101 protein-coding genes and 1 riboswitch (2 of these 102 only partly in view) are annotated in these 115,343 nt (G+C 41.0%); of the genes, 56 read left to right on the forward strand and 45 right to left on the reverse strand.

The genetic code is table 11. The annotated features are described in order from the left end of the window. The 4 genes from AC2IOM_RS05060 to AC2IOM_RS05075 form a co-directional block, all read right to left on the reverse strand. Positions 1-1,496, reverse strand: partial view of a TonB-dependent receptor plug domain-containing protein gene (locus AC2IOM_RS05060; protein WP_486359299.1) — the 5' portion only. 637 nt of this gene lie to the left of the window's left edge; 1,496 of the gene's 2,133 nt are visible here — the first part of the coding sequence; the start codon lies at positions 1,494-1,496; the stop codon falls past the left edge of the window. 109 nt (positions 1,497-1,605) lie between these two features. Further along, positions 1,606-2,634, reverse strand: a complete 1,029-nt coding sequence (locus AC2IOM_RS05065) for a metallophosphoesterase (RefSeq protein WP_486359300.1) — start codon at positions 2,632-2,634, stop codon at positions 1,606-1,608. 137 nt (positions 2,635-2,771) lie between these two features. Then, a complete protein-coding gene (locus AC2IOM_RS05070) occupies positions 2,772-4,922 on the reverse strand; it encodes a response regulator (RefSeq protein WP_486359301.1) in 2,151 nt (716 codons plus the stop codon). 157 nt (positions 4,923-5,079) lie between these two features. Next, positions 5,080-5,403, reverse strand: coding sequence for a DUF3718 domain-containing protein (locus AC2IOM_RS05075; protein WP_054978254.1), 324 nt, complete (start codon positions 5,401-5,403; stop codon positions 5,080-5,082). Positions 5,404-6,071: 668 nt separating this feature from the next. On the opposite strand from AC2IOM_RS05075, the gene AC2IOM_RS05080 reads away from it, so the two are divergent. Continuing rightward, the gene (locus AC2IOM_RS05080; protein ID WP_010561467.1) at positions 6,072-6,437 is read left to right on the forward strand and encodes a DUF4870 family protein; all 366 of its coding nucleotides are present in this window, start codon (positions 6,072-6,074) and stop codon (positions 6,435-6,437) included. A 48-nt stretch (positions 6,438-6,485) separates the two neighbouring features. On the opposite strand, the gene AC2IOM_RS05085 is transcribed toward AC2IOM_RS05080, so the two are convergent. The 3 genes from AC2IOM_RS05085 to AC2IOM_RS05095 form a co-directional block, all read right to left on the reverse strand. Beyond that, positions 6,486-7,955 (reverse strand): LruC domain-containing protein, encoded by a 1,470-nt coding sequence (locus AC2IOM_RS05085; protein WP_486359302.1) that lies wholly within the window; start codon positions 7,953-7,955, stop codon positions 6,486-6,488. After that, positions 7,952-8,329, reverse strand: coding sequence for a hypothetical protein (locus AC2IOM_RS05090; RefSeq protein ID WP_486359303.1), 378 nt, complete (start codon positions 8,327-8,329; stop codon positions 7,952-7,954). The genes AC2IOM_RS05085 and AC2IOM_RS05090 overlap by 4 nt, the downstream gene beginning before the upstream one ends. Before the next feature lie 118 nt (positions 8,330-8,447). Further along, complete coding sequence (locus AC2IOM_RS05095; protein ID WP_100914358.1) at positions 8,448-9,353, reverse strand: response regulator; 906 nt, start codon at positions 9,351-9,353, stop codon at positions 8,448-8,450. Positions 9,354-9,435: 82 nt separating this feature from the next. Here AC2IOM_RS05095 and AC2IOM_RS05100 point away from each other — a divergent pair, with 82 nt between their 5' ends. Further along, complete coding sequence (locus AC2IOM_RS05100; protein ID WP_100914357.1) at positions 9,436-10,233, forward strand: chromosome partitioning protein ParA; 798 nt, start codon at positions 9,436-9,438, stop codon at positions 10,231-10,233. Between the two features lies 1 nt (position 10,234). Here the strand turns inward: AC2IOM_RS05100 and cysC are convergent, their stop codons facing one another. From cysC to ubiE, 15 genes are all read right to left on the reverse strand, one after another. Then, on the reverse strand, positions 10,235-10,831 hold the full coding sequence (gene cysC, locus AC2IOM_RS05105) for an adenylyl-sulfate kinase (RefSeq protein WP_100914356.1): 597 nt from the start codon (positions 10,829-10,831) through the stop codon (positions 10,235-10,237). A 22-nt stretch (positions 10,832-10,853) separates the two neighbouring features. Beyond that, complete coding sequence (locus AC2IOM_RS05110) at positions 10,854-12,578, reverse strand: SLC13 family permease (protein ID WP_336435789.1); 1,725 nt, start codon at positions 12,576-12,578, stop codon at positions 10,854-10,856. A 2-nt stretch (positions 12,579-12,580) separates the two neighbouring features. Next, positions 12,581-13,999, reverse strand: coding sequence for a sulfate adenylyltransferase subunit CysN (cysN, locus tag AC2IOM_RS05115; RefSeq protein ID WP_486359304.1), 1,419 nt, complete (start codon positions 13,997-13,999; stop codon positions 12,581-12,583). After that, complete coding sequence (cysD, locus tag AC2IOM_RS05120; protein ID WP_100914353.1) at positions 13,999-14,898, reverse strand: sulfate adenylyltransferase subunit CysD; 900 nt, start codon at positions 14,896-14,898, stop codon at positions 13,999-14,001. The genes cysN and cysD overlap by 1 nt, the downstream gene beginning before the upstream one ends. Before the next feature lie 37 nt (positions 14,899-14,935). Next, the gene (gene cysG / locus AC2IOM_RS05125) at positions 14,936-16,360 is read right to left on the reverse strand and encodes a siroheme synthase CysG (protein ID WP_486359305.1); all 1,425 of its coding nucleotides are present in this window, start codon (positions 16,358-16,360) and stop codon (positions 14,936-14,938) included. A 622-nt stretch (positions 16,361-16,982) separates the two neighbouring features. Next, positions 16,983-17,996 carry a porphobilinogen synthase gene (hemB, locus tag AC2IOM_RS05130; RefSeq protein WP_486359306.1) on the reverse strand — a complete coding sequence of 338 codons (1,014 nt, stop codon included), beginning with the start codon at positions 17,994-17,996 and terminating at the stop codon, positions 16,983-16,985. Beyond that, a complete protein-coding gene (locus AC2IOM_RS05135; RefSeq protein WP_486359307.1) occupies positions 17,996-19,852 on the reverse strand; it encodes a sensor domain-containing diguanylate cyclase in 1,857 nt (618 codons plus the stop codon). Before AC2IOM_RS05135 ends, hemB begins: the two co-directional genes overlap by 1 nt. Further along, the gene (locus AC2IOM_RS05140; protein ID WP_486359308.1) at positions 19,843-20,631 is read right to left on the reverse strand and encodes a TatD family hydrolase; all 789 of its coding nucleotides are present in this window, start codon (positions 20,629-20,631) and stop codon (positions 19,843-19,845) included. The genes AC2IOM_RS05135 and AC2IOM_RS05140 overlap by 10 nt, the downstream gene beginning before the upstream one ends. Positions 20,632-20,635: 4 nt before the next feature. After that, positions 20,636-21,133 carry a type VI secretion system-associated protein TagO gene (locus tag AC2IOM_RS05145; protein WP_010561478.1) on the reverse strand — a complete coding sequence of 166 codons (498 nt, stop codon included), beginning with the start codon at positions 21,131-21,133 and terminating at the stop codon, positions 20,636-20,638. A gap of 1 nt (position 21,134) precedes the next feature. After that, positions 21,135-21,893 (reverse strand): twin-arginine translocase subunit TatC, encoded by a 759-nt coding sequence (tatC, locus tag AC2IOM_RS05150; protein WP_486359309.1) that lies wholly within the window; start codon positions 21,891-21,893, stop codon positions 21,135-21,137. Continuing rightward, positions 21,874-22,215, reverse strand: coding sequence for a Sec-independent protein translocase protein TatB (gene tatB, locus AC2IOM_RS05155; RefSeq protein WP_010561480.1), 342 nt, complete (start codon positions 22,213-22,215; stop codon positions 21,874-21,876). Before tatB ends, tatC begins: the two co-directional genes overlap by 20 nt. A 3-nt stretch (positions 22,216-22,218) precedes the next feature. After that, complete coding sequence (tatA, locus tag AC2IOM_RS05160) at positions 22,219-22,443, reverse strand: Sec-independent protein translocase subunit TatA (RefSeq protein ID WP_010561481.1); 225 nt, start codon at positions 22,441-22,443, stop codon at positions 22,219-22,221. 37 nt (positions 22,444-22,480) lie between these two features. After that, the gene (gene ubiB, locus AC2IOM_RS05165) at positions 22,481-24,091 is read right to left on the reverse strand and encodes a ubiquinone biosynthesis regulatory protein kinase UbiB (protein WP_486359310.1); all 1,611 of its coding nucleotides are present in this window, start codon (positions 24,089-24,091) and stop codon (positions 22,481-22,483) included. 11 nt (positions 24,092-24,102) lie between these two features. Beyond that, positions 24,103-24,708: a ubiquinone biosynthesis accessory factor UbiJ gene (locus tag AC2IOM_RS05170; RefSeq protein WP_486359311.1), complete on the reverse strand. Its 606-nt coding sequence runs from the start codon at positions 24,706-24,708 to the stop codon at positions 24,103-24,105. A 4-nt stretch (positions 24,709-24,712) separates the two neighbouring features. Continuing rightward, positions 24,713-25,465: a bifunctional demethylmenaquinone methyltransferase/2-methoxy-6-polyprenyl-1,4-benzoquinol methylase UbiE gene (gene ubiE / locus AC2IOM_RS05175; RefSeq protein WP_100914342.1), complete on the reverse strand. Its 753-nt coding sequence runs from the start codon at positions 25,463-25,465 to the stop codon at positions 24,713-24,715. A gap of 247 nt (positions 25,466-25,712) precedes the next feature. Here ubiE and AC2IOM_RS05180 point away from each other — a divergent pair, with 247 nt between their 5' ends. Beyond that, positions 25,713-27,533 carry an EAL domain-containing protein gene (locus AC2IOM_RS05180; protein WP_486359312.1) on the forward strand — a complete coding sequence of 607 codons (1,821 nt, stop codon included), beginning with the start codon at positions 25,713-25,715 and terminating at the stop codon, positions 27,531-27,533. Positions 27,534-27,589: 56 nt separating this feature from the next. Here AC2IOM_RS05180 and AC2IOM_RS05185 read toward each other — a convergent pair whose 3' ends face one another. Continuing rightward, positions 27,590-28,600, reverse strand: coding sequence for a GGDEF domain-containing protein (locus AC2IOM_RS05185; RefSeq protein WP_100914340.1), 1,011 nt, complete (start codon positions 28,598-28,600; stop codon positions 27,590-27,592). A gap of 371 nt (positions 28,601-28,971) precedes the next feature. On the opposite strand from AC2IOM_RS05185, the gene AC2IOM_RS05190 reads away from it, so the two are divergent. Together AC2IOM_RS05190 and AC2IOM_RS05195 are read left to right on the forward strand one after the other, a co-directional pair. Beyond that, a complete protein-coding gene (locus AC2IOM_RS05190) occupies positions 28,972-30,762 on the forward strand; it encodes a DUF885 domain-containing protein (protein WP_486359313.1) in 1,791 nt (596 codons plus the stop codon). Positions 30,763-30,858: 96 nt separating this feature from the next. Continuing rightward, positions 30,859-30,943: riboswitch (cyclic di-GMP riboswitch) on the reverse strand. Between the two features lie 160 nt (positions 30,944-31,103). Continuing rightward, positions 31,104-32,165, forward strand: a complete 1,062-nt coding sequence (locus AC2IOM_RS05195; protein WP_105173150.1) for a potassium channel family protein — start codon at positions 31,104-31,106, stop codon at positions 32,163-32,165. A 45-nt stretch (positions 32,166-32,210) separates the two neighbouring features. On the opposite strand, the gene AC2IOM_RS05200 is transcribed toward AC2IOM_RS05195, so the two are convergent. Together AC2IOM_RS05200 and AC2IOM_RS05205 are read right to left on the reverse strand one after the other, a co-directional pair. Further along, a complete protein-coding gene (locus AC2IOM_RS05200; RefSeq protein WP_010561489.1) occupies positions 32,211-32,459 on the reverse strand; it encodes a hypothetical protein in 249 nt (82 codons plus the stop codon). A gap of 194 nt (positions 32,460-32,653) precedes the next feature. Then, the gene (locus AC2IOM_RS05205) at positions 32,654-33,121 is read right to left on the reverse strand and encodes an EVE domain-containing protein (RefSeq protein ID WP_486359314.1); all 468 of its coding nucleotides are present in this window, start codon (positions 33,119-33,121) and stop codon (positions 32,654-32,656) included. Positions 33,122-33,195: 74 nt separating this feature from the next. Here AC2IOM_RS05205 and tesB point away from each other — a divergent pair, with 74 nt between their 5' ends. Further along, complete coding sequence (tesB, locus tag AC2IOM_RS05210) at positions 33,196-34,056, forward strand: acyl-CoA thioesterase II (RefSeq protein WP_010561491.1); 861 nt, start codon at positions 33,196-33,198, stop codon at positions 34,054-34,056. Between the two features lie 44 nt (positions 34,057-34,100). Here tesB and plsB read toward each other — a convergent pair whose 3' ends face one another. Next, positions 34,101-36,512 (reverse strand): glycerol-3-phosphate 1-O-acyltransferase PlsB, encoded by a 2,412-nt coding sequence (plsB, locus tag AC2IOM_RS05215; RefSeq protein ID WP_486359315.1) that lies wholly within the window; start codon positions 36,510-36,512, stop codon positions 34,101-34,103. Between the two features lie 228 nt (positions 36,513-36,740). Here plsB and lexA point away from each other — a divergent pair, with 228 nt between their 5' ends. From lexA to AC2IOM_RS05240, 5 genes are all read left to right on the forward strand, one after another. After that, positions 36,741-37,358: a transcriptional repressor LexA gene (gene lexA / locus AC2IOM_RS05220; protein WP_010561493.1), complete on the forward strand. Its 618-nt coding sequence runs from the start codon at positions 36,741-36,743 to the stop codon at positions 37,356-37,358. 338 nt (positions 37,359-37,696) lie between these two features. Continuing rightward, positions 37,697-38,827: a cytochrome c oxidase subunit II gene (gene coxB / locus AC2IOM_RS05225; protein ID WP_138629604.1), complete on the forward strand. Its 1,131-nt coding sequence runs from the start codon at positions 37,697-37,699 to the stop codon at positions 38,825-38,827. Next, positions 38,827-40,401, forward strand: coding sequence for a cytochrome c oxidase subunit I (gene ctaD, locus AC2IOM_RS05230; protein WP_010561495.1), 1,575 nt, complete (start codon positions 38,827-38,829; stop codon positions 40,399-40,401). The genes coxB and ctaD overlap by 1 nt, the downstream gene beginning before the upstream one ends. Further along, complete coding sequence (locus AC2IOM_RS05235; protein ID WP_010561496.1) at positions 40,401-40,976, forward strand: cytochrome c oxidase assembly protein; 576 nt, start codon at positions 40,401-40,403, stop codon at positions 40,974-40,976. Before ctaD ends, AC2IOM_RS05235 begins: the two co-directional genes overlap by 1 nt. After that, positions 40,960-41,838, forward strand: a complete 879-nt coding sequence (locus tag AC2IOM_RS05240; protein WP_054978228.1) for a cytochrome c oxidase subunit 3 — start codon at positions 40,960-40,962, stop codon at positions 41,836-41,838. Before AC2IOM_RS05235 ends, AC2IOM_RS05240 begins: the two co-directional genes overlap by 17 nt. Positions 41,839-41,851: 13 nt before the next feature. Here AC2IOM_RS05240 and AC2IOM_RS05245 read toward each other — a convergent pair whose 3' ends face one another. After that, the gene (locus AC2IOM_RS05245; RefSeq protein WP_010561498.1) at positions 41,852-42,070 is read right to left on the reverse strand and encodes a DUF2909 domain-containing protein; all 219 of its coding nucleotides are present in this window, start codon (positions 42,068-42,070) and stop codon (positions 41,852-41,854) included. Positions 42,071-42,090: 20 nt separating this feature from the next. Here AC2IOM_RS05245 and AC2IOM_RS05250 point away from each other — a divergent pair, with 20 nt between their 5' ends. The 13 genes from AC2IOM_RS05250 (at position 42,091) to AC2IOM_RS05310 (ending at position 54,553) form a co-directional block, all read left to right on the forward strand. Continuing rightward, positions 42,091-42,810: an SURF1 family protein gene (locus AC2IOM_RS05250; protein WP_486359316.1), complete on the forward strand. Its 720-nt coding sequence runs from the start codon at positions 42,091-42,093 to the stop codon at positions 42,808-42,810. Continuing rightward, positions 42,803-43,327 (forward strand): hypothetical protein, encoded by a 525-nt coding sequence (locus AC2IOM_RS05255; protein ID WP_105173156.1) that lies wholly within the window; start codon positions 42,803-42,805, stop codon positions 43,325-43,327. Before AC2IOM_RS05250 ends, AC2IOM_RS05255 begins: the two co-directional genes overlap by 8 nt. Positions 43,328-43,336: 9 nt before the next feature. Continuing rightward, on the forward strand, positions 43,337-44,329 hold the full coding sequence (locus tag AC2IOM_RS05260; protein WP_486359317.1) for a COX15/CtaA family protein: 993 nt from the start codon (positions 43,337-43,339) through the stop codon (positions 44,327-44,329). A 10-nt stretch (positions 44,330-44,339) separates the two neighbouring features. After that, the gene (cyoE, locus tag AC2IOM_RS05265) at positions 44,340-45,236 is read left to right on the forward strand and encodes a heme o synthase (RefSeq protein ID WP_486359318.1); all 897 of its coding nucleotides are present in this window, start codon (positions 44,340-44,342) and stop codon (positions 45,234-45,236) included. Beyond that, on the forward strand, positions 45,237-45,854 hold the full coding sequence (locus tag AC2IOM_RS05270; RefSeq protein ID WP_486359319.1) for an SCO family protein: 618 nt from the start codon (positions 45,237-45,239) through the stop codon (positions 45,852-45,854). Positions 45,855-45,967: 113 nt separating this feature from the next. Further along, positions 45,968-46,237, forward strand: a complete 270-nt coding sequence (locus AC2IOM_RS05275; RefSeq protein ID WP_010561504.1) for an STAS domain-containing protein — start codon at positions 45,968-45,970, stop codon at positions 46,235-46,237. 12 nt (positions 46,238-46,249) lie between these two features. Further along, a complete protein-coding gene (locus tag AC2IOM_RS05280; RefSeq protein ID WP_010561505.1) occupies positions 46,250-46,612 on the forward strand; it encodes a response regulator in 363 nt (120 codons plus the stop codon). Positions 46,613-46,625: 13 nt separating this feature from the next. Then, on the forward strand, positions 46,626-48,722 hold the full coding sequence (locus tag AC2IOM_RS05285; protein WP_486359320.1) for a chemotaxis protein CheA: 2,097 nt from the start codon (positions 46,626-46,628) through the stop codon (positions 48,720-48,722). Continuing rightward, entirely contained in the window at positions 48,722-49,222 is a 501-nt protein-coding gene (locus AC2IOM_RS05290; protein ID WP_054978221.1) for a chemotaxis protein CheW, read from the forward strand. The genes AC2IOM_RS05285 and AC2IOM_RS05290 overlap by 1 nt, the downstream gene beginning before the upstream one ends. A 90-nt stretch (positions 49,223-49,312) precedes the next feature. Continuing rightward, positions 49,313-52,039: a methyl-accepting chemotaxis protein gene (locus AC2IOM_RS05295; protein ID WP_486359321.1), complete on the forward strand. Its 2,727-nt coding sequence runs from the start codon at positions 49,313-49,315 to the stop codon at positions 52,037-52,039. A 53-nt stretch (positions 52,040-52,092) separates the two neighbouring features. Continuing rightward, a complete protein-coding gene (locus tag AC2IOM_RS05300; protein ID WP_105173162.1) occupies positions 52,093-52,911 on the forward strand; it encodes a CheR family methyltransferase in 819 nt (272 codons plus the stop codon). Next, positions 52,908-53,516, forward strand: coding sequence for a chemoreceptor glutamine deamidase CheD (cheD, locus tag AC2IOM_RS05305; protein WP_054978219.1), 609 nt, complete (start codon positions 52,908-52,910; stop codon positions 53,514-53,516). The genes AC2IOM_RS05300 and cheD overlap by 4 nt, the downstream gene beginning before the upstream one ends. Before the next feature lie 8 nt (positions 53,517-53,524). Beyond that, positions 53,525-54,553 (forward strand): protein-glutamate methylesterase/protein-glutamine glutaminase, encoded by a 1,029-nt coding sequence (locus tag AC2IOM_RS05310; protein ID WP_486359322.1) that lies wholly within the window; start codon positions 53,525-53,527, stop codon positions 54,551-54,553. A gap of 5 nt (positions 54,554-54,558) precedes the next feature. On the opposite strand, the gene AC2IOM_RS05315 is transcribed toward AC2IOM_RS05310, so the two are convergent. Further along, positions 54,559-55,584, reverse strand: coding sequence for a polysaccharide deacetylase family protein (locus AC2IOM_RS05315; RefSeq protein WP_486359323.1), 1,026 nt, complete (start codon positions 55,582-55,584; stop codon positions 54,559-54,561). Here AC2IOM_RS05315 and AC2IOM_RS05320 point away from each other — a divergent pair. Then, on the forward strand, positions 55,561-56,895 hold the full coding sequence (locus AC2IOM_RS05320; RefSeq protein WP_486359324.1) for an MATE family efflux transporter: 1,335 nt from the start codon (positions 55,561-55,563) through the stop codon (positions 56,893-56,895). The genes AC2IOM_RS05315 and AC2IOM_RS05320 overlap by 24 nt on opposite strands. On the opposite strand, the gene AC2IOM_RS05325 is transcribed toward AC2IOM_RS05320, so the two are convergent. After that, on the reverse strand, positions 56,849-57,121 hold the full coding sequence (locus tag AC2IOM_RS05325; RefSeq protein WP_100914567.1) for a hypothetical protein: 273 nt from the start codon (positions 57,119-57,121) through the stop codon (positions 56,849-56,851). The two genes, AC2IOM_RS05320 and AC2IOM_RS05325, sit on opposite strands and share 47 nt — an antisense overlap. Then, entirely contained in the window at positions 57,114-57,689 is a 576-nt protein-coding gene (gene nfuA / locus AC2IOM_RS05330) for a Fe-S biogenesis protein NfuA (RefSeq protein ID WP_010561515.1), read from the reverse strand. Before nfuA ends, AC2IOM_RS05325 begins: the two co-directional genes overlap by 8 nt. A gap of 209 nt (positions 57,690-57,898) precedes the next feature. On the opposite strand from nfuA, the gene AC2IOM_RS05335 reads away from it, so the two are divergent. After that, positions 57,899-60,454: a M14 metallopeptidase family protein gene (locus AC2IOM_RS05335; protein ID WP_486359325.1), complete on the forward strand. Its 2,556-nt coding sequence runs from the start codon at positions 57,899-57,901 to the stop codon at positions 60,452-60,454. A gap of 66 nt (positions 60,455-60,520) precedes the next feature. Here the strand turns inward: AC2IOM_RS05335 and AC2IOM_RS05340 are convergent, their stop codons facing one another. Further along, positions 60,521-61,213 (reverse strand): ComF family protein, encoded by a 693-nt coding sequence (locus tag AC2IOM_RS05340; protein ID WP_486359326.1) that lies wholly within the window; start codon positions 61,211-61,213, stop codon positions 60,521-60,523. Positions 61,214-61,274: 61 nt separating this feature from the next. Here AC2IOM_RS05340 and bioH point away from each other — a divergent pair, with 61 nt between their 5' ends. The 3 genes from bioH to AC2IOM_RS05355 all read left to right on the forward strand — a co-directional run bounded on the left by bioH (position 61,275) and on the right by AC2IOM_RS05355 (position 63,255). Then, positions 61,275-62,015, forward strand: a complete 741-nt coding sequence (gene bioH / locus AC2IOM_RS05345) for a pimeloyl-ACP methyl ester esterase BioH (RefSeq protein WP_486359327.1) — start codon at positions 61,275-61,277, stop codon at positions 62,013-62,015. 102 nt (positions 62,016-62,117) lie between these two features. After that, entirely contained in the window at positions 62,118-62,408 is a 291-nt protein-coding gene (locus AC2IOM_RS05350; protein ID WP_010561519.1) for a flagellar basal body rod C-terminal domain-containing protein, read from the forward strand. Positions 62,409-62,421: 13 nt separating this feature from the next. Further along, positions 62,422-63,255: a putative metalloprotease CJM1_0395 family protein gene (locus tag AC2IOM_RS05355; RefSeq protein ID WP_336435753.1), complete on the forward strand. Its 834-nt coding sequence runs from the start codon at positions 62,422-62,424 to the stop codon at positions 63,253-63,255. A gap of 197 nt (positions 63,256-63,452) precedes the next feature. Here AC2IOM_RS05355 and AC2IOM_RS05360 read toward each other — a convergent pair whose 3' ends face one another. Further along, on the reverse strand, positions 63,453-65,750 hold the full coding sequence (locus AC2IOM_RS05360) for a Tex family protein (RefSeq protein ID WP_486359328.1): 2,298 nt from the start codon (positions 65,748-65,750) through the stop codon (positions 63,453-63,455). Positions 65,751-65,936: 186 nt separating this feature from the next. Here AC2IOM_RS05360 and greB point away from each other — a divergent pair, with 186 nt between their 5' ends. The 3 genes from greB (at position 65,937) to envZ (ending at position 68,564) form a co-directional block, all read left to right on the forward strand. Continuing rightward, a complete protein-coding gene (gene greB, locus AC2IOM_RS05365; RefSeq protein WP_486359329.1) occupies positions 65,937-66,413 on the forward strand; it encodes a transcription elongation factor GreB in 477 nt (158 codons plus the stop codon). A gap of 104 nt (positions 66,414-66,517) precedes the next feature. Beyond that, positions 66,518-67,237: an osmolarity response regulator transcription factor OmpR gene (gene ompR / locus AC2IOM_RS05370; RefSeq protein WP_010561523.1), complete on the forward strand. Its 720-nt coding sequence runs from the start codon at positions 66,518-66,520 to the stop codon at positions 67,235-67,237. 19 nt (positions 67,238-67,256) lie between these two features. Continuing rightward, entirely contained in the window at positions 67,257-68,564 is a 1,308-nt protein-coding gene (gene envZ, locus AC2IOM_RS05375; protein WP_010561524.1) for a two-component system sensor histidine kinase EnvZ, read from the forward strand. Positions 68,565-68,584: 20 nt separating this feature from the next. Here the strand turns inward: envZ and AC2IOM_RS05380 are convergent, their stop codons facing one another. Further along, positions 68,585-69,280, reverse strand: a complete 696-nt coding sequence (locus AC2IOM_RS05380) for a 2OG-Fe(II) oxygenase (protein ID WP_010561525.1) — start codon at positions 69,278-69,280, stop codon at positions 68,585-68,587. A gap of 76 nt (positions 69,281-69,356) precedes the next feature. Here AC2IOM_RS05380 and AC2IOM_RS05385 point away from each other — a divergent pair, with 76 nt between their 5' ends. Then, positions 69,357-69,752, forward strand: a complete 396-nt coding sequence (locus AC2IOM_RS05385) for an acyl-CoA thioesterase (protein ID WP_010561526.1) — start codon at positions 69,357-69,359, stop codon at positions 69,750-69,752. Here AC2IOM_RS05385 and AC2IOM_RS05390 read toward each other — a convergent pair. Both AC2IOM_RS05390 and uvrA read right to left on the reverse strand, forming a co-directional pair. After that, positions 69,749-70,744, reverse strand: a complete 996-nt coding sequence (locus AC2IOM_RS05390) for a hypothetical protein (protein WP_486359330.1) — start codon at positions 70,742-70,744, stop codon at positions 69,749-69,751. The two genes, AC2IOM_RS05385 and AC2IOM_RS05390, sit on opposite strands and share 4 nt — an antisense overlap. Before the next feature lie 36 nt (positions 70,745-70,780). After that, positions 70,781-73,600: an excinuclease ABC subunit UvrA gene (gene uvrA / locus AC2IOM_RS05395; protein ID WP_486359331.1), complete on the reverse strand. Its 2,820-nt coding sequence runs from the start codon at positions 73,598-73,600 to the stop codon at positions 70,781-70,783. Positions 73,601-73,930: 330 nt separating this feature from the next. Between uvrA and AC2IOM_RS05400 the strand changes: the two genes are divergently transcribed. Together AC2IOM_RS05400 and ssb are read left to right on the forward strand one after the other, a co-directional pair. Beyond that, positions 73,931-75,319, forward strand: coding sequence for an MFS transporter (locus AC2IOM_RS05400; protein WP_486359332.1), 1,389 nt, complete (start codon positions 73,931-73,933; stop codon positions 75,317-75,319). Between the two features lie 16 nt (positions 75,320-75,335). After that, complete coding sequence (ssb, locus tag AC2IOM_RS05405; RefSeq protein ID WP_100914306.1) at positions 75,336-76,010, forward strand: single-stranded DNA-binding protein; 675 nt, start codon at positions 75,336-75,338, stop codon at positions 76,008-76,010. 53 nt (positions 76,011-76,063) lie between these two features. Here ssb and AC2IOM_RS05410 read toward each other — a convergent pair whose 3' ends face one another. Continuing rightward, positions 76,064-76,408 (reverse strand): HopJ type III effector protein, encoded by a 345-nt coding sequence (locus tag AC2IOM_RS05410; RefSeq protein ID WP_486359333.1) that lies wholly within the window; start codon positions 76,406-76,408, stop codon positions 76,064-76,066. A 142-nt stretch (positions 76,409-76,550) separates the two neighbouring features. On the opposite strand from AC2IOM_RS05410, the gene AC2IOM_RS05415 reads away from it, so the two are divergent. After that, positions 76,551-77,039 carry a DUF4442 domain-containing protein gene (locus AC2IOM_RS05415; protein ID WP_486359334.1) on the forward strand — a complete coding sequence of 163 codons (489 nt, stop codon included), beginning with the start codon at positions 76,551-76,553 and terminating at the stop codon, positions 77,037-77,039. Here AC2IOM_RS05415 and AC2IOM_RS05420 read toward each other — a convergent pair. Both AC2IOM_RS05420 and AC2IOM_RS05425 read right to left on the reverse strand, forming a co-directional pair. Continuing rightward, on the reverse strand, positions 77,036-79,195 hold the full coding sequence (locus AC2IOM_RS05420; protein WP_486359335.1) for a putative bifunctional diguanylate cyclase/phosphodiesterase: 2,160 nt from the start codon (positions 79,193-79,195) through the stop codon (positions 77,036-77,038). The two genes, AC2IOM_RS05415 and AC2IOM_RS05420, sit on opposite strands and share 4 nt — an antisense overlap. Positions 79,196-79,514: 319 nt before the next feature. After that, on the reverse strand, positions 79,515-80,402 hold the full coding sequence (locus AC2IOM_RS05425) for a DMT family transporter (RefSeq protein ID WP_486359336.1): 888 nt from the start codon (positions 80,400-80,402) through the stop codon (positions 79,515-79,517). A gap of 327 nt (positions 80,403-80,729) precedes the next feature. Here AC2IOM_RS05425 and AC2IOM_RS05430 point away from each other — a divergent pair, with 327 nt between their 5' ends. From AC2IOM_RS05430 to AC2IOM_RS05440, 3 genes are all read left to right on the forward strand, one after another. After that, positions 80,730-80,996 carry a hypothetical protein gene (locus AC2IOM_RS05430; protein ID WP_138629564.1) on the forward strand — a complete coding sequence of 89 codons (267 nt, stop codon included), beginning with the start codon at positions 80,730-80,732 and terminating at the stop codon, positions 80,994-80,996. A 68-nt stretch (positions 80,997-81,064) separates the two neighbouring features. Next, positions 81,065-82,294 carry an efflux RND transporter periplasmic adaptor subunit gene (locus AC2IOM_RS05435; protein ID WP_486359337.1) on the forward strand — a complete coding sequence of 410 codons (1,230 nt, stop codon included), beginning with the start codon at positions 81,065-81,067 and terminating at the stop codon, positions 82,292-82,294. A gap of 9 nt (positions 82,295-82,303) precedes the next feature. Further along, complete coding sequence (locus AC2IOM_RS05440) at positions 82,304-85,405, forward strand: efflux RND transporter permease subunit (RefSeq protein WP_486359338.1); 3,102 nt, start codon at positions 82,304-82,306, stop codon at positions 85,403-85,405. Positions 85,406-85,472: 67 nt separating this feature from the next. Here AC2IOM_RS05440 and AC2IOM_RS05445 read toward each other — a convergent pair whose 3' ends face one another. Continuing rightward, positions 85,473-88,187: a choice-of-anchor B family protein gene (locus AC2IOM_RS05445; protein ID WP_486359339.1), complete on the reverse strand. Its 2,715-nt coding sequence runs from the start codon at positions 88,185-88,187 to the stop codon at positions 85,473-85,475. 97 nt (positions 88,188-88,284) lie between these two features. On the opposite strand from AC2IOM_RS05445, the gene AC2IOM_RS05450 reads away from it, so the two are divergent. The 10 genes from AC2IOM_RS05450 to AC2IOM_RS05495 all read left to right on the forward strand — a co-directional run bounded on the left by AC2IOM_RS05450 (position 88,285) and on the right by AC2IOM_RS05495 (position 100,914). Then, on the forward strand, positions 88,285-88,926 hold the full coding sequence (locus tag AC2IOM_RS05450; protein ID WP_486359340.1) for an MbnP family protein: 642 nt from the start codon (positions 88,285-88,287) through the stop codon (positions 88,924-88,926). Between the two features lies 1 nt (position 88,927). Next, on the forward strand, positions 88,928-90,037 hold the full coding sequence (locus tag AC2IOM_RS05455) for an MbnH family di-heme enzyme (RefSeq protein WP_486359341.1): 1,110 nt from the start codon (positions 88,928-88,930) through the stop codon (positions 90,035-90,037). Between the two features lie 89 nt (positions 90,038-90,126). After that, positions 90,127-91,173 (forward strand): proline racemase family protein, encoded by a 1,047-nt coding sequence (locus AC2IOM_RS05460; protein ID WP_486359342.1) that lies wholly within the window; start codon positions 90,127-90,129, stop codon positions 91,171-91,173. After that, positions 91,170-92,261, forward strand: a complete 1,092-nt coding sequence (locus AC2IOM_RS05465; protein WP_486359343.1) for a M24 family metallopeptidase — start codon at positions 91,170-91,172, stop codon at positions 92,259-92,261. The genes AC2IOM_RS05460 and AC2IOM_RS05465 overlap by 4 nt, the downstream gene beginning before the upstream one ends. 11 nt (positions 92,262-92,272) lie before the next feature. Beyond that, a complete protein-coding gene (gene lhpI, locus AC2IOM_RS05470; RefSeq protein WP_486359344.1) occupies positions 92,273-93,214 on the forward strand; it encodes a bifunctional Delta(1)-pyrroline-2-carboxylate/Delta(1)-piperideine-2-carboxylate reductase in 942 nt (313 codons plus the stop codon). 13 nt (positions 93,215-93,227) lie between these two features. Then, positions 93,228-93,620, forward strand: a complete 393-nt coding sequence (locus AC2IOM_RS05475) for a hypothetical protein (RefSeq protein ID WP_486359345.1) — start codon at positions 93,228-93,230, stop codon at positions 93,618-93,620. A 35-nt stretch (positions 93,621-93,655) separates the two neighbouring features. After that, positions 93,656-94,450 (forward strand): substrate-binding periplasmic protein, encoded by a 795-nt coding sequence (locus AC2IOM_RS05480; RefSeq protein WP_010561545.1) that lies wholly within the window; start codon positions 93,656-93,658, stop codon positions 94,448-94,450. Positions 94,451-94,648: 198 nt separating this feature from the next. Next, entirely contained in the window at positions 94,649-97,246 is a 2,598-nt protein-coding gene (gene acnB, locus AC2IOM_RS05485) for a bifunctional aconitate hydratase 2/2-methylisocitrate dehydratase (RefSeq protein WP_486359346.1), read from the forward strand. Between the two features lie 197 nt (positions 97,247-97,443). Next, complete coding sequence (locus tag AC2IOM_RS05490) at positions 97,444-100,191, forward strand: metallophosphoesterase (protein ID WP_486359347.1); 2,748 nt, start codon at positions 97,444-97,446, stop codon at positions 100,189-100,191. Positions 100,192-100,299: 108 nt separating this feature from the next. Then, on the forward strand, positions 100,300-100,914 hold the full coding sequence (locus tag AC2IOM_RS05495) for a paraquat-inducible protein A (RefSeq protein WP_486359348.1): 615 nt from the start codon (positions 100,300-100,302) through the stop codon (positions 100,912-100,914). On the opposite strand, the gene AC2IOM_RS05500 is transcribed toward AC2IOM_RS05495, so the two are convergent. Both AC2IOM_RS05500 and AC2IOM_RS05505 read right to left on the reverse strand, forming a co-directional pair. Next, positions 100,911-101,507: an FMN-binding negative transcriptional regulator gene (locus AC2IOM_RS05500; RefSeq protein ID WP_486359349.1), complete on the reverse strand. Its 597-nt coding sequence runs from the start codon at positions 101,505-101,507 to the stop codon at positions 100,911-100,913. The two genes, AC2IOM_RS05495 and AC2IOM_RS05500, sit on opposite strands and share 4 nt — an antisense overlap. 1 nt (position 101,508) lies before the next feature. Beyond that, positions 101,509-102,090, reverse strand: a complete 582-nt coding sequence (locus tag AC2IOM_RS05505) for a GNAT family N-acetyltransferase (protein WP_138629537.1) — start codon at positions 102,088-102,090, stop codon at positions 101,509-101,511. Between the two features lie 105 nt (positions 102,091-102,195). Here AC2IOM_RS05505 and pdxR point away from each other — a divergent pair, with 105 nt between their 5' ends. Continuing rightward, positions 102,196-103,659 (forward strand): MocR-like pyridoxine biosynthesis transcription factor PdxR, encoded by a 1,464-nt coding sequence (gene pdxR / locus AC2IOM_RS05510; protein ID WP_486359350.1) that lies wholly within the window; start codon positions 102,196-102,198, stop codon positions 103,657-103,659. On the opposite strand, the gene AC2IOM_RS05515 is transcribed toward pdxR, so the two are convergent. Beyond that, on the reverse strand, positions 103,636-104,031 hold the full coding sequence (locus tag AC2IOM_RS05515) for a hypothetical protein (protein ID WP_486359351.1): 396 nt from the start codon (positions 104,029-104,031) through the stop codon (positions 103,636-103,638). The genes pdxR and AC2IOM_RS05515 overlap by 24 nt on opposite strands. Positions 104,032-104,102: 71 nt before the next feature. Between AC2IOM_RS05515 and AC2IOM_RS05520 the strand changes: the two genes are divergently transcribed. Further along, complete coding sequence (locus AC2IOM_RS05520; protein WP_486359352.1) at positions 104,103-105,140, forward strand: flavin-containing monooxygenase; 1,038 nt, start codon at positions 104,103-104,105, stop codon at positions 105,138-105,140. Here the strand turns inward: AC2IOM_RS05520 and AC2IOM_RS05525 are convergent. Beyond that, a complete protein-coding gene (locus AC2IOM_RS05525; protein ID WP_486359353.1) occupies positions 105,120-105,869 on the reverse strand; it encodes a helix-turn-helix domain-containing protein in 750 nt (249 codons plus the stop codon). The genes AC2IOM_RS05520 and AC2IOM_RS05525 overlap by 21 nt on opposite strands. Beyond that, a complete protein-coding gene (locus AC2IOM_RS05530) occupies positions 105,866-107,221 on the reverse strand; it encodes an MBL fold metallo-hydrolase RNA specificity domain-containing protein (protein ID WP_486359354.1) in 1,356 nt (451 codons plus the stop codon). The genes AC2IOM_RS05525 and AC2IOM_RS05530 overlap by 4 nt, the downstream gene beginning before the upstream one ends. Positions 107,222-107,386: 165 nt before the next feature. Here AC2IOM_RS05530 and AC2IOM_RS05535 point away from each other — a divergent pair, with 165 nt between their 5' ends. The 4 genes from AC2IOM_RS05535 to AC2IOM_RS05550 all read left to right on the forward strand — a co-directional run bounded on the left by AC2IOM_RS05535 (position 107,387) and on the right by AC2IOM_RS05550 (position 113,711). Next, a complete protein-coding gene (locus AC2IOM_RS05535) occupies positions 107,387-107,620 on the forward strand; it encodes a hypothetical protein (RefSeq protein WP_010561556.1) in 234 nt (77 codons plus the stop codon). 412 nt (positions 107,621-108,032) lie between these two features. Next, entirely contained in the window at positions 108,033-110,867 is a 2,835-nt protein-coding gene (locus AC2IOM_RS05540; protein ID WP_486359355.1) for a TonB-dependent receptor plug domain-containing protein, read from the forward strand. A 58-nt stretch (positions 110,868-110,925) separates the two neighbouring features. Beyond that, the gene (locus AC2IOM_RS05545; protein WP_486359356.1) at positions 110,926-112,872 is read left to right on the forward strand and encodes an alpha/beta hydrolase family protein; all 1,947 of its coding nucleotides are present in this window, start codon (positions 110,926-110,928) and stop codon (positions 112,870-112,872) included. A 140-nt stretch (positions 112,873-113,012) separates the two neighbouring features. Continuing rightward, a complete protein-coding gene (locus AC2IOM_RS05550; protein WP_486359357.1) occupies positions 113,013-113,711 on the forward strand; it encodes a hypothetical protein in 699 nt (232 codons plus the stop codon). Positions 113,712-114,013: 302 nt separating this feature from the next. Here the strand turns inward: AC2IOM_RS05550 and AC2IOM_RS05555 are convergent, their stop codons facing one another. Further along, on the reverse strand, positions 114,014-114,658 hold the full coding sequence (locus AC2IOM_RS05555) for a DUF2959 domain-containing protein (protein WP_010561560.1): 645 nt from the start codon (positions 114,656-114,658) through the stop codon (positions 114,014-114,016). Between the two features lie 76 nt (positions 114,659-114,734). Between AC2IOM_RS05555 and AC2IOM_RS05560 the strand changes: the two genes are divergently transcribed. Then, on the forward strand, positions 114,735-115,343 hold the 5' portion of the coding sequence (locus AC2IOM_RS05560) for a virulence factor BrkB family protein (protein WP_051320887.1). Its footprint extends 285 nt past the window's final position; only the first 609 of its 894 coding nucleotides appear in the window; it begins with the start codon at positions 114,735-114,737; its stop codon lies off the right edge, out of view.

The following is a 115,343-nucleotide window of genomic DNA, read 5'->3' on the forward strand; positions in this document are numbered from 1 at the left end:
TTTTCGGGCTTAAGTGTTTGCGCGCCACGAAATGAGCTTAACGTACTAAAGCGGTTCCAATAGGTAGCGTCGACAAACGAAGTGGCATAAGACGCTTTAAAATTATAGCCGTTTTCCCCTTGGTAAATAATCGCCAAACGCGGGCTAAAATCGTCAATATTATCGCTGCCAGTACGATTTTTTTGATCGTACCTTGCACCTGCGTTTGCCAGCCAACGTTCTGACAATCGGTATTTAACTTGTGCAAATACTGAATAAATTGATTCGCTGCTTTCTTTTAACAGTGGTGTTTGCTGGTCAGCCGGAAGGTAATCTTCACCATTTAGCGATGCTTTGAAATCAGAATCGGTTACTTTCATATGATCTAGCTGTAAACCGACCAAATAATCCCATTTACCAATACGTTTACTGAGGTGAGTTAGCAGCCCTGAAGAGCGCTCCTGCCAATAAACGCGAAGGGCATTATTGGTTGTTGGTTGTGTTACTACCACCGTATCTACTTCATTTTGATCAAAATAAAGCTCTTGATGCCACTGCCAATCAAATAAAGTATCGCTGTGATTTACATTGAAGTGTGATGCGGTGTAACTAAAGCCGGGTCCCGTACCTTGGTATTTACGGATCTTGTCATACATATAACCTTCACCACTAAGGCCGCCCGTTGTAAAGGGTTCAACATAATGTGAGCGTCTAGTGTTGGCGAAAATGCGCCAATCTTGATAGTTAAGTTTAGCGCCAATATCATATGTATTGGTGTCTTGATAAGCACCTAGGTTCGCTTCTGCATCAACAATCGGGTTGGGTGAGTAATTGTCTTGTGGGGAGATTGCGTGTGTTTCACCTTCTGCAGAAAACACTTGTGCCCATGCCAGTAAATCCCAGCTATCACCTTGTTTACCATAGGTTAAACTAGCTTGTTTATGTCCTTGATTCCCGACAGTTACGGCTAGTTTTGAGTTTTCGAGCTCTGTAGCTGATTTTAAAACGATATTAACGGTAGCTGTGAGCGCCACATTGCCATAAATTGAACTCGACGGCCCTCTTAGCACTTCTATTTGTTTTATTTTGTCGAGGCTAATGGCGTAGTCGGGTGATGCCATTGAGTAACTTCGGCTATTTAGCCTGTGGCCATCAATTAAAAACAATATTTTTTGTTGTGAAGACGTAAATACCCCACGAGCTGCAATGTTAGGTTCATTTTGATCTTCAACATGGGTGATGTTTGGCACATAGGTGACGAGCAAATCTTTAATGTTGCGAGCACCTGATTGCGAAATCATATTTGCGGTAATTACGGTGACCGGAACAGGCGCCTCACTCAGTGTCTCTTTTGTTAGAGACGCAGAAGAGACCTCGACATTGAGCAGTTGTTCTAATGAGAGGCTAAATAAGTCATTGTCCTCACTGGCTGTTAAAAATGATGAATTTAGCGCTAGCAACAAAGTGCTGGGTAGTGTGAGCCATGTTTTTGTTTTGTTGGTGTTCGCTAAATTCATTTTGCCACTCTTAACACTTGAGTATGTTTGTAAATACCTGAACTCAAATAAAAAGCCTTAAGGCCTAGGATGACTTAACATCTTGCCATATTTATAAATTCGCGCAAGCTTATTGCAATGGCTTTTGCTCGCCCGACATTAAACCACGTTTGAATTCGCCATTTTGCCAAAGCAATATTTCGCCTTTTTCTCCTTGTTTGATTGAGCTATCAATCGCGATGATTTTGCTGTTAAAGCGTGTTTCAATGGTTGGCATTGAGGTATGTCCTACAATAACCTTTTTGGCATTTAGTTGTGATAAAACGGCGTCGACTTGTGTATCGTTGAGCGCATCATCTCTAAAGTAGCCGCGGTACCAAATAGGGCCGTTACTGCCATGTAGTGTTAGCCACGTTGGGTTTTCTTTTAACGCTTTTTTGCCTAAACCAATGGTTTTACGAAACTCACTATTAGCTTGCTCTAAGCTCAGTTTAAGATCTAAGAAGTCTTGGTGAATGCCACCGTGTAGGAAAATAAAACCATTGATATTAATGATCGTCGACTTGCTGCGTAGCCAGCGGCCTAATACGCTGTTGTTACTGTATTGCTGACGTAAGTCGTTATTAAAGTGCGATACTGCATGCACATATTTCGGGTGCAAATATCGTTGATCATCACGTAGTACCATGTATTCGTGATTACCTAGCAGGTAGTGAAGCTTTCCGCCCGCCGCTAATGCCTGTTGTTCTAATTTATAAATTAACCACAGCGCTTCAGTAACTGTGTCGCCACGGTCAAAAATATCTCCGGTAATCACCAAATGCCCTTTACCGAAAGACCAATTTAGAGATTGATCGATAACCTTGTTATTCACTAACAAGGTTTTGAAAATATCAAACTGCCCATGGATATCACTGATTGCAGCAATCTTCTCGACGTCCTGAAAGTTGTCGATGCGATTTGCGTTAAAGGTTGGTGTTATTGTGAGTGGGCCATTGTACTCTGACACCGTTTTTTTATTGGCTACGATATCAATGCGTTCAACTTTATTATTGTTATAAAACAGATATGGGCCATCGTTGTATAGCGTGGATGCACTGAGTGCGCCTGAAAAGGCGATGCTGATAAGTGCAGAAACAGCAAACCAAGATTGAGTCATAACATTTTCTTATATGATTATTAGTCGATGCCTAGCGTGGCGAAGCCGTGGCGAACACGCAACTCTTTCTTGCTCGTTTTTATATCTATTTTATATTTAAGCCATTTTAATTCTTTGAATTTAAATGATTTTGCTGTTTATAGTTGCTCGCGTGCATACTTTAAATAACTTGTTAAGCTTTGCTGCCAAAGTTGTTTTAAATACTCGTTATCAAATACTAACTTGTTATTTAGTAAGTCTCGTTCACTTTGTTTTAGTGCCAATCCGAAACGGTTAAAGCCTAGTTGTAATGCGGTACTGGCTAAGCGATGTAAGGTGCGAATTGTTTCATCAGTTTGCTTTTCAAAACCTGTTTCGCAGCGCGCCAGTTTGTCGCGTAGCGACATAATAAATTCATCGTAAATGGCATTAAACTCTTCTTGCGCAAAAGATGCACTCAGGCTTTGTGCTGCGCTTGCATCAAATAATATGTCTTCGACATTCTGGCTGGTTTGTGAAAAAGACTGTTGTTGCGAGTTAAAAATGGCTTGGCGCAGCTTTTCGAGTTTAATTGGCTTGCCGACAATATCTTTGATGCCGAGCGTTAAATACTCTTTTACCTCGTCCGGGCTTAAGCTAGCGGTAAACGCTAAAATTGGCGTGTGAGAATTGATATGGTCAATGTCGTTTAGTTTCTTTACAACCTCCTGACCTGAGAAATCAGGTAAATTCATATCGAGTAACACTAGGTCAAATTCCTGTTGTTGTAGTATTTGAATTGCTTCTTCACCGGAACTTGCCAGTGTGACTTGGTGTTGATCCATCGCCATAAACTCAATTGCGAGCTTTTGATTTAATGGAAGATCTTCAACTAGTAATACAGATAATCCAGTTAGTGTATCGGCTTTTTCTTTGGTTTGTTCAACAAGGCTTAGCTCTCCAAGACTAAAGCGAATATCAAAACTAAAACGGCTACCTAAATCGAGTGTACTTTCAATATTGAGCTCGCTCTGCATTTTATTAAGTAATCGCTCACTTATTGCTAATCCTAAGCCAGTTCCACCTTTGATTTTTCCAGCATCACTTTGTACATAAGGTTCTTTTAATTGTTCAATTTCTGATGCTGCAATGCCTGGGCCTGAATCTGTTACGGTAAATCTTACTATATGCTCTAGAGGTGCTTTAGATAGAACTTCAACCGACAGTATAACTTGGCCTGTGTCGGTAAATTTAATAGCGTTACCGAGTAAATTAATTAGTACTTGGCGCACGCTTTGTTGGTCAAAGTAATAGCACGCTTTTTTCGGTAAGTTATTGTTGAGCTTGAAATCTATGCGCTTTTGTTGGGCGAGAGGGCGATATAACAAACATAAGTTTTCTAACCAAGGTGTTAGCTCTATGTCTTCCTCTGTTCCTGTTTCAGCATTTTGTTCTAAACGTGCGTAATCAAGTACTTTGCCAATTAGTAAGTTGAGTGACTCTGATGAATTGATGATTGCTTCACAATAAGGCTTCACTTTGGCGCTAGGTGATTGGTTTAAAATTAATTGAGCACTCCCCATAATGCCGTTAAGTGGGGTTCTTATTTCATGGCTCATGGTACTTAAGAATAAACCACGTAACTCCGCATCTTGCTGGGCTTTATCTTTTAGGACTGAAAAGTGAAGAGCTTTTCGTTCACTGCACAAATAGGCCATACCCAATGCGTAAAGTAATGGGCTGACAATGCCCGTAACCATAGCACCTATCGCAAACCATTCATGTTTAAATAATTCGGGTGTACCTAGCGGCATAAGATAGTAAGTACGAATTGGGTATACAGTTATGAAAATAAGCGCGTGGCATAAATAGATATGTTTAGAGAAGCGGTGATTGGACGTATCCATTGTGAACATAATCCAAAGGATCATAATGCCTTCAAGAAACCGCTGAAGGTTAAATATTAGTAATCGATTGTGTGCATTTGATTCGCCATAGGTATACCAAGAAAACATGATGATGCAGCAGACAGTCACCAGGTTAAATAGCTTTATAGCGATACTGTTAATCGCAAAAAAACGCTGTAGGCAATGAATACTTAATATCGAGCAGCTAAGAATGATTAAGCTTGCAATTCCCGCCTTAATATCGATAACGCGATATAAATAAAGAGAGTAACTAAACAGAGCTAGTAACATTAAGCTCGGTAAAAGCAGATTGGTAAACGCCCCATCGACGCTTTTATTTTCTCGCCAAACTTGAAAACTAATAAACCACGAGAGTAATAAAACAACGCCACTAACAATGTAAAGGGTATTTAAATCAAGCATATCAAGACTTCTGTAAGCTGTATTTAGCTATGCTATCTTAACGGTGGCTAAAAAAGCAAAAGGCAAACATTAATTGCTCGCCTTTTAGTTATTGGATTGGGATGTCATAACTAAGATTAGTTATGTTGCTTTACAAAAGCAAGAAGCTTTTTAACATTTATTTTACAATATTGTTGTTTGCAAGTTGTTCTTGGCTTGGCTCAAGTCTTAAGTGCGCAATTGCTTTGTATGAATTGTGCTTTTGTGCAAATTCAGAAAGAGAAAGGCCATTACAAAATAGCACCTCTTTAGCTTGATGTTTACGTAATCTCGCTTGCTTTAAGCGTTTTGTAATAACCACTGGTTTATCTTTAATAATTGCAGCGCAAAGGCTTGAGTCTGCTGAAGAGTCTGTTGTAACTACTTGCTTGCTATGTGCTGAAGATGGTGCGCTAGTTAATGAGAGTAGTGCGATTCCTGCTGTGATTAATAGTGTTTTCATTTTCGTGTCCTTTAATGTGGCGTTGGGTAAAGTGCACTGAAAAGGTAACTTAAAATTTTCATAAGAGTGTTTGAAAACTATGATGCGCTGTAACCAAGTATGTAGGAATTTTCTGTTTAAAAAGTAATCGATTAACAAGTTGCGTAGTAAAACACAGGTATTCACATTAATATTATTGCTTATTTTGCAATTAAATTCCGTTCGCCATTTAAATCAATCCGACTGTCTTAGGTTATTTAGTTAAAAATGTAAAAAGGAGCAAAAAGGTTAATTTTTTAGTGCTGGGTCACAACAAATAATTTGTTACACATGTATAGCCAGAACAAGCATAAAAAAGACCATTTGGGTCAATACGCGCTGTTGATTTAATAAATAAATTTGTCTGATGTGAGTACTATCAAGGCAAGCTTGATTTAAGTTAAGACTAAGGCAGGCTGTATTGCTGCCTTTAATTGTTGCAATAACGCCACGCATGTACAGTGCAACAAAGCTAAATTATGTGTTGTCTGTATATCGATACAAGTAAGCAGTAGATTTATAGTTTACTGTTTTTCAGATAGTTTTTTATCTTAACAGCTCCGCCCAGTGATTCTCTTATTGCAATAATTTCAGATGCTTGTAAATTAAGCATTCTGGCAACAAATAAGTTCATCATAAGGAGATAAAAGGTGACTGACCAGGTAGTTGAAACTAACGAAAAGCAAGATGCGTCGGCAAAAAATGGCGCTAAGATTAACTATGTACTTTACCTAGCGAGCATTATTTTAGGTATTACAGGTTTGATCGGCGTGATCATGGCATATGTTAATAAAAAAGATGCACCAGAATGGCTACAAACACATTATCAGTATCAAATCCGTACGTTCTGGATTGGTTTATTGTATGTTGTGATTGGAACAATTCTTTCTGTTGTTGTAATCGGCTTCGCAATCATTCTATTTTATCTTGTATGGCTAATTGTACGTTGTGTTAAAGGGCTTAAAGCGCTGGACAAAAACGAGCCAATCGAGAATCCAACATCTTGGATGTTCTAATCAGTTGATTTGAGATGTAGAAGGGCGCCTTACGGCGCCCTTTTTGTTTTACCATTTCCAAAATGAGGTAGGAAGTGATTTGGTTTTGTTGGTTGTTGGATGCATATACCAAGTTTCGTTCTGGCTACTTCCATTGTTGGTATAGTCTAAAAACGTACTATAGGCTTCCCCCAAATCTGTATATTCAAGCGGTGGCAACCACTGATCAGGGAATACCAACGCATAAGGGTAGCCAAGTTGGTCTTTATACTCACTATTAAAACTGCCGCTATTGGTTGACTGAGAAAGTTGGGCTGTATTGCCAGAAAGATGGATTTCATAGCCTGTTGTCAGCACATGCAAATAAGGGTCATAAGGTGCTGCTGGAATAGCATCAAAGCTAAGTGGTGAGTCCAAGTCAAATGAAAAGCTGAATTTGTGGCCTTGAATCGGCGTTTGCTCACTCAATGTATTCGCAAAATCAGAGCCTTCAACTTTCATTAACGCTTTGGTATTTTCAAATAGTCTTAGATTTAGGTTTCCATTCACCGCTTGCAGCTGTGGGTAACCAATCGCTTGTTCGGAACTTCCTGGTTTAAATAGGTTAACTTGCGCGTTGCCTGACACATAGTCACTGAAAGGTACGTGTAGATACCAATCGTGATTAGCCGAGGCGCCTCGGGCGATCATATAACCAACGCCAATCACGGAAACCACCTGTGAATTTGACACACCAAAGCCAACGCGATAACCAATTACCAAATCATTAAAATCGTAATCACCGCGATTGGGGTACTGATCTTCATAAGCAACCACAAAATATGACGCACTGCTAGGATAATATACCCATGAATCAACGGTTTGTTCTACTTGCAATTGTGCGACTACTAAGGGAGCTTCATCAACACCAGGTGCTAGCTCAGTTAATACTTGAGCATCATAAGGGTTAACAACCGCGATATCTTCGTAACCGCCCGTATAATCATAAAATGCCTCGGGATCGCCAAGTGATTTGTTGGTTTGTTGTAGTCTTACGGCAAGAAAAATAGCATCTGCATTAGCTATTGAGTCAGGTACCAAAATAGTAAGTAAACTATCAAACTCCGAAGTGATGTCATTCAGCGTGGCGCCGGTAATGCGTGATGAGCCCGATTCACCGATCATGGTGTAGCGAAAAGTACGGGAAGTTTCGCTAATCGCGGCAACTAGGCTGGTGGTTGGTGTATAAAACTCATTGTAACGAGACTCACTGCCATTTCGTACAACGATAAGTTCGACCGTATCGACAGTAACGCCTTGGGTTGATGCTTTTTCAGTGCCATTTGCCGCTTCGTTTATATCTACTGCAAATACAAGTTTGTTGCCATGAGCATTACGTAGTGATTCTAAGTCATCTACCGTTAGGTTATTAGCGCTTTGTTGTGCTTTAAAAAGGTCAATGTAGCCGTAACCTTGTTTGATGGTATCGGCTAGTTTTACTGATTCCACCGCAAATGTCTGGAAGCTTATAAAAAGAAATAATAGGATACTGATTTTCATAATGAAATCTCCCCAGTTACCTGCTCATCATCACTAAAATCCGAAAAAATATCGTATTTAATAGTTTTAACCTTGTTAGGTACGTGGATTGAGAAAACGTGTTGTTCTGGTACTTTGCCCAAAAATAGCGTTTGCTCTGCATCAACATATACTTTGATGAAGATGTTGTTACCATTTAAGGTAAGCTCTTGCAGATTAATTTCGACTTTATGCTGTTGAAATTGAGCGAAGTTAGCATTTTCATCAACAGGGTTATCGATAAGCTTATTTGATTTAACCGACACTGGGGTTGGAATTGATTCAGGTGTATCGCTTGAGCCACCACCACAGGCGATGAGCATAAGGCTACATAAACTACAGGCAATGTGTTTCATAGAAAACGTCCTTCTTCACAATCGTAAATAGCCTGTTCAAGAAATGAGCCTAATTTAAGGTTATGAATTTTCTATGATTATTTTTTGTGGTTTAGTTTTGCGTTGCATTTTGCAACGCTTAAAAACCAATTATGGTTACTCGACCTTGAGCCAAAGGGGGGATTTGTATCGAGATATCAAGTCGCCTATTAGCGGGCGTCTTGTAGAGACTTTCTAATTTGGGAAAGGATTGGTCGATAAAGTTAGTACTTTTTAAGCGTAAGCTTTTTCGGCTTTGGTGATCAAGAAATGCAACAGCGACCTTTTGCAGTATCTGTTGACTGGTTTCCATCACATACTTACTTGGGCGTTTGGTTTTAATAACGCGTTGAATATGTCCATTTGTTACGTTTGGGTTGCTTTTTGCCAAGGTGCACGCGGCATAAATATCGAGTAATGCCACAGAACGTACTTTTTGTGTTTCACAGTCTTCAAATACCGCCATAATACAAGGCAGTTTAGATTCATCAAATACCTGTGCTTTGATAGTGTTAATTGTTAGCTCGTTTGAGGTGAGCTTTACTAAGCTTTTTTCGAGTTGAGCTAGATTAGGCAGTGCCAATCCCTCTGAGAGCTCTTCTATCTCGTCCAGTATAATTTCGCTTTGCTCAGCGCCTTGCACCAAAGGCAATAGTTTTTCGTAAAGCTCCTGGTCATCAAATGGTTTGCTGAGTACAAAGTCAGCTCCCGCCTTTTGTGCTTGTTCGAGTTGCTTTGTATCGTCGATGGTGGTGATCATACCGATTTGCGTTTTTAGCTGCTTTTTACGAATCGCCTTAATTAATGCAATTCCGCTGAGCTCGGGCATATTCCAATCAGTCAGTAAAATATGAGGTTGCCATTGACCAATGATGGAAAGGGCATCAATCGGATTATTTGTTTTTTTTATTGAAAGGTGACGATAACCAAAACCTTCAAGCGAGCGTCTCACAATTTCAAGGGTCGCTTTGCTATCGTCTACAACAAGTATTCTCAAAATTAACATCTGCAGTTGTAGATAATTTATTCAGTATAGTCGCAAAAAATAATCAAGACTATACTTAACTCACTGTCTTACTGGAGAAGTTATGAATATCCCAGGTTTAACCTCATTCAAAGTTTTAGAAATACTCGCGCTGGACCTAGGTTTGCTTATTCTTTTGGGTTGGTTTGTTATTTTATGGCTGATCCTTCGAGAGTTTAGAAAATTTGCACATAAAGCGGGTGGCAATGGCTCGCATATCGACGATAAATTGATCGCAGAATATCAAGATTCAATTGAGATGGCGCTTAATTACAGCGCCGATAACCGCGATACGCTCGATGCACTAATTCGTGTGCAACAAGGGCTAGAAAATCAACTTGCTAGTATTAAGGCATCGACATCAGATCACATCAGTAAAGAAGAAAAAGCGTCAATGGATGATTTGAATGCGCGTTTAAAAAAAGCCCATAAATTAATTCATAAGCTGAAAGGTGATTTAGACACCAGTGTGAAAAAGCTAAAAATTACCCGTGAAAAGCTTTACTCTCAATACGACACAGTTGAGCGTTTAACCAAAGAAAACAAAAAAATTAGCGAGCAGTTTGAACAGTTAGAACGAGAATATGTGCAATTAACATCAAACGCCTCCACAACTTCAAGTAGTGACGAAAACAACAATTTAAAAAGAGCGCTACAGCAATACAAAAAGCAAATGGCCGAGCAAGATCAAGTTATTCAACAATTAATGGCGCAAGGTGCGGATAATACTGATGCAGGTGAAGCGAAAAAATTACAGCAAAAATTGTTACAAGCGGAAGAGCGATTAACACATCTAGTAAAAGAAAAAGACTTTGTAGAGAAGAAGTTTCTCGACTTGCTACAACAAGTCGAGAAAAAGTAACTTATATAATATTGCGCTGTTTTAGTTCAGCAATTATTTGGTTAACTGAATCAGCAACTGTATTTGCGCCTGTATCCAGTGATATCTCAGGTGATTGTGGTGCTTCATAGGTTGAATCGATACCGGTGAAGTTTTTAATTTCACCTGCACGCGCTTTTTTGTAAAGACCTTTCGGATCACGCGTTTCACACACTGCTAACGGGGTATCTAGGAATACTTCAATAAACTCACCGTCATCTACTAGCTCACGTACCATTTTGCGTTCGGCCTGAAATGGTGAGATAAACGCACTCAATACTACAAGGCCTGCATCGACCATTAACTTAGCAACTTCACCCACGCGGCGAATGTTTTCTTGGCGATCTTCATCGCTAAATCCTAAATCACCACAAAGACCATGACGCACATTGTCGCCATCGAGCAAATATGTATGTACTCCCATTTCATGAAGTGCCGTTTCAAGGGCGTTAGCAACGGTGCTTTTCCCTGAACCTGAAAGACCTGTGAACCATAAAATGCATGGCTTATGGCCTTTTTGCGCTACGCGGTTTGATTTCTCAACATGGTAGTTGTGCCAAACGATATTTTCGTCACTCATAATGGGTTCTACAATCTGTTAATTAAAATGGAAAAACAATAGGTATAAAGATCAGTGCCGTAATGGAGTAAACCAGTGACATTGGAATGCCAACTTTAATGTAATCTTTAACTTGATAATTGCCTGCACTGTACACCATTAGATTTGTTTGATAACCAAACGGTGAAATAAAGCTCGCTGATGCGCCAAACGCTACAGCCATAATAAATGGCAGAGGGCTCACCCCAAAGCCAATTGCTAATGAGTAGGCGATAGGGAACGACAGTGCAGCTGCTGCATTATTGGTGATAAGTTCAGTACACAGTAGGGTTAGTAAGAATATAACCACAAGCGCCGTATACGGGCCAAATTGACCAACTAAACTTAATACAAACTCTGATATTTGCGTCGCCACGCCGGTATCGATCATCAGTTTAGCAAGACCAATGGCACTGCCGACGATAACAACTAACTCGATTGGAAAACGACGTTTTATTTCACTGACCGAGACTACGCCCCACAACATAAAGCCTATGAGTAATACTATTAGCCCTTTTACCAGCGGCACGATATCAAAAATACTTAGACCAATTACCGCAATAAAACCCGCAAACACACAGTGAGACTGTTTTTCATCGAGGTGGCTTTGTAAGTCGAGGCCTGAGATATAAACAAATTCGCGTTTGAGCTTTTTGTTTGATTGGAAATCACTGCTCGGAGCTAAAATAAGGCTGTCACCAGCTTGTAATTGAATATTGGCGAAGCTACCTTCTAAACGACTGTGGCCGCGACGGATAGCCACTACTGCTGCTTTAAACTCCTTACGGAAGTTAGCATCTTTAAGAGTTTGACCGACCAACGAACTGCTATGACTGATAACCACTTCAACAAAGTGTTCAACCGCCATTTCGTGTTTATCGTGAATAACTTCTAATCCGTCAAACTGCTTCAATAATGGCACCGATTTTAAGTCACCTGAAAACAGTAAAATGTCGCCAGCTTTAATTACTTGCTTTGGCGTTACTGCGGCAATACGCTTTTCACCGCGTATAATCTCGGCTAAGAAAATATCTTTTAATTCACGTAAACCGTTCTCTTCAACCGTTTTGCCAATTAATTTAGAGTTCGCCTTTACTTTACCTTCGAGATAAAACGGCGTGACTTCATCGTCAGCTTCTTGATAGTTGGGCAGAAATTTTAATAGCAGCAAAATTGCAATTAAACCGGCACTTAAAACCGCAAGACCAACCAAAGTGAAGTCAAAAAAGCCGAGAGGCTCCATACCAGCTTCAACGGCAAAGCCATTGACAATAAGGTTAGTTGACGTGCCAATTAAAGTGAGTGTGCCACCTAGTATTGCCGTATATGACAAAGGTAATAATAGCTTTGATGGGGCATGGGTTTTGTTTTCTTTTACCGCAGAGATAAGGCTTGCTACCACAGCAGTATTGTTGGTAAATGACGATAAAAAGGCGGTTGATAAGCCTAACTTAGTGACTGACTTTGATAAGCTTCCTTTTGCTAAGGAAGTTGACAGTTTACGAACAAACGCGGTTTTTTCGATGCCAATACTTATTAAAATCAACAACACAAGTGTAATAAGAGATGGGTTAGTGAAGTTAATTAGCACGCCTTCTAAATTTATCAGACCTGCTAAATAACTTACACTAATTGCGCCAGCAAAAACCCACGCAGGTTTTAGTCGCGTGCCAAATAGGCAGGCGACTAAAACGAACATAATAAGGCTAAGGCTGACTTGCTGATACATACTTATAGCTTTGAAATATCAATTGCTTGCCAGTGAGGGAAGTGTTTACGCACTAATGCATTAAACTCAACTTCAAAGGCACTAAAATTAGATGGTGCTTGTTGTGTATCGGCAGTGTCAAGTACTTGTTCAATCATACCAGCCGCAACCGTTAGGTTTGATAGGCGATCAATCAAGATAAATGAGCCAGTTTCACGGTTGGCAACATAAGCGTCAGCGAGCACTTGTTCATCAATTTCAATTGTAACAATGGCGATTTCATTGAGCTGTAGGCTGTCTGCCTGACCGTGTGCGAGCGTGTTAACATCGATAGTGTGGTCAATCGCAACGACTTTTGCAGTTGTTTTCTTAGTTGCCAACTTAACATTGTACTCTTTGCCTAGCACTAACGGAGCTTCGTGCATCCATACTAATTTTGCTTGCAGGCGGTTTGAAATCTTGGCCGTACTATTTGCTGGCACAATAACATCACCACGACTGATATCTATTTCATCGTTAAGTGTTAATGTAACGGCTTGTCCGGCTTCTGCGCGCTCTAAATTACCATCAAAGGTTACGATTTCTTTTACCGTAGACGTTTTGCCTGAAGGCAGTGCTTTTACTGCTTCACCTACCGTTAATTCACCCGCAACTAAAGTACCTTGGAAACCACGGAAGTTTAGGTTAGGACGTGTAACTAGTTGTACTGGTAAACGTGCTTCAAATTCGGTATTAGCCGCTGCCGCAGGCGAGTCTTCAAGTAACTCAAGTAGCGGGGCGTCTGTGTAATACGGCGTTTTTTCAGAGCGTGTTACAACGTTATCGCCTTTTAAGGCAGACATTGGAATAAAACGAATGTCTTCAACATTAAGTTGCTTTGCAAAGTCTAAATAGTCTTGCTGAATTTTGTTGTAAACGGCTTCATCAAAATCCACGATATCCATTTTGTTGATTGCTACAACAAACTGTTTAATACCAAGCGAATCACAGATAAAGCTGTGACGTTTGGTTTGTACTTGCACGCCGTAGCGCGCATCAACCAAAATAATCGCTAAATCTGCAGTCGATGCACCGGTCACCATGTTACGCGTGTACTGTTCGTGTCCTGGTGTATCAGCAATAATAAACTTACGCTTATTTGTTGAAAAATAACGGTAAGCAACGTCAATAGTGATACCTTGCTCGCGTTCTGCTTGCAGGCCATCAACGAGTAGTGCCAGGTCTAGTTCTTCACCCGCATTACCTACTTTTTCGTTATCTTTATGAAGTGCAGCTAGCTGATCTTCATAAATTTGATGGCTGTCGTGTAACAAACGACCAATTAGTGTCGATTTACCGTCATCTACGCTACCACAGGTTAATAAACGCAATAAGCTTTTATCTTGTTGACGCGATAGGTATTGCTCAATACCTAATTCTCTTACTTCATTTGCTGTCGACATTAGAAATAGCCCTCACGTTTTTTCTTTTCCATAGAACCAGACGAATCGTGGTCAATTGCACGGCCTTCGCGCTCAGATGATGTTGATAACAACATTTCTTCAATGATGCCGGTTAAGGTATTTGCTTCAGACTCAACCGCACCTGTTAGTGGGTAACAGCCTAAGGTACGGAAACGTACAGAGCGTAGCTCTGGCTCTTCGCCTTCACGTAGTGGCATACGTTCGTCATCAACCATGATAAGTAAACCATCGCGTTCAACAACAGGGCGCTTGTCCGATAGGTAAAGCGGCACAATTTCGATATTTTCTTGATAGATGTACTGCCAAATATCAAGTTCAGTCCAGTTTGATAGTGGGAATACACGAATGCTTTCACCTGGATTTACTTGGCCGTTATAGTTGCTCCACAGCTCTGGGCGTTGATTTTTAGGATCCCAGCGGTGATTTTTATCACGGAACGAATATACACGCTCTTTTGCACGTGATTTTTCTTCGTCACGACGTGCACCACCAAATGCCGCATCAAAGCCATACTTATCAAGCGCTTGCTTTAAGCCTTGAGTCTTCATAATGTCAGTATGCTTAGATGAACCATGGGTAAACGGGCCAACGCCCATTTCAATCCCTTCAGGGTTTTTATGCACAATTAGTTCAAAATCGTATTCTTTTGCTAAGCGGTCACGAAACTCGATCATTTCACGAAATTTCCAATCGGTATCTACATGCAGTAGTGGAAAAGGAATTTTGCCTGGGTAAAAAGCCTTGCGCGCTAAGTGCAATAACACCGATGAATCTTTACCAATTGAGTAAAGCATCACAGGGTTTTCAAACTCAGCCGCAACCTCGCGGATAATTTGAATACTTTCAGCTTCGAGTTGCTGAAGATGGGTTAATGCCATGATTTTGTCCTAAAACGTAAAGTTAATTCTAAATTCTTTATGCCGCATTGGTGAGCAGCTGGCTGCTCGACAAATGTGACTGTTGTGAATTACCAAACCAAGCAAGCTCTTTGCTAAGGTTGGCTACTTCACCAATAATCAGTAATGCTGGCGATTTAATTTGCTCGCGTTCAATTAAATTTGCCAAGTCATCGAGTTCACCTGTTACCACACGCTGTTCTTTACGTGTGCCGTTCTCAATAATCGCTACAGGTGTCTCAGGTGCGCGCCCATATTCAATCAGTTTTGCTTGAATATGCGGCGATTTTATCACACCCATATAAACAGCGAGAGTTTGATTTGCTTTTGCCAGAGATTGCCAATCAAGTTCTTGGCCCTCTTTTTTACAATGGCCTGTGACAAATTGAATTGCCTGCGCATGATCACGGTGCGTAAGCGGAATACCCGCATATGCCGAGCAGCCTGCAGCGGCAGTAATGCCTGGTACAATTTGAAACGCAATTTGGTGCTTTGCCAGCTCTTGTACTTCTTCACCGCCGCGACCATAGATAAACGGGTCACCGCCTTTTAAACGGCATACTTTTTTACCTTGTTTAGCAAGCTCAACCAAGATTTGGTTGATTTCATCTTGCGGCACGCTGTGATTACCCAAGCGTTTGCCAACACACACCAGCTCTGCGTCTTTACGCACCAGTGCCATAATTTCGTCAGACACTAAATAGTCGTATACGATAACATCCGCGGTTTGCATTGCTTGCAGTGCTTTAATCGTTAAAAGCTCAGGATCACCTGGGCCCGCACCGACCACAAACACTTCGCCGCTTAACTGGTTGTCACCTGCTAAGATGTTTTCAAAAGTTTGTTCTGCAGCAGTAAGATCACCTTTAGCTACTTGCGCTACTGCATCTGAAGTAAATGCTTTTTCCCAAAACATGCGACGTTTGCTAAAGCTATCTAACTGGCTTTTAACTTTATCGCGGAAGTTACCCGCAAGCTGCGCTAATGGGCCAATATGCTGTGGGATGATGGTTTCAAGCTTTTCACGTAAGCGACGCGCAAGCACCGGCGCTTTACCTGCGCTCGAAATCGCAATCGTAATAGGGCTACGATCCACAATCGATGGAAAAATAAAGCTGCACTTTGGTTGATCATCAACCACATTTACGAAAATATTCTTTGCTTCGGCTGCATCGAAAACTGCTTTATTGACAGTTTCAAGATCTGTCGCCGCAATAACTAAGCTCTGGTTGTTAACATGTTGCTCAGTAAAGTAATCGTGGATAAGGGTTACTTTTTTAGCGTTACTAAGCGCTATTAATTCCGCACAAAACTCAGGCGCAACAAGGGTAATGCTGGCGTTAGCCTGCAGCATAGCTTGGCATTTGCGATGTGCTACATCACCACCACCAACAATTAATACAGGCTTATTTTCAAGCTTGGTAAAAATTGGAAAATAGTCCACGTGTTGTCCTCTAAGAAAGCGATAATTTTGCGCTGTGTTATCAGGCTGATTGCGTTACAGGCAAATATTTAGCATGGAGCATAGAGAAGAGCATGGAAAGAAAAAAATAACTTTAAATCTAGCTATATTCTTTTTAGTTATATATCAACTTTGATTTTGGTTTAAGCAAGTAAAAACAAGGGGTTTAATTAAAAACATTGTGTTTAGTGGCGATTAGCCATTATAGTTATTAGATATAAATTTTTATTTTGAGCTGAGACAGCGATGTTGCAAGTGATTTATTTATGCCTATTTGCCTGTTTTGGCGCAACGGCAACCTGTTTTTTGCAGTTTATGTATTTTTATTGGATTAAGCGAGAAATGAAGTTAGTTTATTTGCAGCGCGCAGGCACAGGCCTTGTGCTTGCGATACTCTGCTATGGTTTTATTATGGTGCTGCATTAAGGGTTATTAAATTGTGCTGCGCGGCGATAACTTTGCTGGCAACAATGAGAAAAGGGCGCTAAGCGCCCTTTTCTCATTGTTTCTCAATATTTGCTTTGATTGCTAGGCCACACATCAAGCGCCGCGATAAAAGCACGCTCAAACAGAACAAAAATAGAACAGCAAAGATCAACAGAGCTTAGTCTTTTTCGTTTAACCAAACCGCAGCTTTCTTAGCGAAGTAGGTTAAAATACCATCGGCGCCAGCGCGTTTAAAAGCAAGTAATGACTCCATAACGATTGGTTTTTCAGCTAACCAACCATTTTCGATTGCCGCCATGTGCATTGCGTATTCACCGCTTACTTGGTAGGCAAAGGTTGGTACGCCAAATTCATCTTTTACGCGGCGTACCACGTCAAGGTAAGGCATGCCAGGTTTTACCATTACCATATCTGCACCTTCTTGCAGATCTAATGCTACTTCACGTAGCGCCTCGTCTGAATTGGCAGGGTCCATTTGGTAGGTCTTTTTGTCAGCACCTTTTAAATTGCCGGCAGAACCGACTGCATCTCTAAATGGACCATAGTAACTCGAAGCATATTTTGCCGAATAAGCCATAATGCGCGTGTTGATAAAACCGGCATCTTCTAATGCTTCACGAATCGCACCAATGCGACCGTCCATCATATCTGATGGGGCAACAACATCTGCTCCTGCCTCGGCGTGAGACAGAGCTTGCTTAACTAGAATGTCTGTTGTGATGTCGTTTAGTACGTAACCGTCTTCATCAATAATGCCGTCTTGACCGTGTACCGTAAATGGGTCGAGTGCAACATCAGTTATGACGCCCATTTCTGGCACTGCTTGCTTAAGTGCTTTAACGGTACGCTGTGCAAGACCTTCAGGGTTGTACGCTTCTTCTGCTTCAAGTGATTTTTTATCTGCTGGCGTCACTGGAAAGATAGCGATCGCAGGTACACCAAGTGCCGCAAGTTCTTTTGCCTCTTCAATAAGTAAATCTATCGAAAGACGTTCAATTCCTGGCATAGAATCAATTTTTTCACGACGACTTTTACCCTCTAATACAAATACTGGATAAATTAAATCGGCCGTTGTAAGTACGTTTTCTTGCATTAATTTGCGTGAAAAAGGGTCTTTACGCATACGGCGCATGCGTGAATATGGGAATAAATCTAAACCTGATTGGGCCATTATAACTCCTCGGGGTCTTTGGGTGACTGGGTTGAATCGGCAATAAAAACACGATTACGACCTTGCTGCTTGGCGCTATAGAGTGCCTTATCTGCCCAGTCGGTATATTGATTTGGATCTAAGCTTGCATCGGCAGTCTTGCTAAATATGCCGGCGCTAATAGTCAGTTTTACATCACCAGAGCTGGTTTTTATCGCATGTTTTGCAATATTTTGACGAATGGTTTCAGAAACTAACTTAGCACCTTGGCTATCGGTATTTGGTAAAATCAGGGCAAACTCTTCACCGCCATAGCGACATGCGATATCCGATGGACGACGCAATGCCCCTTTGATACTCGCTGCAACATACTTAATCGCTTCATCACCCGCTAAATGACCATATTCGTCATTGATTGGTTTGAAATGGTCGATATCCAGCATTACTACAGCCAAAGGTGTTTGCTCACGGCGAGAGCGACGAAACTCCATGGTGATTTTCTTATCAAAATGACGGCGATTACGCAGCCCAGTTAATGCATCAAGTGTATTTAGTTCTTCGAGTTCAAGGTTCTTTTCTTGTAGTTCTCTAAGGGTCACTTCTAGCTCAAAAGTGCGCTGCTGTATTTTACTTTCTAATTCTTCTTGGTGTAACTCTTGTAAGCGAATTGTTTCACTCTGAATGGCTTCGTTAGCTTCCGCTTCTGCAAGGCGTTTTTGTTGTTGACTTACTTTAATATCGCGCTGTTGAATATATTGGCTAATTGCAATTAACGTGAGAGCAATACAGCTAATTAAATAACTTATACCAAATACCACCATAAGTTGGCTAAAGTAGATACTGTAAGAAAATAGCAATGCACCTTTATACAAAAGAGTGATTAGCAGCGGTAAAATGCACACTACAAGTAATTGTGCCTTGGTGTCTTTTTTCTGCGCGCGAATACCGGTTACCAGTAACAAAATAAGTACATGAATAAGCGCAAAAATAACCGCTACAGTAAGCGCGATGGTGTAGCTTAAAAAAGGTGTTATAACTACTAAAGCTAAGCTGATACCAAGCGTAATACGCAAACAGGCAACGTGTGGCTTAGCGAGGCTATGTAGCCCTAAAATTCGTTCGGTAAGAATGTTTAGTGGGACGAGTACAAAGATGGTTAACGCCGGAATAATGGTATGAATTAACCAAAAGCTTTGGTCAGAAATATAGCGATAAACATAGCCGAGTAGCCACGCAAATAAAAACCAAACGCAAATATTAAACACTGCTGCAAGAGCAAAGCTTTGCTTTTTAGTAATTAAAAACAGCACAGATAAAATCAGCGATGAAGCAAACATCACTCCTAATATCAGCCCCATAATCAGGTTGAACTTGGCTTTTTTCTCAATGTACTTATCGTGCTGCCAAAGCGATAAGTTAAGCTTCATTACACCTGCTGTTTCAGCTTTTATATAGTATTCATAGTGTGTATTTGGTGACAGACTGAGTTTAAATATCTGATCAGCATCTTTTAAATAGCGCGTTTTAATCGGCATGCTATCACCAAGTGTAAGCTGGGTTTGCGCTAAGTTGTTGCCTTTTTGAAATAACGTGAGCTTATCGATATGAACAAATGCGTTAAACAAAAAGAGCTCTTGCTGCATCTGTGTATTATTATTTATCTTAAATTTCAGCCAAACAGGTGAATTACCCAAGCCAAGATTGACTTGCCCTGATTCAACATGTTGCCAGGTATTTACTGGGACTTTCTCAGGAGAATCACTTGGTACTAGGCTGTAGTCAAATACTAACTGGGTGTATCCGTTTAATTTAGTATTTAAGGTATTTGCTTGCAGTGCACATGAGAATAACAGGCAAATAAACAAGATCAGTCGCATGCACTCACTTCCAAAGCTAAGAGTTTATGTGCATTGTTAAATGCTGCATCAGCGACTTCTTCTACAGGTAACTCATACAACTCAGCGGCTTGCGCAACAACATGTGTAATATGTATTGGTTCACAGCGGCGAGATTTTGGCTTAGGTTTAATATTGCGTGGTAACAAATACGGTGCATCGGTTTCAAACAACAGCTTGTCGAGCGGAATTTGTGGCAATAATTGACGCAACGTATCTCCGCGGCGTTCATCGCACAGCCAACCCGTGATGCCAATATAAAAACCGAGTTCTAAGTACGCCTCTAAAGCTTGCTCACTGTCAGTGAAACAATGCACAACACCTGGTACTTCAGCTTCTTTTACTATTGCTAAAAAGTCTTGGTGCGCATCACGCTGATGCATATAAAGCGGTTTATTAAGTTTATTTGCCAGTGCTACTTGTGCGGCAAATACTTCGCGCTGTTTGTCGCGTGGTGAAAAGTCCCGATTATAATCGAGGCCACACTCACCAATTGCAACTACGGCGCTATCACTTGCCAGTGACGCGATGGTTTCGCAATAATTGCCTTGTGCTGTTTTTGCATCATGCGGGTGAATGCCCGCACTTGCTGTTAGATTAAAGGTGTGGGCGAGCGCAATAGCTTGGCGGCTATCATCAAGGTTTGAACCAATTAGTAGCATATTCTCAATGCCTGCCGATTGGGCACGGCAAATTACATCTGCTTTGTCTTTGGCAAATTGCTCGCTGCTGAGGTTTACACCGATATCAAAGTAACGCATACGACTATTTACGTTTTACTTTAATGCCTCTGTTTCTACCCTCAACTTTCATCGTAAATGAATTAAAAAGACCTCGAGAAATGATAACAGTCTCGCCTTCTTTAACTGAGAAGTATTCTGTACCTGTTTGATGCCAAACATGACCATTCTCTAACGTCACCATAAGTTCGCCATGTGGCTTTTTCTTTACGCTAACCACAACCGAAGTAATTTCATCTGTTTCTTTATCAAGCTTTTTGTGTTCAAGGCCAAAGTTGTCTTTTTTCGGTTTGGCCTGGTTTTCGTTGTTAGTTGATGTACGTTTTGAGTCAGGCTTAGCTTTTTTATTGTTGTTGGCTTTTGCTGCTGTAAGCTCTTTTCCTGCAACAACTTGGTCATAACACTGCAAGCGCTGAAAATCATTTTCGATAAAACTACATGCTTTTAATGCCTGTGTATTAATTTCTTGTGCACTTAGCGGCAAAGTAAGTAGTGAGAATAAAACAATAGATAACTTTTTCATTTTAGTTTTTAGCCTCTTCAGGGTCTGTGTTCTTTTGATAAAATCCTGCTAGCAGTAAGCCTAACTCAAAAAGGGCTAGCATGGGAATAGCCAACAATGTTTGTGATAAAACATCTGGTGGCGTTAAGAACATCGCAATAACAAATGCGCCAACGACAACATAAGGTCGCTTTTCTTTTAGTTTTTCTTTTGTTGTCGCACCGCTCCAACACAGCAGCATAATTGCGACAGGAATTTCAAACGCAATACCAAACGCAAAGAATAGCTTTAAGACAAAGCTTAAATAACTGCTGATATCGGGTGTAATGGTCATTACTTCAGGGCCAATGCCAGTAAAAAATCCCAGTACAATTGGCATTACAAGGTAATAACAAAAGGCAATGCCGCCATAAAATAAAATTACTGAGGCTGTCAGGATTGGAATTAGCGCGCGCTTTTCATTTTGATACAAGCCGGGCGCAATAAACCCCCAAATTTGATGCAAAATAAACGGGAAGGCTAAAAACAACGCAGCGAACAGTGTGAGTTTGAATGGCGCAAAAAACGGCGCCGTAACATCGGTTGCGATCATGCTCGCATTTTCGGGTAAGTGCGAAATAAGCGGTGTTGCAACGAATTCATAAATATCATTAGCAAAATAAACCAATGCTAAAAATATTAACAAAATGGATGCGAGTGCTCGCATTAGTCGGTTGCGTAATTCTACTAGGTGACTAATAAAGGTTGGCGCTGGTTCAGCGTTACTTTGGTTGTTGGTCATTATTGCTGTTCTGCGCTTGCTCTGTATTTTTTTCGGTATTTTTGTAACTGTGAGTTACCGATTGCGCCGCTTCTGAAAGTTCAGTAACCGAGCGTTTTAGCTCTGGCGACAGGTTATCCATACCTTGTTGTTCTGCTTTCTTTAAGTTTTGGTGCAATTCATGAACGCGCAGTTCTTCATTAATTTCAGCCTGTACATTTGTTGCCATTTGTTTGACCGTTTTTATCCAGCGCGCTACTGAGCGTACCGCAGTAGGTAAGCGTTCAGGGCCGAGTACAATTAGGCCTACAACTAAAACAACAAATAGCTCCCAAAAGCCCATTATTTAAACCTTATCGTGCTTTTTTTCGCTGTCGGTAACTTTATCGCTTTCGCTTTTGTTTTGAATTGCGTCAGATTGTTTGTCTTCATCTGAAACTGCTTTTTTAAACCCTTTAACAGCGCCACCTAAATCACTACCAATACCGCGCAGTTTTTTAGTACCAAACAGTAATACGATAATTGCCAAGATAATAAGTAGCTGCCAAATGCTAATACCACCAATACCCATAATATGTTCTCCAAATCAGTAGATGGTTAAATTATACCTAATGATTGCTTGAATGTCGCAAAGCTCGCCAAGCGCTCACTGTTGCAGCCGTAAACAGTGCAGCAGCAGGAATAATGAAGTTAGTAACAAAAAATACTGTGCCAGTTAATGTGAATGTCATGGCAAATATTGCCCAGACTATAGCACGATTAGATTGTTGTATTGTGACGTTTGCACTCGAATTAGTGTGTTGTTTAAGTGCTTTGTAGAGTAAATCTGGCATTTCAGGCAGTTTTTCACCCCAAAATGGCAGATTTTCTTTAATTTGTGATAATACTGCTTTCGGGCCAATTTGCTGTTTTACCCATTCTTCTAAGAATGGTTTAGCGGTTTTCCAAAGATCAAGTTGCGGATAAAGCTGACGGCCCAGCCCTTCAATATAAAGTAAGGTTTTTTGCAGTAACACAAGCTGCGGCTGTACTTCCATATTAAAGCGTCTAGCGGTATTAAACAGGTTTACCAGCACTTGGCCAAATGATATTTCGGCTAGTGGTTTTTGGAATATAGGTTCGCATACGGTGCGAATTGCAAACTCAAACTCTTCAACATTTGTATCGGCTGGCACCCAACCTGAATCAACATGAAGCTCTGCAACTTTGCGATAGTCGCGGTTAAAGAATGCAATAAAGTTTTCCGCTAGATAGCGTTTATCTTCTTTATTGAGCGTACCGACGATACCGCAATCTATACCAATATACATTGGGTTTTCAGGGTGCTCTCGCGATACAAAAATATTACCAGGGTGCATATCAGCATGAAAAAAGCTGTCGCGGAATACCTGAGTAAAGAAGACTTCAACACCGCGTTCGGCAAGCAGCTGTAGGTTGGTGTTTTGTGCTTTTAGTGCTTCAAGATCTGATACTGGAATGCCATATATGCGTTCCATAACAAGCACGTTTTTGCGGCTTAAATCGCTATAAACGTACGGAATATAAAGACTATCTGAATCTTCAAAATTACGTTTAAGCTGAATTGCATTAGCACCTTCACGCTGTAAGTCGAGTTCATCTAACAAGGTTTTGCGATACTCGTTAATGACTTCCACAGGACGTAATCGTTTGCCATCAGGCATAAATTGACTGACTAATTTGGCCAGTTGTGCCATTAGCTTGAGATCAGAGTAAATTGCGTCTTCAATGTCAGGACGAATAACTTTAATCACAACCTCGTGTAGCTCGCCTGCGTGTTTTAGTTGTGCAGTATGAACTTGTGCAATAGATGCTGAAGCTAGCGGTGTTTGTTCAAACTGTTCAAATAGCTGATGAATATCATCGAGTTCTAGTGCTTGTTCAATTAGCTGCTTAGCTTTGTTGCCATCAAATGGTGCGACATTATCTTGTAATAAACTAAGTTCTTTCGCGATATCAGGGGGTAATAAATCACGGCGAGTTGATAGCATTTGGCCAAATTTAACCCATACAGGCCCCAATGACTCAAGGGCTAAACGCAAACGCTGACCGACACTTTTATCTTTATGTTTATTGCCAAGCCAAAAAAAACAACTGCGCGCGAGTTTGCCATACCAAGGAAACAGGTGTGCCGGAATTAGTTCATCTAAACCATAGTTAAGAAAGGTTTTAATAATTTTATAAGCACGTGAAAAATGCACTAATTGAGCCCTTAAATTGCGTTACAAAGCTTATCTACGCGCTGCTCTAATTGCGCTAAGCCTTGCTGTAATGAGCGACACTGCTGTTTAAATAATTGCGCTTCCAGTGGGTGAATCGACACTTTTAACTCGTCTTGCAGTAAGCTGGTAAACGTTGTCTGTGATACCGCACTTTGTTTTTTTGCGCTACTAACCGCGTGTTTAATGCCATTAACTAGCGTGTATGCAGGACCATCACCTAAATACGATGACAAATTATCAGCCCAGTCGATGTTCAGCGCGTTAAATGCCTTGCTATATTGTTGGGCTAGATTTAAATCACCTTCAAGGTCGAGTTTGCCGCTGCGAATTAGTTGGGTTACTTTTTCAGGTTGCTTGAGTTCAAGCAAGGTACTTAAATCTGCGCGAATGAGGCAGTCGCTTTGGCTATCGCCTTTTGGTAAAACATGAAAGCGTTGACCATCAAATAACAGCGTCATAAACAACGAAATATCGGTAACATCAATGGTAAGCTGTTTACGCGTAGCTGCATGTAACTCAGAGACAAACTGCCCATCAAGCTTGGTTAGTTGATTCAGCAGTTGTTCTATTGCGGCAGAAATTAGGCTCGACACCATAAGCTTAAAATTTAAACCCTTTATGAAGTGCCACAATGCCACCAGTTAGGTTTTCGTAGCTAGTCATTTCAAAACCCACATCTTCCATCATTTGCTTAAGCGTTTCTTGATCTGGGTGCATGCGAATTGATTCTGCTAAATAACGATATGATTCAGCGTCATTCGCAACTAACTTGCCCATATTCGGTAACAGGTTAAACGAGTAGAAATCGTAGGCTTTACTCAGTGGTTCGTGAATAGGCTTTGAAAACTCTAAAACCAGTAAACGACCACCTGGCTTTAATACACGCTGCATTGACGCCAGAGCTTTACTTTTATCGGTTACGTTGCGAAGGCCAAACGCAATTGTAATAAGGTCAAAGGTGTTATCTGGGAATGGTAACGCTTCGGCGTTCATTTGTACGTATTCAATGTTACCTACTTTACCTAGGTTACGCAGTTTTTCGCGACCCACTTTAAGCATTGAGTCGTTAATATCGCCTAATACTACTTGCCCTTCAGGACCAACGATATCACTAAAACGTGCCGTTAAATCACCTGTGCCACCGGCTAAGTCAAGAATTGTTTGGCCAGCGCGGGCGCCCGAGCAAGCAATTGTGTGGCGTTTCCATAAACGGTGAATACCAAACGACATTAAATCGTTCATTACATCATATTTAGCTGCAACAGAATGGAATACATCGGCGACTAGGCCCTGCTTTTCTTCTCGTGCAACAGATTTGTAACCAAAGTCAGTTTGCTCGTCGTGTGGCTTCATTTTCAATCCTATGATTATTAACGCCCATAGTTTACTCGAATGGAATAAGAAATGACAATCATCAGCGTGCCTTAGCGCTTAAATTGGGCACTTTTATTGATCTCACACTAAACTGGAATTATGGAATAAAAATTAGTCAAAACAATCGATGACCCTGAAAACCTATTTTAATGTGATTGTTGCTTTCATTATGGTCTCACTTTTTATTGTGATAACCAGTTTTACCGTGAGCAATAGCAAAGCATTTATGAAGCATCAGCTCGCTGAGCAAACTGAATTGTTGGGGTTAACGTTAGTGCAAAGTATTTCGCAGTCTGCAAATGCTAATCACCAGTTATTGACGGAGCATGTTTCACAGTTTAGCCGCTTACATCAATATGCTTATATTAGAGTGCAGCACCTTGATAAAACTTTAATTGAAAAGCGTGCTGCACAGCCCTCGACTATGCCGAAATGGCTTGCGAATTACCTGTCTGTTTCTAGTCCATTATTTCAACAAAGTTTCGCACTTGCGGAGCAAGAGTACATGGTGCAATTGCAGCTACAGGCTTCGCCCGCGAATAACTATATCTATGGCTCATTTAAAGATGTGTGTGCGGTATTTGCTTTTTTCATCTGTTTTGCTTGGTTTATTTTACACATTGCAATTCGCGCGCTTAAAGCCCCGATCGATGCTTTGCATCAACACACCAACAAACTTGCTAATAAAGAGTTTACCGAGGCACCTGAGATACAAAGTGTGTCTGAAATGAACGCGTTAATGTCGAGCCACAATCGCATGACAAATCAAGTGAAAGAGCTGGTCAACGAGCTAACTCAGCGCTTGGAACATGCTAAAAACGCGTTATACAGAGATGAACTTACGCAACTTGGTAATCGCCGTTTGTTTTGCGCGCAATTTGATCAATTGCTAAGTGATGAGAAAAACCAAAGCGGAGCACTAATATTAGTGCGCTTAAGTGAGTGGGAAACGGTTCGTCGTAAAGAGGGATTTTCGGTAGCGCGGTCCTTTTTAGAAGATGTGATATACACCTTGCAAACACATTCAAAGCAAGGTGTTAACGCACGAATTTTTCGCTTAAACGACAATGAATTTGCGTGTGTTTTACAGCATGTTACACGAGATGAGCTAGTTAAAGTTTTAAGTGATATGGCGTCGCACTTGGCGCGTTTGCAAGGGCAATACCAGCAAAAGAAAGAAGTATTAGTAGGCGCTGTGTTATGGCAAAGCGGTGAAGCAATGTCGGAGGTTATGAAAGCGGCAGATGAAGCCGTGTTAATCGCCGCGAAAGAACGCAGAAAATATCATTTATATGAACCGTCTCAACATATTAAAAAAGTATCAGATATGCTGGCGACACGTGAGCGTGTTTTAATGGCGATTAGTGAATCAACACTGGGTTTATCGCAGCATAGCGTAATGATGTCAGATCAAGTTAGTTTAATGTTTTCAGAAGTGCTCACGAAAATCACCTACCAAGACGAAGTGATCCCTACTTTATTACTGCAATCAAAAGCCGAGCAATTTTCAGCAAGTGGCGAACTCGATAAGCGTATTTTTAATTTGATTAGAAGCTGGTATGTAAAAGGACAATTGGATTTGCCAGTGAGTATTAATGTATCGGTTCACAGTGTATTAGACGATACCTTTTACGCGTGGTTAGCTGAGCAGGCACATCAATTCTCTGATTTGTTTACCTCAATAATTTGGGAGTTTGATGAGCAAATGCTGTCGCAAAGCCAGCTTGCACCGCAGGTTATTTCTAAGTTACATAAATTGGGTTCTAAAGTAGCGATTGACCACTTTGGTACCGGAGATAATACATTACTCGCATTGCGGAAGTGGCCGGTTGATATTGTTAAGCTCGATGGTAGCTTTATTCGTGAGTTAGAACAAAAACAAGATTCTTGGTACTTTCTTGAGAATATTATTAAATTGGCGCACAGTTTGGGTGTTGTTGTGGTATGCGAGCAGCTCGAATCTGAAGAACAGGTCAAATGGGCGCAGCAGTTAGGTAGCGATGGCTTTCAGGGCTTTAAGCTCGCACTACCTCACGCGATTGGGTAACAATTGCATTAAATTTTACGCCGATTTTAGGTTAAATAGCCTTATAGCCATAAAACCTAATGAGTATTATAAAATACGTTATTTTTACCTTGAAGTTTGGCTCTTGCGACTGAGTGTCTGGCGCTTGCAGTTAACTGCTTAAGATCTTGCTCTTTTTCTTTCATCTCGCTAATACCTAACGAAACGGTTAATGTTGGTAAGCGCTTACCACTGCGAGAGCTTATAAATTTTAGCTTTTCTACACCAGAGCGCATGCGCTCTGCTATTTCTTTTGCTGTTTGTACGCTAACGTCAGGTAGTAAAATCATAAATTCTTTGCCTTTAGTACGCACGGGCAGACCACTGTCTTGCACGTATGAACGAATTTTTTTGGCGACTTTACCAATTACAACATCGCCAACTGCTTGACCATATTTCTCATTAAAGTCATTAAAGTCATCAATATCAATGGCTATAGCACACAGAGATTTACCTTGTTCTACCCAAACCGCAGCTTTGTCCACCATGTAGGTTTCTTTATATAGGCCGGTTAGTGGATCAACATGGCGATGCTTTTCAATTTGTTGCAGTTGCTGCTGGCAATTTTTAAGCTCTTGTCTAGCTTGTAGTAATGATTCATGCACGTGTTGTTGCGAGCCTTTTAGCTCATAGCTCGCATCAATTAAGTCAGCAATAAGCTGTTTTGCTTCACTGATATCTGCATCGTCAATGGCAACTAAACTGCTATCTAATGTGGCGATATACTTGTTTACGCTATCACTACTTTGGTCAACTGAATTATCCATAATATCAATTGTTTCTGACACACCTTTAACAAGTTGCTTCTGGCTTGAATCGTGTTCAGATAAATAGCGGCTAAATAGGTTTTCTAGGATGTAACTATCTAATTTTTCGTCGGCAGCAAGCAGTGCTTCAATTTCTTCGCACAGCGCATCATGAGATTTTGAGATATAGCTATAGATCGTATGATAATTGATCGGAATTGGTGGTAAGTTATACCTTTCTAAAAACCAGCAAACCTCCGTCATTTTTTGCTGTGCCTGTGCCATGGAATCATGGTACTTCATAAAATCCCAACCTCAGTGGTTAATTACTGCTTAAATATTCACCCTAAATTACTAGCAACCTTCATCCCTTGAAGTCCAAAGTAATTAGAAAACAATTTTTATCTTTTGGGAATAGGAAAAGTCTATTAATTATTAAAAAAAATCGCTTTTATTTAGCTTAAATTTAACCAGTGGCACGATGTGATTTCAGTGAAATATGCAAAGGGTGTGTGATTGCTGTATTTACTATGTTGATTTTATTGGGTTTAAGTGTTTTTGAATTAAGTGATTTATGATTTTTTGCAATTATTTACTTACTTGGTCGCAAATTGGTTGAGATTAAAAATTGAATTTGCGTATGCTGAGTCAATTTTCTATTTTGGTTATTGTTTATGAAACCGTTCAATTTATCTCTAGTTGCGTTGACATTATCTAGTACTTTATTGGTAGGCTGCCAATCTACTCAAGATATCACTGCAGCTAATTCAACGAGCGTGCAAGCGCAGAGCGTGAATGTGTTTGAAAGTGTCGCGAATGACATTGTGGCATATCGTAAAAGTGTTGATCCGTATCAGCAAAAAGAAGGTGTTAACGGTTATTTTTTACCAAATTTATCACCTGAGTTTCTAGCTAATAATCATGCCAAGAATGTTGCGTTTTTAGCGCGATTAAACGCTGTTGATGTTAGCGCGTTGGATGAGCAAAACCGAATTAACCACGCGATTATTGTTTCTCAAGTGCAAAACTCGGTAGATGAGTATGACTTTAATGCACACTACATGCCGTTAACCTCTGAGTTTGGTTTTCACTCTGCATTGTCATTTATGGTGTCGCGCAGCAGCTTTAAAACCGTTGAAGATTATCAGCTTTACTTAAAACGCCTTGCAGGTGTACCGCGTTATTTTGAGCAGAATATAGCGTGGATGAAAAAGGGGATTGCGATAGGGCTAACTCAGCCAAAACCAGTGCTGTTAGGTTATGAGGAGTCAATTAATGCGTTTATTGTAAAAAGCCCAGAACAGTCGGAGTTCTATAAGCCATTTAAAAACAAGCCAGAGCACATTTCTGACGTTGATTTTGCAAAACTTAAAACGCAAGCGCAATCGATTATAAGCAATAGCGTGATTCCATCCTACCAAAGCTATTTATCGTTCTTTGAAACCGAATATGCGCCGAATGCACGTGCCGAAATTGGTATTTCAACCACGCCGAATGGCAGTGAGTTTTATCAAAATCGTGTTAAGCATTACACCACAACTGATATGACCGCCGAGCAGGTACACCAGCTGGGTTTAGCTGAGGTGAAGCGGATTCGAGATGAAATGCAGCAAGTAATTGCGAAAACTGGCTTTACCGGCAGTTTTGCAGAATTTGTGCAATTTTTACGAACTGACCCGCAGTTTTACGCTAAATCGGCAGAGCAACTATTAAAAGAAGCGTCGTTTATAGCGAAAAAAGCAGATGCCCAGTTACCTAAGTTTTTTAAACTGCTACCACGTACACCTTATGGTGTAGCGCCAGTACCAGACTCAATCGCGCCTAAATATACAACAGGTCGTTATGTCGGTGCGAACAAAGACACTGCGCCAGGATATTATTGGGTAAATACATATGGCTTAGATAAGCGTCCGCTTTATGTGTTAGAAGCATTAACGTTGCACGAAGCTGTGCCGGGTCACCATTTACAAATATCACTCAATAAAGAACTAGAAAATGTGCCGGGTTATCGTCGCAGTCACTATATTTCAGCATTTGGCGAGGGGTGGGGCTTATACTCTGAATACCTCGGCAAAGAAATGGGTTTTTACCAAGATGCCTACAGTGATTTTGGCCGTTTAACTTATGAAATGTGGCGTGCGGCACGTTTAGTTGTCGACACAGGTATGCATATGTTTGGTTGGAGCCGTGAGCGCGCAATGACCTTTATGCAGGATAACTCTGCGCTTTCGCTGCACAATATTAAAACTGAAACAGATCGTTATATTTCGTGGCCTGGACAGGCGTTATCGTATAAAATTGGTGAGTTAACCATTAAGCGCTTACGTAAAAAGACAGAGCAAGCGTTAGGGGCCGAGTTTGATATTAGAGAGTTCCACTTTCAAATTTTGAAAAACGGTTCACTTCCTCTGAATTTACTCGAAGAACAGATTGACGCATATATCGAAACGGCGAAAAAAGCGTAAGGGTGCATTGCTAAAATAAAGGCTGCTCCAAAGTCCCATGATTCTTATATTCGTGAGATGGTTTCGAAGCAGCCTACATAGCCCCCGACCTGTTACCGTGGCAGCTTCGCAATCATAGGAATGCTCCCTTAGACCGATAGCTTTGCGTCATCAGCTTTCGCTGAGTTTGCCTTTGTCGAACTTAACAGTTCAAATTAAGTCTAGAACGGGTTTCATTATTTTGCCTATCAATTTGCTGTTTTTTTACTGCAATCTAAACTGAGATAATTTCACGTACTGCTTGCTCCACTTATTAGATGGCGCTACAGTGCGTATCATTAGTAAAATAAACAATAGTTATCATGAACTTAGTTATAAAGAAAATTCTAGTAGCTATTCGACGCCATATTCACTACGTAAGTTGGACGTCGGTTGTTTCTCTGCTGGCAGCACATATGCTCTTAACTTGGGTGTGTTTATTTGCAGCGAAAGAAACAGAGTTATTAGGGATAAATCAATTTATTTATTACTACATAGTGACCACTTCGACGGTTGGGTATGGCGATTTAAGTCCCAGCTCCGATTGGGGAAAACTATTTGTAGCCTTGGTGCAAATTCCAATTGGATTAGCACTGTTTGGTGTGGTGTTAGGTAAAGTTGGACAAAGTATTACGGGGTTAATCAAGGCATCTATGACGGGCGATAAAGATTATTCAGGACAAAGCGAACATATTCTAATTTTTGGTTATCATCCTTCGCGCACACGTAAGATGATTAATTATATTTTGGCTGATAACAAGCGCCTTGAGCGACGAATTTTATTGGCCGTTGACGAGCAGATGACGCATCCGTTTTCAGATAACCCACACGTGGATTTTGTTCGCCTTTCAAGTTTCACTGATGTTGATGAACTTAAGCGTGTGGCAATTGATGGTGCTGATAAAGTAATCGTTGATGGCAACGATGATGATCATACGTTTACTACAGCGCTGAAAATCAGTCGCTTAGTGCATTCATCTTGTCATATCAGCGCGTACTTTCTTGATGAAAGTAAAAGTGAGATGTTGCGAGAACACTGTAAAAACGTGGAATCTACGAGCTCGAAGTCGGTAGAAATTTTGGTTCGCTCGATGCAAGATCCAGGTTCAAGTCGTATTCAAGAAGAGCTGCTTTCAACGTTACATGGTGATACTCAGTTTAGTTTGGAAGTCGGTGATATTAAGCAAAATGTTAAATTTGAAGTGTTATTTTTCCACTTTAAAAAGCAGTTTGATGCGACCATTTTAGGTGTAGCGCATAACCGTATCGGTGAGGGATTAGACTTGAATCCGCCACTAGAAATGGAAATAAAACAGGGCGACATTTTGCATTATATGTCTGTTGAGCGAGTGCTCAGTGACGAAGTCGATTGGCAATCGATGTAATAGTGCATTAAGCAATGAATAAAAAGGCAACCTAGGTTGCCTTTTTTAGCGAATGCGAAAATGTGGCTCCATATCGACCTCACCAAGATAGTCGATTGTTGCATAGCTAGTATCACATCTTGCGAATGCTAGGTAGTTTTCTTCTAGTTTTCGCGCAAAAGCAAGTTGATAACCATAGCGATTTAATTTATTTAATTCGACTTTTTGGGCAAAACTTAAGTTGCTCCAAAAGGCATTTAAATCGCCTTCTCCTTGCCTTCTTTCCGCTGTAGGCTTATTTGTTAAAGCAGACATAATCTTTCGCAATTAAAAATTAGACAACTTATACTAAACCATTAAAAAGAATACTGTCTAGTCCGATCTGCTTACTTGGTATACTTGTAAATCGTGGTGCAATTTCATGATTGCAACAGCGAGAAACATGCCGAACGTCACTCTGCGAGTTAATTCACTCTTTAAACAAATTATTTGGCTGCTCTTTTACGTGGCTATTTAAGTGAATTGCTAGTGTATTTATCGAGTATATATTGCCACTCAGATTCTCTCACTGGTTGAATTGATAGTCGGCTGCCCTTTTGCACTAAATGCATGTCAGCCAATTGTTGGTCGGCTTTAAGTTTGGTGAGTGGAATAATACGTAACTTTTCAACGAACTCTAATTTAACACTTATCCATCTTGGGTTATCGGGTGTTGCTTTAGCATCAAAGTATTTTGATTGCGCATCGAATTGAGAAGGATCTGCAAAGGCTGTTTTAATTACCTTAGCAATGCCAACAATGCCGGGTTGTTTACAGCTAGAGTGATAGATAAATGCGAGATCGCCTAACGCCACTTGGTCGCGCAGAAAGTTACGTGCTTGATAGTTGCGAATACCATCCCAAATTTCGTCATTTTTTGCTTTTAAATCGTCGATAGAAAATTCGTCAGGCTCTGTTTTAAATAACCAATAATGCATTACCTATTCTCGCTAATGTTAAAGTGGCGGGTGTTTGCTATTATAGCGATACTAGGAAATTACGAAATAGTGTTATGAGTCAGGTACTAAACGATCTTTTAGCATTGCTGAAGTTAGAAAAAATAGAACAGGGGCTGTATCGTGGCCCTAGTCAAGATCTTGGTTTTAAAGCTGTTTTTGGTGGTCAAGTTATGGGACAAGCGCTATCTGCTGCAAAAGAAACCGTTGCAGAAGATAGGCAAGTGCACTCGCTGCACTCATACTTTTTAAGACCTGGCGATGTTGATCACCCGATTGTTTATGATGTAGAGAACATTCGCGATGGCCGCAGTTTTAGCACCCGCAGAGTTAAAGCGATTCAATTTGGTAAGCCGATATTTTATATGACTGCTTCTTTTCAAGTGGATGAAGAGGGGGTGACTCACCAAGCGGCGATGCCTAATGTTCCAGGTCCTGAAAAACTGCCATCGTCACTGGATGTTTATCGCGAACACAAAGAACTTATCCCGGAAAAAATTCGCAATAAAATTATTTGTGACAAGCCAATTGAAATGCGACCGGTTAATTTTCAAAACCCGTTTAAGCCAGAAGTAACCCTTGCTGAGCGCTATGTATGGTTTAAAGCTAATGGCGATATGCCAAATGACCCGCGAGTACATAAATATTTACTGGCATACGCGTCTGATTTTGAATTTTTACCTACAGCGTTACAACCGCACGGTTTGTCATTTTTACAACCGGATATGCAAGTAGCCACCATTGACCATGCGATGTACTTTCATCGTCCATTCCGTTTAGATGAATGGATTTTATATGCTGTAGATAGCCCTTCAGCCAGTGGAGGCCGAGGGTTAGTGCGAGGGCAGTTCTTTAATCAAAAAGGTGAGTTAATTGCCTCGACGATTCAAGAAGGTGTGATTAGAAAATATGGATAAAAAAAGGCGGTGTATACCGCCTTTATTTTTGTTGCCGATAACGGCTAGTCTTCAAGTGCACTGGCAATACTTGGGTTAAGTTGTTTTAGAATAATTTGACTCAACTTCTTTGTTGTCTCGTTGCCTGTGATGCGGCCTTGTTCGCAATCATCAATCATGTGGTTTTGCTTAAGCGTGCTAATAAAGCCAGACAACACTTTTTTATCGAAGAATTCTGGTGTATCGATACCAAATAGCTGTGCAAGCTGTTGTGCAAAATCTTGGCTTTGCGTTTCAAGCTGGTCGCGCGAAATACTGTCACTTGCCAGAATTAATTTAATTACGCTGGCATAGCGAATTAATGTGCACTGGATAAAACGTGCTAACAAGTTAAGTTGAGCAAGAGACTTGCTGCTAGGGTTAACTGAAATCGCATCGTTTTCAACGGTTAATAACCCAATACCGCTCAATGCTTCAAGTGAGTCATTTAGATACGTTTCGCAATACGGTTGCATAAACCACTCCTGTTTAAAGAGCGGATATAACGCGTTAACTTGCTTGATTAGCTGGTCGCGAGAAATGTGTTTTTGGCTAATTAATATTGAGCTAATTAGACTTGGTACTGCGAATAAATGCAGTACGTTATTGCGGTAATAGTTCAATAATACTTTTTGCGTGTCTTGAATACGGATTACTTCAACTCGACCTTGCTTAATCACTTCAAACTTATCTAACGTTAGTGCGTGTTCAAGCAGCTCTTCAGCGCTTTTGTTTGGCACACTGACATCTTTGCTGTAAGGCGCTAATTCAAGCAATCTCAGGTAGTTTGTCATACAAGCAATGAGCTCGTTACGCGTCATCGCCTGTTTTTCGGTGTTTAACAAAATTGATGACATTAAAGTAACGGCATTGATCGCAGCCGCATTGTTGATGTTGACCATCACTGAATCAGCAAGTTTGCCAACCATTGGCGTTAGCCAAGTAGGCTTTTCGTCTGCAGCAATGCTGTCGCGCCAATTTGATTGGTGGTGGGTAAGGTATTGATTAATGTTGATTGGCTCGCCAAAATTTACATTACCTTTGCCGTAATTCTTGAGCTTACGTAGCGTTTTGAAGACGCCCAGTACTGACTCATTTTTCTTCTTTTGCCCAGCAAGTTCACCAAGGTAGGTGTTAACTTCCATTACATGCTCGTAACCAATATATACAGGCACGATTGAAATTGGACGATCAATACCGCGCAAAATTGATTGTAATGTCATCGCTAACATACCGGTTTTAGGTGGAAGCAAACGGCCAGTTCGGCTGCGGCCGCCTTCGGTATAAAACTTAACTGCGTAGCCTTTTATAAATAACTGACTTAAATATTCACGGAACACTGCGGAATAAAGCTTATTGCCTTTGAACGAGCGGCGTAAGAAAAAGGCACCACAGCGTCTAAATATTGGGCCTGCAGGCCAAAAACTTAAGTTTATACCTGCTGCAATATGCGGTGGCACATAACCTTGATGGTAAATAACATAAGTAAGTAATAAGTAATCCATATGGCTGCGATGGCAAGGCATATAGATAATTTCGTGGCCTTTATCGGTCAGCTCTTGAATTCGTTCTGGGTTATTTACTTCAATACCGTTGTATAGCTTGGTCCATAGCCAAGTAAGAATGCGCTCAGAAACACCGATCATTGATTCGTTATAGTTGGCAGCGATTTCATCAACGAGTTTTATGGCATTTTGTCGCGCTTCTACAATTGAGATGTTTTTGCTTTTTGCTTCATCTTCAATCGCAGCTTTGACTGTACTTGATGCTAAAAGACCTTGATACAACTGATCGCGAGAAGGCAATTTAGGGCCAAGCGCAGCAAGTTTCTGACGTTTAAAGTGAACACGGGCAACACGAATGAGTTTATGCGGTAAATCATCACTTTGTTGCTTACTGGTAAGCTGCGATAGTTCTAATGGACGACTAAAACGAATTAAGTTGTCGCGGCCAGACAGTAACACGACAAATACTTTACGCAACCAGCTTGGTGTAAGAGAACTGGATAAAATAGTGCCAAGGCCTGGCTTTTCTTTGCCTGGATTGCGCCCCCATAAAATAGTGACCGGAATAACTTGTAAATCGGTAACGTCAGATTGCTTTAACGCTGCAAATATTTCTTCGCTAATTTCGAGCGCTGGACTGTCTTTTTTTGCTTTACCAAACAGTGGCGAGCGATGGTGAATTGGAATGTACCTTGGAACTTGTTTATCACCAATTTGCTGAGTGACCTGAGGGTCTGGTAAGCCGAGCTTTTTACAGGTGCTGCGTAATGCGGCTGAATCAGAAAAAGAATTTAATAATGTGATGTAAACGGTCGGCTTGTTTTTATCTATTGCGAGGTTGTCTAACGGGTGTTCAGGTACTATTTTCGAACGCACTAAAAGCTTGTTCATACCGTTTGCAAACCACTGAATCATAGAGCCAACCAACTTCATAACACCAACCTAAAAACAAAAGGGGCGCTAGCATACCAGTTAACTCAAAAAGATTAAATAACTGGTCGTGCCAGAGGAAAAATAAAGCAATTTACTGCGATGATTTTTGATTTGCAGCAATTATCGTCTGTAACTAAGCATAGTGCTAATTATCAAATAATTAAAAGTTGCGAAATAAGAATAACTGTATATACTCACAGTTATCTGTACTGTATGGAAAACCAGTGAATGAGACCATTAACAAAACGTCAGGCACAAATCTTAGAACTTGTTAAAGTATTTATTAAAGATACTGGCATGCCGCCAACGCGCGCAGAAATCGCATCGACACTCGGTTTTAAAAGTGCAAACGCTGCAGAAGAGCATTTAAAAGCATTAGCCAAGAAAGGCGTCATTGAAATGGTGCCGGGCGCTAGCCGCGGTATTCGTTTAGTGGAAGAAGATGAACCCGAGCAATTAGGTTTACCGTTAATTGGTCAAGTTGCCGCAGGTTCACCTATTTTGGCTAATGAGCACATTGAAAGTCATTATCAAGTTGATCCAAACCTATTTAACCCATGTGCAGATTTCCTGCTGCGTGTACGTGGTGAGAGTATGAAGGATATCGGCATTATGGATGGTGACTTGCTAGCTGTTCATCGCACACCTGTGGCTAATAATGGTCAGGTGGTTGTAGCCCGTGTTGATGAAGATGTAACGGTAAAGCGTTTTGAAAAAGCAGGCAAACAAGTACTATTACATGCAGAAAATGACGATTTTGACACAATTAAAGTCGATTTAGAGCATGACCATTTTAATATCGAAGGCCTTGCGGTTGGCGTTATTAGAAATGCCGACTGGATGTAATACACTTTTGTTGACCTTGGCTAGTGAGTAATTTTGCTAGCCTCACCCTGCTTTAAAACACCCTATTTCTTACTATAACCCCTTCTATTTTTACATCTTCAAAAATCGCTAACTTATAGATTTATAAAAAATTTATCTTAAATTTGACTTGCGTAAAATTTAATCGTTTACTAGACCTTAGTAGTAACCTTGTTTTCTTTTTAAGCAAAGTGCGGCTTTTAGAAAACAAATATAATAAAGAAAATGGAGTGATGCTGTAGTGCGTCGTGCGATTTAATCGCTAAAACTTTCACTGACCATTTCCTAACAACATAATAATAATTAGCTAAGGAGCGAGCATGAGGCTAGTGAAACTATCCTTATGGTTACTATTGAGCTTTCCTTTTTTAGCAGTTGGGACGAGTCAATATAACTTACCTGTTGGGGTGACAGACATCAGCCGTGATGTCTACGAGCTCCATATGACAATTTTTTATATCTGTTGCGTTATTGGATTAGTAGTATTTGCCATTATGTTTTGGGCAATAATCCATCACCGTAAATCAAAAGGAGCAGTGCCTGCTCAATTTCATGAAAGTACCAAAATTGAAATACTGTGGACCGCAATTCCATTTGTAATTTTGATAGGTATGGCAGTGCCAGCAACCAAAACCTTGATTGCCATGGAAGACACCACCAAAGCTGACCTAACGATTAAAGTTACAGGGTCACAATGGAAGTGGCATTATGAATATCTTGACCACGATGTGTCGTTCTATTCTGTTCTTTCGACTCCACGTGAACAAATCACCAATCAAGATCAAAAAACAGAAACCTACCTGTTAGATGTTGATAAACCCCTTATTATTCCAAAAGGAAAAAAAGTACGCTTTTTAATGACTTCGGACGACGTAATTCACTCTTGGTGGGTACCTGAGTTCGCGGTTAAAAAAGATGCGAACCCAGGCTTTATTAACGAAGCGTGGACTAAGGTCAATGAGACCGGTATTTATCGCGGTCAGTGTGCTGAGTTATGCGGAAAAGACCATGGCTTTATGCCTGTGGTTGTTGAAGTTAAAGAGCCTGCTGAATTTGAACAGTGGTTGGCAAATGCGCAGCTTGAAAAAGCGCAAGCGGCGGCCGCAGAAAAAGCGTCACTTGATCTTACATTATCTCAAGATGAGCTAATGACGCTAGGAGAACAAGTGTATATGGCTAATTGTGCTGCGTGTCACCAACCTACTGGGATGGGATTGCCAGGTGTGTTCCCAGCGCTAAAAGATAGCCCTATAGCACTTGGCGATGTTAAAGCACATATCGATATTGTGGTTCATGGCAAGCCAGCAACAGCAATGCAAGGCTATAGCAAAATGTTGTCACTAAAAGAATTAGCGGCAGTAGTGACCTATGAGCGAAATGCTTGGGGTAACAATACTGGCGATTCAGTGCAACCAAGTGATATTCAAGAATCTATGGGAGAAGCACAATAATGACAACACTAGCTGAATCTCATCACCACCATCATGCGCCAACAGGTTTAAAACGTTGGCTATTTACAACTAACCATAAAGATATCGGTACGCTTTATCTGTTATTCGCTCTGTTAATGTTTTTAACGGGTGGCGCAATGGCACTGGTTATTCGTGCCGAATTATTTCAACCAGGCTTACAATTTGTAGAGCCACACTTTTTTAACCAAATGACTACAGTTCATGGCCTCATTATGGTTTTCGGTGCAGTTATGCCTGCGTTTACTGGCTTGGCTAACTGGATGATCCCAATGATGATTGGTGCGCCAGATATGGCACTACCGCGCATGAATAACTGGAGTTTTTGGATTCTACCGTTTGCGTTTTTTATTCTGCTTATGTCGTTATTTATGGAAGGCGGCGGCCCAGCTTTTGGTTGGACGTTCTATGCTCCACTATCAACCACGTATAGCAATGATAATACGGCACTATTTGTCTTCGCTGTGCATATTATGGGCATTAGCTCAATTATGGGGGCAATCAATGTAATTGTAACCATAGTGAATATGCGCGCACCGGGCATGACGTATATGAAATTACCGCTGTTTGTATGGACGTGGTTAATTACCGCATTTTTATTAATTGCGGTGATGCCGGTACTTGCTGGTGCAGTGACTATGGTTCTAACTGATAAATACTTTGGCACAGATTTCTTTAACGCGGCAGGCGGCGGCGACCCTGTAATGTTCCAGCATATTTTCTGGTTCTTCGGGCACCCTGAAGTTTACATCATGATTTTACCGGCGTTTGGTGTTATCTCGACGATTATTCCAGCGTTTTCACGTAAGAAACTGTTTGGCTATGCCTCAATGGTGTATGCCACAGCATCAATCGCGTTTTTGTCGTTTATTGTATGGGCGCACCACATGTTTACCACTGGTATGCCATTGGCGGGGGAGTTGTTCTTTATGTATAGCACCATGCTGATATCTGTGCCTACGGGGGTTAAAGTTTTCAACTGGGTAGCGACAATGTGGCGTGGCTCGATTAGCTTTGAAGTGCCGATGCTGTTTTCCATTGCGTTTATTGTGTTATTCACCTTAGGTGGTTTCTCTGGATTGATGTTAGCAATAACACCGGTCGATTTTCAGTATCACGATACTTACTTTGTGGTTGCTCACTTCCACTATGTGTTGGTAACGGGGGCTGTATTCTCGATAATGGCAGGAGCTTATTATTGGTTACCAAAGTGGACAGGCAACATGTATCACATTGGTCTTGCTAAAACCCATTTTTGGTTATCGCTAATTAGCGTAAACATTCTGTTCTTCCCAATGCATTTTGTGGGCTTAGCCGGTATGCCGAGGCGTATTCCTGACTATGCACTGCAGTTTGCTGATTTTAATGCATTGATCAGTGTAGGTGGCTTTGCCTTTGGTTTATCTCAATTACTTTTTGTTGCCGTTGTTTATAAGTGTGCAAAGGGTGGCGAAAAAGTACCTGCCAAAGTGTGGGATGGGGCTGAAGGGTTGGAGTGGGAAGTTGCATCGCCTGCACCTTATCATACGTTCTCTGAGCCGCCGGAAGTGAAGTAATGAATAACGTTAAGCTACTCAAAAAGCTAATTTTAACCAGTTTATTAATGTTTGCGTTTGCCTTTGCGCTGGTGCCACTTTATGACGTTTTCTGTGATATCACAGGATTGAATGGAAAACCTAATATGGAGCAGGCTCAAGTGAGTGCTCAAAGTGATGAATCGCGCAGTGTACGCGTTACATTTATCACACATGCGCAAGCTGGCGCACCGTTTAAAGTCAAAGCCAAACGCTACAGTGTTGACGTTAGCCCGGGTGAAATGGAGCGCATAGAGTTTATTGCGCAAAACCTTTCGAGTAGCAACAAGATAATGCAAGCCGTACCGTCAGTAGCACCAGGTCGGGCGGCTAAATATTTACATAAAGTGTCTTGCTTTTGTTTTAATCAACAGCCGCTGACAAGCAAAGGCTCAGCGGATTTACCATTGCTCTTTTACCTCGACGAAACCTTGCCAAATGATATTCATGAAGTGACCTTGTCGTACACCATTTACGATATTACAGCAGATGTTGAAGGTAAAGTTGCAAGCAATAGCAAGCGCGATGGAGAGTTAGTCAATGAAAACTCAATATGAAAAATATTATGTACCTGAGCAAAGCCAATGGCCGATTGTGGGTGCTGTTGCTCTGTTCTTAATTGCCATTGGAGCTGGCTTAGCGGTAATGCAAACTGCTAAACAGCAAGGTGGTTTTGGTTTTCACATTTTAATCTTAGGCATTGCGGTTTTACTTTATATGCTGTTTGGTTGGTTTAAAAATGTGATTGATGAATCTCAAGGTGGGCTTTATTCATCGCAAATGGACCGCTCGTTTAAACAGGGTATGGCGTGGTTTATTTTCTCTGAAGTGATGTTTTTTATGGCATTTTTTGGAGCGCTATTTTATGCCCGTACATTTGCTGTACCGTGGCTCGGTGGTGATAGCAATAACGCAATGACAAACGAAGTGTTATGGCCTTCGTTTGAAGCCGTGTGGCCTTTAGTTAGTACGCCTGGTGGTACAGAAACGCAAGTAATGGGTTGGCAAGGTTTGCCACTTATCAACACTATTATTCTTTTAACCTCATCGGTGACTTTGCATTTTGCACACACCGCAATTGAGCATGGAAAACGCACGCAGTTAAAGGCAATGCTTGGTTTTACTATTGCTTTAGGGGCGATATTTTTAGCGCTACAGGGTGAGGAGTACGTTCATGCATATCAAGATCTAGGCTTAACACTGGACTCAGGTATATATGGTAATACGTTCTTTTTGCTAACTGGCTTTCACGGCATGCATGTCACGTTAGGCACGCTCATTTTACTTGTCGTATTTATACGAATTTTAAAAGGGCACTTTAGTGAAGAAAAGCACTTTGCTTTCCAAGCTGCAGCTTGGTATTGGCATTTTGTTGACGTTGTATGGTTGTGTTTGTTTGTCTTTGTTTACGTACTTTAAAGGTCAATAACCACTAACCAACAGTATAAGGATTGCTGTTTGGTGTGATGATGCCAAACAGCATTGCCAGCAAAATAATCATCAGAACAATTGCAGAAAATAACACTCGGCGCCCTAAATAATGGGACATAGAGTTTGCAGCAGCGTCGCTTTTAAGCATACAAAACAGTGCTTTAAACAAACTAAAAACGATGTAAAACAATAAGAATACGATAATTAATTTTATCAACATAAGTTTAGGGAGTTTGCTATATGCGGTTAATCCAGAATAGTGCAAAAAGCATCACTCTGCTAGTGTGTACAACAACTGTCGCATTAATATGCGCGAGTTTAGCTGTGTGGCAGTATCAAAGATCACAGCAAAAAATAACGATTATTAAAAAACTAGATCAGCTTAGCCAACAAGGGGTCATTCCTTGGTATCAGCTCGCTAGTTTACCAAGCGATTGGCTTGCAACAGGACTCACAGTATCCCTATCAGGCGAAGTCTCTTCACAGTTTTGGTGGCTTGATAACCAAGTGGTTAATGGCCGTTTTGGTTACGACTTGATCGTTGCCGTGAAACCAAATAATTCTTCACGCTGGTGGCTGGTTAACCTTGGTTGGTTTGCGGGCTCATTAAATCGAGAGCAATTACCAGAAGTAAGCTTGCCGCAGCAACTAACACTCACCGCATTATTGAAGGTTGGTAACTTTACAAGCTTCAACTTGGTATCAAATGATCTTGAATTACGCCAAGGACAACGGTTGCAATACATTACGCCAGAGTTTGCAGCAAGTGCGCTCCAGCAGCCATTCGCGCCATATATTCTTTATGCACAGCCGGAAAGTGCGCTGGGCGAATTTCATTACCAAGTTATTAATATGTCACCAGATAAACACAAAGCGTATGCCTTGCAGTGGATTTTACTCGCTCTCGTTGCGGTTGTGATTGGTGCGGTTATGTATCGAAAAGGAAGTGCACATGAATAAGACTCTTGGACTTTTTATTATTTGTTTTTTAGCGCCAGCGTTAACTGCTTTTTTGGCGTTAAAGTTTGATTGGCTTGAACCTGCACAAACTAACTTTGGGCACTTCGTTGAAAATGAACAAAAAATTGAAAAGTGGCCGGCGGAATCTCAACTTAAATGGTCGCTCGTTACTTTATCGGAAGAGGTTTGTACGCAACATTGTGAAACTCGAAAGCAATTAATTAAAAATGTGTTTGATGTACTTGGTAAACATAATTTATATGTGGGGGCTTTTTCCCTTTCGAGCAGCCAGCAGGCATTGCAGCTGACTAATTTAACTGCACATGAAAATGTTGTTACACAACTAGAAAATCAAACACTTGCTATTGAATCAGATGCAATTTATTTAGTCGATCATCACGGTTTAATAGTACTTGAATATCCCGTTAATTATCAGCTTCAGTCAGACAATAATATGAAACGCGGGCTTATAAAAGACCTTAAGAAACTGCTCAATTATAGCCGCAGCAGAGCATAGGAGGCGCGAATGAATCAATATCATAAAATTGTACTGTTTGGCTGTGTTTTTGCATTTATTGTGGTGGGATTGGGCGCGTATACACGACTTAGCGACTCGGGCCTAGGTTGCCCTGATTGGCCAGGGTGTTATGGTTTTTTAACTGTGCCTAATGAAGTGCATGAGCTAGAAAAAGTCGAAACACATTTTCCAACACATGAAGTCGATCAAGGAAAAGCGTGGAAAGAAATGATCCATCGCTATTTTGCTGGCACGCTGGGCATTATTATTTTGCTTATTGCGATAATGGCATTTAAGCAACGGCAACACCGATTAGTGCCAGTGAAGCTACCGTTACTAATTTTGGGGCTAGTCGTATTTCAAGCTGCGTTAGGCATGTTAACAGTCACTATGAACTTACAGCCGCTCATCGTTATGGGGCATTTGCTCGGTGGTTTTACAATTATGAGCCTGTTGTTCTTGCTCTATATTAGGCTTACCACAGAGCGCATCCCTGGTGGAGATTCGGGCGCAAAACCTCATTATGGTTTGGCAATAATCGCTTTGAGCTTTGTTGTTTCGCAGATTGCATTAGGTGGATGGTTAGCGGCAAATTACGCGGCGTCACATTGTGCAGATTTTCCTTTGTGCGGCGCCAACACATTTGAACGTTTTTCATTTACGAGTATTTTCCAATTACCGAATGATCACGCCAGTTATGAGTTTGGAGTGTTGTCGGCTGAAGCGCGTATGTCGATTCACTTTCTCCATCGCATTTGGGCAATGGTTACTACGTTTGTCGTTCTTTGGGCTGGTTTTAAAATTCTAAAAGACTGTTATTCAACAATAATAAAACGAGCTGTTTACCATATTTGGGTGGTGTTGCTTTGTCAGATTGCGCTGGGTGTTAGCTTAATTTTGATGCATATCCCGCTCAATATTGCGCTTATTCATAATATGACAGCATTATTGCTACTTTTAAGTTGCGTTCGGCTTGCATATCTCATTAAAAGCAAGTGCTAGGGAGTAAACTATGACCAGTTATGTTTTACAATTTCAGCGCTCACTAAGCGCTAAAGTTCATGAATACTTAGTGCTTTGTAAGCACAAAGTTGTGATGTTGCTAGCGCTTACCGCTGTGGTTGGACAAGGTTTGGCACCCTACGTTGGGCGAAGCTTGCTAGAGCAGATGTTAACCATAGTAGGTATCGCATTATTAGCCAGTAGCGCTGCGGTGATTAACCATATTGTTGATAGCGATATAGATAAAAAAATGAAGCGCACCGACTCGCGCCCAGTCGCAACAGGCAGTGTGACAAATCGTCAGGCGTTTGTCTTTTCAATGACGCTGTTGGTTATTGGGTTTTGCATGTTAGTTGCTTATGCAAATTGGCTAACCGCTTGGCTTACCTTAGTTGCTTTAGTCGGTTATGCGTTTGTTTATACGCTGGTATTAAAAAGACGCACGCCACAAAATATTGTGATCGGGGGTTTTGCTGGCGCGATGCCGCCATTGTTGGGCTGGGTGTCTGAAACTGGCTCAATGTCAGCAGAACCTTGGTTATTAGTGATGATAATTTTCACTTGGACACCACCGCACTTTTGGGCGTTAGCCATTGATCGTAAAAAAGATTATGAAAACGCAAAAGTTCCCATGTTGCCAGTAACGCATGGTATTGAATTCACCAAAACAATGGTGTTGCTATATAGCGTTTTATTAACATTGGTTTGTGTTTTACCGTTTTTAATTGGTATGTCAGGAAACTTTTATTTAGCGGTAAGTGTGTTACTTAATGGCGTGTTTATGTATCGTGCTTGGGAGCTAAAATTTGCTGCCAAAGAAAAGTCTGCGATAAAGCTATTTATCTATTCCATTTGGCAACTTATGATACTATTTATCGCACTGTTTATTGATAAGTGGTTGATTTAAATGAGCCAATTTAAGCTATTAATTGTTACATCTTTAATCTTTATGGTTTTGGGTTGCGGCCCAAAATCACCTCCGCAAACAAACGCATTACTCTATCAAGAGGCTAAGATTGTTAAGCCATTTGTGTTGCAAGACCAAAATGGCCAACAGGTTACTAATCAAAACTTAAAGGGCAACTGGACGCTATTATTTTTAGGTTATACAAGTTGCCCAGATATTTGCCCAATGACGTTGGCAAAATTAACTCAAATAACAAAAGAGTTATCGCCTAACTTTGCCATAAATGTTTGGTTTGTATCGGTTGATCCTAAACGTGATAACGCCGAAAAACGCAAGCTGTACATTGATTACTTTAACCCCGATTTTACTGCTGTTTCAGCAGCGCATAAGCATTTATTTCCATTTGTTCGAAACCTAGGTTTAGTGTACGCCATTCATGATGATGGTGAGTCGGAAAATTACACAGTTGACCACAGTGCATCAGTCACGTTAGTCGACCCAAATGGCGCGGTTAGAGCCATTTTTAAACCTGAATTTGCCAAAGGCAAAGTACCGTTAATTAATCAGAGTGAAATGACACAAGATCTGACCTCGATTATTGGTTACTACAGCAATTAGTATCGATTTATGATCTGCTAACGCATTAATTAGCTTTAATTAAATCGATATTATTTTGGCAAATTTTCATTCTGGGTCTACGCTTAATTTTAAGCGAACAAGGAAAGAAAATTATGTATCAGTTACCTGCTGAGCTTGTCATAAACTCAGTCTCTGAGCTTAAAGAATCTCTCTTAGATTTATTATCGAAACAATCGAGCATTGATCTGGATATTTCCTCGGTTACTCGTGCTGATACCGCTTCAATTCAATTACTCTGTTCGTTGCAAAAAAATCTAGCGGAAACTCAGCATCAAATTACGTGGCATGGCAAAAGTGATGCGTTATTTGCTGCAGCAAAAACATTGGGAGTGCAAGATTTTCTTGCCTTATCAGAACAATAATTTGGGGTCTGTATGAAAAAGATTTTGGCGGTTGATGATTCTGCATCAATGAGACAAATGGTTGGTTTTACGCTTAAAAAAGCCGGTTTCGATGTAACAGAAGCGAAAGACGGAAGCGAAGCGTTAGAAATCGCTAAAGGCAACAGCTTTGATGCGGTCATTTCTGATGTGAATATGCCGATTATGGACGGCATTACACTTATTCGAGAACTAAGAGCGCTACCTGCCTACAAGTTTACGCCTATGCTAATGCTTACTACCGAATCGGGACTGGATAAAAAAACCGAAGGTAAAGCCGCTGGCGCCACTGGATGGATCGTAAAACCATTTAATCCAGATCAGTTATTAGCAGTTATCAAAAAAGTCATCCGATAAATCAGGAGGCGGCATGAGCATAGACTTAAGCCAATTCTTTGAGGTTTTCTTTGAAGAGAGCCTTGAAGGTTTGGATGTCATGGAATCGGAGTTACTCAACCTCACACCTGGTGATGTAGACAACGAGACGATTAATACTATTTTCCGTGCCGCGCATTCTATTAAAGGCGGAAGTGGAACCTTTGGCTTCACACATGTTTCCGATTTTACCCACGTTTTAGAAACCCTTTTAGACCAAATCCGTGAAGGCAGCAGAGAATTAACCGCCGAACATGTGAATCTGCTTTTGCAGTCGGTTGATTGTTTGCGCGAAATGTTAGGCGATTTACAAAATAATCAAGAAACAGACCTAACGACGGCAACTCAGTTAAAAGAAAAGTTTGAGGCAATTTTAGCGGGTGAGTCACAGCCAGCTAGTACACCAGCTGCTACAAAAAGTAGCAACGATAATCCACCTGTGGAGCACGGTGCACTTGATACCTACGAAGTGATTTTTAAGCCGCAACATCATTTATTTAAAACGGGAAATGAACCCATTTATTTGATTGAAGAGTTGGCAGAACTAGGTCAGCTTGACGTGACGGCAAATTTAGATGATGTACCTGATATTCACAACCTTGCGGCTGACGAATGTTTTTTAACTTGGTGCTTTTATCTTGAAACCGATAAAGGCGAAGAGGCGATAAAAGAAGTATTTGAATGGGTTGAAGATGATGCCGAAATCACTATCACCTTGTGTGGCGGATTATTTGGTGACGACCCCATAGAATCTGAACCAGAAGATGTTAGTGAGCCAGTAACTGAAGAGACGCCAACGCCAACAGCTGAAAATAAAAGTGACAAACCTGCGCCAGCAGCAAAAGCTGCTGCAAAAAGTGGTTCCACAGAAAGTACGTCAATTCGAGTCAGCATTGATAAAGTAGATTCACTAATTAACATGGTTGGCGAGCTGGTAATTACTCAAGCAATGCTTACACAGCTTGGTGAAGGAGAAATTACCGAAAACAAATTAATGGCATTGCAAGAAGGACTTGCACAACTTGCTCATAACACACGTGACTTACAAGAAAGCGTGATGCGAATTCGCATGCTGCCAATCAGTTTTGTATTTAGTCGCTTTCCGCGTTTAGTGCGAGACACATCGCAAAAGCTAGGAAAAGAAGTCGAACTAAAACTCCTTGGTGAGCAAACTGAGCTTGATAAAACAGTAATGGAAAAAATCTCAGATCCTATGGTGCACTTGGTGCGAAATTCACTGGATCATGGTCTAGAAACGCCAGAGCAACGGGAAGAGGCGGGTAAGCCAAGAGTTGGTACCGTAACACTTAATGCATTTCATCAAGGCGGTAACATAGTTATTGAAATTATGGACGATGGTGCTGGCTTAAATACACAAAAAATCAAACAAAAAGCGATTCAAAACGGCCTAATTAGCGATTCAGACGACTTATCGGATGATGAAATTAATGAGCTAATTTTTATGCCCGGTTTTTCAACTGCAGATCAAGTGAGTGACATCTCTGGCCGTGGTGTGGGTATGGACGTAGTAAGACGTAATATCCAATCGCTAAATGGCTCAATTGAGGTTACTTCAGAACAAGGTATTGGTTCTACCTTTACGATTCGCCTGCCGCTTACTTTGGCTATTTTAGATGGTCAGTTAGTGACTGTAGCGCAACATACTTACATCATTCCGCTTATTTCTATTGTGGAATCATTGCAAATTGATTTGAAAATGGTGAATTGCGTAGGCGGCGGCTTAAACGTTTTACGCTTACGCGATGAATACATTCCTATTTTACGACTACATAAAATTTTTAATCACAGTGGTGCAATTGAAGATCTCGATAAAGGCCTGCTGGTTATTGTTGAAAGTGATAACCAAAAAGTCGGGTTATTAGTTGACGATTTACTGGCACAGCAACAAGTGGTTATTAAAAGCCTAGAAGCTAATTATCAAAAAGTAGAAGGGGTTTCTGGCGCGACGATTTTAGGTGACGGAAGAGTATCGCTAATTATTGATATTACGGGGCTAATCAAATTAGCTGGCCTGAAAAAAGCAGGCACTTCTGAGCTTGCAATTGAGCCGATAGAAAGTGAGGAAGCTTGATGGAAGCGATAGCAAATGATCTTCTCGAGTCGAGCGAAGAGAATCAAGAAGAGAATATCTGCCAGTTTCTGACTTTTATGATGGCAGATGAAGAATATGGTGTGGATATTCTCGCAGTGCAAGAGATCCGTGGTTGGGAAGAAATAACTCAAATTCCCAATTCGCCAAGTTATGTCAAAGGTGCCATTAATCTGCGCGGCACAATAGTACCGATTATTGATTTGCGGGCGCGATTTGGCTTGCCGCAGGTGCCTTATAGCTCAGTTACTGTAGTAATCGTGGTCAAAGTTGACCTAGAAAGTGGCGACAAAATTATGGGGCTAGTGGTTGATGCAGTATCAGATGTTTACAGCATTTCAGAGTCTGATGCGCGCGATGTGCCTGATGTAACCAATACAGAAAATACCGAGTTTGTTCATGGTCTGGTCAATGTCGGTGAAAAAATGGTTGTGTTGTTAGATTTAAAACGGGTGTTGAATCTTTCCAAAGAGCCGGACTAATAAAAACAATAGCTCATCAACAGGTGAGTGCTAAGCGAGTGTAAAAGCCGATGATGAAATGCAATCAAATAAAAAAGGGTGGAGATTGATATGTGGTGGTCTAGCAAAACACCAGACGCAGCATCTGGGAAATCTGAGAGTGATTTAATTTTAGAAGCCTTAAGTCGATCTCAAGCTGTGATTGAGTTCAAACCTGATGGTACTGTAATTACGGCTAACACCAACTTTTTAAATGCGTTGGGATATCGCTTAGAGCAAATTCAAGGACAGCATCATCGCATGTTTGTACCTCCTGCACATGCCAATAATGCTGAGTATAGTCAGTTTTGGGCTCGGCTAGCGCGTGGTGAGTTTATCTCCGGTGAATTTAATCGTATTAATGCCGAAGGCAAAGAGATTTGGATTCAAGCGTCATACAACCCTATTGTCAATGAACATGGTGTTGTTACTAAAGTTGTAAAATACGCAACGGATATCACAGAACGTAAACTGGCTGCTGCGGACTCCGAAGGGCAGCTAGAAGCAATTCGTAAATCGCAAGCCGTAATAGAGTTTAATCTCGATGGCACAATCATCACAGCGAACGATAATTTTTGCGGTGTTATGGGTTATCGATTAGATGAGATTGTTGGCAAACATCATAGTATGTTTGCGGAGCCAGAATACGCTTCGAGTCAAGACTATAAAGATTTTTGGCAAAAATTGAATCGCGGCGAGTTTTGTACTGGTGATTATAAACGAATTGGCAACGGCGGAAAAAATGTATGGATTAGGGCGTCGTATAATCCGATTTTTGATCCGAACGGTAAGCCCGTTAAAGTTGTGAAATATGCGAGCGACATTACTGAGCAAAAAGAAGCTGAATTTGAAGCGCGTTTGGCCGCCAACCGTGCAAACGCACTTAAAGTGTGTCAAGCAAATGTAATGATTGCAGACAATGACTTAAAGATAGTTTTCATTAACGATGAAAATTTAAAAATGCTAAAAAGTCGCGAAGCATCAATTCGCAAAGTGCTGCCAAACTTTGATGCCAATAACTTAATCGGGCAGTGTGTTGATGTTTTCCACAAAGACCCAAGTCATCAACAAAAAATGCTAGCTGCGCTTAAAGATGTGTATCGCACCAGAATCACGGTTGCTGAATTAACCTTTTCGCTAATTGCTACACCTTGGCTGAATACCGAAGGTGAACGCATTGGTACCATTGTCGAGTGGCAAGATTTGACCGATGAATTGGCAGCGCAAAGAAAAGCAGAGGCAATTGCTGCTGAAAATTCACGAGTTCGCCAAGCACTTGATACGGTTAATACCAACACTATGATTGCTAATGCGAGCAATGAAATTGTGTATATGAATAGTGCTGTGCTAAATATGATGCGCAATGCCGAATCCGACATTAAGCGCGATTTACCTAACTTTAATGCGTCGTCATTAATAGGTTCAAATATGGATGTATTCCATAAAAACCCAGCGCATCAGCAACAAATGATAGAGCGATTGACATCAACGTATAGCACTGAAATTTTGGTTGGCGGTCGTACGTTTGCGCTTACTGCGAATCCTATCTTCTCCGATAATCAAGAGCGTTTGGGCACGGTTGTAGAGTGGCTAGATAGAACTGCTGAGGTGGCAATTGAGAAAGAAATTGACGAGCTTGTAACCGCGGCATCGCAAGGTGAACTAGATACGCGTATCGAACAATCGGGTAAACAAGGCTTCTTCTTAAATCTTGCGCAAGGACTTAATAGATTAGTTGAAATATCCGACGAGGTAATTACTGAAGCGGCAGAAATGCTTGATGCCATGGCGCATGGTGACTTAACCAAGCGCATTCAGAGTGATTACTTAGGCTCATTTGATAAGTTAAAACGCGATGCAAATACAACCGCAGAAAAGTTAACCGAAGTGATAGAGAAAGTTAGTGTGTCTTCTAATCTTGTTGCCAGTGGCGCGGAAGAAATTTCGCAAGGTAATACTGATTTAAGTCAGCGTACCGAAGAGCAAGCGTCTTCATTAGAAGAAACAGCTTCAAGCATGGAAGAGATGACCAGCACCGTTCGCCAAAATGCAGATAATGCAAAAGTTGCGAATGAACTTGCCAACGATACCCAAGTGAAGGCTAAACAAGGCGGTGAAGTGGTTGAGCGTGCGGTAGAAAGCATGGCCGAAATCAATCAAGCCAGCAAGAAAATTGCAGACATCATAGGTGTTATTGACGAGATTGCATTCCAAACTAACTTACTAGCACTGAATGCTGCAGTAGAAGCTGCAAGAGCAGGTGAGCAAGGGCGAGGCTTCGCGGTTGTCGCCGGTGAAGTGCGAAATTTAGCACAACGTTCAGCCGCAGCAGCGAAAGAAATAAAAGAGCTAATCCGAGACAGCGTGAGTAAAGTTGAAGACGGAACGCTGCTGGTGAATGAATCAGGTAGTACGCTGCAAGAGATAGTTGCCTCTGTGCAACGAGTGACAGAAATGATCGCTGACATTACGGTTGCATCTGAAGAGCAAAGCTCGGGTATTGAGCAGGTTAATAAAGCCATTACGCAAATGGATGAAATGACTCAGCAAAATGCCGCGCTTGTAGAGCAAGCCTCTGCGGCGAGTGAATCCATGGCGGAGCAAGCAAATGGGATGCGCCAGTTATTAAGTTTCTTTAATACTAGCGGTAATCATAGTATTGAGTCTCCGATGATTACACAGCGACCAGCAGCAAAAAGCGCCCCAAAAGTTGCTTCACGTAGTGAGCGCCTGCAAATAACCTCGGTTCCATCGGGCGATGATTTCGCCGATAGCAGCGAAGAGTGGGAAGAGTTTTAACTGTTCGTTAAAGCTAGGCAGAGGTTTCTGTCTAGCTTACTCTAGGAGTCATTGTGGCGAAGGAATTTCTGCTAACAGATCAAGAGTTTGAGTTGATCGCGAAAATGGTTTATGAAGCCTGTGGTATTGTGCTTGGTAGCCATAAACGCGAGATGGTTTATTCTCGTTTGGCGCGCCGTATTCGTGCATTAAATTTGGCAAGTTTTGCACAGTATATTACTTACCTTGATCAACATAAGCGTGACGAGTTCAGTCATTTTATTAATGCAATTACCACCAATTTAACGTCATTTTTTCGTGAACCGTACCATTTCGATTTTTTGCGTGAAACGCTTATTCCTCAAATTCTTGAACGTAATAAAAGCTCAAGGCGAGTAAGAATATGGTCTGCGGGCTGCTCTACAGGTGAAGAGCCTTATACGATAGCGATGACTTTGGCTGATAAGTTTCCGTCTAATTGGGATGTAAAGATATTAGCAACGGATTTAGATTCAAATGTACTGGCGAAAGCAAGCGCGGGTGAATACGCAGAAAACTCAATTACAGGTTTAGATAATGGCTTAAAAAAACGCTTTTTTCTGCGCAATAAGCAAAGCGGCTTGTTTAAAGTGAGGCCTGAATTGAGAGACAAAATTTACTTTAAGCGACTTAACTTATTACAAGAGTGGCCCATGAAAGGTGAATTTGACGTGATCTTTTGTCGTAATGTTGTGATCTACTTTGATCAGCCAACAAAAGAACTGTTATTTCAACGCTATGCTGCTCAGCTATGTTCGCAAGGGCATTTATTTTTAGGCCATTCAGAAAGTATGAATAAGACACAAACGGAATTTGTAGCGCTTGGTAAAACCATGTACAGGAAGGCACTTTGAACGAGAATTTTAAGCAGTGCCTAAACGGCTTTGAAAATATAAAACGTTATTGGGATAGAGGCCGTGATGCCGTTGTCGCGAAAATTTTACCCGGCGAAGTGTATGTTACTAAACAAAATGAATTAATTTCTACGGTGCTGGGCTCATGTATATCAGCATGTGTTTATGACTACAAAATGGGGATAGGCGGCATGAATCACTTTATGCTTCCGGCAAATAATAATGCGAGCATTGATAGTCTAAGCTGTCGCTATGGTAACTGGGCGATGGAGTTTTTGATTAATGAAATTATTAAAAACGGTGGCAATCGCGATAACTTTAAAATTAAAATTTTTGGTGGTGGTAAGATAATTCGCGGAATGGGCGACATTGGCGAAGGTAATATTATATTTGTGTCGCAATTTTTAAAAAACGAAGGGTTGCAAGTTGAGTCCCATGATGTTGGTGGGCCTTGGCCGCGAAAAGTGCTGTTTAATCCCACTACAGGCAAAGCACAGGTAAAAAAACTTCGAAGTATGCATAACGATACAATTCAACAACGTGAATTTAAATATCTTCACGAAATTGAAGAGCAAGATACGCATACTGATATCGAGCTATTTTAGGAATTAAGATGATCAGGGTTTTAGTAGTTGATGACTCACCATTGATTCGAGCGGTACTGACTGAGGTCTTACAGCAAGCACAGGATATTGAAGTAATTGGTACGGCAAATGATCCGTATCAAGCAAGGGATCTAATTAAAAAACTTAATCCAGATGTGCTAACGCTTGATGTAGAAATGCCAAAAATGGACGGCGTGAGTTTTTTAAAAAACTTGATGCGTCTAAGGCCAATGCCAGTTGTGATGATTTCGACCTTAACTCAGCAAGGCGCACCGATTACGCTTGAATGCTTAGAGTTAGGTGCCGTTGACTTTGTTGCTAAACCAACACAACAAGTTGGTGACAAACTGCATGGTTACGCGCAAACCTTACACGAAAAAATAAGAGCGGCAGCAAAAGCTCGTGTACGAGCGATAAAACCTGTAACTCCCCCTGTGGCGAGTGTGGCTACGGGCACGTTTGATAATACTAAGCTGGTGGCAATTGGTGCATCAACCGGTGGCACTGAGGCAATTAAAGAAGTGTTAACAGGCTTGCCTGACAATTTCCCACCGATTGTTATTACTCAGCATATTCCACCTGTTTTTTCAGCCTCGTTTGCAGAGCGTATGGATCGTTCAGTCGCGTTAACGGTTAAAGAGGCGGAAGATGATGAGGAAATTAAGCCTAATCATGTTTATATCGCACCTGGCGATTACCACTTAGCGGTGGTTAGCAAAGGTACGAAACTGATGTGTAAAGTAGTTCAGTCAGCCCCTGTTAATCGTCATCGCCCAGCTGTCGATGTATTGTTTAAATCAATTGCTAAATTAAACTTGGGTAAAAAAGTGTGCGCGTCGTTACTTACCGGCATGGGGGCTGATGGTGCCGCTGGTTTGTTAAAGCTAAAAGAGTGTGGTGCGTATACTTTGGCGCAAGATGAGGCGTCGAGCGTGGTTTGGGGAATGCCGCGCGCTGCAGTCGATTTGGACGCAGCGCAAAAAGTTCTTAGTTTAGAATCGGTTGCAAATGAAATTGCAAATTGGGCAAAAAAATAACCGTGCTATTTAGTAATCACGAAAGGGTGAGATAACCAGTAAAATCGGCCCGCTTTAGATTTACTTGGCGCAGTACAATTGTAACGCGAACGTCCTTTGTTTAGCTCACCTTCACTTTGCACAGTCACGTCATTTTCACTTTGCCAAGTAATTTTGGCTGTGTTGCCACTGATAAAACAATTGAATTGCGAGTTGTTAAAGTCTTTTTCGGTAAAGGTTAATTCGAGTACTGGTGTCGTGTTGGTTGTAACCGATTGTGCTTTTAGGTTAAATGAAAACGGCAGACTTGCGATTTTTGTTTTTAACGTGTCTAAATTGGCATAGAACCCTGATGCCGGAAAGCGCGGCACGCGCGTTAAGTCGGTATTTAATCCAACAGCGCCTGAATGCTGACCAATACCAACATAGCCTAACTCTTTTACTAACGTTTGTAATTCACGATTAAACTCACCATACGGATACGCGACATACTTAAAGTTGTGGCCAATCTCCTGCTTAATACGTTGTTCAGAATGCGTGATATCGTTGCGTATTCTCTCTCGCCATTGCGCTAGTGACTCGTTATCTTCGCGAATATGCAAGTAATCGTGCTTTGCGCTGTGGTTTGCAATGTATGCACCTTCTTTTGTCAGTGCTTTTAGCTGCGGCCACGTCATCACATAGCTTTTACCTTCATCTATCAGTTGTGGGTTTACAAAAATGGTATAGGGATAGTTAAAGCGCTTTAAAATGGGGGCTGCTTGCGTGAAGTTATTAATAAATCCATCGTCAAATGTGAGTGCAACTGTTTTGTCAGGTATACTCTTTTGCTCTTTAACTGCTTCAATAATGTGCTGAAGTGGAACAACACTATAATTATTATCTTTTAAATAACTTAAGTGGGCGCTGAATTCACTTTCAGATAGGCTTGTCACACGTGGTAAAGTTTCTGATACATGGTGATATTGTAAAATCACAGCGGCATTAGCAAACGTAAAATAACAGATTAACCATAATCCAATAAATAAATGAAAAACTTTTTTACTCGTCATAAATCGTTCCATGTTGGGCTGCTAGTACTTGCTTGGCCGATGATTGTATCAAACATTAGTGTACCACTTCTCGGTTTGGTAGATACAGGTGTAATCGGCCACCTCAGTGACGCCAGCTTTTTAGCCGGCGTGGCACTTGGCAGCATGGTTATCAATTTACTTTTCTGGCTCGCAGGTTTTTTACGTATGAGCACAACCGGCTTGGTTGCACAGGCTTACGGCAAAGACAGTAAAAATGGCTTGCTGCAAGAGCTGAAACGCGCAGCTCTATTTGCGTTCGCTGTTGCGCTATTGTTACTAGCAATAAGCCCTGTGATCAGCCATTTTATGGGGCTATTTTTATCGGGCAGTGATGCCGCGATAAAGCACGCACAAACGTATTTTAATATTCGTATTTTTAGCGCACCTGCCGCATTACTCAATATGGTGTTATTGGCGTGGATGCTAGGCACGCAATACAGTAAAGGTACGTTAATGATCGTGTTGGTGACTAATGTCGCCAATATTGTTCTCGACATTGTATTTGTAGTGGGTTTTGACTGGCAGGTTGAAGGCGCTGCACTTGCTTCGGTATGCGCCGATTACATTGGTTTAATAGCTGCTGTGTTGTTGCTTAAAGCACGTTTTGCTAAGCATGGATTATCGTTCTCCGCGCTTTTGAAAACATCACTCAACGGCCTAACTAGTGCGCTTAAGTTAAATCGAGATATCTTTATTCGTTCACTGTTTTTGCAGCTTTGCTTTGCCTTTATGACTTACTATGGCGGTTTTTTAGGGGATGCAACGCTTGCTGCAAATGCCGTATTACTTAACTTCTTATTGTTAGTAAGTTTTGCCTTAGATGGTATTGCCTATGCTGTAGAAGCTAAAGTGGGTCAAGCGAAAGGGCGCAAGAAGGCGCAAGCAATTCATCTTTGGGTTGTTATCGGGCGCTTTTGGGCCTTTATATTTGCCTGCTTCTACAGCGTAATGTTTTTGCTACTAGGTAGCTGGATTATCAGTATGTTAACCGACCTGCCGAATGTATTGGCGACCGCCGAGAAGTTTTTAATTTGGTCTATTATTTTACCGCCAATCGCTAGTTTTTGCTTTTTGTATGATGGCGTATTTGTTGGCTTAACTAGAGCAAAAGAAATGCGTAATACCATGATTTTTTCAGCACTAGTTGGCTTTGCGGGAGTATTTGCCGTTAGCTACCCTTTGGGTAATCACGGGTTATGGCTGGCTATGACGTGTTTTATGGCGTTAAGAGGATTAACGCTGGCTAAAAAATATCACGATTTTTGGCGCTCTCGTCAGCTTTTGCAATAACTTGTGAAAAGCGATTAGCAAAAATACCTAAATAGCCGTAAATGGCAAAGTACAGCGCGATAGGTAGTAGAACAAGCCCTGCTATTTGAAAATAATGACTGTTGAAGTAGCCATAAACAATTAAGCTGGCAGCAATAACAAACAAGCCTAAACCGCTGAAAAAGCGTTTTAGGCTTGTTTTAGGTTCTTGACCTAGTCGGTAGACTAGATGTTTGAATTTAGTAATATGAATGCTCGCCAGACTGGTGTTCAGTTATATCACGTACACCTGTGATTTCATCAAACTTAGCAACCATTTGCGTTTCAATGCCATCTTTAAGTGTTACATCGATCATTGAACAGCCGTTACAACCACCACCAAACTGGACTACGGCAATACCGTCTTTGGTGATTTCAACTAAGTTAACCTGACCACCGTGATTCGCTAGTTGTGGGTTAATTTCTGTTTCAATCATATGTTGCACACGCTCTTGCAGTGACGCGTCATCACTTAGCTTTTTCGCTTTTGCGTTTGGTGCTTTAAGCGTTAGTTGCGAGCCCATTTTGTCAGTAACAAAATCAATATCGGCTTCTTCTAAAAACGGTGCGCTTTCTTCGTCAACAACGGCATCGAATCCATTAAATGGTAACTTAATGTCCGTTTCTTCAACGGCATCTGCCGGACAATATGACACGCCACACTCGGCTTGTGTTGTACCAGGGTTAACCACAAAAACGCGAATGTTAGTGCCTTCAGCTTGATCTGCTAGCAGTTTGGCAAAGTGGCTTTGTGCTGCCTCAGAAATGGTAATCATAATTCGACCTATACCTGACTAATTTACTCGGTTTTTAGTATATCACTTTTTTGCTTTGCTAAAATAGTAGGGCAAGTTGAAAAGGTTTTAACTTATCTTATTTTTTTGCTGCTTCAACTTAAAGCTGTAGGTTTGCGTAGTAAACATTGTTACTGTGAATGTGCATAAAAATGCAATAAATATAACTAACCTATCATTATGGCATCACTATGAAAAAGCTGTCCTTTTTTTTAATAACAGCCTGTTTGGCACTGTTTAGCTGTATCAGTTCAGCAAAGAACTTAAACTTTTATTTTGACGATAATATTCGTTTCGATCCTTCTATTCCTACGCCAGAGTCTGTTCTGGGTTATCAGGTAGGCGATTGGCATGTTCGCCATGATCAGCTTGTTAGCTACATGAATCTATTAGCTGAAAAAAGTGAGCGCATCAACATTGAGGTGATTGGTTACAGCCATGAACAACGTCCGTTATTATTGTTAACGATTGCTAACCCAGCTCGCTTAAATAACATTGAAACTGTGCGTAAACAGCACTTAGCGCAATCAATCGAAGGTGCAACAATCAATGCTGATGCACCTGTAATCACGTGGATGGGCTATAGTGTGCATGGCAACGAAGCCAGTGGCAGTAATGCTGCATTATTAGTTGCCTATTACCTTGCTGCAGCGCAAGGTGAAAAAATTAACCGCTTATTAGACGAAACAGTTATTTTGTTAGACCCTGCATTAAACCCAGATGGTTTAGCGCGATTTGCACAGTGGGTGAATAGTCACAAAGGCAAAAACTTAGTCGCAGATGAAAACCATAGAGAACATAATGAAGCGTGGCCGAGCGGTAGAACAAATCATTATTTTACTGACTTAAACCGAGATTGGTTGTTGCTCCAGCACCCAGAGTCGCAGGCGCGTATTGCTAAGTATCATCAATGGATGCCTCATGTATTAACTGACTTTCATGAAATGGGTCCACACAGCACTTATTTTTTCCAACCGGGTATTCCATCGCGTAAGTTTCCACTTACTCCTGAGCAAAATGTAGAGCTAACAAAAGAAATAGCGACCTTTCACGCAGCCGTATTAGATCAACAAGGTGAGCTGTACTTTACCGAGGAAAGCTTTGATGACTTTTATATTGGTAAGGGTTCTACCTATCCAGATATTCATGGCACCATTGGTATTTTGTTTGAGCAAGGCAGTGCACGAGGTCACAAGCATGAAACTATCAATGGTGTACGCGAGTTTTATGATGCAGTAAAAAACCAATTAACGACTTCTTTATCTACTTTTGATGCGGTTGTATCGGGCAAGCAGGGTTTATTGTCTTACCAGCAGAAGTTTTATCAAGATACCGCAAAGCTTGCGAAAAAAGATAAAGTAAAAGGCTATGTTGTTGCGGCTGGTAACGACACGTCACGTTATGAGTTATTTTTGTCGCTATTGCAGCAGCATCAGATTAAGGCATATCCGCTTAGTAAAGACGTTAGCGTTAACAAGCAAGACTTCTCTGCTAATAGTAGTGTTTTTATTCCGCTAAATCAGCCTCAATACCGCTTAATTAAAGGCGCGTTTTTAGAGCAAACAAGCTTTAACGATAATACCTTTTATGATGTTTCAGGTTGGAACTTAGCGCATTCATTTAACCTTGAATTTTCAGCTGTAACCTCAACCCGTGGTATTAAATACCAAGACTCATGGCAGCCGGCTAATCAAACTGAAAACCAGAACCTAGCTTCAAGCTATGCATTTGCCTTTGAATGGAACGACTACTTAGCACCTAAGCTGCTATCACAGTTACAGCAAAATGGTGTTATTGCTCGAGCGGCAATGAAACCATTTACCGCATCTACTGCAAATGGTGAACATCGCTTTGCTGCTGGCGCAATTATTATCGCCAAGGGTCTGCAACAAGATGCTGATTGGTTTAACAAAGTTCAGCAATTAGCTAGTAATTCACCGGTAAAAGTACATCAAATATCATCGGGATTAACAGCGCAAGGTGTTGATATTGGCTCGCGCAATATCGTGCCGTTAAAAACACCAAAAGTATTACTATTAGGCGGTAAAGGTACAAGCCAATATGAAGTAGGTGAAGTTTGGTATTACCTTGACCGTTATTTAGATATTGCAGCTACTTTGGTTGATTTAGACCGTTTGGAACGCATTGATTTAGCATCTTACACCCATGTTATTTTAACTAATGGCAGTTTTTCGACTGTAAATGCAAAAATGGTTGAAAAGCTAAAGTATTGGGTGCAACACGGTGGTGTAATTTGGGGTCATAAATCGGGCGCAAAATTCTTAGCGGACAAAGGTATTTTGAAAGCCGAATATCTTTCAAGCAATGACATGGCAAAAGCTTTTCCAACCGATAATTTGAGTTACGCTGATAAAGATAGTTACCATGGTGATAAACGAATTGCAGGTGCTATTTTTAACGCGAATATCGATTTAAGCCACCCATTAAGCTTCTCATTTGAGCGTGGCACATTGCCAGTATTTAAAAATAGCACCTTTGTTTTAAAGCCAAGTGAAAAGCCGTTTGTAAATGTTGCAACCTACACTAAAACACCGCTATTAGCGGGTTTTAGTCATGAGCTAAACAACCAGCAAATAGCCGGTGCCGGCGTTTTAATGGCGCATAACTATGGTAAGGGCAAAGTGATTGCAATGTCAGATAACCCAGTGTTTCGTAGTTATTGGTATGGCACAAGCCGTCTATTAAGTAATGCTATTTTCTTTGGTCATGCGATCGATGCTAAATAACGTACGTTACTAAAAGTTAATTGTTTAAAAGGCGTCTTGGGCGCCTTTTTTGTTTACTGGATGAACTTAACTAGGTTTAGTTGGATCGCTAATCGCAAACACCCAAACTGACACCTGTTTCACCCCCGCGCTTTTTAATAACCTTGCAATTTCATTAACCGTGTTACCGGTCGTTATGATGTCATCAACAATTGCCACATGTTGATATTGGTGTGTGAGGTCACAACTAAACGCTCCTTTTATATTGGTTTTACGAGCGCGTTTATTTAATTCGCTTTGCGGCTTAGTGTGTTTGATGCGGGTAATGGATTGGGTATCAACCACAATACTGGTACGTTGCCAAATTTCCTCACTTTGATTGAAACCGCGAAAAACGCGTCGCTGCCAATGTAATGGAACAGGCATTAATACATCAGGCATTTGCCAATTTTGTTCTGCTTGCGCGTCTTTTATTTGCGCTTTAATTAACTGATGTAATGCCGCTTTGTACGTCAGTTGTTTATTAAATTTAATGCCTTTTAGCCAAGCTGAAACCGGATGTTGATACCAACAAACTGCAAAGAGTGAGTCAAATGTAGGGTTGGGTATTAGTTTGTTGATATCTGGGCGGTGAAGTAGGTTTGCTGAGCTTTTAAAATTTAACCGTGCAATATCAGACAGACATATGCGGCAAATTTTTGCCGGAGCTCGAACCGGTTGATGGCAACACACACATAAATTTGGTAGTGCCCAATCGAAAAGTCGGTAACAGTAATTCATATAGGATTTCCATATCGCTAACTGTTAGTATAGCGGCAAAAATTTAAAGTGAGGGCAAAGCATGGCTGATGTAGTTCTACTGCATGGTTGGGGCATGAATAAAGGTATTTGGCAGTTACAAAAAGATGCACTTGAGGCGCAAAGTGACCATACGATACATACTTTTAATTTACCTGGTTTTGGCGGAAATCAATTTAGCGATGCTGTTTATGATTTAGAGTGTGTCGCAAGGCAACTTGCAACAGATATTGCAGATCAGTCTGTGTTAGTTGCTTGGTCTTTATCAGGTCTTATTGCGTTAAAAATTGCTGCGCTTTTCCCACATAAAGTAAAGAAAATAGTGTTGATTGCTTCAACCCCATTTTTTGCAAGCAGTGAACAGTGGCGCGGTATTGACGACAAGGTGTTAGACACATTTATGGCACAATTGAGCACCAATCACCAAAAAACTGTAGAACGATTTTTGGCAATTCAAGCAATGGGAAGTGAGCATGCAAAGCAAGACATCAAGCAAATAAAAGCCCTGCTTGCTGAATACCCAGCGGCGCAAAAGATCGCGTTATCAGGTGGTTTAGCTATTTTAAAAAATGAAGATTTGAGAGATCTTTTTGCGCAACTTCCTTTGCCTATTTCTGGTATTTTTGGCCGTCTTGACTCCCTTGTGCCAGTTAAAGCTGTCGCAAAAATGCAGCAACTTAATCCTCAATTTAAGGCAGATATTCTAGCTAAAGCATCTCATGCACCTTTTATTTCTCATCCGCAAGAATTTACTAACTTATTGTTATCCCATATAGAAAGTTAAAACATTTCTAGGGCGGCAATTTATTGCCGCTTTAACTTTATTTTGATGGAATTTTGAGCGATAATAAAGCTATCACTATTCTTTATGAATAAAGGAGTGTTTATGGACGTTTCAAACAACTTGGGGTCTGCATTTAATGCTGGCTTGCAAGGCCTGCAAAGTGCTTCTGATGGTATTACTGAGTCTTCAGCAAATATTGCACGTGCGCAAACGGAACGAGAAGTTGAACGCGCCGAACCAGCACCAGAAACGCGTGAAGCGCAAAGCCCGCCAGTTAATGTAACTAACGAGCTAGTTAACCTTAGAGTTGAACAATTTAATGCGCAGGCAAATACCCGTTCAATTCAAACGGCTGACGAGGTGTTGGGCACGTTAATTGATGTAAGAGTTTAGCTCAGCAAAATAAATGAACATCGTAACTACTTATCCAAACATTAGCTTAAATACGGCTAATGTACATACTGAAACAGCGCGACGTGACAATCAGTTGCGCGAATTAGTTACGCCTGTAAAACAAGCAGAAGCTGCCGCTGCAAATTCTCGTCTCGCAGCTGATCAAGATAAAACACGTCAACCTGGCAGCAGCCAAATTGAAAACCAAGACGCGCTCGAAAACAAATCCGAAGACATCACTAAAGTAAGTGAAAAAAAGCAAGATCAGGATCAGCAAGAGCAGCAAAGTAAGCAACAAGAGCAAGATAAACAAAAACAGCTTGAACAAGTAGAGGCACAAGCACTTTCTCAGCTTAAGCAAAGAGATCGCGAAGTTAAAGCACACGAGCAAGCACATGCGGCAGTGGGTGGTCAGTATGCTGGTAGCCCAAGTTACGAATATGAGCGTGGTAGCGATGGCAACAATTATGCAGTTGCGGGTGAAGTGCCGATTGATGTAAGCGAAGTACCTAACGACCCGCAGGCAACCATAGACAAAATGCAGCAAGTACGCGCTGCAGCATTAGCCCCACAAGAACCGTCAGGAGCGGATCGCTCGATTGCTGCTGAAGCAAATCAGAAAATGAGCGAAGCGCGAGCTGATTTGAATGCTGAGCTGAGTACGTTTTTTGATAAAAACGAAGAAAGCTCAGATACAGAGGCTGATGATGGCGAGGCTAAGCAAACTAACTACGATTTTAGTGAGCGTCGTGATTCTGAAGTTAATCAGCGAGCAGAGCGCATTGCTAAATTCTATCAGGCTGCAACGTCGCCGTTTGAGCGGCCTAATTTAGCAAGCTATGCATAAATAAAAAAACCGCACACTGTGCGGTTTTTTATGATTGCGCTTATAACAATTCGGCAGCGCTTGATTGGGTTTTCTACTGTGTTATCGGCTGACTAACATAGAATAACTATGCCACGCAGCCTCTGCCTTGTATAAACCCCAATCAAACTGCTGCAAAAACGAACTTGAAAGATCAACAGCCCGTAGCTTAAATCACGTTATTTCTTTAGCTTTGCGAATGCTTCAGCAAATGCGTTACCCATAGCGGCATTATTGTTTTGCTTAGGCTTTGCTTTTTTTGCAGTAGCTTGCGCTGGTTTATTCGCTTTTGGTTTAGCAGCTGGTGCTTTCTCACGCACTTCTTCGTCTAGGCGCATCGTAAAGCTGATACGTTTGCGTTCGACATCTACTTCAAGCACTTTTACTTTTACAATATCGCCTGCTTTTACCACTTCACGTGGGTCTGAAACAAACTTGTTTGTTAATGATGAAATATGCACTAAGCCGTCTTGGTGTACGCCCACATCGACGAAGGCGCCAAAGTTTGCAACGTTTGATACAACACCTTCTAAAACCATACCAGGCTTGAGATCTGCGATTGTTTCAACACCTTCTTTAAAGCTTGCTGTTTTGAATTCTGGACGAGGATCGCGACCCGGTTTATCAAGCTCAGCTAAAATATCGCTGATGGTTGGTAGGCCAAACTTATCCGTAACAAAGTCTTGTGGTGAAAGAGATTTTAGTAAACCTGAATTACCAATGAGTTCTGCCACTGAAACGTCCGCCTTTGCAGCAATACTCTTCACAATCTCATACGCTTCAGGGTGAACAGCAGAGCTATCTAATGGATCTTTACCTTGGTTAATGCGTAAGAAACCAGCAGATTGCTCAAATGCTTTAGGACCAAGGCGTTCAACTTTTTTAAGCTCTTTACGTGAATTAAACGTACCGTTTTGGTCGCGGTAGCTAACAATATTTTGCGCAAGAGTTTTGTTTAAGCCTGCAACACGTGTTAATAGTTGTGCTGATGCCATATTTACATCTACACCAACAGCGTTTACACAGTCCTCAACAACAGCTGTTAGGCTTTGGCCTAATTGGCTTTGTGATACATCGTGCTGGTACTGACCAACACCAATTGCTTTTGGCTCAATTTTCACAAGCTCAGCAAGTGGGTCTTGTAAACGACGCGCAATAGAAACTGCACCACGAATAGATACGTCTAGATTTGGAAATTCTTCCGCTGCGACTTCAGATGCTGAGTAAACCGATGCGCCAGCTTCGCTGACCATAACTTTGCTCATTTTTAGGTCGGCTTCTTGTTTTAACAGTTCGGCAATTAACTTGTCACTCTCACGTGATGCAGTACCGTTACCAATAGCAATAAGCTCAACTTTATGTTGGCGGCATAATTGGCTTAGCGTACGCAGTGACTTATCCCAATGATTTTGTGGGGCATGTGGGTAGATTGTTACGTTATCGAGCAGCTTGCCGGTTTTATCTACCACCGCAACTTTACAACCTGTACGTAAACCAGGATCAAGACCTAACGTGGTTTTTGCACCTGCTGGAGCAGCCATTAATAAATCATTTAGGTTCTTAGCAAAGACATCAATTGCACCTTGCTCCGCAACTTCCCTAATTTTACCTAAAAACTCGTTTTCTAAGTGAAGTGCTAATTTAATTTTCCAGGTCCATTGCGCCACTTGCTTAAGCCATGGGCTCGCTAGTACGTCTAATTTATAATGATCGGCGATAATACGAACGCACTCAGCGTTGCCATCTTCTAAGCTTGGATCAGGATTAATTGTTAGGCTGATAATGCCTTCATTACGCGCTCGCAGCATTGCTAATGCTCGGTGTGACGGTACACGGCTTAAGGCTTCGCTGTGTTCAAAGTAATCTTGATATTTGGCGCCGTCTTTTTCTTTGCCAGCAATCACTTTGCTTTCAATAAACGCATGTTTTTGTAGCATGCTTCTTAACTTAGCAAGCAATTTTGCATCTTCCGCAAAACGCTCCATTAAGATAAATTTAGCACCATCAAGAGCGGCTTTGCTGTCTTCAATGCCTTTTTCAGGGTTAATAAAGTCAGTTGCTGTTATTTCTGGGTCAAGTACTGGGTTATCTAATAATTGATTTGCCAGCGGCTCAAGACCTGCCTCAATGGCGATTTGCCCTTTAGTACGGCGTTTTGGTTTATAAGGTAAGTAAAGATCTTCCAGCTCGGTTTTACTGGTTGCCTTATCGATGTCGGCCTTTAACTCAGCACTTAGCTTATCTTGTCCTTCAATGGTTTTAAGAATAAATGAGCGACGTTCTTCTAACTCACGAAGATAACCAAGGCGCTGTTCAAGTAAACGCAGTTGACCATCATCTAAACCACCGGTAACTTCCTTTCTATATCGAGCAATAAATGGAACGGTTGCTCCATCGTCTAATAATTGTGTTGCAGCAGTCACTTGCTGTACTGAGGCGTTTAGCTCGTGAGCTAATTGATTAGCAATAGCGTTCATTAAAAACCTTTAAATCGGTAAAAAGTGGGTGGTTTGTAATTTTGAGAGACCACACCAGAAAATTTGTTTTATATATATTGCCTATAGATCTTGTATCTAAACTTAAATTTTTCAATCATAAGCAATAAATAAATTACCACACCTAGTTATTTAACTATGAGAAAACCACCTAAGCAGGTATTTCCTATGCGTTCCAATTATATTACACGTAGCGGCTATGATGAACTAGAAAGGGAATTACGTTACTTATGGAAAGAAGAGCGCCCAAGAGTAACGCAAGCGGTATCGGAAGCAGCAGCACTTGGTGACCGTTCGGAAAACGCTGAATACATTTATGGTAAAAAGCGATTGCGTGAAATTGATCGCCGCGTACGCTTTTTAACCAAACGCCTAGAACAAGTGAATATTGTTTATCCCAAGCCTGAACAAGCAGGAAAAGTGTTTTTTGGTGCCCGTGTCGAAGTGGAAGATGAAGAAGGTAATACCTTTAACTATCAGGTCGTTGGGCCAGACGAGTTTGATGTGAAAAATGGCAAAATTAGCATCGATTCACCCTTTGCTCGTGCTATGTTAGGTAAACAAGTTGATGATGAGTTTGAATTTAAAAATGCTGAGGGTGAAGCATTATTTTTTATTAATGCCATTACTTATGATGCATCATAGTAAGAGTTTGTAATACCTAGTAACACTCTTCCTTTACCTAATTGTCAAAAAAGTATTTATAGTAGGCTATATTGCCAAAGAAAAAATAACAGAAGAATGAAATCATGGGACAAGAAACAACAAAAATACTAGTAGTCGATGATGACATGCGTTTACGCAGCTTACTTGAGCGCTATTTAGTAGAACAGGGCTTTATTGTGCGCTCTGCGGCAAACTCGGAGCAAATGGACCGCTTAATTGAACGAGAAAATTTTCATTTAATGGTATTGGACCTGATGCTACCGGGCGAAGATGGTTTATCGATTTGCCGTCGTTTACGCCAAAAAGAAAATGACATCCCAATTGTTATGCTTACGGCAAAAGGCGATGAAGTTGATCGTATTATTGGTTTAGAGCTTGGCGCTGATGACTATATCCCTAAGCCGTTTAACCCGCGTGAACTACTTGCACGTATTAAAGCTATTTTACGTCGTCGTGCCAGTGATGTACCAGGCGCGCCTTCGGCTGAAGAAAACGAAATACGCTTTGGCCAGTTTTCATTAAACTTAGCAACACGCGAAATGAGTAAAGGCGATGAAACAGTGTCGCTTACCAGTGGTGAATTTGCAGTATTGAAAGCCTTAGTTTCACACCCTCGCGAACCGCTAAGCCGTGATAAATTAATGAACTTAGCACGTGGTCGTGATTACAGTGCATTAGAGCGTAGTATCGATGTGCAAGTATCTCGATTACGCCGCATGATTGAAGAAGACGCTGCTAATCCGCGTTACATTCAAACCGTATGGGGCTTAGGCTACGTATTTGTGCCAGATGGCAAAGAATAACCACAGCTAAGCTAACATTATGCGTATTTTTCCGCGCAGTGCATTTGGTCAAACCGTTTTTTTGGTTGGTGCACTGCTGCTTATCAATCAAATCGTATCTTATATTTCGGTTACGCTTTACGTTGTAAAGCCTTCTATCGAGCAAGTTAACTTAATGCTGGCGAAACAAGTTCGCACGGTATTTATTGGTCATCAAGATGGTGTGGAAATGTCGGATGAAGTTGCGGAGCAATTTTATTTGGCTACTGGCGTTGAGATGATGAGCGAACGTGAAGCGATGCGACACGGTTTAGAACAAGCCAGCGAATATCCTTATTTGTCTCGGGTGATGTCTGAATATTTGCAGGGTGAGGCGCGTGTACGCATTAGTCAGACCGATATTCTTGTGTATTGGGTTGAGCCACCACAAGCGCCAGGCTACTGGGTTAAAATTCCGTTAGTCGGTTTTCAAGAGGCGAATGTAAAAGTACTGACTTTCTACCTCGCCTTTATCGGTGTGTTAAGCGTGTTAGGCGGTTGGCTATTTGCAAGTCACTTAAACCGTCCTCTAAAGGCAATGCAAAAAGCGGCCAATAAGGTAGAAGTGGGTGATTATTCGAGCCAACTTCCCGAGCTAGGTTCAATTGAAATGATTGAAGTAACGCGTGCTTTTAACCAAATGTCACGTGGCCTTGCTGCGGTTGAAGAAGATCGTAGACTGTTAATGGCCGGTGTTTCCCATGATTTACGCACGCCATTAACACGTATTCGTCTTGCAACAGAAATGATGTCGGAACATGAAGATTACTTACGAGAAGGCATCATTACCGATATCGAAGATATGAATGCGATTATTGATCAGTTTATTGAGTATCTACGCAATCATAAGCTAAGTGATTTAGCGCCAGACGATATAAATGCGCTTGTTTCGGAAGTGGTTGCATCGGAACAAAAGCAAGGCCGAGAAATTAGCTTTAGTGCTAACGAAGCGTTGCCAAATATTCCAATCAGCCATGTTGCCATGAAGCGCGTAATTACCAATATGATTGAAAATGCGCTGCGCTATAGCGAAGAGGATGTCACCGTTGTGACTCAGTACTCTGCGAATAAAGAGTATGTTGAGATCCTTGTGCAAGACAAAGGTCCAGGTATTCCTGAGCACGAGTTAGAGCGAGTGTTTCAGCCGTTTACCCAAGGCGATCAGGCGCGCGGTAGTGAGGGCAGTGGCTTAGGACTTGCAATTATTAAGCGCATTGTCGATATGCATCAAGGAAAAGTTACATTGCGCAATCGTGCTGAGGGCGGTTTAGAAGCAAAGGTTAGCTTGCGAGTTCATTTAACAAACTAACCTTATGGTGCCTAGCTTATTTAGGCACCATAAATTTGTTCTGCGGTATTGAACAGCACCCATGATGTGACAATGTACTTATCATTGGAAACTGGAATACACCCTCTGTGAGTGTGAGTGAAATACGCCGGTGCAATTACCATAGAGCCTTGCTTTGGTTTAATCTTTTTATTCTGATAATAGAATTCAGTTTCACCACCTTCTTCCACATCATTTAAATAAAACATAAATAGTAAAATACGGTGCAAGCTATCGTTATGGCCTTTTTGCGGATAAACCTCACTGTGCCAGTAGGGGTAACCACCTTGGCCTGCAGTGTATTTTTGCGCTTGAATTTGACCTAAGCGAAAAATTTGCTGCACTAAAACGGGTAACTGAGGGCGACCCACTTCATCGAAATTTTCTACCGTTAAGTCAACCGGCTGTTTGGTTTTTGGGTGATAAACTTTTAAACCAAATGCGCCAATAAGTGCAAAGAAGTGTTCTTCAAAATACTCAAATACTTTTTCGGTGGTGTTTTGCAGAATATGCTGTAGCTCAGTTTGATATTCGATGTGTTGGTTTAAATATAAGTCTTGGCTGTTCTTTTTACTAAGGTCAACGCCGCCACTGGTTTTGCCTTGTGTTAAAAACGGGCTGTTATCAAACTTAGTGAGGAAGTTGTCACAAAACTCCTTACTAAGTACATTGTCGTATACTCGAATAAAATCCTGCATTATTGACCTTATTATTTTAATTATTAATAAACATAACTATAGTGAGCACATATTTAGTTTATAAAGCTCATTTACTATGTTTAGTGAAACACTTATGCCGCGTTTTAGCGAAACAGATGCGTTAGGACATATCAATAATACAGCGCTACCGGTTTGGTTTGAAGCAGCGCGTACCCCTTTTTTTCGTTTCTTTACACCAGACTTAGATTGCAATAAGTGGAAGCTAATTGTCGCTAAAATCGAAGTGGAATTTAAAGGTGAGCTGTTTTATGGTCAGGAAATTACCATAAACTCCAGCATTAGCCGTATTGGCAATTCGTCATTTGTAATTTGCCAAGAAGTGTATCAGCACAATGAACTCTGTGCGGTAGGTCACGCGACAATGGTGCGCTATAACTTTGATAAAAAAGCGTCGGTAGCACTTAACGATACTGAGAAAGCACAGTTAATGGAACATTTTAAGGCGAGTTAATTATTTTTGAATAAGTGGCTCGCAGGTGAATCACACACTGTAACGGTAAATTGGTAGCCATACTGTGCGTTGTTATCTTTGCTAATGAGTAACACTTCATGATCGTTTAGTTCAACCGCTTTAGTGTTGTTTGGTTTACTACAGCGTGAATATTTGTCGGCTTCTTGACGATATGCAAACATAGCTACTAGATGATGAATAACTGACTCGTAGCCTTGGTTTATCGGTATTGTTAATTCGTCAGTGGCGCCCGAATCATCATTAAAGCTAATGCTAAATGTTTCTTTCTCTGGCTTTTTTGGTTCAGGTGTATCAGATGGCGTTAGCCTATTCTGCTGCTCGTTAACCTTAGCTTGCTCCTTTTCAGTGGTGCTGACGTTTGGGTCAATACTTTGGAAGATTCTATCAATTTCCTGTTGATCGCCTAACCACAGCGACATCAGCTGGAACAGTACGGTAAAACAAACAGTAAAGCGCATCGCATTAGAAAAGAAAGGATGATTGCTTTTTGAAAAGAAGCGCACAATTTTAATGCCAAACGGTTTTGCCAATAAAATAGTAAATAAGTAAAAAGGAACAAACAGTTGGTAAATAAATAAGGCAAATACACTAATGCCTAACAGCCAGCTTGGCAGCACCATTAAAATGGCAAAGTTATGGGTATAATTAAAGTGCGTAGCAGACACACCGGTTACTTCATTTACTAACGACGCACTCGAGGCTAAAGCAAAGTTAGTTATGACTGCATAAAACAGTAAAATCACCGCTTTGCCAGCTAACGTGTCCCAAGCCTTGGTAAACCTCGGCCAAAATTCCATAATTAGGCCAACTAAAGTCAATAACGCTGCAAGCTGATAATCGCCTTGAAAAACAACAAGCAAGGCAAACGATAAACTATAGAGTTTTTCTGGCAGCGATAGCGACTGCCAAAAGTTAACTAGCTTTAATTTTGCTAATGTTAACTTTGGCAGTTTTTGACTAATTAATTCCATTTAGGCGCTTTATTTTTATTATTAAGTAAGAGTAACTTATAGCATTTGTTTTAAGTAGCGACCAGTATGAGACACAGGATGTTGTGCAACTTCTTCAGGCGTACCTGAAATTAAAATCTCACCACCGCCAGAACCACCTTCAGGGCCTAAATCAACAATCCAGTCGGCAGTTTTAATCACATCGAGATTGTGCTCGATAACCACAATGGTATTGCCGTGATCACGTAAGCGATGCAATACAACAAGTAATTGCTGAATATCAGCAAAATGTAAACCTGTCGTCGGTTCATCCAGAATGTATAACGTTTTACCGGTATCGCGCTTAGATAGTTCGCGGGCCAATTTAACACGTTGTGCCTCACCGCCAGATAACGTTGTTGCCGCTTGGCCTAGACGAATATAACTTAAGCCAACATCCATTAAAGTTTGTAACTTGCGTGCAATAGCGGGAATTTTGTCAAAAAATTCGCGCGCATCTTCCACAGTCATATCAAGCACTTGGTGAATATTTTTGCCTTTGTAGAGTACTTCTAATGTTTCACGGTTGTAGCGTTTACCAGTACACACATCACAAGGTACATATACATCAGGTAAAAAGTGCATTTCTACTTTAATTACACCGTCACCCTGACATGCTTCACAGCGACCGCCTTTTACGTTAAAGCTAAAGCGTCCTGGCTTGTAACCACGTGAACGGGCTTCTTGCGTGCCTGAAAATAACTCACGAATGGCAGTGAAAATACCTGTGTAGGTAGCAGGGTTTGAACGTGGAGTACGTCCGATAGGGCTTTGGTCAATATCGATGACTTTGTCGAATAAATCCATACCGGTAATGGATTTATAGGGTGCAGCTTCGGCAGTTGTTGCGCCATTGAGTTCAGTATGAGCCACTTTGAATAGGGTGTCGTTGATTAAGGTCGATTTACCAGAGCCAGAAACGCCCGTAATACAGGTCATTAAACCAAATGGAATTGATAGGTCGACACTTTTTAAGTTATTACCTGTTGCGCCTTTTAACTCCAGCCATTTATCTTGAGGCTGGTGGCGAGTCGCAGGTATTTCAATTGCTTTAGTGCCCGCTAAATACTGTCCAGTAATTGAGTCCTTACAGTTTACAATGTCGTCTCGGGTACCTTCTGCAATAACTTGCCCACCGTGCACCCCAGCGCCTGGGCCAATATCAATAATATGATCCGCAGCACGTATTGCATCTTCATCGTGTTCAACCACAATTACAGTGTTACCTAAATCACGTAAGTGCGTTAATGTGGCAAGTAATCGGTCATTATCTCTTTGGTGCAAACCAATTGAGGGTTCATCTAAAACGTACATAACGCCAACAAGGCCAGCACCAATTTGGCTGGCAAGGCGAATACGCTGTGCTTCACCACCCGATAACGTATCGGCACTGCGCTCAAGTGATAAGTAATTAAGGCCAACATTTACCAAAAACGATAAGCGATCACTAATCTCTTTTAAGATTTTCTCGGCGATTTTTGCTTTTTGTCCGCTAAAGCTTAGCTCGCTGAAAAAATGCTGTGCTTCACCGATACTCATGCGCGTTACGTGAGGTAAATTAGTAGTGCCAATAAATACATTACGCGCTTCTTCACGCAAACGTGAGCCATGACAGCTAGGGCAGTCTTGATTGGTTTGGTATTTGGCTAGCTCTTCACGCACCGAATTTGATTCAGTTTCTTTGTAGCGGCGCGCCATATTATTAAGCACACCTTCAAATATGTGATTTCGCACCACAACATCGCCGCGATCGTTACGATATTGAAATTCAATTTTAGTACGGCCCGAACCGTTCAGTACCACTTTTTGCGCATCGGCTGGCAGTTGTTCAAACGGTGTTTCAACGTCAAAGTCGTAATGATTCGCAACGGCTTGCAGCATTTGGAAATAATAAAAGCTACGCTTATCCCAACCGCGAATAGCACCGCCAGCAAGGCTAAGCTCTGGGTTTTGTACTACACGGCTTGGATCAAAATACTGGCGTACCCCTAAACCATCACAGCTTTGACAGGCACCCGCAGGGTTATTAAATGAGAATAAACGCGGTTCAAGTTCAGTCATGGCATAACCACAACTCGGACAGGCAAAGTTCGCTGAGAAAACAATTTCGTCTTTTTCTGGCTCATCCATGTAGGCGATTTGTGCCACGCCATTTGAAAGCTCTAATGCTTGTTCGAACGATTCCGCTAAACGAAGTTGTAGGCCATCTTTTACCTTGATACGGTCGACAACTACTTCAATTGTATGTTTTTTATGGAGTTCTAACGTTGGCGGATCTGAGAGATCGCATACTTCGCCATCAATTCGCGCGCGAATAAAACCTTGTGCTGCTAAGTTCTCAAGTAACTTGATATGTTCACCCTTACGCTCTTTCACGACAGGGGCAAGCAACATTACTTTTGTGCCTTCTGGCAGCTCAAGTACCTGATCGACCATTTGACTAATGGTTTGTGCGGTAAGCGGTAAATCATGAGTTGGGCATCGTGGTTCACCGACACGGGCGAAAAGCAGCCTTAAGTAATCATAAATTTCGGTGATAGTGCCTACGGTAGAACGTGGGTTATGAGATGTTGATTTCTGTTCTATCGAAATAGCTGGGGATAAACCTTCAATATGGTCGACATCTGGTTTTTCCATTAAGGATAAAAATTGACGCGCATACGCAGAAAGTGACTCAACATAACGGCGCTGACCTTCGGCATATAATGTATCAAATGCCAGCGATGATTTTCCTGAGCCAGATAAACCAGTGATAACAATCAGTTTATCGCGTGGAATGGTTAAGTTGATATTTTTTAAGTTGTGCGTGCGGGCGCCGCGAACCTCGATATGTTCCATTGTTATCCTATAGCATTAGCGAACAGCAATATTGCGCCTAGTATTGCATTATATTGTATAAATATACAGCCCTAACTTATACCGATGCCCCAAATGGCTTATCATGTTATAAGGCTAAATTGCGTATTTAATAGAGCTTGGTAGGCGCAAATTTTAATGGGTAATAGTTTATTTAAGCAGAAATTACCTGCTTGGATCACCTTAAGTAGCGGAATTAGTCGAGTACCTGAAGCGAGAAACACTTTTAACCAAATACGGGTTAGAATAACCAATAAGGTTTATGGTAAACTTGCCGCCTTAATTTTCTAATCATTATTTGCTAATTCGTTAATGTCAGCTTCTTCATTAAATGCTCTTGAAAAACGCACAGCGGTGTCGCTTGCATGCGTATTTGCATTTCGCATGCTTGGCTTATTTATGCTTATGCCTGTGCTTGCAATCTACGGTACTGAATTAGAAGGGTTTTCGCCTTTATGGATTGGTATTGCGATAGGCGCATATGGCTTAACACAAGCGCTTTTACAAATTCCTATGGGCTGGTTATCAGATAAATTTGGCCGTAAACGCGTGATTGTAGCGGGCTTAATTATGTTTGCGATTGGCTCGGTAATAGCGGCTATGGCCGAATCAATTTACACCGTTACCCTAGGGCGTGCATTACAAGGAATGGGTGCAATTGCCGCCGCTGTATTGGCGCTAGCGGCCGATTTAAGCCGTGATGAGCAGCGCCCTAAAGTAATGGCTGTTATTGGTATGTGTATTGGCCTTAGCTTTGCTGCTGCCATGTTGCTAGGCCCAATGATTGCGGCGTCGTTTGGCGTGAGTGGTATATTTTGGCTGACGGCATGTTTGGCTGTGTTGGGTATTTTTATAGTATTAACTGTGGTGCCAACCGCGGTAAACCGTGCACCCAAAGGTGATACATCTGCCTCTTTGAACGATATTAAAAACCTAGTGAAACACCCGCAATTAGTGCGTTTAAATTTAGGTGCGATGTTACTTCACTTAACTTTAACAGCCGTGTTTGTTGCGCTGCCGGCTGAACTTATTAAAGATGGGTTAGCCGCAGAAATGCATTGGAAGCTTTATATTCCGGTTTTATTATTGGCGTTTGTATTTATGGTGCCAATGATGATTGTTGCGATTAAAAAACAAAAAGAAAAAATGGCCTTTTTAGTGTCAATCGCACTAATTGTTGCAAGTTTAATGAGTTTAAGTTTGTTTGGTTCAAGCGCACTTATTATTGGCGTGTGCATGCTTATTTATTTTATAGCGTTTAACTTTTTAGAAGCCACAATGCCGGCATTGGTTGCACGCATTTCTCCTGCAGGCCAAAAAGGGTCAGCAATGGGCGCTTTTAGTTCTACCCAGTTTTTAGGCGCCTTTTTAGGCGGTATTATTGGTGGGTATTTTGCGCAAGTGAGCGATGCACAGACAGTATTTGCCGCAGCAACCTTGGTTGGGGTAATATGGTTTGCTATAGCGTGGGGAATGGAAGTACCACCAAAAAGTAAGCTGATAAGCTTACTAACTGAATTACAAGGGGAGAAAGAAAATTTTGACCCTGAAAAAGCAGCCGAAAAGTTAGCAAATGACCTTGCTGACTTACCGGGTGTATTAGAAACAACAGTAGTACTTGAAGAAAATCGTACATACTTAAAAGTAAAAGAATCAGAATTCGATTTGCAACAAGCGAAAGCGGTTGCAGGTATAGTTTAATTAAAGGAGACAGACCATGGCTCGTGGTATTAACAAAGTGATCCTAGTTGGTAATTTAGGCCAGGATCCAGAAGTGAGATATATGCCAAACGGTAACGCAGTTGCCAATATCACACTTGCAACGTCTGACAGTTATAAAGATAAAAACACGGGTCAGTTAGTCGATAAAACCGAATGGCACCGTGTGGTGTTTTTTGGCAAGTTAGCTGAAGTTGTTGGTGAATATTGCCGTAAAGGCTCACAAATTTACGTTGAAGGTAAATTACAAACGCGTAAGTGGCAAGATCAGCAAGGCCAAGAAAAGTATACAACTGAAATTGTGGTTGATGGCTTTACCGGTCAAATGCAAATGCTAGGTGGCCGCGGTGATAACGCGGGTAGCAATTCTGGTGGTGGTTTCCAACAGCAGAATCAACAGCAATCAGGTTTTGCACCACAACAATCACAAGGTTTTAACCAAGGTGGTCAACAGCAACAAGGTGGCTTTAACCAGCAACCTGCACAGCAGCAATCTGCGCCAGCACAGCAGTCTGGCGGTTTTGCACCACAGCAAGGTGGTCAGCAACAATCTGGTGGTTTTGCGCCACAGCAGCAATCAGGCGGCTTTGCACCTAAGCAAAATGCACCACAAGGCGGCGCATCAAACCCAATGGAACCACCAATTGATTTTGATGATGATATTCCGTTCTAATCTCTAAGATTAGTTAATAAAGAAACCAGCATTTTGCTGGTTTTTTTATGCGGTTATTTTACTTCAAGCGCATTTTTAGCGAAGTCCACACCCGCCCAACCTGTTTTTATAAAGTTGCGAATATTTTGGTGATCGTCACCATCTGGGTGTTGTAACACATCAACTCGGTAGTAATCGCCAAAGCAGTTTAGCGTTTGCTCTTCATTTAAGTTGTTAAGCTTTGCAAAGCTGAAAATTTTGCAGCTCCCCGCATTTTCACCAGCGTTATTGGTGAGCTCGCCATTGGTAAAGTGCTGCGCTGTATAGTTGTATGTTTCCTCAATCACAGCCATTACCTGTTGAAAAGTAACACTTTCAGGAGAAGTCTTGAGTTGTTCAAGTAGCGTTTCTAGGGTCATAATGTTTACGTCAAAAAGTTAAAAGCACACTATGCAACTTAATGGATTGTCAGTGAAATAGTATTTAGCTATTTGATATTTTGCTGTTTGAGTTTGCTTGCGGTAATCTAGGTGGTCAAACCAGTTAAGTTAAAAAAATAGTATGGCAAATAAATTAAGCAAGCTTGTTAATAAAATCTATAAACTGCCAAAGTCGACCCATGAATTTTTACTGACTAAGTTATTTACCAGTCAGGTTAAATTTGCGGGCACTGCAAAACTACGGGTTTTATCGATTAGTAATGACAAAGTAGTGGTTAAACTTGCAAATAAAAAGCGAGTACAAAACCATATTGGTGGTATTCATGCGGTTGGTGCAACATTAGCAGCTGAATCAGCGTCGGGCATAGTGTTTGGTATGAATGTGCCTGATAGCCACTTACCGTTACTGAAATCAATGACGCTAGAATACAATAAGCGCATGCAAGGTGATATAACGGCAACAGCGCAGCTATCATCTCAAGTGATCACAGCAATCAGCAGTGATGAGAAAGGGGACTTAATTGTGCCTGTAGTCCTGTCTGATGAAAGTGGTGATAGCCCAATACATTGCGAAATGCGTTGGGCTTGGGTGCCGAAAAAGCGTCGTTAACAGCAGGCCTTTTGGGTTAGCGTGTTAGCAGCTAAATACGCTTTTAGCGCATCGATTTCTAACGGTTTGGCATACAAATAGCCTTGTTCTATGTCTATGCCTAAGGTGCGCACTATTTCATGTTGGGCTGTAACTTCAATGCCTTCTGCTACGGTGACAATATCGTGGCATTTGGCAATGGAAACAATCTGATGCAATAGTGCCGCATCTTGATCTTTTTCATGGATATGAGTGATAAAGCTGCGATCGATTTTTAACTCGTGAATTGGGTAGTCTCGCATTTGAGAAAGTGATGAATAACCTGTACCAAAATCATCGAGTGAAATTAAAAAGCCATAGCTCATTAGCTTTTCAAACAAGCCCTGCACAGCGCCTTTATCTTCAATAAAAATAGATTCAGTTACTTCTAAAATCACGCGATTTGGCGAGATTTGGTAATGCTCGACATGATGCTTAAGAATATCAAATAGCGGTGTGTACATTAGCTGATACGCCGATACATTTATTGATAAACTGATTTCAGTGTATTTCAAATTTTGCGCATAATCGTAAAGCGCTTGTTGAATAACAAACTCCCCGATATCGGCAATTAGCCCTGTTTCTTCTGCGATTGGAATAAATTTATCTGGTGCAATTAAGCCGAGCTTTCTATTGTGCCAGCGCAACAGAACTTCAACACCCTTAACTGAGCCGTGAGCAGAGCAAATTTGTGGCTGATAGGTTAAATAAAGCTCTTTATTTTCAATCGCATGTTTTAGTTCAGTTTCAATATCTACGCGTTGATGTAATTGCTCTGCTAAGCCTTTGTCAAAAAAACAGTAACGATTTTTTAGTTTTTTAGCTTCGAACATGGCTATTTCAGCATAAATTTCAGCAGTTTGTGGGTCAATATGTTCATCAGCATGGTAAATGCCGATACTTGCGGTTATTGAAAGCTGTAAATTATCGAGCATCATTGTTTGCTCAATCGCATTTAAAATATTGCGTGCTAACGAGCTACTTATACTGCGGTCAACTGTTTGTAAAATAACAAAAAACTCATCGCCACCGGTGCGTACCGGCAAAGCGTTTGGTGGGCAAAATTGCGATATGCGTTCGGCAATTAGTTGCAAGGTTTTGTCGCCAGTGTGGCGACCAAATCGATCATTAATATGTTTAAAGTTGTCTAGGTCGATACACAAAAGGGTGTAGCGACCTTGATTATGAATTTGTTCATTAACTAATGTGTTATCAAAGAAATAGCGGTTCGCCAGTTTGGTGAGTTTATCGAAGTTGGCTTGTTGATAGAGTTTGTTTTTGTAGCCAATATCAAGTCGGTATAAGTGTCGCGTAATAAAAAAAGTGGCGACAATAGTAAGCAAACCAAACGCGCCAATCCAACTGGCAAAGTTGCTTACTTCGTTGTAGATAGTTTTTAACGGCACTCTAACCGCAATAAAAGTATTAAAATGCGTATTGTAGGAAATGCCAACTCTTACATTGGCAATACCTTGAGTGCGGTTAGTGTAAATAGACACACCATCACTTTGTAAGTACTTATCGACTGGTCGGCCAGTGGCTTTTTGAACGCTTTTATTTACGTAGGCAACAAATGCAGGTGGCATAGGTTGGTTGTAGGCTTTACCAAGATTACCATGCAGTGACTTTGGTGCTGTGTGGTAAAGGCTCCAATACTGATCTTTAATGCGTGGTTTTTGTGTAACCAATATCTCCATGCCTTTATCTAAAATATTGTAACGCCATGGGTTATATTGTGAGTTTAAATTTATCTCAGCCACCATTAAAAGCGGAGGTTGAGCATTGCTTAACTGCGATAAATAGCTAATCGCCATGCGCAGTGAGCCATCGTTCGCTTCGTAATACGGAATACTAAACAGCAATTTATTACTTTGAATAACCTGCTTAATGCCAAGCTCAGATAAATTTGTTGCAGGCTTAGCAGAGGTTTTTCGGGTTGTGTGTAACGCCGTTAGCTGCTGATTATTGGTAAGTTTGAAGTAACTTACATTCAAATAGCGAGGAAAGTTGGCGAACGTTTCTTGGCTTATTTGCGCCAGCGCTTGCTGACTGTAAGGTTGCTTTAGCTCTGATAGCAATCTTTCAGCCATCGTAAACACGACTAAATGTTGTTCTAGCTGAGTAACTGAAGAATCCATAATGAATTCTGAATGTGCTCTTATTTTCTCATCGACTTTGGCCAAATGATTTTGATAATGCATAGCGACAAGCGTTGTTGCTAAAACAAAAATTAGCGCAACAATAATGATAAAGAGGCGGCCAAGAAAAGAGCTGTAAAAATGTTTTATTTCAGACAAATCGTACATACATTAATGAAAAACGTTCCATTGCCTTGTTAGCAAGTTAAAACTTTTAGGGTTTTATAGTATATCAATAATAGGCATGAAAGCCCTGTTTTAAATCAATCAAGTAATATAGATAACGCTAACTGTAGCGCAATTTTGGTGATTTAACCTGCTAGCGTTTGGCTTTTACTAACTTTTGTATTGCCAAACCACACACTATAAAACCCAAACCTATAATCGTGGTGGAATGAATTGCTTCTCCCAGTAAGGTGTAGATAAAGATAAGTGATAAAAACGGCGAAATAAAAATTAAGTTACTAACACTCGCTGTGTTTTCTGCTTTTTTCATTGCCATTAACCACAGCACAAATGTAATACCCATTTCAAATAACCCAACATAAGCTGCTGCTAGCCAAGCTTTGCCTGTAGGAATTTGCCAAGCGTTTTGCCAAGTCAGTACTAAGGCAATAAATGGTAAGCCGATAGAAAAACAAATAAATAAACTAATTACTGGTTTATCAGTGTTTTTGGTACTAAAAATCCAATACAGTGCCCAAAGTAGTGTTGATAATAAAGCAAGCCCAACACCCAGCGGGCTTTCAAAATTAAGCTCAGTAAATTGCCCTTTTGTACTAATAATCAGCACACCTAAATAGGCAAAAAGCAATGCGGCAATATCAACTTTTCGTAGGCGTTGACCGAGCATTGGTACTGCAAGCAAACTTAGTGCAATCGCCCACGTGTAATTGAGTGCCTGCGCTTGCTGTGCGGGTAGTAAATCATACGCTTTAAACAGAATGAGGTAATATAAAAATGGATTAAGTATGCCTAATTTTAAATACAGTAAAGGTTTAGTTAAAAACGCCGTTTTGACGTGTTTGTAGTCACCGTTCACAAGCAAAAATATAGCTAAAAACAACCAGCTAAATGCAGAGGCATAAAACACCAACTGAAGTGGTGTAAGTTGCATCAATGCGAGTTTAAACGCAGTAGCTACCGTCGACCATAAAAAGACGGCCGATAAGGCATAGAAAATTGCGTGTTTTTGGTTTTTTACCATGTGCGTAGTAAGTTAGGGGTTAAGATGAAAATGTTATCTGTATATTTTATAACAAGTTGAATGCAAAGTTGGTTAAATATGCTGATCTATATGGTTATCAATATGTTAAAAGTAGCATTTTAGTATTTAAGTGAATTTATTAATATAAAGAGCTTGCAGAGAGCTTTTTCATCTACGAACCAGAACCAACCTTATGCCCAAAGCTTAGGGCTAGCTAAGTTTTATACAATCACGTATACTTTTTACGTTATGCGAATTTTATATTTAATGCTTATTTTCAGTATTTTTCTAAATCCACTTGCGGCGAACAGTATGCAAGGGGAGGAAATGTCGTGCGCTGAAATGCATCAAGTAGAAAAAAGCATGGAAAGTTCAAATCACAGCTGTTGTGATGACAGTCAAATGCAGCAAGAAATGGCTAAGCATGATTGTGAAACCTGCAATGATTGCAGCGCAAAATGCCATACCTCATGTTGTGTTTTCTCGGCATTCGCCTTCTCAGAGCCAATCGCAAAAGAGCTCGCGTATCTCACCATTGGGCTTTCAAACTACCCAACGCCACTGCAAGTTAGCATTATACCGCCAATAGCTTAATTCAATGTTTTAAGCCGTATTTGCCAACGTCAAATACACCTTATTTATTTGAATTGAGAACTAAATCTATGAAAAATTTATTAATTATTTTCTTAGCGCTTTTTACAAGCTTGAGCTTTGCAAACGTGTCATCGCCTAATCTGGTAAATGAATTGACACAATCACCCGCGAAAAGCACCAAGTTTGTCTGTCCAATGCACAGCCACATCGTTAAAGATCACCCAGGAAAATGCCCCATTTGTGGCATGGACTTAGTGGAACTTTCAGCGCCTGAAAGTAGTGAAGAAGTGGCTATTTCAGTGTCAGGGCATACTCAGCAGAGCATGGCGTTAACTAAAGCACCGGTTGAGCGTTCTACTTTATGGCGTTTTATAGAAACCTTCGGCAAGGTTGAATATGACGAAAATGGCCTAACCCATATTCACCCAAGAGCAACCGGCTGGGTTGAAAACCTACAAGTAAAAACTTTAGGAGCACGTGTAAAAAAAGGTGAGTTACTTTATGAAATTTACGCGCCTGAGTTAATTGTTGCCCAAGACGACTATTTATCCCTGCTTAAAACAAATCCAACGAATAAAGGCTTGAAAGAACGAGGCCGCACGCGTTTACGTTTATTAGGTATGTCTGAAAAACTAATCGACCAAGTTGAAAAAACTAAAGAATCACTGTTTCGCGTGCCTTACTATGCTCCACATGATGCGATAGTTTCTGAGCTTGGCATTCGTGAAGGTATGTATGTGCAACCCGCCGTCAAGTTAATGACCTTGGCGGATCTTTCACAGGTGTGGGTGTTAGCCGATGTGTTTGAGCATCAAATAGATTGGGTAGAAAATGGTAAGTGGGTTGAGTTCGACCTCCCTGCGATTGGTGTTTATGCCATTGAGGGTAAGATTGAATACATCTATCCTGCGCTTGATCCTAAAACCCGTACATTAAAAGTTAGGTTGTCCTTAAATAATGAAAGCGGTTCATTTAAGCCAGATATGCTGGCAAATGTACGTATTTATGGTGGCCCTAAAGAAGATGTGCTTAATATTCCGGTTGAAGCGCTTATTCGCACTGGTAAGCAGAATCGTGTAGTGGTAGAGCAACACGATGGCACGTTTGTCTCGCGTGAAGTGATGGTGGGTATGATCACCCAAGGCCGCGCTGAAATTATGCAAGGGCTAGCACAAGGTGAACAAGTAGTAACTTCTGGTCAATTCTTAATAGATAGCGAATCGAACATTCGCTCAGCTATTTTGAAAATGAGTCAAGATGGCAAACCAGCCAAAGCAATGCAGTCGCATCAACACTAGGAGGCGATTATGTTGCAGTGGATTATTCAAACCAGTTTAAAGTACAAAGTATTGGTGCTGTTATTGGCTGCCATGCTAGCGATATTGGGCGTTTACTCGGTAAAGCAAACACCGCTTGATGCCATTCCTGATTTATCGGATGTGCAGGTCATTGTTAAAACCAGCTTTCCGGGGCAAGCACCTGAAGTAGTTGAAGAGCAAGTAACATATCCGTTATCAACCAGTTTAATGGCAGTACCAAAAGCAAAAACGGTGCGAGGTTTTAGCTTTTTTGGTGACTCTTACGTTTACATTATTTTTGAAGACGATACCGACTTGTATTGGGCGCGCTCGCGGGTGTTGGAATACCTAAACCAAGTTACCGCTAATTTACCAAGTGATGCTAAGCCAACCTTAGGGCCCGATGCTTCAGGGGTTGGTTGGGTTTATCAATACGCTTTAATAGATAAAAGCGGCACACAAAACTTAGCCCAGCTACGAACTTTGCAAGATTGGTTTTTAAAGTACGAATTACAGTCAGTGGCGGGTGTAAGTGAAATTGCCACCGTTGGCGGCATGGTGCAAAGTTATCAAGTAGTTGTGGAGCCGCTTAGGTTAATGCAGTACGGCGTAACACTCACACAAGTAAAGTCAGCAATCGAAAATGCCAATAGTGAGGTGGGCGGTTCGGTGCTTGAAATGGCCGAAGCCGAATACATGGTACGCAGTCGCGGATTTTTAACCGACTTGGATGCGTTTAAAGCCATTCCCTTAGGCATTATTAATGACGACGGTAGCCCGTTATTGCTAGAACATGTTGCGACCATTCGTTTAGGCCCGCAAATGCGCCGAGGCATTGCCGAATTAAACGGTGAAGGTGAAGTGGTTGGTGGCATCGTGGTGATGCGCGATGGCGAAAATGCGCTAACAACCATTGCCAATGTAAAGGCGAAAATTGCACAAATTACGCCGAGCTTGCCTGAAGGGGTTGAGATTGTAACGGTTTACGACCGCTCAAACTTAATTGAACGCTCGGTTGAAAACTTGCAGTCAAAACTGATTGAAGAAATGATTGTTGTTGCCTTGGTGTGCTTAGTATTTTTAATGCATGCACGCTCAACGCTAGTGGCTGTGATTTGTTTACCGTTAGCGGTATTAGCGGGCTTTATACTAATGCGCTTAATGGGCATTAATGCCAATATTATGAGCTTGGGTGGTATTGCGATTGCGATTGGTGCGTTAGTTGATGCTGCAATCGTTATGGTTGAAAACTGCCATAAACACCTTGAGCAGTATCGCGCTGAAACGGGCGAGAACGCTCAGGGAAAAGCACACTGGCAATTAGTAAGTAAAGCCGCTGTGGAAGTAGGGCCTGCGCTTTTCTTCTCGCTTATTTTAATCACAGTGAGCTTTATGCCGGTGTTTGCCCTTGAAGCACAAGAAGGGAAATTATTTAGCCCGCTTGCCTATACAAAAACGTTTGTTATGGCGGCTGCCGCACTGTTAAGCGTGACCTTAGTGCCTGTATTAATGGGGTATTTGGTGCGCGGTAATATTCCAAATGAGCAAAATAATTATCTAACACGTGCGTTAGTAGCAATCTATCGCCCGATTTTAGACCTTTGCTTAAAAGTACCTAAATTTACGCTGTTGGTTGCTATTGTGATTGCGGCATCAAGTTATTACCCGCTTTCTAAATTAGGCAGTGAGTTTATGCCTGAGCTAGAAGAGGGGGATTTGCTATATATGCCAACCACGCTGCCGGGTGTTTCCATTGCGGAGGCGGGTGAAATACTGCAGCAAACTGACCGCTTAATAAAAACGCAGCCCGAGGTACTTAGCGTATTTGGTAAAGTTGGCCGCGCAGAAACCGCAACCGATCCTGCACCGCTAACCATGCTTGAAACCACCATTCAGTTAAAAGCAAAGAGCGAGTGGCGCGAAGGAGTCACCCTTGACACCATTATTGCTGAGTTGCAAGCGAGTGTGAATTTTCCGGGACTTGCCAATGCCTGGGTGCAACCGATTAAAACCCGTATTGATATGTTGTCGACCGGTGTTAAAACGCCAGTTGGCATTCAAATCTCGGGCGATGATTTAGCGCAAATTGAGCAAATAGGTCGTGATGTGGAGCGTATTTTAGCGGATGTTCCGGGTACCTTATCGGCTTATGCTGAGCGGGCGCAGTCAGGGCGCTATATTGATATTTCGCCAAGACGTAAAGACGCTGCCAAATACGGTTTGAATATTGCCGATATTCAAAATTTAGTTAAGCATGCGTTAGGGGGTGCCAATATTGGCCAGTCGGTGCAAGGCAAAGAGCGCTTTCCTATTAACTTGCGTTATCCACGTCGTTACCGTGACCAAATTGAAGAGCTAAAAACACTCCCGTTTTTATCACCAACGGGGGCATGGGTCACACTAGAGCAGGTTGCTGATATTGAAATTAAAGATGGCCCAGCGATGATTAAAAGCGAAAATGGTCGTTTTATTGCGTGGACATTTGTCGATTTAGCGCCAGATACGGTTATTGGTGATTATATTGCAGCTGCAAAAGCAGCACTGGATAATGAATTAGTGCTGCCTGCCAAGCACAGTATTCGATTTTCAGGTCAATATGAATATATGGAGCGGGTTACCAGTAAATTGGAATTACTAATTCCAATTACCTTGGCGATTATTTTTATTATTCTCTACCTTGCATTCAATTCATCATTGCAGGCTACATTAGTGATGTTAACACTACCTGTGGCACTGGCGGGTTCATTGTGGTTTGTTTACTTGTTGGATTATCAGTTATCCGTTGCGGTTGCGGTAGGCATGATTGCCCTTGCGGGGGTTGCGGCTGAATTTGGTGTCGTGATGCTGATTTACCTCAATCAGGCGTTAAAACAGCATAAGGATATTTTAACTGCGGTAAAACAGGGGTCGGTACAGCGTGTTCGCCCTAAAGCGATGACGGTACTGACTATCGTAATTGGTTTAACACCGATTATGTTAGGTGGCGGCACGGGAAGTGAGGTGATGCAAAAAATTGCAGCGCCAATGCTCGGCGGTATGGTGATAAGCCCACTGGTGAGTATGTTGGTATTACCTTGTGCTTATTATCTGTTGTATCGCAATAAAAAATAAACGCACCACAAGATAAAACAAAAAAGCGCCAATCGGCGCTTTTTTTAAGTCAACAGACCTAATAGTTTTACCTTCTACGAATTGCTAATAGCGACATCAGGAGTAATAAGTAAATAGGTAAACTACCGCTCGATGAACTCGATTTTTCAGGCTCTGGTGGAGCAACAGGTGCAACAACAGTAATGGTTAATTCATCACTGCTGCTTGCGCCATGTTCATCGGTAGCAGTAAATGAAATGACGGCAGTTCCAGCGTCGCTAGTGGCAGAAACACTAGGCTTTAAGCTGTCTTCATTGGTGATATTAATTGCAACACCAGATACTCGTTGCCACTGATAAGTCAGTTGCTCAGAGAGATCATCGCTGGCAGTTGCGGCATTTAATACTGTTGAAGCATTTGTTGCCAGTTCAATATCGTTACCTGCGTATACTTCAGGCGCGCTATTGCTGTCATCATCAGAAATGGTAATTTCAATCTGCTGATTGCTTAACAAGCTGTCATCATTATTAGTAAGTTTGATAATAAAGCGTTCGGCATCTTCAATTTCTTGATCGTCCGTAATGCTAAATGAAATGGTTTTATTGGCTGTGTCGCCTTCAGCCCAAGTTACTGTGCCATTTTCAAAAGAAATATCGTCACTGCTCGCTGTTAGGTATTCAACTTGGTAGTCAAAGGTAATTTGACCACGGTTGCCACCCATGCGGCTTAATTCAATATTTACATCACCTGTTTTTTCAGAGAAGGTGCGGCTTGTTTGAACAAAGCCAACTTTGCCTTGGCTGGCAAGGCCATTAATGGTGACTTTCATAATTCGATTATCACCGATTTCAAGATTGCTCGATGCATTGTGCAAGCGAATATAAAAGTCTTTAAGTGATGTTTCACCGTTATCAGTAAGCGCTATGCCAATCACTTTAGGGGCGGTATCGTTGGCAGCCCAGGTTAACGTTTGTGTACTGTTTCGTTGGCTCATATCGCTATTAAGTTGCGCACTACCATTGATGATTTCAAATTCAACACTGGCTTGTTCGTTATCTGCGGATGGCTTAGTGACAACAAGGCGCAATTCATCACCGCGCTCAGCAGTTAATTCGGTGCTTTCAAACGCTACATTAACGTTATTATCACGAGTGTTGTCTTTTAATACGTATAGGCCGCTATTAATGTCGCTGATTAAAATATTGCCAGACGGTAAATAAGGATAAGCGCCCCAAGCACCATTAAATGATGGATTATCTGATGTTGGGAAAGTATCGAAATAACCTACTTGTTGCGGGTTAATAGGGTCGCTAATATCAAGAATGGTTAAACCGCGCTCGTAATTAGACATGTAATAGCGGTTGCCTTTAACAAAGCCGTTGTGGTCTATGGTGCGGTTATTACTGGTCCATTTACCAACAATCGTTGGTTGTGTTAGATCGGCTAAATCTAGAATACGAACTGTGGTATTTAAACCGCCTTTATTTTCATCAAACTCATCATGCACATACACGTAGCGTTTGTTTTCGTGCCACCAACCTGAGTGAATATATTGGCTGCTGCTATCGACATCATCATAGCCTACTTGTCCTAAACGTTCGGTATTAGCAGATTGTGTTGCATCCCAAATGCGAATTTCATTTTCGTTAAAATCGATAAATACATCACACACACCGCTGTTGGCATTAACGCAATCTCGCGTAGCTCGGGTATCGTTTATCGACATGTTAGTGGCATCATGCGTGTAGTTAGCCCGTGAGGTTGAGCCAATATCAAAGCTTTTGCTGGGATTGTTGGGCGTTGTTAGGTCATAGGTAGTAAACGAGCCGCCATATTTGTTTGACCCAACAATTTGCATTTTTGCAGATTGGCCATTGAGCGGCAGATTTAAACTGTAATCAACATTACTGATATACACATTGTGCGCGCTATTCACTGTGAAGTTGGTACCAGAGAGCGATACCGATGTGGGTAAATTATTTAGGTTAATTATCTGCACGCCAGTGTTTGCTTCAGCTGTTACATAGGCGTACGCTTGATAGGCTTTTAAAGTTTCGTCGTAATATTGCAGTACTTTTATATCGCGCCACGTCGTATTTGCGCCAGCGACACGACCAACTAATGTTGGGTTTGTAGGATCGGCCAAACTGTATACGCGAATACCATCAGAGAACCCCATAATGGCGTATTCAATGCCGTTATTTAAATCAACATGCCCCCAAATATCATTGCCTGAGGTGTTTGCTGGCAATGGCACATGAGCAACTAAATCTACGTTGTTACAGGAATACGAACCGGCACGGCCATTTTCACATGCTGTGTTACTTTGCTGCTCAAAAAGTGCTTGGTGACGTGCTAGTTTTTGTTTTAGCTGTTTTGAAATCGTTAAGCTTTTAGTATCTGCAATCACGTTAAAACCAGCTTTTTGCAGCATGTCATGCAAAGCTATTGGTGCACCAACGATTTGTGTTTTGTTGCGATTAGGATTTTGTACTTGAAAGTGGTCAAAGCGGTTAAAACCGCCTAATACGGGTACTAATTCGCTTTGTAAATAAAATAGCTCAGATTCATTTTTTAACTCGTATTGACCACTAGCGACCAATACTTTGTCACCTTTACTTGCTTGCGATACTGCGTAGGCGATGGATTTACATGGCCTGACGGGGTTGTTGCAGTCGCCTTTATCAATTCCGTTTTCGGTTACATAACGCGCCTTATCATGTTCTGTATGTGCGATCGCGTTCAGGCTAGTAATGCCACTTGCCAAAGCAAGTGATAGCAGTGTAAGTTTCTGAGTCATCATAACTTTGTTAGGATCCTGTTCCTGTATTAATTACAGTGTAACTAATCAATCAAGAGAGTAAACCACCTTGCTGCGGTCATTTTGTATACTTTTGTTAATGAGTTTTTTGCTTGCATGCAAAGAGCCATCGACCACTAAAATTGAATTTGTTGTAAAACAACATGGCGTTCAACACACATGTGATGAGCGGCAAACACTCATGTGGTTTGTCTCCGAATTTAAATCGGAAAATTCAATCTCAATTAAGCCTAGTCATTTTTCATCAAACAGCGTTGCCTTAATTGGCGCAAATTGTGAGAAAAGCAGTTGGCAAGTTGAGCTTATGGCAGATGATTTAGACGGGGAAAAGCTATCATTTTCGATGGCGGTTCCGTTTAATGAAAATCACCTTAATCCGCTTACTGCAGCATCACCACTTAACATCAGTGAAATGTTTTGGAGTTGGCAGTTAGGCCATAAATTTTTCCGCTTTGATGGCGACAATGACTTCGCCTTTCACTTAGGCAGCACAGGATGCAAAAGTGCATCGCGTTTGCGGGCGCCTTCAGCACCATGTGCTTATCCAAACCGTTATCAGTTTGAACTTTCTCAATTTGATACGAATAAACCAATTGTTTTAGATTTAGATCGTTTACTTTCTGAGGTGGATCGTTCTCGCTCTTGTATGAGTGAACAAGCGAACGAGATTTGTCAGCAGTTGTTTAGCAACTTAACAACTAATATATTTTATCAGGAATAATATGCGTCGTTCTTTACTGTTGTTGGCACTATTACTTGTCGGTTGTAGCGAACCAAGCAAGCCATATCAATGGCAACTACCTGAGGGCTTTCCGCTGCCTCAAGTACCTTCTACGAATCCCATGAGTGATGCTAAAGTTGAACTTGGTCGACACTTATTTTACGACAAAAACTTGTCAGCAAATGGATTGCAAAGTTGCGCGTCATGCCATCAGCAAGATAGGGCATTTGCCGAAATGGTCCCAACTTCAATTGGTTCGACAGGTGAGGTACATCACCGCAATGCGCAGGCACTAGTTAATGTTGCTTACAATAAAACTCTGACTTGGGCTCACTCAGAAATGACAGAGTTGGAACAGCAAATTTTGCTCCCGCTATTTGGTGAAACACCGCTTGAAATGGGTGTGACAGGGCACGAAGAAGAGGTGTTAGCACGCTTTAATACGCCAGAGTACAAGACATTATTTGAGCGCGCTTTTGGCACTAAAGATGCGAATTTCGATCACATAGTTAAAGCGCTTGCTAGTTTTACCCGTAGTTTGATTTCGTTTCAAAGCCGTTTTGATCAATATGCTTACGCCATGCAGGATGATGCGCTGACAGCAAGCGAAATACGTGGTATGGATTTGTTTTTTTCAGAGCGTTTAGAGTGTCACCATTGCCACGGTGGCTTTAACTTTACGCAATCAACGACCCATCAAAAGCAGCAATTAGACCGTCATCCATTTCATAATACAGGCCTTTATAATGTTGATGGTAAAGGGGCTTTCCCGCTAAGTGATCAAGGATTATTTACTATCACAGAAACACCACAGGATATGGGCAAGTTTAGAGCGCCAACATTGCGTAATATCGCCTTAACAGCCCCTTATATGCACGATGGTAGTTTACAAACGTTAGAGCAAGTAATTGACTTCTATGCCGATGCAGGACGCAATATTACAACGGGCAAGCATCAAGGTGATGGCCGTGAAAACCCGTATAAAAGTGCATTTATTAAAGGTTTTCAGTTAACTGAACAAGAAAAACAAGACTTAGTGGCATTTTTACACACTTTAACTGACGAAAAGTTTATTAAAAACAAAGCATTTAGTAATCCTTTTAAACAATAGCTACTTACCCAAGCAGGGCTTTATATTGATTTTAATATTTACAAAGGTATATTGTATGCAAATATTGATTTCGATATAGAAAGCTAAATATGAACACAAATGCGTTTGCAAATTGGCAACCAAGCAAAGCAATGCAGCAAATTACCACACTAGAAATGCACACAGGTGGTGAACCGTTACGCATTATTACATCGGGGTTTCCTAGTTTAAAAGGCGACACCATTTTAGCAAAACGTCAGGATTGTTTAGCTAATCATGATGATTTACGAAAAGGCTTGATGTTTGAACCTCGCGGTCACGCAGATATGTATGGCGCATTGATTGTTGAACCGGAGCGCGATACCAGTGACTTGGGTGTGCTGTTTTTACATAACGAAGGTTACAGCACCATGTGCGGTCATGCCATTATTGCCCTATCTAAAGCGGCAATTGAAGCAGGTGTAATACACAAAAAAGAAGGCGTTAATCAAATTAATTTTGATGTGCCTTGTGGTCAAATTCGCTCATCGGTAACCGTTAAAAATGGTGAAATTAACGATATTCGTTTTTTAAACGTGCCTTCATTCTTAGCGCTAAAAGCACAGCAAATAGAAGTTGAAGGCATAGGAACTGTGACTTTTGACTTAGCCTACGGCGGCGCGTTTTATGCCTATGTTGATGCGGATGCCATTGGTTTGTCTCTTAAGCAAGATAACAGTAATCAAATTATTGATTGGGGTAAGCGTATTAAACAGGCGGTGATTGCCAGCACCGACATTAACCACCCTTTTGAAACTGACTTAAGCTTCTTATACGGTACTATTTTTGTTTCGCATACCCAAATGGAACACCCAGATTCGCATAGCCGCAATGTGTGTATTTTTGCTGAAGGTGAGTTAGATCGCAGCCCAACAGGGTCGGGTGTGGCAGGCCGAGCAGCAATTCACTTTGCTAAAAACGAAATTGAAGCACAACAAGAGATTGTGATTGAAAGTATTTTAGGCTCACAGTTCAGCGTTAAGGTAGTTGATACACTAGAATATGGTGATTACATGGCGGTGATCCCAGAAGTGAGTGGGAACGCTAATGTGGTGGGTAAAAACACTTTTTATTTTGATCAGAACGATGCATTAAACACAGGATTTATTTTCCGATGAGTACCTCATTTTTATCACGCCAAGCGACGTTTCGCAGTTTATTAACCTGTTCACAACTCGATAGCGCTTTGATTTTTGGCTACGAGAATATTCGCTATTTATCTGGTTTTAGCGGCCATGCCGCGTATTTAGTGATTAATCAAAATAGTGGTTATTTAGTTACTGACTACCGTTACGCAGAGCAAGCCACAAATGAAAGCCAAGGCTTTGAAGTCATTTGTCGAGACCGTGATAACGAAGCGTTAGGCCATTGCTTTAATCGCCTTATTGACAAAAGCGCTAAGTTAGGTTTTGAAGCTGATCATATTAATGTTGGGGCTTGGCAAGCAATAAATGCAGAGTTGTCAGTTGCACAATTAACGCCAATACAAGGTGTTGTTGAACGTATGCGCTCTGTAAAAGATGATTGGGAAGTAAAGCAAATTGAGCTTGCAGCAGCGATTGCCGACCAAGCACTGAATGAAACCTTGCCTTATTTTAAAACGGGAGCCAGTGAGCGCGATATTGCACTTGAGCTTGAATATCGCATGCAAAAGCTCGGCTCAAATGGCATGAGCTTTGACACGATTTTGTTATTTGGCGAGCGCACCTCTTTACCACATGGTATGCCAGGGGAGCGCAAACTCGCTGTTGGAGATTTTATTACCTTAGATTTTGGTGCAGTAATTAATGGTTATCGTTCTGATATGACGCGCAGTTATATTTATGGCGAAGCCAGTGAAAAACAACAATTGGTTTATCAAACTGTCGCAGATGCACAGGCTGCTGCTATGGCTGAAGTGGTTGCAGGTGCTGCTGCAACTAATGCTTTAAAAGCAAGCCATCGAGTAATTGAAAATGCGGGCTTTGCTGAGTATGCAGGTGAAGGGTTAGGCCATGGCGTAGGATTATTTTTACATGAATTTCCAATTATAAAACCAAATTGTGATTACCATCTTGAAGCCGGTAATGTCATTACGATTGAACCGGGAATTTATATTCCAAACTTTGGTGGTGTACGTTTAGAGGATGATATTTTGGTTACTGAAAATGGCTATAAGTTACTGACTCATGCTCCTAAGCAAATGATTTTACCTGAAAGACGTTAAGTGGATACGCCATGAAAATAATTGAAAAAGAACAGGTGTTATCTAGCCTGACGTTTGATGCCTTAATTAATGCACTTAATACGAGCTTTGCTGGCAACTTTTTAATGCCACAGCGACAAGTGTTTGAATTACAGCCGGGTGATCCTTCTCATAATGCATTTGCCGTTTTACCTGCTTGGGATGAAGAGGTAATTGGGGTGAAATCCTTTACTTATTTCCCGCAAAATGGCGAGGCGGGTTTTGAATCTTTATATTCAAAAATTATGTTGTTTGACCGAGCGCATGGTGTACCGCTTGCGCTGGTGGATGGCACAAGTGTGACGCTTTGGCGCACCGCTGCAGTTTCGGCGCTGGCAGCACGCTATCTAGCACGTGAAGATGCTGAACATTTAGTGTTTTTTGGTAGCGGTAACCTTGCCAGTTATATGATTAAAGCGCATTTGTCAGTTCGCAATTACCGTAAAGTGACTATTATTGGCCGTAATCGCGACAAAGTAGATAGCTTGATTAGCCAGTTACAAAGCGAATTTAGTCACGTTGCATTTGTTGCTGGGCAATCTGATAAAGAAACGATTGCAAGTGCTTGCACAATTAGTTGTGCTACAGGTTCACCTGAGCCACTGTTTGATGGTAGCTGGGTCAGTGCTGGTACGCATATTGACCTAATCGGTAACCATCATAAACATTGCCGAGAGTGTGATACGCAAACGGTAACACAAAGTGAGGTTTACGTGGATGGCTTAACAAACGTATTAAATGAAGCGGGCGAGTTGTTAATTCCAATGGCTGAAGGAGCGTTTAGCCAACAGCAAATAAAAGGTGAATTAGCCGATTTATGTGCTAAACGCGTTTTAGGCAGACAGCAAGAAAGTAGCATCACTCTATTTAAATCGGTAGGTACGGCACTTAGCGATCTTGTGGCTGCTAATCTCGTTTATAAGTTATCTAACTAAGTTGGGAATAGGCATGAAATTAGAGCTGTTATTAGTTGGCGGGTTAATATTACTTTGGGGCTTGGAGCCTTGGGTATATTATTTTTTGTGCCGTCAACGAAAACGCTCTTGGCGCGCTTGCGCGATTGAAAAAGCCACCTTAGTTGGCTTACAAGATTTGATGCCATTTCATAGCTTTAAAGATAAACAAATGATGCTGCAATACTGTTTTGAACAAACCAAACATAGCGTGATTGTTGATTACGATAAGTCTTGCTTAACGGCGCTTGAGAATAACCAAGAAGTGTTTATTTTTGTTGATCCTAGCAACCCAAGTAGCGCTTTTTTATATCGTATGCCTAATCGCATCATCGCTTATTTATTTCCTTTAATCGGCACACTTTTATTTACGCTAGCACTCACCTAGACTAACAGTATTGTCTTCTTTTTATTGAATATGCGATGTGGCGACGTTGGACAGGGGTTAGCTTTTTATTACTGATTGTTGTATTTGTGGCTACCCGCGTATGTGCTGTTGAACTTGAAATGGTTGTTACAGAGCATTTTCCTCCTTATCAGGTTAAGTCAGGGGAAAAACTCGATGGCGTTGCTGTCGATATTGTTAAGGCGTTACTGCGCCGAGAGCAAATCTCCACTGAGCATTTAGTATTGCCTTGGTCCCGTGCTTATCATATTGCTACCACAGAAAAAAACGTATTAATTTACTCAATGCGCCGAACGCAAAAACGTGAAAGTAGTTTTGAGTGGATTGGGCCGGTTTTTCCAAATAGCTCAATGCTACAAAGCAAAAGTTCGTTGTTTTTATGGCAATTGAAAGCACGTGAACAAGCAAACGTCACGACTCAGTCAATGCAAAATCTAACCTTAGTCGTCGCAAGAGATGATTACATTATGGATGAAATTGTTGCACGCTATCAGTGGCCTGAAAAAAACGTAATGAAGGTCAGGCATTGGCCTGAAGCAATTAACGCATTAAAAGAACAGCGCGTAGATGCGATTGTATTACAGAAAAACAATTTAATTGCGCTTAGTAAGCAAATGGCATTTGATTTAAACGATTTTGTGCCTGTTGTTGATTTAGGGCGTACTCCTCAGTTGTATGTTGCTCTTAGTAAAGGATCTGATAAACAGCTAGTTGAGCGTTTACAGCAAAGCTTAGCGAGCTTACATGCTTCTGAAGAATATAATTTAATTGAACAGCAATGGCGTTCATCATTCATAAAAGTTAATTTTTAACTCCTTCCTATTCATGCAACTTATGATAAGCATAAACATGCTGGCCTTGGATCGTAATATAAAACCCTTATACTAAAGGTGAATAACTAACCAATACCTGACGCTTTTAATTAAAGTGCTACAGTTTATTAAAGTGTTTGAAGTCGTTCAAATACTCAAGCCATGTTAGGTATTTCACGTCACCAAGGAGGTATTATTGTGCTTCAAGAATATCGTTTACATGTCGAACAGCGTGCAGCCCAAGGTATTGTGCCAAAACCGTTAGATGCACAGCAAACCGCTGAACTTATCGAATTAATTAAAAACCCACCGGCAGGTGAAGATGAATTTATTTTAGATCTACTCGTTAATCGTGTACCGCCAGGTGTTGACGATGCGGCATACGTAAAAGCGGGTTTCTTAGCTGCGGTCGCGAAAGGTGAAGCATCATCGCCATTGATAACAAAAGAATATGCCGCTGAACTACTGGGCACCATGTTAGGTGGTTACAACATTGCCCCGATGATTGAATTACTAGACGACGAAGCGTTAGCGCCTATTGTGGCAAAAGGGTTATCCAAAACATTACTAATGTTTGATGCGTTTTACGATGTAGAGGAAAAGGCAAAAGCGGGTAACAAATATGCGCAACAAGTGATTGAGTCATGGGCAAATGCTGAGTGGTTCACCGACAAGCCCGCTGTTGCCGAGAAAATCTCTGTTACTGTGTTCAAAGTAACAGGCGAAACCAATACTGATGATTTATCTCCAGCGCCAGATGCATGGTCACGTCCAGATATTCCACTGCATGCGCTCGCAATGCTTAAAAACGAGCGTGAAGGTATAAAACCAGAAAAGCCGGGTGAGATTGGTCCTATCTCTCAACTTGAAGAGTTAAAAGCAAAAGGTTTACCACTTGCGTATGTAGGTGATGTGGTAGGCACGGGGTCTTCTCGTAAATCCGCGACTAACTCAGTGCTTTGGTTTATGGGCGATGACATTCCATTCGTGCCTAACAAACGGGTTGGAGGAGTATGTTTAGGGGGTAAAATTGCCCCTATTTTCTTTAATACCATGGAAGACTCAGGCGCATTACCAATTGAACTGCCCGTTGATGAATTAAATATGGGTGACCAAATCGATATTTACCCATATGAAGGCGTTGTTAAACGCTTTGGTAGCGATGAGGTGATTTCCAACTTTAAGCTTAAATCAGAGGTGATCCTTGACGAAGTGCAAGCTGGCGGCCGTATTCCTTTAATAATTGGCCGTGGTTTAACCGATAAAGCACGAACATCACTTGGTCTTGATCAAGAAACGATATTTCGTAAACCGGCAGCTGCAGCCGATACTGGCAAAGGCTACACGCTCGCGCAAAAAATGGTGGGCAATGCGTGTGGCGTTAAAGGTGTACGCCCTGGTCAGTACTGTGAGCCGAAAATGACGACTGTTGGTTCACAAGACACCACAGGCCCAATGACACGTGATGAACTAAAAGACTTAGCATGCTTAGGCTTTTCAGCAGATTTAACCATGCAGTCGTTTTGTCATACTTCTGCCTACCCAAAACCAATTGATGTAAATACGCATCATACATTACCCGATTTCATTATGAATCGAGGAGGGGTATCGCTTCGCCCCGGTGACGGTATTATTCATTCGTGGCTAAACAGAATGCTGTTGCCTGATACCGTGGGAACGGGTGGTGATTCACATACACGTTTTCCTCTGGGTATTTCTTTCCCAGCAGGCTCTGGTGCGGTTGCTTTTGCCGCTGCAACGGGAGTGATGCCGCTCGATATGCCGGAGTCAGTACTAGTAAGGTTTAAAGGTGAAATGCAATCGGGCATTACGTTACGCGACCTAGTACATGCCATTCCTTACTATGCAATTCAGCAAGGCTTATTAACGGTAGAGAAAAAAGGCAAAGTTAACGAGTTCTCAGGGCGAATTTTGGAAATTGAAGGGCTGGAGTATTTAACCGTTGAGCAGGCATTTGAACTGTCTGATGCATCAGCAGAGCGATCTGCGGCGGGCTGTACCGTGAAGCTTTCACAGCAATCAATCGAAGAATACTTAAACTCGAATATTGTTATGCTTAAGTGGATGATCACAGAAAGCTATGGTGATGTACGTACTATTGAGCGCAGAATCACCAAAATGCAAGAATGGTTAGAAAATCCAGAACTTATGTCAGCGGATGCAGACGCAGAGTACGCCCATATCATTGAGATTGATTTAGCAGAAATTAACGAGCCCATTTTATGTGCGCCAAACGATCCAGATGATGCGCGTCTGTTATCAGAGGTGCAAGGCGAAGAAATCAATGAAGTGTTTATAGGCTCGTGTATGACAAACATCGGCCATTTCCGTGCTGCGGGTAAGTTACTTGATAATTTTAAAGGCCAATTACCAACGCGAATGTGGATTGCACCACCAACCAAAATGGACCGTGATCAGCTTACCGACGAAGGCTACTATGGCATTTATGGTCGTGTAGGGGCGCGCATTGAAACGCCAGGGTGTTCGTTATGTATGGGTAACCAAGCGCGAGTTGCAGACCAATCTACCGTGGTGTCTACTTCTACACGTAACTTTCCTAACCGCTTAGGTACGGGAGCAAATGTATTTTTAGCATCAGCCGAACTTGCTGCAGTAGCTGCAATTATAGGTAAATTACCTACGCCAGCTGAGTACCAAGAGTACGCGACAATGATAAATGCAACAGCTGCGGATACATACCGGTACTTAAATTTTCATAGAATGCCGCACTATACTAAAAAAGCTGAGCAAGTGATTATTCAGCAAGCGGTGTAACGAGTTAACTGTGTAATTGAGTGTGATGGTTATAAAAGCCGATGTTATTTAGCATCGGCTTTTTTACATTTTAAGATAATTTAATTCTTTTAATCTGGGATTTTATTATTAGCTGTGATGTAATATTTTCAATAATTGTTGTTAAATTAACCGCTTGTTGGTTTTTATTGATGTTAATCAAGGTGTGAGGCAAGGAAGTGTATTTAAGAGTATTGCTATGTGTATTTAGCACACTGATGTTGTTGGGCTGTGTGGGTGAAGGGGAAACCAGTAAATCAGTCAGTGAAGATGCCGCAGAAACACCTGTTCCGGTTGGTAGTGCTGGTGGTGTAATTCGCTTTGATAATACAGGCACTTTAGATGTTGAGGCTGGAGCTGTTGCCGATAGCTTGACACTGTCAGTTGATGTAGCGCAATCGCAAGCCTTTCCCGATGCGCAAAATTCGCTTTCGAAAGTGTATTCGATAACACCAATTGAAACCGCATTATTTGATAAAGCGGATCTGACAATTCCATTACCAAGTGATTATCAAGCGGACCAGCAATATGTACTGGCTAGACTTGTTAACAATACATGGGTACCTAATTTTAATTCGCGCATAGAAGGTAATTTTATTAGCGCTGAAATTTATCACTTAGGTATATACGGCATTCGTAAATTACCGAATGTTTCTACCTTTAAATCCATTGGCCCAGCCTGTGATACAGCTGCTGTACAACAAACGATTCGTTTTGTGCATGTTGCTGACTTGCATTCTCGCTTCGGCTATAAAGAGCGCTTATACAGCCGTTTGAAATCATTGCATTTAACTTCACTTGAAGAAAACCCTTACACTGTTTTTACCAACGGGGGCGATGATTACGAGAAAGGCAATGTGGCTGAGCAAGTATCAATGGGTAGGGCCTCATCTCTAGCGACACAGGCTATGGAATTTGATGTTCGAGTGGTGGGGAACCATGATTATGCTTGGGGAGAAGATGAATTATTAGCGTATGCACAAGATGAAACCGCACTGGTACTTGCTTCAAATACGCAATATGTTGGTGAAAAAGCACAAGGCTTTGCTACACATAAATTTGGCATTATTGATGTTGGTTGTGTCAAAGTTGGCTTCTTGGGTATGACCTCAGGTCCATGGAATGAGCTTGATAAAGAATACAAAGAACGCCCACTACCAGACTTTATTGATAACTTTGTAATGGATTATGAGTTTACCGAAGTCGCAGAAGGTTTAGTGCGCTTTTATGGTGAACAAGTTGATTACCTTGTAATGGTGAGCCATTTAGGTTGGGTGGATGACCGCATTGCGCAAAATGTACCTGAGATTAATTTAATTCTTGGTGGTCATAGCCATGATAAGCCGCAAATCCATAGGTATAACGACAATCAATCGATTGTGATTGAACCGGATATTTACGGCATGGGCGCAACCGTGATTGATATCGAATTTAATTTATTTGATAAAACGTCACGTCCGGTGCGCTTTGAAAATGATGAAATTCAAATTGATACTTTAGATATCAATACATTTCATGAACCGCTTGATAACAAAATAGCAGAAATCGTTAAAACCTATTTAGAAGACCCAGACTATAAAGTGGCGATTTCTGAAAATTACCCCGACCGCAATGATATTGAAAAAGTGCTAGCCGATGCGCTGATGTTTACTCACAAAGTAGACGCTGTTTTGTTGGGGGCTTATGACTTGGCAGATCCGTTTAGCTTGTATCCTTGGCAAGCTGGTGGTGTAACCCAGCAAGAATTACATGATGCGTTTCCGGTAGAGCGTCAGCCTTCGAATACATTGGGTTTTAATGCGGTTTACTCGGTTGAAGTGTCTGGTGCGGATTTAGAATCTATGGTGGGTCAGCAGCCCCAGTGGCAATACTTTGGTGAGCAGCAATTTAATCCGGATAGTACCTACACTGTGGCACTTTATAAAGGTGCTGCATTAAATTCATCCTTGTTTTTTAATGATGTTAACTTTGAAAACCTCACTGCGCTAGATGATAGCTGGCGAGTGATTGAAGAATATGGCCGTTATCGAACTAGCCAGTGTTTGCACTTAGACACAGATACACAATTAAATGCCTGTAAAGAAGATGAATTTATTACTCTTTGGCAGTTTGATAATAGCGAAGATCCATTTTTAGCGGACTATGGTCCATCGACCATGAAGTTGTTTAACCCTGATCGTAAAAGTTATAGCGATGAGGTGATTTTCGAAAAAATTTCGCAACTTGAAGAATCAATCCCAAGTCTTTCTGGTTTTGATGCAACCGTTATGAAATTCCCACGCTTTAAAATAAACGAAGGCTTAAAAGTGCGCCATAACGTCGATGCCAACGGTGATTTTGTCGAGCAAGGGTTGGTGTCTGATTATTCACTGGTAATGGATTTATTGTGGCCAAGTGAAAGTGTGGCGAAATACCGTCCGTTATTACAAACATCTCTCAATTATGAAAGCGAAATCGAAGACGAAAAAAAGGCAGAAATCCGCTTTGAATCAATAGAAGGAGAGCGCACAACTGGCGGCGTTGGCTTTGATGGTTTTTGTGGTGAAATGCTCCCTGACACTTGGTACAGAATTGCACTGGTATTTTATAGTGCCCCATTTGATGGCACCTTTAAGGTTTATATTAATGGCGAATTAGCCTGTGAAAAAACAGGACGCAATATTACTGAACGCTTTGCGTTAGGTGAGCAGTTCTTATTACTAACCGATGGCACATGGGCAGCCCAACCAGGGTATTTAAATGCAGCGTTGTTTGCTGGCCGAAGCTTAAGTGAAACAGAAATTAAAATGATGGGTGGGCCATCAGCAAAAATGACGTTCTCGCAAGAAAAAGCCACAACCAGTGAAACCATTTTGCGCCATCAACAAAGTGCACCGGGGCGACCGTATAACCCATGGCTTGAACAGCGCAATAAGTTCTTCAAATGAGTTAGTTGCATTATAAGTTGCTTCGATTTATAACGCTTTTTAACAAATCAAATTAGCCGCACAATGTGTGTTGCGTTAAAGTCGGGAAAATTAATTTTAAGAAGCATTATGAAAACAAAAATTAGCGCTGTTATTTTATTACTCGTGAGCATTGCCTTGCTGATCCCAGGGGTAACTCAGCCCGTGTTAACACTGCAAGGGAATATTGATAAAGCCAAAATTGTGGATGTGGGTATTACCATGCTTGCCGAAGAAGGTGATGGCAATACACGCGGCATGCTTCGTATGTTTTCGGGTATGCTCGGTCTTGATAAGTTAGAAGGTGAAGTTGAAGCCTATCGCAAAACCCGCAGTATTGTTGGTACCATTGAAGAACTTGCCAATAACCAAAACCATGTGGTGGCAGTATTAGTTGGGTTATTTGCGGTGATCATTCCATTTTTAAAACTACTGATGCAGCTACTCAGTGTGTTATTGCCCGCAAAAACTAAGCTCACTCGTTTGCTTAATACCGCTGCTTCTAAGCTTAGTAAATGGAGCATGACCGACGTATTTGTGATTGCGCTTATTGTTTCTTATTTGGCTGGCAATGCCGATGGGCAAATGGGCGATATGTTAAAAATGAAAGCCGAGCTAGGCATCGGCTTTTGGTTTTTTACTGCGTATTGTATCGTAGCAATTGCCTCTTCTCAGTTTGTAGAGCGCATTCATAAAGCCCGCTAATATATCAATTCGGCTGAGTCTTTATCGCCACGAGCATAAAGGCTCTGTTTTATCTCTTCTCGTGTTTCGCTTGCCTTATCTTGACTTAGTTTGAAGTTACCAAGGATTTCAGTAATCTCTATTTTAAACACCATTATGTACTTTAATGATTGCGATATTTCATTCTCATCTACTTGAGAAAGTTGCCACTGCGTTGCCAGTTTATCTTCAAATTGCGTAACGGAGTAAGCCATTATTTCGCGCTTTTGTGAGGGCTTGTTAATCGGTTGTGCCGTGCCTTTTATCTCTAATTTTGCGTAATGCCATGTAGGTAAATAGACCTTTTCAGCATCATTAGGTGAAACATAACAGTCTGCACCATTAAATAGGCATTTTATGTTTAAAGGCTGCTTGGCAAGTAGCTTGGCAAGCGGGTTATTTGCGGCCATATGCCCCAATAAATGCTGCTTATTTTCATCAAGCACTAATGGAATGTGGCAAAGCTCAATGTCGCCTTGCGCGTTTTGATAAATCAAACTTGCCAGCGGAGACTTCTCAATGTGCGTTAACAGTCGAGCAAAGTCATTTTCAATATATTGGCGTGGTGGATACATATTATAACTTTGCCTCTAATTGTTGTTTTACATTTGGCCAGATTATATGAGTGACACTAAATACTGCGCTATTACGATAGCTACCGTCAATCAGCTTTCTATCTTGCCATGCAATGCCTTCAAATTGCGCGCCTAGTCGGGCAATGGCATTTCGTGATTTTTGGTTATTTTCATGAGTGCGAAGCTCTACTCGGGCTGCACCAAGTTGTTCAAATGCGTAACTTAACAGTAAGTATTTTGCATGTGTATTGATATGGCAACGTTGAAATTCAGGGGTAATAAACGTGTGGCCAATTTCAAGTTTATCGTGATTAAAATCAAGGGCAAATAAGCGTGTGCTGCCCACCAGTTGATTACTTTTTTTATCAATAATCACTAACGGCAACTGCTTATCAGCATGGTACTGTGCTGTTTCATTAAACCAATGCTCAAGCGTATCTTTGTCTTTGCAGTAATTGCTAAGTACATATTGCCAAATTTTCGGGTTTTTCCCTGCTTGTAATAAATCATCTAAATGGTGGTGTTGCAGCTTTTGCAAAATGACTTTGTTAGTTTCAAATTGTGTTTGTGTTAATTGTTGCATGGTGACCTCATTCCAAATTTTTCATGCTTAATGAGGTGTATTAAAAAATAAATCTGGTATAACGTTAACAACCAGTTTTTGATATTTATATAGACCAGAAATTAAATGCGCTTACTGACCATTTCATTGAATCCACATGAAAAGAAATACCTCGCCATTGCTGCGAGTATTCGAGAGGCCATTTTATCGGGTCAGTTAAAACCACAAGACCGATTGCCGGCAAGCAGAGATTTAGCAAATCAGCTCAATGTGAATCGTCATACAATTATGGCGGCTTGCGATGAGTTAGTGGCGCAGGGGTATTTAGAAAGTTTACCGCGTATCGGTTATCAAGTGGTTTCGGTCTTACCGGTAGAGGGCTGTGTACCAAACGAATTGAACGAAATTCAGCAATTTAATTTGGCTCACTTATTTAAATCGCCAAAAGCGAGTCTTTCTAACGCTGATTTCAATGTGCGCTTTAATTTTGCTGGTGGGTTACCAGATATAACGCAATTTTCAATGAAGGTATTTAAAAGCCATTTAAATACTGCGTTAAAAGAGTTAGACCTGGGCAGCTTGCATTATCAGGGCACACTCGGGAATGAAACATTACGTGAACAAATAAAAAAATACTTAGTAAGAGCGCGCGGTCTTTCATCTGGCGAAATATTAATAACCAATGGATCGCAAGAAGCATTGTTTATTGTCGCGCAAGCGGTGTTACAGGGTGGTGACAATGTGGCGGTTGAGCAACTTAGTTATCCGCCTGCATGCGCTGCGCTCAGCTCAAATGGTGCAAACCTGATTACCATTGAACAAGATGAGTTTGGTATAAAACCTGAAAGCTTAAAGCGCGTGTTAGCGCATACTAAAATAAAGCTTTTGTATTTAACGCCGCTACACCAGTACCCAACAACAGTGACCTTATCGCCACAGCGTCGCAGCCAAATATACCAATTAGCTCAGCAGCATGATTTTTTAATTTTAGAAGATGATTATGATCATGAGTTTCATTATCGCTGTTCACCGTTAGTACCAATGGCGGCAAATGATCCTGATGGGCGAGTCATCTATATCTCAACTTTTTCAAAAATTATGTTTGCAGGCGCGCGACTAGGTTATGTTTCGGCTCACCCTCAAGTTATTGAGTATTTGGCTAATAGTAAAAAAATTATTAACCACAAAACCGAGTGTGTGTTACAGCAAGCAGTAGCTAATTGGATGAGCGAAGGGGACTTTGAAAGACATCTTCGTAAAATGACACAATTGTATTTAGCGCGCAGAGATCACCTTGTGCTGTTGTTAGAAAATTACAAACAAGCGGGTTACCCGATCACTTTTGCTGTTCCCGATGGGGGCATGGCTATTTGGCTTGGTTGCAAGCGTGATTTAACTGGTTTTACTGAGTTGGCACAGGCGCATGGAATATATATTCAATGTCAGCATGACTTTAACGCACAAGTAACCAATTGTGACGAGCAAGGTTATCAGTATCTGCGTTTAGGGTTTGCTAGTATGGAAGAGCAAACCCGTTTAGAGGCGGTTAATGCATTAATGGCGTTATTATTCCCCGCTTTGCGTACTTAGCCAATTGAGCGCTTGCGCTTTATTGTTGAAACACTGATGTGTTAGACCCGCTGTAGGGTAAACATAGTCACACACTTGTTGTGTCATCGACTTTGTTACACAATGTTCAAGATTTACTGCGACAGCTTTGGCACTGGAGGCTTTTAAAAACTCAATATGTGCATTTTGTGCGTCTGGCGTTGGCAGTGCCTCGCCATGAATGTTAAGTAATACATCAAAATCAGTAATTTGCTGATTACGCACCATATCAATTAATTGCTCATGTAAATGCATAAAAAACTCAGCATTCCATGGCCCGGTTGTGTTTATTTCTAGCGTTTTTCCTTGCCAATTAAGGCTGACATCGCCATGCATTTTAAATTTTTCAAACATATAGCGTTTAAATTCAATTTTTAGTTTTGCTGTACCTTTATTCTAGCTGAGAGTTTTCAGTTGGAGTAGTTATGAAACAAGCAATTATTGTTGGTGCAGGTCATGCTGGTTTAGCAACCGCCTATTTATTGAGGCAAAAGGGTTATCACAAAGCGGTTATTTTAGAAGCATCAAATGCTGTAGGCAGTGCGTGGCGAAATCGTTATGAAGGGTTAACTTTGTTTACTTCTCGGCGCTATAGTCAGGTGCCAGGGTTGAATATATCTGGCAACGCAAGCGAGTACCCGTCAAAACAGGAATTTGTTGAATATCTTGAACAATATGCTGCTGCATTGTCATTAGATATTAGATTTGGCCGTAAAGTAGTTGATGTGCGAAATGACTCCGATGGCTTCACAGTAAACTGCAGTAATGGTGAAACCTACCACAGCAAAATGCTGTTTGTATGTACTGGTGCATTTCAAATTCCTCATAAGCATCAGCTGGATAGTAACTCTTTTTATCACGGTAAAGTGTTTACGCCAGAATCTATTGGTGATCGACACTTAACATGTGAAAACGAAAACTGGTTAGTGATTGGTGATGGTGCCAGTGGCCGGCAACTGGCAAAAATGTTGGTTAAAAAGAATCAATTCTTTTTATCTATGGGTAAGGCGCGTTTATTTTTGCCACAACGTTTATTGGGTAAGGATATTTTCTTTTGGTTAGATAAGCTTGGCCTGACTCGTTTGGGAAAGCAGCATTGGTTAGCGAAAAAAATGCGAAAGAAAGACCTATTTCCTGCAACTGGTAGTCGTAATTATCAGTTAGCTAAGGATGGAATAACACTTTGTAAGCGCTTTAATTTGAATAAGTTAAATAGCGAAAAGCCAATAACACTTAAAGGGCAAGTGATAGATAAGGTGATAATTGCCACAGGTTATAACAATGATTTTTCTTGGCTTGAAAGCTGTTTAGCACAGCAAGCTAGCAATAAAGATATTTTTGATAAAGTATCCGACATATCGGGATTATATATCCTGTCTCAACCTTGGCTGAGCTCGCGTGGTTCGGGCTTGATTATGGGCATAGAGCACGATTTTAAATTATTAGACTTGCTCGAATGTTAGTGTTCCTTTTAATTGCTTTGGCTGTATGCCAAATAACTTTTTACATTCGCGGCTTAAATGTGCGGCATCACTAAACCCTACTTGATGGGCTGCTTTTGTTAAATCAAAGCCATTTGCGAGTAATGGTATTAAGCGTTTGAATCGTAAGTAACGTTGGTAACTTTTAAATGGCATGCCAATTTGCTCACTAAATAAATGTGATAACCGGCTTTGCGATAAATTAACTATTTTTGCTAATTGTGAAAGATTTAGCTGGGCGCTGTCACACTGTTGTAAGTGATTAAGTATTTTTACAATACGCGGATCAGTGGGGGGCTTTGCTTGGGCATGGTGGCATAAAATACTATTTAAAAATTCAGTCATCGCATAATCAAAGCTGCCTGTTTTATCTATAAAATATTGCCAAAGGTATTGCGATTTGGCTTGTTCAAAGCAGGTGTAAACATTGTTTTCATTTTTTTGGCAGTTAATAAGGTGCGTTAGCTTTTTACCCAGTACACTAAAGTTATCAATCAATATGGTGATCACCGGTTTATCACTTTTTAACGTGTGCTTTACCTTACTTGCAATTATTAAGCAGTTTGTGGAAAGCGTTTTTTGGTCAACAGTAATACTGGCTTGTGGCGACAATAAGTTAATTTGAATAAATTGATGGCTATGTTCATTTGCCATCAATTTATCATTAAATGCGATATAAATGCCTTGGTAGGCTAAAAATTCGGTTTTCAAAGTGCCACTTGTTCCAAATACTCAGCCACTTTGGCGTCAATGCCAAGTTGCTCCTTAATGTGGCAGCGCATTGCGTCACATGCACTGACTTCACCATGGTTAATATAAATTTGCTTTGGTAATGCTTCGCCTTGCTGCAACCAATTTAGAATATCTTGATAATCACCATGGGCCGAAAGTGAATCTAGGTTTAGAACATTTGCTTTTACATCAATATATTCGCCATGAATTTTTATTCTTTCGGCGCCATTAATAAGCGCTTCGCCGCGTGTGCCAGCTGCTTGAAAGCCTAAAAATGCGACTGTGTGTTTATCATCTGGCAATAAACTTTTTAAGTGATGTAATACCCGTCCACCGCTTGCCATGCCGCTTGCAGACACAATAATACAGGGTAGATTACGGCTATTGAGCATTTCCGACTCTTCTTGCGTTTTAACAAACTCTGTCATGTCATCAATGGCTTGGCATTGTTCTTTTGTTAGTTTGTGGTGCTTGTGGGCTTTTTCATAAAGATCTGTGACCTTTATTGCCATCGGGCTATTAAGATAAACCGGTACATTCGGAATGCGCTGCTCTCTTTTCAGCTCAGCGATTAAATGCAAAATTAACTGTGCACGGCCAACGGCAAAAGAGGGCATAAGAAATATACCGCCACGCTTAAAGGTGTCATTTATGGCATCGGCGAGAATTTGCTTGGTGTCGGTTGCAGTATGACGTCTATCACCATACGTTGCCTCTACAACTAGTAAGTCACAGGGTGAAATCGGCTCTGGCGGATACATAATTGGGTCATCTTGCCTACCAACATCTCCGCTGAAAACTAACGTTTTACTGTTTGCGTTTAACTCAATACTTGAAGAGCCGAGAATGTGCCCATTTGGCTTTAAGTTAATTGTTATATTTGGCAAAATTTCGACATTGTGTTGAAAATCGAGCGGCACAAAAAGAGATAACGACTTTTTAGCATCATTTAATGTATACAGTGGTTCAGCAGGAGAGTGCTTAGAGAAGCGCTTTTTATTTGCATATTTTGCGTCTTCTTCTTGTAAAAAACCCGCATCAGGCAGTAATACCTCACACAGTTTTAGTGTTTCGTGAGAGCAAAAAATAGGGCCTCTAAATCCTTGCTTGTATAAAAGCGGAATATAACCCGAATGGTCGATATGCGCGTGGGTTAATAAAACGGCATCTAACTTAGTTACATCAAACGGAAGAGCTTGCCAGTTGCGAGTGCGATAGTTTTTTATGCCTTGGTAAAGGCCGCAATCAATTAAGATCTTTAGGTTGTTTACTTCCAGTAGGTGTTTTGAACCTGTAACTGTACTTGCTGCCCCGATAAATGTTAATTTCATGGCAAGCTCCATATTTAGTGTAATTAGCTCTATTTTAGTCAATCTTACTAATAATGAATTGTTAGCAAGATACGAAATTAAGCTAACACACTGAAAGTTATATTAATATATATTTGGCACAGAGTTTGATTTAAATTAAATAAATTGGAAATTTGAGAGGTTTATATGGCAGAACAAGGATCAGCAGGCAATGTAATCGCAGCTATTTGTAACGTGTTTTTCCCAGGTCTTGGGCAGTTGGTACAAGGGCGCATTGGCGCGGCACTGATATTTGCGATTGTTGTATTTGGTGGCTACGCTTTATGGTTTTTTGTCGTTCCAGCAATCATTGGCGGTATTTTCCACTTATGGGCAATAATCGATGCGGCTAAGTTTCGTAAAGTTGAAATATATCGTTGATGTTAATTAAAGTTTAAATTTTTACATTTTAGTAAGGTGACGTTTGAGTTACCTTGCTAAAATTACGTTTTTCCTACTCTAAACTATCGTTCTAAACCTTTAACACGCCCTCACCATCCTCTAGTAACATCAACAATTTCATACGAAGTGTAAATGAATGTAAACGTTGAATTTATGTGTAAATTTAATTTTACTAATTTATTTTGGGTAAGCTTATGTTTTTTAATGGTTTTATGTTTTATTTATATTTGTTTACAATAAGTTTTGCATAATGTTGTTTGTCGAACAGTTATTAAGTTTTGTAATTTTTGTGTTAAAACAATGATGTTCGAATTACAAATAAGTCCAAAGAAAAACATTAATATGTAATTTGTTACAAACAACATTTAGAAAACTTCAGGGAAATCTCATTTTGAAAAAATTAAATTTATTAGCACTTAGCGTAAAATCTGCGCTATTTGCAGGCGCTATTACCAGTTTTGGTGCGGTAGCAGCCGAAGAAGAAAAAGCGGAAGAACAAGAAGTTGAGCGAGTATTAGTTACTGGCTCACGTATCAAACGTACCGATATGGAAGGTCCAGCACCTGTACTAAGTATTACAGCAGCAGACTTGAATGACAAAGGTTTTACAACAGCATATGATGCTATACAGTCACTAAGCGCAGCTACTGGTTCTAACCAAGGTCAAGCGTTTGGCGGATTTACATCGAACGCTGAGACTGTAAACTTCCGAGGTTTAGGTCCAAACCGTACATTAATTCTTTTAAACGGTAAGCGAGTTGCTAACTACCCTCGTGCATTTAATGGTCAAAACAATGTGTTTAACTTAGCTACTATTCCACTAGCTGCTGTTGAACGAATTGATATTGTTACGGGTGGTCAATCTGCAATCTATGGTTCAGATGCAATTGCGGGTGTAATGAACATCATCACTAAATCTGGTGTCGAAGAAAGCACTCTTAATATCGGTGGCTCTGAAACTGGTGCTGGTGGAGCAGGTTCTAAAGCTATCTCGTTTGTAACAGGTGGTGAGGGTGATGACTTTAGTTGGACGCTTGCACTTGATCATACTTATCAAGAAATGTTTGAAGGTAAAGAGCGTGCTTGGCTAGATGATCGTTTTGATAGACCATCTAACATTAGTGATTATCCTGAGCATGCTCTAGTTATGCCACGTACGCTAATGGCGATGCAATACGACGGTGGTTGGAAATATATCGATCCAGGCAAAGAAGCATGTGATCAGTTTGATGATTTACAGCATGCTAACCGTCCTAGCCGTGGTTTTTACTGTGGTAGAGATGGAAGCGGAGACGGAACATTAATTAATGAACGTAAGAATTCATCTGTATATCTAAATGGTACATATGAAATTAATGATGACCATCAAGTAAGTGCTGACTTACTTTACTGGACTTCTGACGCTATGCGTAAGAGCACTCAATGGTGGAGTACTCAATTCTTACGTGATGAAATTCAAGATGGCCCTAACTACCTAGGTAATGGTTATTTTTATACACCAGGTGATGGCCAATATAATTACCTGCAGCGTACTTGGCAAGAAGAAGAGATGCATGGTAAAGGCAATCGCGCATTATTCGACGAGCAAATGATAAACGCTACGGTATCGATGTCAGGAGTTGTATTTGAAGACTTCGAATATGAAGTTTATGCGACTTACAGTTTATCAAAAGATGAACAGTCAGAGTATATTGCTAAAAAAGAAGCTGCTTCAGATTATTTTGTAGCTTATGACGCTGAAACCGGTGCGCCTTCAATTAATTGGGATAGATGGTTTACTCCGTTAACAGAAGATGGTTTTAATCAAATTTTTGATAATAACCGTTCAAAGTCTGATGCTAGTACGATGACGACAGGTGCAAACATTACAGGTGACTTATTTGAATTACCAGCTGGTATGGTTGCATTCTCAGCACTAGTTGAATATGAGAAGTCAGAGTATGATATCAATGTACACCCTCGTACACTCTTAAAAGAAGGTCAAGGTTGGGCTAACTTGACAGGCACTGAAGGTGAAGGTGATCGTGCCAGAACAGCAGTTGCATTTGAGTTTTCAATTCCAGTAACAGAGCAATTTGATGTGAATCTAGCTGCTCGTTACGATAACTATAATGATGATACAGATGTAGGCGGTGCACCGACTTATCAAGTTGGTTTACAATACCGTCCTGTTGAAGAGCTTCTGCTTCGAGCTAACTGGGGTACAACTTTCCGTGCACCAGACCTTCATAACGTATTTAAAGATCCTTCAGGCTCATACTCAAGTATTACTGATTACGCATTAATTGAGTCATGTGAAGCACTTGCAGCGGGTAACTTAGACGGTATTTTAATTCCGAATGCCGATATTGCTAGTTTAACAACCACTTGTACACAAGACTTTACAGAAAGTTACACTGTATTTGGCGTGTCATCAGGTGAGAAAAATCTTAAAGAAGAAACGGGTGAGTCGCTTACTATTGGTTTTGTATGGGAGCCAATGGATAACTTAAGTATGACATTTGACCTTTACAATATTCTTATGGAAGATGCCGTACGTCCGTATCCAAACAGCCGTATCATGCGAGCAGAGCGTGACTGTCTGGCAGGTGACGAAGATCAAAACAGTGCATACTGTGCAGAAGCATTTGCACGTATAGATCGCTATGGTTCAACAGGCTTTAATACGTCTTATAAAGTAGACGAAATCCGTTCAAGCTTTATTAACGCGGCGATGCGTGAGCAAACTGGCTTCGATATGCAGCTAGAATACACGCATGAATTTGATGGTTTCGGTGAGTTTGGTCTACGTTCTGAGTATTCACACGTTCTTGAAACTAAGAACCAATGGTTCACAGGTGACGAGATCGATGAAGAATATCGTGATGATTACTACAACGATGAGTTCCGTTCAAAAGTTACTAATACTTTCTCTTGGACTACTGATGAATGGTACTTCACGTTAGTTCAATACCGTTATGGTTCACTACCTAACGATGTTGATGCTGATGATTGGACACAAGTTGAAGAGAAGCGTTATAAGCCTTTATTCATTTATAATTTAGGTATTAACTATGATGTAAATGATAGCAACCGTGTTCGTTTAGGTGTAAATAACTTATTTGATTCAGGTGCTCGTGCAGATGCATCAGAGCAAGGTCATCCATACTTCAATATTTTCTCATATCCAGCAATGACTATTCTTAAGGGTCGTGAGTTTACATTGAACTATACAGTGACTTTCTGATAGAAAGAAAACCTTTTAAAGCCCCTGTTGGGGCTTTTTTTGTTTTTAAGGAGTAAAAATGAAAACACATACTATTTTGGTGTGGCTATTTTTAGCGATGCTCAGTACGCAGGTGAATGCAAGTAAAATGATTGAAGGTTTTGCTAAGCACACAGCTTACCATCAAGTTGTTCTCGCACCAGATGGTAAGCACTTTGCCGTTACTGTGACAAATAATGAAGGCAAGCGTACTATATTGGTTTTAGAGCGCAGTACTAATCAGCAGGTTGGTTCATTAAGTTGGAGTGGCAGTGAGATCCCTAATCGCGTAGTGTGGCTCAATAATGAGCGCATTGGAATTGAAGTTGCTCTTAAAGTGAATGCATTAGATCAGCCAGTATTAACTGGTGAATATGTGGCGATGAATATTGATGGCAGCAAGAAAATAATTCTTCACGGTATGCGCAAAAAAGCGAAACGAAACAAAAGTAAAAGCAAGGCATCGATGGGGCAAATGTTTATTACAGACTTATTGCCTGATGAGCCTAATTTCGTAAATGTATTAACTATTCCTATCGGTGAGAGTTATGCAGAGTTAAAGCGTATCAACATTTATACAGGACGTGAAAAGCGTTTAGCAAAGTCACCACTCAAAGGGGGCGGCATGCTTGCAGACCATAATGGTAATGCGCGCTTTGCTGTAGGTATTGAAGATGATAATGGTAGTAATAAGACCGTTGTTTATTATAAACAAAAAGCTGATTCTGAGTGGCAGTTATTTGATAAATATAATGAAGATCAGGGGATGATTACACCCCTTGCCTTTGATGCAAAAAATGAAAAAGTCTATGTTTCTTCAAATATTAATCGTCAAACAAAAGCAATCTATTCACTGGATTTAGTAACTAAAGAGCTAAATCTGGTATCCGAAAATGGGCGGGTTGATGTTGCTGGTATGGATTTTGGTCCAAACAGAAGGCTTTATGCAGTGCATTATGAGCCTGACTACTCAGAGGTCGATGTTATTGATAAAAAGCATCCATTAGGCAAGTGGTATCCTTCATTTATTAAGTCATTTAAAGGTGCAAAAGTATCAATTGTAAGTTCAACACAGGATATGACCGAAATGGTTATTCTGGTTGAAACAGATAAAGATCCTGGCAGCTACTATCTCTTTAACAGTGCCACTGGAAAATTAAGTCTATTAATGAAGAGTAAACCATGGCTCGAATCTGACAAGTTAGGCACTACAGAAGCATTTAGCTTTACAGCACGTGATGGAAAAACGATTTACGGCTTTATTACTTTACCGAAAGGGAAAGATAAAAATTTACCTATGATTGTAATGCCACATGGTGGTCCTCATGGTCCACGTGATCATTGGACTTATGGTACTAATGATGACGTGCAATTGTTAGCGTCTCATGGCTACGCTGTACTTCGAGTAAATTTTAGAGGTAGTGGTGGTTACGGTAAGAACTATCAATCTAGCGGTTATCGAAAATGGGGTAGTGCCATTATGGATGATATTACCGATGGTGTTAAATGGGCTGTATCACAAGGTATTGCTGATGAGAGTCGTTTGTGTATATACGGTGCCTCTTTTGGTGGTTATTCTGCACTCATGGCACCAGTAAGAGAGCCAGAACTGTATAAATGTGCGATTGGTTATGTAGGTGTATATGACATGGATCTCTTGTTTAAAACAGGTGATGTGCCTGAGTCACAATATGGCACTAACTTTTTAAAGAAGGTTATTGGTGAAGATAGAGCGGAAATAGAAGCTTTTTCACCAGCACGTCACGTTGATAAAATAAAAGCAGCTGTATTTATTGTGCATGGTGAGAAAGATGAGCGCGCGCATTATGATCATGCTTTACTACTTCGTGACAAGTTTGAGCAAGCAAATAAGCCATATAAATGGTTGACGAAACCAAAAGAAGGCCATGGTTTTTATAAAGAAGAAAATCGAATGGATTTGTACAATCAAATGCTTGATTTCTTAGAAAAGCATATTGGAAAGTAATAACTTCGGGACTTTCAATTCTTATATTAACAGTCCCGAAAATTAATTTTTTCTTACAATATTGTTTTTCAATAAGTAAGCTAAGTTGTTACCGTTATAGGTATTATTAATTGCTTGTTTGGTTATGCAAGGAGAGTTACATGCGTTTATCGTTAGTAAAAAAACTTAAATTAGCAACTGTATCATCTGCATTTATATTTTCTGTAAATGCGAGTCCATCTGATGATCTGGGGTTTGTACTTGGTATTAAAGATATTTCACAAGGTTATGAGGTGTTAGAAGTTAGGAAAGGAAGCTTAGCAGATAAGCTCAAAGTAAAAGCAGGTGATAGAATTACTGCGGTTCATGGGCAGATCCCTAATGAGGGCAATAAGAATCAAATCGTAGCAGCTCTTAATACTATGGGACCTGGTAGCTTATTCAATGTGAGGATTGTTTCTGATGGCGATGAATTTGAGCTATTAAGCGCAATCCCCGAAGTCCGTAAAGCATCTACGGAAATGTGTGCGTATGCTTCTTTGCAGGGAAATCCACCCAAAACCAGAGATGTACACAACGTATCAGTAAAGCATGTTAATGGCAGTCCTGTAAATAATCGTAATCGTTACAAATTAGATTCTGGATATAACACATTGCGACTTTTAGAAAACATTAAAGTCCAAGATATCCGCTATAAACTTACATCAGAGCGCCATAAAAATGTGCGTATCTATATTGAACCGGGAGATCAGGTTTATTTGGGTGCTCAGTACTTGAAAGCTTATCGTATGGAAACAATGCGTGGTAAGCATTGGTATCCAACAATCTGGAAAAGTAAGCAAGTTTCTTGCAGTATGTAACACATGTTCCAATATATTAAAGCGACTCATTGTAGTCGCTTTTTTGTAATAATCTTACGTTTTCTAGAGTTGTTATTGCGCAAACATTACTTTTTTAAAATATCTGATTTGGTTGCAAGTTGAGAAAATGGACGCCTCAACAAGCTGTTAAGTGCTATGTTAAAACTAACGTCTTCAATAAGTTGCTATGCTCTATGTTCTCAATGGCGCTTCTTATTTAATCACAGGAAAATACTCAAATACGGATAAGTTTAAAATAAATGTTTTCATTTTATTTGTTGCGTTTAACAATTTCAACCTAATTACTTATTCATCTGCGCTATAAACTTATTTGAGTCTGCGATGGATTTATTCATTTCGCTCATAAGTGTTTTAATATCGCGTTTTAATGTAGAAAACTCGCCTTTTATTGCGGCAATTGCTTGCGCATTAAGGTTATGTTTTAGGTATAAAACGTTGTCGTTTAACGCGGTTAAAACGGGTTCCATTTTGCTTTCAGAGCGGCGCATTGAACGTAATAGTTGCTCAAACTGGCGCTTAGTCGCGGAAAGTTTCTTTTGACTATCGCGTTTTAGTTTAGCGTTTGAATACTGTTCTAATTCTTCTTCCCACTCATCAAACAGTGCTTCGGCTACGTCTTCAACGGCATTAATTTTACTCGATACATCTTCAGCTGACTTTTTACTCGCCAAATAATCATCATTAAGTTGGTCGTAAACTTTTTGTAGCTCACCACCATCAAAATTAATTAATGTTGTTAAGCGCTCATAGGCTGATTGGAATTCTTCTTGAGAATCTTGTTGAGACTCTTTTGCTTCTTCTACACGGTCAATCAGAATGTCGCGCTTGTGAACACCTACGCTTTCCATTGCAGAGTAATAAGCTGTTTGACAGCCTGAAAGGGTTAATAAGCTTGTGGTTGCGACAGCGAGCAGTAATTTTTTCATAGTGTGTTCAATTCTCTTTATGCTTTCCATTATCTTGTTATTATATGGCAATATTTTTTTATTAGTAGCGCTTACGATGCAGAATAAAGTCGATTACTCCCAGATGTTTCAGCAATTTGGTAAAGCAATACGTTACGCCGCCTTTTGGTTTAAGGGGTATGGCAAACGTTGCTTAGATGACCAAATTACCGTTAATGCGGGTTATTTAGCCTATGTAACCTTGTTGTCATTGGTACCAATGCTCGCTGTGGTCTTTGCTATTTTTTCTGCGTTTCCTGTGTTTCAGGACTTTAGAGCGGTTATCGAAAATTTTATTTTTAATAACTTTGTGCCAACGTCTTCAGAAACCATTAAAGAGCACATAGGTGCGTTTACTGGTAATGCGAGTCAAATGACAGCAATGGGTATTGGTTTTTTAATCGTTGTAGCGCTGTTTTTGATTCGTAATGTAGATGCAACGCTCAATCGTATTTGGCGCACGCAGAAGAAGCGCCCGGTTGTGATCTCGTTTGCGGTTTATTGGATGGTATTAACGCTTGGCCCGGTTTTATTGGGTGCAAGCTTAGGTATGACATCGTACCTTGTCAGCTTGGCAGCGTATGCCGATGAAGGGATCCCTGGTTTTAGCGGCTTTCTACTTGGATTGTTACCTTACGTGATTTCTACCGCGGGTTTTATGCTGATT

Source organism: Pseudoalteromonas sp. NS-SX12, from assembly GCF_057367955.1.

Bases quoted from the DNA above. Each gene is read 5' to 3' on its own strand.
- AC2IOM_RS05065 (WP_486359300.1), bottom strand. From the start codon at position 2,634: ATGACTCAATCTTGGTTTGCTGTTTCTGCACTTATCAGCATCGCCTTT.
- AC2IOM_RS05070 (WP_486359301.1), bottom strand. From the start codon at position 4,922: ATGCTTGATTTAAATACCCTTTACATTGTTAGTGGCGTTGTTTTATTA.
- AC2IOM_RS05075 (WP_054978254.1), bottom strand. From the start codon at position 5,403: ATGAAAACACTATTAATCACAGCAGGAATCGCACTACTCTCATTAACT.
- AC2IOM_RS05085 (WP_486359302.1), bottom strand. From the start codon at position 7,955: ATGAAAATCAGTATCCTATTATTTCTTTTTATAAGCTTCCAGACATTT.
- AC2IOM_RS05090 (WP_486359303.1), bottom strand. From the start codon at position 8,329: ATGAAACACATTGCCTGTAGTTTATGTAGCCTTATGCTCATCGCCTGT.
- AC2IOM_RS05095 (WP_100914358.1), bottom strand. From the start codon at position 9,353: ATGTTAATTTTGAGAATACTTGTTGTAGACGATAGCAAAGCGACCCTT.
- AC2IOM_RS05100 (WP_100914357.1), top strand. From the start codon at position 9,436: ATGAATATCCCAGGTTTAACCTCATTCAAAGTTTTAGAAATACTCGCG.
- cysC (WP_100914356.1), bottom strand. From the start codon at position 10,831: ATGAGTGACGAAAATATCGTTTGGCACAACTACCATGTTGAGAAATCA.
- AC2IOM_RS05110 (WP_336435789.1), bottom strand. From the start codon at position 12,578: ATGTATCAGCAAGTCAGCCTTAGCCTTATTATGTTCGTTTTAGTCGCC.
- cysN (WP_486359304.1), bottom strand. From the start codon at position 13,999: ATGTCGACAGCAAATGAAGTAAGAGAATTAGGTATTGAGCAATACCTA.
- cysD (WP_100914353.1), bottom strand. From the start codon at position 14,898: ATGGCATTAACCCATCTTCAGCAACTCGAAGCTGAAAGTATTCAAATT.
- hemB (WP_486359306.1), bottom strand. From the start codon at position 17,996: ATGGCCCAATCAGGTTTAGATTTATTCCCATATTCACGCATGCGCCGT.
- AC2IOM_RS05135 (WP_486359307.1), bottom strand. From the start codon at position 19,852: ATGCGACTGATCTTGTTTATTTGCCTGTTATTCTCATGTGCACTGCAA.
- AC2IOM_RS05140 (WP_486359308.1), bottom strand. From the start codon at position 20,631: ATGCGTTACTTTGATATCGGTGTAAACCTCAGCAGCGAGCAATTTGCC.
- AC2IOM_RS05145 (WP_010561478.1), bottom strand. From the start codon at position 21,133: ATGAAAAAGTTATCTATTGTTTTATTCTCACTACTTACTTTGCCGCTA.
- tatC (WP_486359309.1), bottom strand. From the start codon at position 21,893: ATGACCAACAACCAAAGTAACGCTGAACCAGCGCCAACCTTTATTAGT.
- tatB (WP_010561480.1), bottom strand. From the start codon at position 22,215: ATGGGCTTTTGGGAGCTATTTGTTGTTTTAGTTGTAGGCCTAATTGTA.
- tatA (WP_010561481.1), bottom strand. From the start codon at position 22,443: ATGGGTATTGGTGGTATTAGCATTTGGCAGCTACTTATTATCTTGGCA.
- AC2IOM_RS05170 (WP_486359311.1), bottom strand. From the start codon at position 24,708: ATGGTGTCGAGCCTAATTTCTGCCGCAATAGAACAACTGCTGAATCAA.
- ubiE (WP_100914342.1), bottom strand. From the start codon at position 25,465: ATGAAGCCACACGACGAGCAAACTGACTTTGGTTACAAATCTGTTGCA.
- AC2IOM_RS05180 (WP_486359312.1), top strand. From the start codon at position 25,713: ATGAAGCATCAGCTCGCTGAGCAAACTGAATTGTTGGGGTTAACGTTA.
- AC2IOM_RS05185 (WP_100914340.1), bottom strand. From the start codon at position 28,600: ATGAAGTACCATGATTCCATGGCACAGGCACAGCAAAAAATGACGGAG.
- AC2IOM_RS05190 (WP_486359313.1), top strand. From the start codon at position 28,972: ATGAAACCGTTCAATTTATCTCTAGTTGCGTTGACATTATCTAGTACT.
- AC2IOM_RS05195 (WP_105173150.1), top strand. From the start codon at position 31,104: ATGAACTTAGTTATAAAGAAAATTCTAGTAGCTATTCGACGCCATATT.
- AC2IOM_RS05200 (WP_010561489.1), bottom strand. From the start codon at position 32,459: ATGTCTGCTTTAACAAATAAGCCTACAGCGGAAAGAAGGCAAGGAGAA.
- AC2IOM_RS05205 (WP_486359314.1), bottom strand. From the start codon at position 33,121: ATGCATTATTGGTTATTTAAAACAGAGCCTGACGAATTTTCTATCGAC.
- tesB (WP_010561491.1), top strand. From the start codon at position 33,196: ATGAGTCAGGTACTAAACGATCTTTTAGCATTGCTGAAGTTAGAAAAA.
- plsB (WP_486359315.1), bottom strand. From the start codon at position 36,512: ATGAAGTTGGTTGGCTCTATGATTCAGTGGTTTGCAAACGGTATGAAC.
- lexA (WP_010561493.1), top strand. From the start codon at position 36,741: ATGAGACCATTAACAAAACGTCAGGCACAAATCTTAGAACTTGTTAAA.
- coxB (WP_138629604.1), top strand. From the start codon at position 37,697: ATGAGGCTAGTGAAACTATCCTTATGGTTACTATTGAGCTTTCCTTTT.
- ctaD (WP_010561495.1), top strand. From the start codon at position 38,827: ATGACAACACTAGCTGAATCTCATCACCACCATCATGCGCCAACAGGT.
- AC2IOM_RS05235 (WP_010561496.1), top strand. From the start codon at position 40,401: ATGAATAACGTTAAGCTACTCAAAAAGCTAATTTTAACCAGTTTATTA.
- AC2IOM_RS05240 (WP_054978228.1), top strand. From the start codon at position 40,960: ATGAAAACTCAATATGAAAAATATTATGTACCTGAGCAAAGCCAATGG.
- AC2IOM_RS05245 (WP_010561498.1), bottom strand. From the start codon at position 42,070: ATGTTGATAAAATTAATTATCGTATTCTTATTGTTTTACATCGTTTTT.
- AC2IOM_RS05250 (WP_486359316.1), top strand. From the start codon at position 42,091: ATGCGGTTAATCCAGAATAGTGCAAAAAGCATCACTCTGCTAGTGTGT.
- AC2IOM_RS05255 (WP_105173156.1), top strand. From the start codon at position 42,803: ATGAATAAGACTCTTGGACTTTTTATTATTTGTTTTTTAGCGCCAGCG.
- AC2IOM_RS05260 (WP_486359317.1), top strand. From the start codon at position 43,337: ATGAATCAATATCATAAAATTGTACTGTTTGGCTGTGTTTTTGCATTT.
- cyoE (WP_486359318.1), top strand. From the start codon at position 44,340: ATGACCAGTTATGTTTTACAATTTCAGCGCTCACTAAGCGCTAAAGTT.
- AC2IOM_RS05270 (WP_486359319.1), top strand. From the start codon at position 45,237: ATGAGCCAATTTAAGCTATTAATTGTTACATCTTTAATCTTTATGGTT.
- AC2IOM_RS05275 (WP_010561504.1), top strand. From the start codon at position 45,968: ATGTATCAGTTACCTGCTGAGCTTGTCATAAACTCAGTCTCTGAGCTT.
- AC2IOM_RS05280 (WP_010561505.1), top strand. From the start codon at position 46,250: ATGAAAAAGATTTTGGCGGTTGATGATTCTGCATCAATGAGACAAATG.
- AC2IOM_RS05285 (WP_486359320.1), top strand. From the start codon at position 46,626: ATGAGCATAGACTTAAGCCAATTCTTTGAGGTTTTCTTTGAAGAGAGC.
- AC2IOM_RS05290 (WP_054978221.1), top strand. From the start codon at position 48,722: ATGGAAGCGATAGCAAATGATCTTCTCGAGTCGAGCGAAGAGAATCAA.
- AC2IOM_RS05295 (WP_486359321.1), top strand. From the start codon at position 49,313: ATGTGGTGGTCTAGCAAAACACCAGACGCAGCATCTGGGAAATCTGAG.
- AC2IOM_RS05310 (WP_486359322.1), top strand. From the start codon at position 53,525: ATGATCAGGGTTTTAGTAGTTGATGACTCACCATTGATTCGAGCGGTA.
- AC2IOM_RS05320 (WP_486359324.1), top strand. From the start codon at position 55,561: ATGAAAAACTTTTTTACTCGTCATAAATCGTTCCATGTTGGGCTGCTA.
- AC2IOM_RS05315 (WP_486359323.1), bottom strand. From the start codon at position 55,584: ATGACGAGTAAAAAAGTTTTTCATTTATTTATTGGATTATGGTTAATC.
- nfuA (WP_010561515.1), bottom strand. From the start codon at position 57,689: ATGATTACCATTTCTGAGGCAGCACAAAGCCACTTTGCCAAACTGCTA.
- AC2IOM_RS05335 (WP_486359325.1), top strand. From the start codon at position 57,899: ATGAAAAAGCTGTCCTTTTTTTTAATAACAGCCTGTTTGGCACTGTTT.
- AC2IOM_RS05340 (WP_486359326.1), bottom strand. From the start codon at position 61,213: ATGAATTACTGTTACCGACTTTTCGATTGGGCACTACCAAATTTATGT.
- bioH (WP_486359327.1), top strand. From the start codon at position 61,275: ATGGCTGATGTAGTTCTACTGCATGGTTGGGGCATGAATAAAGGTATT.
- AC2IOM_RS05350 (WP_010561519.1), top strand. From the start codon at position 62,118: ATGGACGTTTCAAACAACTTGGGGTCTGCATTTAATGCTGGCTTGCAA.
- AC2IOM_RS05355 (WP_336435753.1), top strand. From the start codon at position 62,422: ATGAACATCGTAACTACTTATCCAAACATTAGCTTAAATACGGCTAAT.
- AC2IOM_RS05360 (WP_486359328.1), bottom strand. From the start codon at position 65,750: ATGAACGCTATTGCTAATCAATTAGCTCACGAGCTAAACGCCTCAGTA.
- greB (WP_486359329.1), top strand. From the start codon at position 65,937: ATGCGTTCCAATTATATTACACGTAGCGGCTATGATGAACTAGAAAGG.
- ompR (WP_010561523.1), top strand. From the start codon at position 66,518: ATGGGACAAGAAACAACAAAAATACTAGTAGTCGATGATGACATGCGT.
- envZ (WP_010561524.1), top strand. From the start codon at position 67,257: ATGCGTATTTTTCCGCGCAGTGCATTTGGTCAAACCGTTTTTTTGGTT.
- AC2IOM_RS05380 (WP_010561525.1), bottom strand. From the start codon at position 69,280: ATGCAGGATTTTATTCGAGTATACGACAATGTACTTAGTAAGGAGTTT.
- AC2IOM_RS05385 (WP_010561526.1), top strand. From the start codon at position 69,357: ATGTTTAGTGAAACACTTATGCCGCGTTTTAGCGAAACAGATGCGTTA.
- AC2IOM_RS05390 (WP_486359330.1), bottom strand. From the start codon at position 70,744: ATGGAATTAATTAGTCAAAAACTGCCAAAGTTAACATTAGCAAAATTA.
- uvrA (WP_486359331.1), bottom strand. From the start codon at position 73,600: ATGGAACATATCGAGGTTCGCGGCGCCCGCACGCACAACTTAAAAAAT.
- AC2IOM_RS05400 (WP_486359332.1), top strand. From the start codon at position 73,931: ATGTCAGCTTCTTCATTAAATGCTCTTGAAAAACGCACAGCGGTGTCG.
- ssb (WP_100914306.1), top strand. From the start codon at position 75,336: ATGGCTCGTGGTATTAACAAAGTGATCCTAGTTGGTAATTTAGGCCAG.
- AC2IOM_RS05410 (WP_486359333.1), bottom strand. From the start codon at position 76,408: ATGACCCTAGAAACGCTACTTGAACAACTCAAGACTTCTCCTGAAAGT.
- AC2IOM_RS05415 (WP_486359334.1), top strand. From the start codon at position 76,551: ATGGCAAATAAATTAAGCAAGCTTGTTAATAAAATCTATAAACTGCCA.
- AC2IOM_RS05420 (WP_486359335.1), bottom strand. From the start codon at position 79,195: ATGGATTCTTCAGTTACTCAGCTAGAACAACATTTAGTCGTGTTTACG.
- AC2IOM_RS05425 (WP_486359336.1), bottom strand. From the start codon at position 80,402: ATGGTAAAAAACCAAAAACACGCAATTTTCTATGCCTTATCGGCCGTC.
- AC2IOM_RS05430 (WP_138629564.1), top strand. From the start codon at position 80,730: ATGTCGTGCGCTGAAATGCATCAAGTAGAAAAAAGCATGGAAAGTTCA.
- AC2IOM_RS05435 (WP_486359337.1), top strand. From the start codon at position 81,065: ATGAAAAATTTATTAATTATTTTCTTAGCGCTTTTTACAAGCTTGAGC.
- AC2IOM_RS05440 (WP_486359338.1), top strand. From the start codon at position 82,304: ATGTTGCAGTGGATTATTCAAACCAGTTTAAAGTACAAAGTATTGGTG.
- AC2IOM_RS05445 (WP_486359339.1), bottom strand. From the start codon at position 88,187: ATGATGACTCAGAAACTTACACTGCTATCACTTGCTTTGGCAAGTGGC.
- AC2IOM_RS05450 (WP_486359340.1), top strand. From the start codon at position 88,285: ATGAGTTTTTTGCTTGCATGCAAAGAGCCATCGACCACTAAAATTGAA.
- AC2IOM_RS05455 (WP_486359341.1), top strand. From the start codon at position 88,928: ATGCGTCGTTCTTTACTGTTGTTGGCACTATTACTTGTCGGTTGTAGC.
- AC2IOM_RS05460 (WP_486359342.1), top strand. From the start codon at position 90,127: ATGAACACAAATGCGTTTGCAAATTGGCAACCAAGCAAAGCAATGCAG.
- AC2IOM_RS05465 (WP_486359343.1), top strand. From the start codon at position 91,170: ATGAGTACCTCATTTTTATCACGCCAAGCGACGTTTCGCAGTTTATTA.
- lhpI (WP_486359344.1), top strand. From the start codon at position 92,273: ATGAAAATAATTGAAAAAGAACAGGTGTTATCTAGCCTGACGTTTGAT.
- AC2IOM_RS05475 (WP_486359345.1), top strand. From the start codon at position 93,228: ATGAAATTAGAGCTGTTATTAGTTGGCGGGTTAATATTACTTTGGGGC.
- AC2IOM_RS05480 (WP_010561545.1), top strand. From the start codon at position 93,656: ATGTGGCGACGTTGGACAGGGGTTAGCTTTTTATTACTGATTGTTGTA.
- AC2IOM_RS05495 (WP_486359348.1), top strand. From the start codon at position 100,300: ATGAAAACAAAAATTAGCGCTGTTATTTTATTACTCGTGAGCATTGCC.
- AC2IOM_RS05500 (WP_486359349.1), bottom strand. From the start codon at position 101,507: ATGTATCCACCACGCCAATATATTGAAAATGACTTTGCTCGACTGTTA.
- AC2IOM_RS05505 (WP_138629537.1), bottom strand. From the start codon at position 102,090: ATGCAACAATTAACACAAACACAATTTGAAACTAACAAAGTCATTTTG.
- pdxR (WP_486359350.1), top strand. From the start codon at position 102,196: ATGCGCTTACTGACCATTTCATTGAATCCACATGAAAAGAAATACCTC.
- AC2IOM_RS05515 (WP_486359351.1), bottom strand. From the start codon at position 104,031: ATGTTTGAAAAATTTAAAATGCATGGCGATGTCAGCCTTAATTGGCAA.
- AC2IOM_RS05520 (WP_486359352.1), top strand. From the start codon at position 104,103: ATGAAACAAGCAATTATTGTTGGTGCAGGTCATGCTGGTTTAGCAACC.
- AC2IOM_RS05530 (WP_486359354.1), bottom strand. From the start codon at position 107,221: ATGAAATTAACATTTATCGGGGCAGCAAGTACAGTTACAGGTTCAAAA.
- AC2IOM_RS05535 (WP_010561556.1), top strand. From the start codon at position 107,387: ATGGCAGAACAAGGATCAGCAGGCAATGTAATCGCAGCTATTTGTAAC.
- AC2IOM_RS05545 (WP_486359356.1), top strand. From the start codon at position 110,926: ATGAAAACACATACTATTTTGGTGTGGCTATTTTTAGCGATGCTCAGT.
- AC2IOM_RS05550 (WP_486359357.1), top strand. From the start codon at position 113,013: ATGCGTTTATCGTTAGTAAAAAAACTTAAATTAGCAACTGTATCATCT.
- AC2IOM_RS05555 (WP_010561560.1), bottom strand. From the start codon at position 114,658: ATGAAAAAATTACTGCTCGCTGTCGCAACCACAAGCTTATTAACCCTT.